Origin of the sequence: Segatella copri (assembly GCF_026015295.1) — a bacterium.
Lineage (GTDB): Bacteria > Bacteroidota > Bacteroidia > Bacteroidales > Bacteroidaceae > Prevotella > Prevotella copri_C.
Window position 1 is genome coordinate 403,700 of sequence record NZ_JAPDUW010000001.1, and the last position, 115,343, is coordinate 519,042.

The 115,343-nt window shown below is 45.1% G+C and carries 94 protein-coding genes and 1 pseudogene (2 of these 95 running past the window's edge); 47 read left to right on the forward strand and 48 right to left on the reverse strand.

From position 1 onward, the window contains the following. From nuoL to ONT18_RS01580, 7 genes are all read left to right on the forward strand, one after another. A protein-coding gene (gene nuoL, locus ONT18_RS01550; RefSeq protein WP_117692676.1) for an NADH-quinone oxidoreductase subunit L crosses the window boundary here: on the forward strand, positions 1–1,334 show its 3' portion. The gene continues 622 nt to the left of window position 1, outside the view; 1,334 of the gene's 1,956 nt are visible here — the last part of the coding sequence; its start codon lies off the left edge, out of view; it ends in the stop codon at positions 1,332–1,334. A 33-nt stretch (positions 1,335–1,367) separates the two neighbouring features. Beyond that, entirely contained in the window at positions 1,368–2,867 is a 1,500-nt protein-coding gene (locus ONT18_RS01555; RefSeq protein WP_233401476.1) for a complex I subunit 4 family protein, read from the forward strand. 15 nt (positions 2,868–2,882) lie between these two features. Next, the gene (locus ONT18_RS01560) at positions 2,883–4,334 is read left to right on the forward strand and encodes an NADH-quinone oxidoreductase subunit N (protein ID WP_118081960.1); all 1,452 of its coding nucleotides are present in this window, start codon (positions 2,883–2,885) and stop codon (positions 4,332–4,334) included. 153 nt (positions 4,335–4,487) lie between these two features. Then, entirely contained in the window at positions 4,488–4,673 is a 186-nt protein-coding gene (locus ONT18_RS01565) for a DUF4250 domain-containing protein (protein WP_006847041.1), read from the forward strand. A gap of 157 nt (positions 4,674–4,830) precedes the next feature. Further along, a complete protein-coding gene (locus ONT18_RS01570; RefSeq protein ID WP_006847040.1) occupies positions 4,831–5,724 on the forward strand; it encodes a YitT family protein in 894 nt (297 codons plus the stop codon). Between the two features lie 210 nt (positions 5,725–5,934). After that, positions 5,935–7,692: an ATP-binding protein gene (locus tag ONT18_RS01575; protein WP_264903746.1), complete on the forward strand. Its 1,758-nt coding sequence runs from the start codon at positions 5,935–5,937 to the stop codon at positions 7,690–7,692. An 823-nt stretch (positions 7,693–8,515) separates the two neighbouring features. Further along, positions 8,516–8,665 carry a hypothetical protein gene (locus ONT18_RS01580; protein WP_006847038.1) on the forward strand — a complete coding sequence of 50 codons (150 nt, stop codon included), beginning with the start codon at positions 8,516–8,518 and terminating at the stop codon, positions 8,663–8,665. A 43-nt stretch (positions 8,666–8,708) separates the two neighbouring features. On the opposite strand, the gene ONT18_RS01585 is transcribed toward ONT18_RS01580, so the two are convergent. Both ONT18_RS01585 and ONT18_RS01590 read right to left on the reverse strand, forming a co-directional pair. After that, positions 8,709–9,155, reverse strand: coding sequence for a hypothetical protein (locus ONT18_RS01585; RefSeq protein ID WP_264903748.1), 447 nt, complete (start codon positions 9,153–9,155; stop codon positions 8,709–8,711). 593 nt (positions 9,156–9,748) lie between these two features. Further along, positions 9,749–11,035, reverse strand: coding sequence for an IS1380 family transposase (locus ONT18_RS01590; RefSeq protein WP_264903518.1), 1,287 nt, complete (start codon positions 11,033–11,035; stop codon positions 9,749–9,751). Between the two features lie 129 nt (positions 11,036–11,164). Between ONT18_RS01590 and ONT18_RS01595 the strand changes: the two genes are divergently transcribed. The 3 genes from ONT18_RS01595 to ONT18_RS01605 are packed head-to-tail and all read left to right on the forward strand — an operon-like array spanning position 11,165 to position 13,805. Beyond that, on the forward strand, positions 11,165–12,223 hold the full coding sequence (locus ONT18_RS01595; RefSeq protein ID WP_264906767.1) for an adenine-specific methyltransferase EcoRI family protein: 1,059 nt from the start codon (positions 11,165–11,167) through the stop codon (positions 12,221–12,223). Between the two features lies 1 nt (position 12,224). Beyond that, a complete protein-coding gene (locus ONT18_RS01600) occupies positions 12,225–13,388 on the forward strand; it encodes an HNH endonuclease family protein (RefSeq protein ID WP_264903750.1) in 1,164 nt (387 codons plus the stop codon). Positions 13,389–13,424: 36 nt separating this feature from the next. Further along, positions 13,425–13,805, forward strand: coding sequence for a DUF5640 domain-containing protein (locus ONT18_RS01605; RefSeq protein WP_264903751.1), 381 nt, complete (start codon positions 13,425–13,427; stop codon positions 13,803–13,805). Between the two features lie 370 nt (positions 13,806–14,175). On the opposite strand, the gene uvrA is transcribed toward ONT18_RS01605, so the two are convergent. Both uvrA and ONT18_RS01615 read right to left on the reverse strand, forming a co-directional pair. After that, on the reverse strand, positions 14,176–17,016 hold the full coding sequence (gene uvrA / locus ONT18_RS01610; protein WP_118151220.1) for an excinuclease ABC subunit UvrA: 2,841 nt from the start codon (positions 17,014–17,016) through the stop codon (positions 14,176–14,178). Positions 17,017–17,043: 27 nt separating this feature from the next. Continuing rightward, positions 17,044–17,352, reverse strand: a pseudogene (locus ONT18_RS01615) (T9SS C-terminal target domain-containing protein); the annotation flags it as partial. A 239-nt stretch (positions 17,353–17,591) separates the two neighbouring features. Here ONT18_RS01615 and ONT18_RS01620 point away from each other — a divergent pair. The 4 genes from ONT18_RS01620 to ONT18_RS01635 all read left to right on the forward strand — a co-directional run bounded on the left by ONT18_RS01620 (position 17,592) and on the right by ONT18_RS01635 (position 22,026). Further along, positions 17,592–18,986, forward strand: a complete 1,395-nt coding sequence (locus ONT18_RS01620) for a PBP1 and LysM peptidoglycan-binding domain-containing protein (RefSeq protein WP_264903753.1) — start codon at positions 17,592–17,594, stop codon at positions 18,984–18,986. A 41-nt stretch (positions 18,987–19,027) separates the two neighbouring features. Continuing rightward, a complete protein-coding gene (locus tag ONT18_RS01625; protein ID WP_264903755.1) occupies positions 19,028–19,789 on the forward strand; it encodes a porin family protein in 762 nt (253 codons plus the stop codon). A 63-nt stretch (positions 19,790–19,852) separates the two neighbouring features. Next, positions 19,853–21,229, forward strand: coding sequence for an MFS transporter (locus tag ONT18_RS01630; RefSeq protein WP_264903757.1), 1,377 nt, complete (start codon positions 19,853–19,855; stop codon positions 21,227–21,229). Positions 21,230–21,351: 122 nt separating this feature from the next. Next, the gene (locus ONT18_RS01635) at positions 21,352–22,026 is read left to right on the forward strand and encodes a hypothetical protein (RefSeq protein WP_264903759.1); all 675 of its coding nucleotides are present in this window, start codon (positions 21,352–21,354) and stop codon (positions 22,024–22,026) included. 209 nt (positions 22,027–22,235) lie between these two features. Here the strand turns inward: ONT18_RS01635 and ONT18_RS01640 are convergent, their stop codons facing one another. Then, positions 22,236–23,111, reverse strand: a complete 876-nt coding sequence (locus ONT18_RS01640; RefSeq protein ID WP_006847025.1) for a sigma-70 family RNA polymerase sigma factor — start codon at positions 23,109–23,111, stop codon at positions 22,236–22,238. A 302-nt stretch (positions 23,112–23,413) separates the two neighbouring features. Between ONT18_RS01640 and ONT18_RS01645 the strand changes: the two genes are divergently transcribed. After that, complete coding sequence (locus ONT18_RS01645) at positions 23,414–24,940, forward strand: peptide MFS transporter (RefSeq protein WP_118063179.1); 1,527 nt, start codon at positions 23,414–23,416, stop codon at positions 24,938–24,940. A 63-nt stretch (positions 24,941–25,003) separates the two neighbouring features. Here the strand turns inward: ONT18_RS01645 and ONT18_RS01650 are convergent, their stop codons facing one another. After that, the gene (locus tag ONT18_RS01650) at positions 25,004–27,166 is read right to left on the reverse strand and encodes a S9 family peptidase (RefSeq protein ID WP_264903761.1); all 2,163 of its coding nucleotides are present in this window, start codon (positions 27,164–27,166) and stop codon (positions 25,004–25,006) included. Positions 27,167–27,219: 53 nt separating this feature from the next. Further along, positions 27,220–28,503 carry an O-acetylhomoserine aminocarboxypropyltransferase/cysteine synthase family protein gene (locus ONT18_RS01655; RefSeq protein WP_022120665.1) on the reverse strand — a complete coding sequence of 428 codons (1,284 nt, stop codon included), beginning with the start codon at positions 28,501–28,503 and terminating at the stop codon, positions 27,220–27,222. 198 nt (positions 28,504–28,701) lie between these two features. Here ONT18_RS01655 and ONT18_RS01660 point away from each other — a divergent pair, with 198 nt between their 5' ends. Further along, positions 28,702–30,165, forward strand: a complete 1,464-nt coding sequence (locus ONT18_RS01660; RefSeq protein WP_119229369.1) for a DUF1846 domain-containing protein — start codon at positions 28,702–28,704, stop codon at positions 30,163–30,165. A gap of 222 nt (positions 30,166–30,387) precedes the next feature. On the opposite strand, the gene ONT18_RS01665 is transcribed toward ONT18_RS01660, so the two are convergent. The 8 genes from ONT18_RS01665 to ONT18_RS01700 form a co-directional block, all read right to left on the reverse strand. Continuing rightward, on the reverse strand, positions 30,388–30,681 hold the full coding sequence (locus ONT18_RS01665; RefSeq protein ID WP_264903763.1) for a hypothetical protein: 294 nt from the start codon (positions 30,679–30,681) through the stop codon (positions 30,388–30,390). After that, positions 30,678–30,812 (reverse strand): hypothetical protein, encoded by a 135-nt coding sequence (locus ONT18_RS01670; protein WP_256620252.1) that lies wholly within the window; start codon positions 30,810–30,812, stop codon positions 30,678–30,680. The genes ONT18_RS01665 and ONT18_RS01670 overlap by 4 nt, the downstream gene beginning before the upstream one ends. 208 nt (positions 30,813–31,020) lie before the next feature. Next, positions 31,021–31,215 (reverse strand): hypothetical protein, encoded by a 195-nt coding sequence (locus tag ONT18_RS01675; protein ID WP_218458474.1) that lies wholly within the window; start codon positions 31,213–31,215, stop codon positions 31,021–31,023. A gap of 14 nt (positions 31,216–31,229) precedes the next feature. Continuing rightward, positions 31,230–31,436 carry a helix-turn-helix transcriptional regulator gene (locus tag ONT18_RS01680; RefSeq protein WP_118311311.1) on the reverse strand — a complete coding sequence of 69 codons (207 nt, stop codon included), beginning with the start codon at positions 31,434–31,436 and terminating at the stop codon, positions 31,230–31,232. 158 nt (positions 31,437–31,594) lie between these two features. Next, a complete protein-coding gene (locus tag ONT18_RS01685; protein WP_117727056.1) occupies positions 31,595–31,948 on the reverse strand; it encodes a type II toxin-antitoxin system HicB family antitoxin in 354 nt (117 codons plus the stop codon). 12 nt (positions 31,949–31,960) lie between these two features. Beyond that, positions 31,961–32,224, reverse strand: coding sequence for a type II toxin-antitoxin system HicA family toxin (locus ONT18_RS01690; RefSeq protein WP_264903770.1), 264 nt, complete (start codon positions 32,222–32,224; stop codon positions 31,961–31,963). 175 nt (positions 32,225–32,399) lie between these two features. Further along, positions 32,400–34,337: a membrane protein insertase YidC gene (yidC, locus tag ONT18_RS01695; RefSeq protein WP_264903772.1), complete on the reverse strand. Its 1,938-nt coding sequence runs from the start codon at positions 34,335–34,337 to the stop codon at positions 32,400–32,402. Between the two features lie 55 nt (positions 34,338–34,392). Further along, positions 34,393–35,997, reverse strand: coding sequence for a CTP synthase (locus ONT18_RS01700; RefSeq protein ID WP_264903774.1), 1,605 nt, complete (start codon positions 35,995–35,997; stop codon positions 34,393–34,395). 138 nt (positions 35,998–36,135) lie between these two features. On the opposite strand from ONT18_RS01700, the gene ONT18_RS01705 reads away from it, so the two are divergent. Further along, complete coding sequence (locus ONT18_RS01705; RefSeq protein ID WP_264903776.1) at positions 36,136–37,419, forward strand: DUF3078 domain-containing protein; 1,284 nt, start codon at positions 36,136–36,138, stop codon at positions 37,417–37,419. A gap of 68 nt (positions 37,420–37,487) precedes the next feature. Here ONT18_RS01705 and ONT18_RS01710 read toward each other — a convergent pair whose 3' ends face one another. Together ONT18_RS01710 and rlmD are read right to left on the reverse strand one after the other, a co-directional pair. Continuing rightward, positions 37,488–38,705: an OprO/OprP family phosphate-selective porin gene (locus ONT18_RS01710; RefSeq protein WP_264903778.1), complete on the reverse strand. Its 1,218-nt coding sequence runs from the start codon at positions 38,703–38,705 to the stop codon at positions 37,488–37,490. A gap of 25 nt (positions 38,706–38,730) precedes the next feature. Then, on the reverse strand, positions 38,731–40,182 hold the full coding sequence (gene rlmD, locus ONT18_RS01715; RefSeq protein WP_118079781.1) for a 23S rRNA (uracil(1939)-C(5))-methyltransferase RlmD: 1,452 nt from the start codon (positions 40,180–40,182) through the stop codon (positions 38,731–38,733). Between the two features lie 832 nt (positions 40,183–41,014). On the opposite strand from rlmD, the gene ppdK reads away from it, so the two are divergent. The 3 genes from ppdK to ONT18_RS01730 all read left to right on the forward strand — a co-directional run bounded on the left by ppdK (position 41,015) and on the right by ONT18_RS01730 (position 44,895). Continuing rightward, the gene (ppdK, locus tag ONT18_RS01720) at positions 41,015–43,735 is read left to right on the forward strand and encodes a pyruvate, phosphate dikinase (RefSeq protein ID WP_264903781.1); all 2,721 of its coding nucleotides are present in this window, start codon (positions 41,015–41,017) and stop codon (positions 43,733–43,735) included. 173 nt (positions 43,736–43,908) lie between these two features. Beyond that, positions 43,909–44,136, forward strand: a complete 228-nt coding sequence (locus ONT18_RS01725; protein WP_264903784.1) for a hypothetical protein — start codon at positions 43,909–43,911, stop codon at positions 44,134–44,136. A 111-nt stretch (positions 44,137–44,247) separates the two neighbouring features. Next, complete coding sequence (locus tag ONT18_RS01730; protein WP_264903786.1) at positions 44,248–44,895, forward strand: DUF3256 family protein; 648 nt, start codon at positions 44,248–44,250, stop codon at positions 44,893–44,895. Positions 44,896–45,102: 207 nt separating this feature from the next. On the opposite strand, the gene ONT18_RS01735 is transcribed toward ONT18_RS01730, so the two are convergent. Together ONT18_RS01735 and ONT18_RS01740 are read right to left on the reverse strand one after the other, a co-directional pair. Continuing rightward, complete coding sequence (locus ONT18_RS01735; protein ID WP_022121159.1) at positions 45,103–45,675, reverse strand: chromate transporter; 573 nt, start codon at positions 45,673–45,675, stop codon at positions 45,103–45,105. A gap of 29 nt (positions 45,676–45,704) precedes the next feature. Continuing rightward, on the reverse strand, positions 45,705–46,232 hold the full coding sequence (locus tag ONT18_RS01740) for a chromate transporter (RefSeq protein WP_117727047.1): 528 nt from the start codon (positions 46,230–46,232) through the stop codon (positions 45,705–45,707). Positions 46,233–46,404: 172 nt separating this feature from the next. On the opposite strand from ONT18_RS01740, the gene ONT18_RS01745 reads away from it, so the two are divergent. The 8 genes from ONT18_RS01745 (at position 46,405) to ONT18_RS01780 (ending at position 59,535) form a co-directional block, all read left to right on the forward strand. Further along, positions 46,405–47,706, forward strand: coding sequence for an MFS transporter (locus tag ONT18_RS01745; RefSeq protein ID WP_118062930.1), 1,302 nt, complete (start codon positions 46,405–46,407; stop codon positions 47,704–47,706). Positions 47,707–47,793: 87 nt separating this feature from the next. Next, positions 47,794–48,357 carry a UvrB/UvrC motif-containing protein gene (locus ONT18_RS01750; RefSeq protein ID WP_264903788.1) on the forward strand — a complete coding sequence of 188 codons (564 nt, stop codon included), beginning with the start codon at positions 47,794–47,796 and terminating at the stop codon, positions 48,355–48,357. A 60-nt stretch (positions 48,358–48,417) separates the two neighbouring features. Beyond that, positions 48,418–49,173, forward strand: a complete 756-nt coding sequence (locus ONT18_RS01755) for a 16S rRNA (uracil(1498)-N(3))-methyltransferase (protein ID WP_153118173.1) — start codon at positions 48,418–48,420, stop codon at positions 49,171–49,173. Between the two features lie 14 nt (positions 49,174–49,187). Then, a complete protein-coding gene (locus tag ONT18_RS01760; protein ID WP_264903789.1) occupies positions 49,188–50,585 on the forward strand; it encodes a DUF4836 family protein in 1,398 nt (465 codons plus the stop codon). Between the two features lie 18 nt (positions 50,586–50,603). Beyond that, on the forward strand, positions 50,604–51,248 hold the full coding sequence (locus ONT18_RS01765; RefSeq protein WP_117692599.1) for an ATP-binding cassette domain-containing protein: 645 nt from the start codon (positions 50,604–50,606) through the stop codon (positions 51,246–51,248). Continuing rightward, complete coding sequence (locus ONT18_RS01770; RefSeq protein WP_117692597.1) at positions 51,245–52,444, forward strand: FtsX-like permease family protein; 1,200 nt, start codon at positions 51,245–51,247, stop codon at positions 52,442–52,444. Before ONT18_RS01765 ends, ONT18_RS01770 begins: the two co-directional genes overlap by 4 nt. A 278-nt stretch (positions 52,445–52,722) precedes the next feature. Continuing rightward, a complete protein-coding gene (locus ONT18_RS01775; RefSeq protein WP_117692595.1) occupies positions 52,723–56,055 on the forward strand; it encodes a TonB-dependent receptor in 3,333 nt (1,110 codons plus the stop codon). Between the two features lie 273 nt (positions 56,056–56,328). After that, positions 56,329–59,535, forward strand: a complete 3,207-nt coding sequence (locus ONT18_RS01780) for a TonB-dependent receptor (protein ID WP_264903790.1) — start codon at positions 56,329–56,331, stop codon at positions 59,533–59,535. Positions 59,536–59,618: 83 nt separating this feature from the next. On the opposite strand, the gene ONT18_RS01785 is transcribed toward ONT18_RS01780, so the two are convergent. Further along, the gene (locus tag ONT18_RS01785) at positions 59,619–60,932 is read right to left on the reverse strand and encodes a serine hydrolase domain-containing protein (protein WP_264903791.1); all 1,314 of its coding nucleotides are present in this window, start codon (positions 60,930–60,932) and stop codon (positions 59,619–59,621) included. 128 nt (positions 60,933–61,060) lie between these two features. Between ONT18_RS01785 and ONT18_RS01790 the strand changes: the two genes are divergently transcribed. After that, positions 61,061–62,194, forward strand: a complete 1,134-nt coding sequence (locus tag ONT18_RS01790) for a metallophosphoesterase (protein WP_118199996.1) — start codon at positions 61,061–61,063, stop codon at positions 62,192–62,194. 261 nt (positions 62,195–62,455) lie between these two features. Continuing rightward, positions 62,456–63,061 carry an epoxyqueuosine reductase QueH gene (locus ONT18_RS01795; protein ID WP_264903792.1) on the forward strand — a complete coding sequence of 202 codons (606 nt, stop codon included), beginning with the start codon at positions 62,456–62,458 and terminating at the stop codon, positions 63,059–63,061. Between the two features lie 63 nt (positions 63,062–63,124). On the opposite strand, the gene ONT18_RS01800 is transcribed toward ONT18_RS01795, so the two are convergent. Then, entirely contained in the window at positions 63,125–64,789 is a 1,665-nt protein-coding gene (locus ONT18_RS01800; RefSeq protein ID WP_153114254.1) for a formate--tetrahydrofolate ligase, read from the reverse strand. Positions 64,790–64,989: 200 nt separating this feature from the next. Here ONT18_RS01800 and ONT18_RS01805 point away from each other — a divergent pair, with 200 nt between their 5' ends. From ONT18_RS01805 to pflA, 4 genes are all read left to right on the forward strand, one after another. Continuing rightward, positions 64,990–65,679: a thiamine phosphate synthase gene (locus tag ONT18_RS01805; RefSeq protein WP_264903793.1), complete on the forward strand. Its 690-nt coding sequence runs from the start codon at positions 64,990–64,992 to the stop codon at positions 65,677–65,679. A gap of 375 nt (positions 65,680–66,054) precedes the next feature. Continuing rightward, complete coding sequence (gene pflB / locus ONT18_RS01810) at positions 66,055–68,301, forward strand: formate C-acetyltransferase (protein WP_118189938.1); 2,247 nt, start codon at positions 66,055–66,057, stop codon at positions 68,299–68,301. Positions 68,302–68,461: 160 nt separating this feature from the next. Next, positions 68,462–68,677, forward strand: coding sequence for a DUF6722 family protein (locus ONT18_RS01815; protein WP_119237798.1), 216 nt, complete (start codon positions 68,462–68,464; stop codon positions 68,675–68,677). 83 nt (positions 68,678–68,760) lie between these two features. Further along, positions 68,761–69,492: a pyruvate formate-lyase-activating protein gene (pflA, locus tag ONT18_RS01820; protein ID WP_264903794.1), complete on the forward strand. Its 732-nt coding sequence runs from the start codon at positions 68,761–68,763 to the stop codon at positions 69,490–69,492. Here pflA and ONT18_RS01825 read toward each other — a convergent pair. The 8 genes from ONT18_RS01825 to ONT18_RS01860 form a co-directional block, all read right to left on the reverse strand. Then, positions 69,489–69,872 (reverse strand): response regulator, encoded by a 384-nt coding sequence (locus tag ONT18_RS01825; protein WP_264903795.1) that lies wholly within the window; start codon positions 69,870–69,872, stop codon positions 69,489–69,491. The genes pflA and ONT18_RS01825 overlap by 4 nt on opposite strands. 42 nt (positions 69,873–69,914) lie before the next feature. Continuing rightward, complete coding sequence (locus ONT18_RS01830; RefSeq protein WP_264903796.1) at positions 69,915–71,171, reverse strand: nucleotide sugar dehydrogenase; 1,257 nt, start codon at positions 71,169–71,171, stop codon at positions 69,915–69,917. Positions 71,172–71,258: 87 nt separating this feature from the next. Further along, on the reverse strand, positions 71,259–72,575 hold the full coding sequence (locus ONT18_RS01835; protein ID WP_264903797.1) for a glycosyltransferase family 2 protein: 1,317 nt from the start codon (positions 72,573–72,575) through the stop codon (positions 71,259–71,261). Positions 72,576–72,601: 26 nt separating this feature from the next. Further along, positions 72,602–74,221, reverse strand: a complete 1,620-nt coding sequence (locus tag ONT18_RS01840; protein ID WP_264903798.1) for a hypothetical protein — start codon at positions 74,219–74,221, stop codon at positions 72,602–72,604. 3 nt (positions 74,222–74,224) lie between these two features. Continuing rightward, positions 74,225–75,406: a multidrug transporter gene (locus ONT18_RS01845; RefSeq protein ID WP_264903799.1), complete on the reverse strand. Its 1,182-nt coding sequence runs from the start codon at positions 75,404–75,406 to the stop codon at positions 74,225–74,227. Positions 75,407–75,424: 18 nt separating this feature from the next. Further along, entirely contained in the window at positions 75,425–76,762 is a 1,338-nt protein-coding gene (locus tag ONT18_RS01850; protein ID WP_119237791.1) for a hypothetical protein, read from the reverse strand. Between the two features lie 165 nt (positions 76,763–76,927). Beyond that, positions 76,928–79,402, reverse strand: coding sequence for a PQQ-like beta-propeller repeat protein (locus ONT18_RS01855; RefSeq protein ID WP_264903800.1), 2,475 nt, complete (start codon positions 79,400–79,402; stop codon positions 76,928–76,930). A gap of 141 nt (positions 79,403–79,543) precedes the next feature. Beyond that, on the reverse strand, positions 79,544–81,973 hold the full coding sequence (locus ONT18_RS01860; RefSeq protein ID WP_264903801.1) for a hypothetical protein: 2,430 nt from the start codon (positions 81,971–81,973) through the stop codon (positions 79,544–79,546). A 1,187-nt stretch (positions 81,974–83,160) separates the two neighbouring features. On the opposite strand from ONT18_RS01860, the gene ONT18_RS01865 reads away from it, so the two are divergent. Further along, positions 83,161–83,346, forward strand: coding sequence for a hypothetical protein (locus ONT18_RS01865; RefSeq protein ID WP_264903802.1), 186 nt, complete (start codon positions 83,161–83,163; stop codon positions 83,344–83,346). A gap of 39 nt (positions 83,347–83,385) precedes the next feature. Here the strand turns inward: ONT18_RS01865 and ONT18_RS01870 are convergent, their stop codons facing one another. The 4 genes from ONT18_RS01870 to ONT18_RS01885 form a co-directional block, all read right to left on the reverse strand. After that, the gene (locus tag ONT18_RS01870) at positions 83,386–83,994 is read right to left on the reverse strand and encodes a zeta toxin family protein (protein WP_264903803.1); all 609 of its coding nucleotides are present in this window, start codon (positions 83,992–83,994) and stop codon (positions 83,386–83,388) included. Beyond that, positions 83,984–84,184, reverse strand: coding sequence for a hypothetical protein (locus tag ONT18_RS01875; protein ID WP_144150554.1), 201 nt, complete (start codon positions 84,182–84,184; stop codon positions 83,984–83,986). The genes ONT18_RS01870 and ONT18_RS01875 overlap by 11 nt, the downstream gene beginning before the upstream one ends. A gap of 372 nt (positions 84,185–84,556) precedes the next feature. Then, positions 84,557–84,823 (reverse strand): hypothetical protein, encoded by a 267-nt coding sequence (locus ONT18_RS01880; protein ID WP_117588171.1) that lies wholly within the window; start codon positions 84,821–84,823, stop codon positions 84,557–84,559. 59 nt (positions 84,824–84,882) lie between these two features. Next, on the reverse strand, positions 84,883–85,752 hold the full coding sequence (locus ONT18_RS01885; protein ID WP_264903804.1) for an Rpn family recombination-promoting nuclease/putative transposase: 870 nt from the start codon (positions 85,750–85,752) through the stop codon (positions 84,883–84,885). A 503-nt stretch (positions 85,753–86,255) separates the two neighbouring features. Here ONT18_RS01885 and ONT18_RS01890 point away from each other — a divergent pair. After that, on the forward strand, positions 86,256–87,122 hold the full coding sequence (locus ONT18_RS01890) for a DUF2807 domain-containing protein (RefSeq protein ID WP_264903805.1): 867 nt from the start codon (positions 86,256–86,258) through the stop codon (positions 87,120–87,122). 100 nt (positions 87,123–87,222) lie between these two features. Here ONT18_RS01890 and ONT18_RS01895 read toward each other — a convergent pair whose 3' ends face one another. From ONT18_RS01895 to pyrB, 4 genes are all read right to left on the reverse strand, one after another. Beyond that, entirely contained in the window at positions 87,223–88,002 is a 780-nt protein-coding gene (locus ONT18_RS01895) for a DUF5020 family protein (RefSeq protein WP_264903806.1), read from the reverse strand. Between the two features lie 90 nt (positions 88,003–88,092). Then, positions 88,093–89,373 (reverse strand): serine hydroxymethyltransferase, encoded by a 1,281-nt coding sequence (gene glyA / locus ONT18_RS01900; RefSeq protein WP_264903807.1) that lies wholly within the window; start codon positions 89,371–89,373, stop codon positions 88,093–88,095. Positions 89,374–89,505: 132 nt separating this feature from the next. After that, positions 89,506–89,970: an aspartate carbamoyltransferase regulatory subunit gene (gene pyrI / locus ONT18_RS01905; RefSeq protein ID WP_117587317.1), complete on the reverse strand. Its 465-nt coding sequence runs from the start codon at positions 89,968–89,970 to the stop codon at positions 89,506–89,508. A 175-nt stretch (positions 89,971–90,145) separates the two neighbouring features. Next, positions 90,146–91,093, reverse strand: a complete 948-nt coding sequence (gene pyrB, locus ONT18_RS01910) for an aspartate carbamoyltransferase (protein WP_118062888.1) — start codon at positions 91,091–91,093, stop codon at positions 90,146–90,148. 115 nt (positions 91,094–91,208) lie between these two features. Here pyrB and ONT18_RS01915 point away from each other — a divergent pair, with 115 nt between their 5' ends. The 4 genes from ONT18_RS01915 to ONT18_RS01930 all read left to right on the forward strand — a co-directional run bounded on the left by ONT18_RS01915 (position 91,209) and on the right by ONT18_RS01930 (position 97,282). After that, on the forward strand, positions 91,209–93,539 hold the full coding sequence (locus tag ONT18_RS01915) for a penicillin-binding protein 1A (RefSeq protein WP_264903808.1): 2,331 nt from the start codon (positions 91,209–91,211) through the stop codon (positions 93,537–93,539). Positions 93,540–93,714: 175 nt separating this feature from the next. Next, entirely contained in the window at positions 93,715–96,183 is a 2,469-nt protein-coding gene (gene pheT / locus ONT18_RS01920; RefSeq protein ID WP_264903809.1) for a phenylalanine--tRNA ligase subunit beta, read from the forward strand. A 71-nt stretch (positions 96,184–96,254) separates the two neighbouring features. Next, positions 96,255–96,998: a YebC/PmpR family DNA-binding transcriptional regulator gene (locus tag ONT18_RS01925; protein WP_264903810.1), complete on the forward strand. Its 744-nt coding sequence runs from the start codon at positions 96,255–96,257 to the stop codon at positions 96,996–96,998. 5 nt (positions 96,999–97,003) lie between these two features. After that, a complete protein-coding gene (locus ONT18_RS01930; protein WP_006846971.1) occupies positions 97,004–97,282 on the forward strand; it encodes a TIGR03905 family TSCPD domain-containing protein in 279 nt (92 codons plus the stop codon). Between the two features lie 72 nt (positions 97,283–97,354). Here the strand turns inward: ONT18_RS01930 and ONT18_RS01935 are convergent, their stop codons facing one another. Next, positions 97,355–97,741 (reverse strand): hypothetical protein, encoded by a 387-nt coding sequence (locus ONT18_RS01935; RefSeq protein WP_119226695.1) that lies wholly within the window; start codon positions 97,739–97,741, stop codon positions 97,355–97,357. 101 nt (positions 97,742–97,842) lie between these two features. On the opposite strand from ONT18_RS01935, the gene lepA reads away from it, so the two are divergent. Together lepA and ONT18_RS01945 are read left to right on the forward strand one after the other, a co-directional pair. Then, positions 97,843–99,636, forward strand: a complete 1,794-nt coding sequence (lepA, locus tag ONT18_RS01940) for a translation elongation factor 4 (RefSeq protein WP_022120308.1) — start codon at positions 97,843–97,845, stop codon at positions 99,634–99,636. Positions 99,637–99,676: 40 nt separating this feature from the next. Then, the gene (locus ONT18_RS01945; RefSeq protein ID WP_264903811.1) at positions 99,677–100,276 is read left to right on the forward strand and encodes a Crp/Fnr family transcriptional regulator; all 600 of its coding nucleotides are present in this window, start codon (positions 99,677–99,679) and stop codon (positions 100,274–100,276) included. A gap of 81 nt (positions 100,277–100,357) precedes the next feature. Here the strand turns inward: ONT18_RS01945 and ONT18_RS01950 are convergent, their stop codons facing one another. From ONT18_RS01950 to ONT18_RS01965, 4 genes are all read right to left on the reverse strand, one after another. After that, complete coding sequence (locus ONT18_RS01950; protein ID WP_264903812.1) at positions 100,358–102,022, reverse strand: AMP-binding protein; 1,665 nt, start codon at positions 102,020–102,022, stop codon at positions 100,358–100,360. Between the two features lie 108 nt (positions 102,023–102,130). Further along, positions 102,131–103,798, reverse strand: coding sequence for an AMP-binding protein (locus ONT18_RS01955; RefSeq protein ID WP_264903813.1), 1,668 nt, complete (start codon positions 103,796–103,798; stop codon positions 102,131–102,133). A gap of 142 nt (positions 103,799–103,940) precedes the next feature. Further along, the gene (locus ONT18_RS01960) at positions 103,941–105,188 is read right to left on the reverse strand and encodes an ABC transporter permease (RefSeq protein ID WP_264903814.1); all 1,248 of its coding nucleotides are present in this window, start codon (positions 105,186–105,188) and stop codon (positions 103,941–103,943) included. Positions 105,189–105,329: 141 nt separating this feature from the next. Continuing rightward, the gene (locus ONT18_RS01965; RefSeq protein WP_006846964.1) at positions 105,330–106,541 is read right to left on the reverse strand and encodes a pyridoxal phosphate-dependent aminotransferase; all 1,212 of its coding nucleotides are present in this window, start codon (positions 106,539–106,541) and stop codon (positions 105,330–105,332) included. A gap of 263 nt (positions 106,542–106,804) precedes the next feature. On the opposite strand from ONT18_RS01965, the gene ONT18_RS01970 reads away from it, so the two are divergent. After that, on the forward strand, positions 106,805–107,302 hold the full coding sequence (locus ONT18_RS01970; RefSeq protein WP_118062873.1) for a DUF4494 domain-containing protein: 498 nt from the start codon (positions 106,805–106,807) through the stop codon (positions 107,300–107,302). Between the two features lie 36 nt (positions 107,303–107,338). Next, positions 107,339–108,013, forward strand: coding sequence for a YggS family pyridoxal phosphate-dependent enzyme (locus ONT18_RS01975; RefSeq protein ID WP_022122026.1), 675 nt, complete (start codon positions 107,339–107,341; stop codon positions 108,011–108,013). A 52-nt stretch (positions 108,014–108,065) separates the two neighbouring features. Here ONT18_RS01975 and ONT18_RS01980 read toward each other — a convergent pair whose 3' ends face one another. From ONT18_RS01980 to ONT18_RS02005, 6 genes are all read right to left on the reverse strand, one after another. After that, positions 108,066–109,787, reverse strand: coding sequence for a M6 family metalloprotease domain-containing protein (locus tag ONT18_RS01980; protein WP_264903815.1), 1,722 nt, complete (start codon positions 109,785–109,787; stop codon positions 108,066–108,068). Positions 109,788–110,068: 281 nt separating this feature from the next. Then, complete coding sequence (locus ONT18_RS01985) at positions 110,069–110,920, reverse strand: ferredoxin family protein (RefSeq protein ID WP_264903816.1); 852 nt, start codon at positions 110,918–110,920, stop codon at positions 110,069–110,071. 29 nt (positions 110,921–110,949) lie between these two features. Beyond that, positions 110,950–111,333: a DUF1573 domain-containing protein gene (locus ONT18_RS01990; protein ID WP_022122030.1), complete on the reverse strand. Its 384-nt coding sequence runs from the start codon at positions 111,331–111,333 to the stop codon at positions 110,950–110,952. Positions 111,334–111,633: 300 nt separating this feature from the next. Continuing rightward, positions 111,634–112,068, reverse strand: coding sequence for an N-acetylmuramoyl-L-alanine amidase (locus ONT18_RS01995; RefSeq protein ID WP_022121070.1), 435 nt, complete (start codon positions 112,066–112,068; stop codon positions 111,634–111,636). A 26-nt stretch (positions 112,069–112,094) separates the two neighbouring features. After that, positions 112,095–112,187, reverse strand: a complete 93-nt coding sequence (locus ONT18_RS02000; protein ID WP_167529916.1) for a smalltalk protein — start codon at positions 112,185–112,187, stop codon at positions 112,095–112,097. A gap of 217 nt (positions 112,188–112,404) precedes the next feature. Continuing rightward, entirely contained in the window at positions 112,405–112,956 is a 552-nt protein-coding gene (locus ONT18_RS02005) for a DNA-binding protein (protein ID WP_118139572.1), read from the reverse strand. A gap of 266 nt (positions 112,957–113,222) precedes the next feature. Between ONT18_RS02005 and ONT18_RS02010 the strand changes: the two genes are divergently transcribed. The 3 genes from ONT18_RS02010 to ONT18_RS02020 all read left to right on the forward strand — a co-directional run. Beyond that, positions 113,223–114,311, forward strand: a complete 1,089-nt coding sequence (locus ONT18_RS02010) for an AAA family ATPase (RefSeq protein ID WP_264903817.1) — start codon at positions 113,223–113,225, stop codon at positions 114,309–114,311. A 262-nt stretch (positions 114,312–114,573) separates the two neighbouring features. Then, positions 114,574–114,798 carry a DUF1016 N-terminal domain-containing protein gene (locus ONT18_RS02015; RefSeq protein ID WP_264903818.1) on the forward strand — a complete coding sequence of 75 codons (225 nt, stop codon included), beginning with the start codon at positions 114,574–114,576 and terminating at the stop codon, positions 114,796–114,798. Between the two features lie 409 nt (positions 114,799–115,207). Beyond that, positions 115,208–115,343, forward strand: the start of a protein-coding gene (locus tag ONT18_RS02020) for an RNA-binding domain-containing protein (RefSeq protein ID WP_264903819.1). Its footprint extends 1,541 nt past the window's final position; 136 of the gene's 1,677 nt are visible here — the first part of the coding sequence; it begins with the start codon at positions 115,208–115,210; its stop codon lies beyond the right edge, outside the window.

Here is a 115,343-nt window from a genome sequence, read left to right on the forward strand (position 1 = left end):
TCTACAGCTTCTATGTAGGAACCTTCAACTACGACTTGAATGCTCAGCCAGAGCTCAACTCTGCTTTGGCAGGTGCAGCTTGGGTAATGCCAACAGCGTTGTTCCTCATGTTCATCGGTGGTGCCGGTAAGAGTGCGATGTTCCCATTGCACATCTGGTTGCCAGATGCGATGGAGGGTCCAACTCCTGTTTCTGCGTTGATCCACGCCGCTACCATGGTTGTAGCCGGTGTTTATCAGGTAGCCAGCCTCTTCCCAATCTGGGTACAGTATGCTCCTGAGACATTGCACTATGTAGCTTACATTGCAGCCTTCACCGCATTCTATGCAGCAGCCGTAGCTTGCTGCCAGCGTGATATCAAGCGTGGTCTGGCTTTCTCTACTATCTCTCAGATTGCCTACATGCTCGTAGCGCTCGGTGTTTGCTTCGCAGTAGATAACCACCACGGTGGTTTGGGTTACATGGCTGGTATCTTCCACCTGTTTACCCACGCTATGTTCAAGGCATTGCTCTTCCTCTGCTCTGGTGCCATCATCGTCATCATCGGCAGTAACTTCAAGGAGTACATGGGCGGTCTGCACAAGTACATGCCTATTACCAACATCTGCTTCCTCATCGGTTGCTTGGCGATTGCAGGTATTCCTCCATTCGCAGGTTTCTGGTCAAAGGATGAGATTATCTCAGCTTGCTTCCAGTTCTCTCCATTTATGGGCTGGTTCATGACAGTGGTTGCCGGTATGACTGCATTCTACATGTTCCGTCTCTACTACGTTATCTTCTGGGGACAGAGCTACTATGAGCTTGATCCTGAGAACCGTCGCAAGCCACAGGAGGTTCCTTTCGTGATGTGGGGTCCATTGGTATTCCTCGCCATCATCTCTTGCCTCTGTGGTTTGATTCCATTCGGTCACTTCGTATCTGCTACAGGTCAGAGCTACGATATCCATATCGACATGAGTGTGGCAACAACCTCTGTTATCGTTGCTATCATCGGTATCGGTCTGGCTACTTACATGTATGCTCCTAAGAAGACTCCATTGGCAGACGCTTTGGCTAAGAAGATGCCTAAGTTGCACAAGGCTGCCTTGAACCGTTTCTATATCGACGATGCTTGGCAGTTCTTCACCCACAAGATTGTCTTCGGTTGCTTCTCAAAGCCAATCGCATGGTTCGACCGTCGCGTTATTGATGGTACCTTCAACTTCATGGCTTGGGGTACTCAGGAGGCAGGCGAAACCATCCGCCCATGGCAGAGTGGTGATGTTCGCAGCTATGCTATCTGGTTCCTCACCGGTACCGTAGCATTGACATTGTGCCTGCTCGCACTTCTTTAATGAAAGTCTCACAATTAAGTAAATAGAAAAGAAATGAATTTAAGTATATTCGTCATAGTACCACTCCTGATGTTGCTCGGCCTCTGGTTGGCACGCAACGACAAGCAGGTTCGTGGTGTGATGGTAGCAGGTGCCAGCGTATTGCTCGGTCTCTCCATCTATTTGGTGTTTGCATTTCTCGAAGCTCGTGAGACAATGCCAGCCGACCAAGCTCCGATGCTCTTCACCTACTGTGTGCCTTGGTTTGAACCATTGCACATCAACTATTCACTCGGTGTGGATGGTATCTCAGTGGTGATGATTCTCCTGACTTCTATCATCGTGTTCACCGGTACATTTGCTTCCTGGCAGATGGAGCCAATGAAGAAGGAATACTTCCTCTGGTTCACACTCCTGAGCATCGGTGTATATGGCTTCTTCATCTCTATCGACATGTTCACCATGTTCATGTTCTATGAGGTTGCGCTGATTCCTATGTACCTCCTCATCGGTGTATGGGGTAGTGGTGCAAAGGAGTATTCAGCCATGAAGTTGACTTTGATGTTGATGGGTGGTTCAGCCCTTTTGGTTATCGGTATCCTGGGAATCTACTTCTACAGTGGTGCTCAGACCTTCGAAATCCTCGATATCGCTCACCATACCAATGGTGCTCATGCGATTCCAGAGAGCGTGCAGAACGTGTTCTTCCCATTGCTCTTCATCGGTTTCGGTATCCTCGGTGCGCTGTTCCCATTCCACACATGGTCTCCTGATGGTCACGCAAGTGCGCCAACAGCCGTATCTATGTTGCACGCCGGTGTATTGATGAAGCTTGGTGGTTACGGTTGCTTCCGTATCGCCATGTTCCTCTTGCCAGCTGCTACTCACGGATTCTGGATTAAGGTGTTCCTCGTGCTGACTACTATCTCTATCGTATATGGTGCTTTGTCAGCATGTGTACAGACCGACTTGAAGTACATCAACGCTTACTCATCAGTATCTCACTGTGGTATGGTGCTCTTCGCTCTCTGTATGATGACCGAGACAGCCGCTACTGGTGCAATCCTCCAGATGTTGTCTCACGGTTTGATGACCGCCCTCTTCTTCGCCGTTATCGGTATGATTTACCATCAGGCTGGTACACGTGACGTACGTTACCTGGGTGGTTTGATGAAGATTATTCCATTCCTCTCTGTAGGTTATGCAGTAGCTGGTTTGGCTAACCTCGGTTTGCCAGGTTTCTCAGGTTTCGTAGCCGAGATGACCATCTTCGTAGGTTCATTCCAGAATGCAGATACATTCCATCGCGTATGTACCATCATCGCATGTACCTCAATCGTAGTAACAGCGGTTTACATCTTGCGTTGTGTTGGTAAGATCCTTTATCAGAAGGTTCCTAATCCAAAGTTGGAGAAGCTTCACGATGCTACCTGGGACGAGCGTATCGCTGTAGCAGGTCTTATCGCCTGCGTTGCAGGTCTCGGTATGTTCCCACTCTGGGCAGAGAAGATTATCATGGACGCTGTAGGTCCTATCTTTAGTGTAATCATGTAATAAATATCAGAAGAAATGAATTACAGTCAATTTTTAAATATGATTCCAGAAGCTACCCTGATGGTAGTTCTGTTGATCACTTTCATTGCTGACTTCTGCAGTTCCAAGAGCGCAGACCGTAAGTGGTTCAATCCTCTGGTATGTCTCTTGATGGTGGCTCACATTGCCATCAATATCTTCCCAACAGAAGCCACAGAGGCATTTGGCGGCATGTACACAACAGGTCCTGCTGCCGGTGTCTTGAAGACCATCCTGGCGCTGGGTACCCTCATCGTGATGGTACAGGCTAAGGAGTGGTTGAGCCGCAAGGACACAGCCTTCAAGGAGGGTGAGTTCTATATGCTGATTATCTCTACCTTGCTCGGTATGAACATGATGGTTAGTGCCAACCACTTCCTCCTGTTCTTCCTCGGTCTCGAAATGGCATCTGTGCCAATGGCTTGCTTGGTAGCATTCGATAAGTACCGTCACAATTCTGCTGAGGCAGGTGCTAAGTTCATCCTTACTGCTACTTTCTCAAGTGGCGTGATGATCTACGGTATCTCTCTGCTCTATGCTGCTTGTGGTACTTTATACTTCGATGATGTAGCAAAGGTTATTTCTGCATCTCCATTGACCATCGCCGGTATGGTATTCTTCTTCAGTGGTCTCGGTTTCAAGATTTCCTTGGTTCCTTTCCACTTCTGGACAGCAGATTCATACCAGGGTGCACCAACTACTGTTACAGGTTACTTGTCAGTAGTATCTAAGGGTGCTGCAGCGTTTACTCTCTGCGCTATCCTCATGAAGGTGTTCCAGCCAATGGTAGAGTACTGGACCGTGTTGCTTTACATCGTGATTGTACTTTCTATCACTATCGCCAACCTGTTTGCCATCCGTCAGAGCGACCTGAAGCGTTTCATGGCATTCTCTTCTATCTCTCAGGCAGGTTACATCATGTTGGCTGTGGTAGGTAACTCAGCGATGAGCGTGAGCGCCTTGACTTACTATGTATTGATTTACGTAGTAGCCAACCTGAGTGTCTTCACCATCATCTCATCTATTGAGGAGCACAACAACGGTACAGTTCAGATGGACAGCTACAATGGTTTGTACAAGACCAACCCACGTCTGGCATTCCTGATGACCTTGGCATTGTTCTCATTGGGTGGTATTCCTCCATTCGCTGGTATGTTCTCGAAGTTCTTCGTGTTCATGGCAGCAGTTGGTACACACGACATCCACACCACATTGGGAGCCTGGGCATACGGCGTAGTATTCATCGCGTTGGTAAACACTGTTATCAGCTTGTACTACTACCTGCTCATCGTGAAGGCTATGTTCATCAAGCACAGCGATAATCCGCTTCCTACTTTCCAGAGCGCATGCTCAACCAAGTTGGCGCTTGCTATCTGCACCGTAGGTATCGTAGCATTCGGTATTTGCTCATTCGTCTTCGACTGGATTTCAGTTGCAGTGAATGCGTAAATCATCAATAATTTATAAAAATCCCAGCAATCGGTAAAAGATTGCTGGGATTTTTTTTGGTATTGTCTGAATTTTGCAGTAATTTTGCACCCCGAAAGAGGCATGGTGCCTCAAGTAATCAATAATAAATATTAATTAATCAATATAAAAAGGATGGATAAGTTACCAATGAATGATGTTCCGATGCTCGTAAGCGCCATCAACTTCCTGCTTCGTGACCACGAGTTTGAAACACTCGATGAGATTTGTAATCACTTCAATGTGAACCGTGCGGCATTAGAAGCCCAAATGGCTACCCAAGGATTTGAGTGGTCAGAGCAGCAGAAGAAATTCTGGTAAAACCCACACGCCCAGAAATGTATAGTCAGCACGCCCTGTAAGGGCAGAAGCTCCTAGCCCAGGGCAACACCCTGGGGTAAATATAATTGCATTTAAAAACGCCCTGTAAGGGCAAAAGCTTTTAAAAAAAATATAAATTGTAAATTATTAATTAATTATGACTCCTCCTCGACCCTTGTGGAAGTCTGTACAAGACTATGTTTTGATTGCGATAGGTATGATATCCTACGCTATTGGATGGAACGTGTTCCTCTTGCCAACCAATGTAACAGCAAGCGGACTTCCTGGTATCTCCAGTATTATCTATTGGGCCACCGGTTGCCCTGTGCAAATTCCGTATTTTATCGTCAACGCCACCTTATTAATATGTGCGTTCAAGATTTTGGGAGCAAAGTTCTGTGTCAAGACTGTTTATGCCGTTATAGTGGTAACCATCTTGACCTCTTTCTTCTCCAGCCGTTTAGGTGATTTTCATCTTTTGGAAAACCAACCTTTATGGGCTGCTTTCCTGGGTGCCGTTTTCTGTGGCTGCGGAATCGGACTCGGTTTCTCTGTTGGTGGAAGTACGGGTGGTACGGATATCATCGCAGCCATCGTCAACAAGTATCGCGACATTTCTCTAGGTAGAGTGATTATGATATGCGACATCTTCATCATCAGTTCCAGCTATCTGGTGGTACACGATTGGGAGAAGGTGTTATATGGTTATGTAGTTCTTTGCGTTCAGGCATTCTGCATCGACCAGGTGGTAAACAGCAGAAGACGAAGCGTACAGTTCTTTATCATTTCACAGAAGTATGAGGAGATAGGCAAGCGCATCAATGTAGATGCTGATAGGGGAGTAACGGTGGTGAATGCCAGCGGTTTTTATTCGGGTCAGGATGTGAAGATGCTTTTCGTGTTAGCCAAGCAGCGTCAGGCTCCTGCTATCTTCCGTCTTATCAGCGAGATTGATCCCCATGCCTTTGTCAGTCAGAGTGCCGTTATCGGTGTGTATGGTGAAGGTTTTGACAAGATTAAATATAAAAGCAAAAAAGAGCACGGAGTTTAATATTCCGTGCTTTTTTGTGTTATAACAAATGAGTCTCGGAAAAAATCACCATAGCCATCAAATCAATTCAACTATTAGGAGGTTATATAGGGCTCATATTGCAAAAATACCAATAATTTTTAGCAATACAAAGAAAAGACAGACAGATTCTTTGGCATATTCAGATAAATTTCTTATTTTTGCAAAGGTAAATTATTAAAAGGAGCAATCATGAATCAGAATATGAAACGTTTGCCTTACGGCATCAATGACTTTGAGGCTGTTATAGAGCAAAATCAATATTATGTGGATAAGACGATGTATTTGCCTTTGTTGGAAAACCAACCTAGTAACATCTTCTTTATTCGTCCACGCCGGTTTGGTAAGAGCATATTCCTGAGTATGCTCCATGCTTATTACGACTGTAGCAAGAAAGAGAAATTTCAAACTCTTTTCGGTGATTTATGGGTAGGTAAGCATCCTACTCCTTTACAGGGGAAGTTTCAGATTCTTCACCTTGATTTCTCGTATGTAGGTGGTAGTATCGACAAGTTGGAGGAAAACTTCAATATGTATCTTCGTGTCAAATTAGATGGCTTCATGCGAGTTTATCAGGAATTTTATCCAGAAGATGTTAAGGAGAAGTTCTTTAAGTCTGATTCTGCTACGGAGAAATTAGCTTTGCTTCAGGATGAGACTGCCACCAAGAACCTTCCTCTCTATCTGATTATCGATGAATATGACAATTTCACCAATACTGTGCTCAATGAGCAGGGTGAGAATGTATATTGGGCAATCACCCATGCCGATGGCTTCTACCGTGATGTCTTCAAGAAGTTCAAGGGTATGTTTGAACGTATTTTCATCACAGGTGTCAGTCCTGTTACCTTGGACGATGTGACGAGTGGGTTCAATATTGGCTGGCATATCTCCACCAAGCCAGAGTTCAATCAGATGTTGGGCTTCTCCATGGAGGAAGTACGCAAGATGTTTGCTTATTACAAGGAAGTGGGAGGTATTCCTGCAGCAAGCGATATCGAGGCGATGATAGACGAGATGAAACCTTGGTATGATAACTATTGTTTTTCTGAGGATGCTCTGCATACTCAGAGTAAGGTGTTCAATAGTGATATGGTCATCTATTATCTCCGAAATTATATAGATAGGGGAGAAGCTCCAAAGCAGATGATAGACCCAAACACAAAGACTGACTACAACAAGATGAAGAAACTTCTTCAGTTGGATAAGTTGGATGGCGACCGCAAAGGTGTTATCCGCACGATAGCCGAGACGGGGCAGATTGTGGCTCCTTTGACAGAAACCTTTTCTGCCTATAGGTTGACCGACCCTCAGATATTTACGAGTCTGCTGTTTTATTATGGTATGTTGACCATCAAGGGAACTCGTGGCGATAAGATGATATTGGGTATTCCAAACAATAATGTCCGTAAGCAGTACTATGGCTATTTGATGGACTTGTATGAGGAAAGGTCATACGTAGATACCAATCAACTTACTGATTATTATTATGATATGGCGTACGAGGGTAAGTGGCGTGAAGGATTACAGTTTATGGCAGATGCCTATTCCAAGGTATCGTCAGTTCGTGACGGCATAGAGTCGGAGCGTAATCTTCAAGGTTTCTTCATGGCATATCTGAATTTGAACAATTACTATTATACCGCACCGGAGCTAGAGTTGAACCATGGCTATTGTGATTTTTTCCTTTTGCCAAATCTTACTCATTATGCTACGAAGCATAGTTATATCCTGGAGCTGAAGGTGTTGTCGAAGAAAGATTACGAGTCAAAGCCAGAGGATGGCAAACTTTCTAAGGCAGAAGCACAATGGCAAGAGGCTGAGGAACAAATCAAGCGATATGCCGCAGCTCCAAGGGTCGAGGCGCTGCGCCAGGGTACAACGCTCCATAAAATCATCATGCAGTTTGTAGCAGGTAAGTTGGTGAGGATGGAGGAAGTGGTATGTTGAGAGACATAGAATTATTTTAGTATTCAAAGAGCACGGAGTTTAATATTCCGTGCTTTTTTGTGCATCAGGAAAAGTCAAGAGGGTGAATCATAAACTTATGACACACCCTCACTTTACCAAAACAGCAAGTCTGGGTTCGGTAAGTCCAGTAGAAGGGTAGTGACTCAAGTAGATCAGTCGAGCAACTCAAGTAGTTCAGTAAGACAATTCAAGTAGTTCAGTAAGCGAGTTCAGACGTTTCAGTTAGCTGATGCAGACGTCTCGATAAGCTTACAGATACGTCTCCGTTAGCTTACGCAGTAATATCTGTAACCCGATGCAGCCATATTCGTAACCCGATGCAGTTATATCCGTAACCCGATGCAGCCATATTCGTAACCCGATGCAGTCATATCCGTAACCCAGCGCAGCCACATTCGTAACCCAGCGCAGCCTTCATATGAACTAATTTTATGTAATCATCTATCATCCATCACGATTTGCATGTATCATACATCTTAATATGTTAATATACAGATACTTGAATAGCGTGATAGATACTCCAAAAACGGAAAAATCCATCACGCTATCCATCACGATTTGGGGTTATCCCTCACGATTTTCTCACTACACTCTACCAGATACTGTTTCTTTGCAGCCGTGTTGCTAAAATAAAATTTATCTGCATTTTATTAGGATAAAGATGCTTTAGTTTCAAAAATAATCCGTATCTTTGCAGTCGTATTCTTCCCGATAGTAGTTCTTGAATGTTTAATCTGGTAGAATGAAATTTAGAAAGAGCGGACATTTGGGATGCTCATAATTTAATAATGGAGGATTGGATATGAATAAATTAACAAGAGAAGAGGCGCTTAGACGTTGGAAATCTGCCAAGGCCACAAAGAAAGCTATGGTTGACAAGATGCAGAAGATGCTTTATGAAGACTACAAATTACGTACAGGCGAGGAGCCTGTGAGATTTAATGTCTTGTAATGAAAGAATTTGCGACATCTTTATAATCCATTTCATGTTGTTTTTATATTACCATCAACAATTGCAGCAAAGCCTTAAAGCCGCCCTTGTTCTTTCCTTTGTTTTTATAATGAACAAGAATACCATAGCTATACTTTGTCAACTTCTTTTCTTCAAGAATATGGTTGAGCATGGCTTTCTCTAGACTTTCCAAATCATCCAAAGCAGCACGTCCTTTTGTTTTTATCTGCGAAGAAATCACTTCACCCACCTCGTCAACATTTACTTTGACCATATCATAGGCTTTGAGTTCGCTAAGTGCCACACTATACTGGGCATCCGTCAATCCTGCCGGTGCCTCCTCATGCTGTTCTCCATCTGCGAGATGTTTCAGCACTCTTACTTTAAGTTTAGAAAAAATATATTCCATATTTCGATATTTTTGTCTCAAAATTACAAAAATATTCCAATAAAAAAGAAGAAAAATCAAAAAAACTACAATTATCTCCATAATTTTTATTACCTTTGCACTTAGGTTATCCTTATTACTAAGGAAAAGCCAAAGACATTGTGGGTAAAAACAAAAGCATTCGCTATTATTTCGCGTTTAGCCAAGAGCGTAGGAAACTCAATTTGGAATAACAAGCACGGAAATAATATGTGATAGGTGGTTCGTATATATATATATGTAGCCTCCAGTCGATTGATAAGGCAAATGCATTTACGCTATAGGCGTGATGCATTCTTATAATCGACCTGGGGCTCCATTCCTACGCCGCCCCGTGCTAAACGCGATAAGAGGCATCACGCCCTTTTTGTGTTTTAGCGGATTGATAGTTGGGTGCGTAACAACTATCAATAATTATGGCAAATAGTACATTATCAAATGCTAAGGCTGCCAAGAAAGACGAGTTCTATACCATGTTTTATGATATACCTCAAATCCGCAACCTATAGGGTTTAGTGGGATTTTGCTTGCAAAGCGACAAAATTCATTTTATTGTACATATTTCTTGCACAACAGAAATGTCGCAGACACAAAATCCCCTTACCCCATAAAGCGACTTGAGGTAATACGCTGGTTTAACCAGAAAAGCATGGTCTTTAACCAAAGTCTGTCTTGAACAGGTTGGCATAAGCATTGTTGTCTGAGTAAATGTTCAATACATGCCTACGTGATGTCTTAATCCATTTCGCAGGAACAGAGATGAACTTGAAAACAAAGGTCTTGATTCTGCTGGTGGCACGCAATCCAAATTCATGGGTTTTCAATCTCTGCATAATAGCTTTGTAGAAGTTTCTGATGAGAGCTGTCATAAGCAGGAATACAGTATTCTGTGCCATGAACGATTTTGGCAATCGATTCCAGCCAAAGCCATTGTTCATGTCATCGAAGATGCGTTCCTTGCCACCACGAAGATTGTAGAATTCCACGATGTCTCTTGCACTCGACTTGTAATCGTTAGTCAGTATACATCTGTAGGTATATTCGCCTTCCCAAATGTCAAGGTATCCATCTATTCGCCTTTGTCTCTGTATGACAAGACGATACGGTTTTCCTTTCCATTTCTCAACAAGGATAGAATTCAACTCAAACTCAATACCGTTGATTTCAACAGTTTTCCATCCAGTTAAGGCAAACATGGAATCGTAGAAAGAAGAGCATCTGTTGGCACGAATATAAAAATGCCTGCAATGAGCCTCTACCATATCTACGATTTCCTCCGAACATGAGCCGCAATCCATGCGGGCACGAGAAATATATATTTCCGAAGCCTCCAATCGCTTGAAGATTCTTTCCAAAGTCTCTCTTTGGTTGAAGCGCACGTTTGTGTTACCGTCTCTATTTTCAATACCGACAATCATGTCGTTAATGACTGCCACCCCTGGACTATAGCCCAAGAACTTCTTGTAGGTTGGTTTTGCATCATACTTCTCTGTTTCAATGAACTGATGGTCAAAGTCAAAATCATACTCTTGACCGGATTTCAATTGACCAGTAGCAAGCAGGGCATTGACCAGTAAGCAGTTCATCTTGTCTGCAGTATTGAAATCATAGGATTTGCCAGAAGCAGACTTATAGGTGATGCTCTTAAAAGTCAGTTCTTCGATAGCACGTAATATGGTGTCTGCGCTGCAAGTGCGAAGAGTTGGATGAAGAGACAAATGTTTCATCAGGTGAGTTGTAACATCCTCAATACATGAGCCACCACAAAGATATACGCACATCAGAGAGCGTAGAATCTCGCTATATTGATAACCAAACATAGTGCATCTCAATCCCAAGGTGGAATCTATGGTTTGAGCTAAAAGAGCATCAAATTGCTCCATAATCGAAAAAATTCCCCCAAAAGGAGTGAGTTTCTCAGATTTTATTTGTATCTTTGCCATGTCATATTAGAGTTTTGCTTGTCTTCTTTTCGCAACACTAAGGTAAGTGAAAATTCTGACATGGCAAAATCCTGGGTAACTTTTTGTTGCTCAGGCACTTATAAATAATGTTAAATATAGTGTTGCGGAATTAAGGATATAGAAACCGAAATGGAAGCCTATCTCGATTACAATCCAAATGTATTTCGTGGCAAGACGGTTCTTCTGCCTTGCGATGACCCGGAGTGGAGTAATTTCACAAAGTATTTTGCACAGAATTTTGAAGAACTAGGCTTGAAGAAACTCATCTCAACGAGCTATGCTATCAATAGCAAGGTTATCAAAGCAGGAATTCAAACATCCTTTTTGGAAACAACTTCTCCAAAGTTTGACAAGTCTAAGACTAATACCCATGGTAAAATTTTCGTTTTAGAAAAAGACACTACTGGCGATGGTAAAATCAATCTTGAAGACTTGGAGTGGGACTATCTTGAAGGAGATGGTGATTTCAGAAGCGAAGAGGTTAAAAAGTTAAGAGATGAAGCGGATATTATTGTAACCAATCCACCATTCTCGCTTTTTAGAGAGTTTCTTGCATGGATTGTTGAGGCTGATAAGCAGTTTATCATTATTGGAAATATAAATTGTGTTACCTATAAAGAAGTATTCCCATTGCTTAGAGATAATAAGGTTTGGATGGGATGTACAATCCATAGTGGAGACCGTGAATTTGGAGTTCCAGATGAATATCCTTTGGAAGCAGCAGGATGCAGAATTGACGAAAATGGAAAGAAATACATTCGTGTAAAAGGGGTAAGATGGTACACTAATATAGACCATGGTCGTCGCCACAATCCATTGTCTTTGATGTCTATGGCTGATAACATTAAATATAGTAAGCATAAGGATATTCAAGGAAAAAAGTATCAGCATTATGACAATTATGATGCCATTGAAATTCCGTATACAGATGCAATTCCTTGTGATTACGAGAATTTAATGGGTGTGCCAGTTACCTTTCTTGATAAATATTGTCCAGAGCAATTTGATATTATTTGGCAAGCATGTGGAAATACAAGAGCTTCTGCACCTAAGAAAATATTAGATGAAGTCGGATACACCATTCATCCAGAGGATAGAGGTGGATGTGGAGTCGTAAATAATAAGCGACAATATGCTCGAATATTAATCCGTAAAAAACAATCATAATATGGAAAAGAAGTTGAAAATATATACAGTAAAGGAGTTATGTGAAGGTTTTACATATAGTGAAGTTGACGGAAAGGGGTTGTATGGTTTAGCGGGTAAGCTAACCATACAGCCAGAGTATCAGCGCAACTATCTCTATAGTGAGAATCATAGTGAGAAAGAAGCCGCTGTTATAGATTCCGTCTTGAAGGGATATCCTTTAGGTTTGCTCTATTTCAACAAACTTCCTGATGGACGTTTAGAGGTACTTGATGGACAGCAACGCATTACAAGCCTTGGTAGGTACTTGATAAGAAAGTTTTCTATCATGAGAAATAACAAACCGTATAAAATCTTTTCGTTGGATGATGAAGAACGAGAACTCATAGAGAATACAGAGTTAATCGCATACATTTGCGAAGGCACGGAGTCAGAAATCAAGGAATGGTTTGAAATTATCAATATCGGTGGTATCAAGCTCAATGATCAGGAGAAACTGAATGCGATTTATTCCGGACCTTTCGTTAGTGCAGCCCGAAAGGAGTTTAGTAATAAGGAAGATAGTCATATGCAGAAATGGGGATGCTACATCTCTGGCTCAGCCAACAGACAGGAAATTCTGCAAGAAGCCTTGAGATGGGTTAGTCATGGCAACATCAAGGATTATATGCAGGAGCATCGTCGTGATACCGATATCAATGAACTCAAACTATATTTCAACGATGTCATTTCATGGATAGAGCAGACCTTTGATGATGTCTATCCCAAGATGAAGGGATTGAATTGGGGAGAACTCTACGAAAAGTACCATACTACTCCATACGATCATATCAAGGTTTCACAAAAGGTGAAGGAACTATATAACGATCCTTGCGTTCAAGATAAAAAGAACGTATTTGAATATGTGCTTGGCGGTTGTAAGGATACAAGACTTCTGAATGTCCGTGTCTTCGATGATAATACCAAGCGCAGGGTTTATGAACGTCAGACGGCAGATGCCAAAAAGAAGCATGAAAGCAATTGTCGTCTTTGTGCTTGTGGCGATGGTCCCAATAAGGATAAAATTTGGGCATTAAAGGAAATGGATGCCGACCATGTACAAGCATGGAGCAAAGGTGGAGCCACAGATGAAAGCAACTGTCAGATGCTCTGCAAGACGCATAACCGTTCGAAAGGCAACAGATAAAATGAAATGTTTAGTTTAAATTAAAATATCAAATTTATGAAAAAGTATTTATTTTTAATGTTGCTCCTGTTTGTTGGAGCATTTGCAACGACAGCTTTCACAAGCTGCAGTTCTGACGATGATGATTCTAAGGTTCAAGATTTAAGTATTGTTGGTACCTGGAAAGATCAGTCTAGGACAAAGGATGCTGTATGGACCTTCAACAAAGATGGAAAAGGTTATTGTGAAGAGAATATGTCAGCGATATCCTATAAAATTGCTTTCACATTTACCTTTGATGGTAATACACTGGCAATTTCTTCAAAAGGCAATGGGAAGACATATAACCAAGCTTATAAAGTTATCATTAACAAAGTTAATTTGATTAAGGCAACAGGTGAAAATGGTGAAACTTTGTCCTTGGAGAAAATAAAATAAAGATTACTAACATTAAGTGTATATCTTTAAACGGGAATTCAACAAGCAATTACACTACCAGCTTATTCGCCAAAATCTCTCTCTTATGGATGAATTTTATTTCTTTGCAGAAAGAATGGCTTACTGTTGTCATTTACAGGCTCATTTACAGGCTCATTTATCGGCTCATTTACAGGCTCATTTACAGGCTTATTTTGTATATGCAACGTTAATTTAACTGATGATAGTGCAGTATCGTTACCAAGCGTAGCGGTGTAATCGGTACCATGCTATCATCATATTTTATATTGAAATAAAAATTCCCCAACCCACTTAAGAAAGTAGGTTGGGGGATTTTTTCTTCTGCCACAGCCTTCGTTCCTATCCTGATTTATTCAGGTTTCCCTGATTTCTTCAGCAATGGGGCGAGGAACTTATAGGTATATCCCTTCTGCTGCTTCACCATTTCTTCTGGTGTTCCGGCAAAGAGGAGCTGACCGCCGCCTCGTCCACCTTCCGGCCCCATGTCGATGAGCCAGTCGGCGAGTTTGATGACATCGAGATTGTGCTCGATGATGATGACCGTATTGCCACGGTCTACCAGTTTCTGGAGTACATCCATCAGAATGCGGATGTCTTCGAAATGCAGACCGGTTGTCGGTTCATCGAGAATATAGAGCGTCTTGCCTGTATCACGCTTCGAGAGTTCTGTAGCCAGTTTTACGCGCTGACTTTCACCGCCAGAGAGGGTAGTGGAACTCTGTCCTAACCTGATGTATCCGAGACCTACATTCTGTAAAGCCTTGATCTTCTGCAGAATTTGAGGAACATTCTCGAAGAAATCTACCGCCTGGTTGATGGTCATGTCGAGAACATCGGCTATGCTCTTTCCCTTGTATCTTACCTCCAGCGTCTCGCGGTTGTAGCGTTTGCCGTGGCATACCTCACAAGGTACGTAGACATCCGGCAGGAAGTTCATCTCGATGGTCTTATATCCGTTACCCTTACATTCCTCGCATCTTCCACCTTTCACATTGAAGGAGAATCTGCCCGGCTTGTAACCGCGGATCTTTGCTTCGGGAAGTCCTACGAAGAGTGAGCGGATATCGCTGAACACGCCTGTGTAGGTAGCTGGATTGCTGCGAGGCGTTCTGCCAATCGGACTCTGGTCTACATTCACTACCTTGTCAATATTCTCGATACCATCGATGCTCTCGTATGGCATCGGTTTCTTGAGCGAACGGTAGAAATGCTGCGAGAGGATAGGCTGGAGGGTCTCGTTGATGAGAGTAGATTTGCCTGAGCCGCTGACACCCGTTACGACAATGAGTTTGCCGAGTGGAAAATCTACATCCACCCCCTTGAGGTTGTTGCCCGTAGCTCCGTGAATGGTGATATGCTTGCCGTTGCCTTCTCTGCGGAGGGCAGGCACCTCAATAGCCATCTTGCCGTTGAGATACTGGGCGGTGATGGTATCGGTCTTGAGCATCTCCTGAGGTGTGCCCTGAAAGACAACTTCACCTCCCTTGCGTCCCGCCTTCGGACCGATATCTACTATCCAGTCGGCAGCCCGCATCATATCTTCATCGTGCTCCACCACAATAACGGTATTGCCCAGGTCGCGAAGTTCCTTCAGACTGTTGAGCAGACGTTCGTTGTCGCGCTGGTGCAGACCGATGCTCGGCTCATCGAGGATATAGAGCACGTTGACCAGCTGGCTACCAATCTGAGTAGCCAGACGGATGCGCTGGCTCTCGCCACCCGAGAGAGAAGCTGACTGGCGGTTAAGCGAGAGATAATTGAGTCCCACATCGAGGAGGAAGGTAACGCGTGAGCGCAACTCCTTGATGATTTCGTGAGCCACCTTCGCTTTCATCGAAGGCAGATGCTGTTCCACTTCTTCGAGCCAATCGCGCAGTTCATCGATGTCGAGACTGGCTACTTCGGATATATTCTTATCCCAGATCTTGAAAGAGAGCGATTCTTTTTTGAGTCGCAAACCATGGCATTCAGGACATTCGATGGTAGAGATAAACTGGTCGGCCCATTTCTTGCCCGCCGCACTCTCGTCATCCTCCATCACCTTCTGCAGGTAGTCGATGATGCCATCGTAGGCGCAGAAATAGTCGGTAGATGTATGTACCTTTTCTTTCTCAATCTTCACGTTTTCGAGCGAACCATAGAGAATTTCCTGCATGGCATCGCCCGGAATCTCGCAGATAGGTGTCTTCAGGTTGAGGTCATACTTGCTGAGCAATGATTCTATCTGCCAGAAAATCATCTGGTTTTTGTATTTGCCGAGCGGAGCGATGCCGCCTTCATGGATGCTGAGTTTATCATCGGGAATTACCTTCTTGATATCAATCTGGTTCACCTTCCCCAGACCCTTGCAATGCGGACAGGCACCTTCGGGAGAGTTGAAGGAGAACATGTTAGGAGCTGGATCCTGGTAGGCGATACCCGTTACAGGGTCCATGAGACGCTTGGAGTATGTCTTGGCCTCCTTGGCACCTTTCTCAAGAACCATTACCATGCCGTCGCCCTGTTTCATAGCCGTTGCCACACTCTTGCGGATGCGTTCCTCATCTTCTTCCTTCACCACCAGTTTATCGACCACAGCTTCTATATTGTGGTTCTTGTAGCGGTCGGTTTTCATATTGGGAACGATTTCGAGGATGTTGCCGTCGAGTCGCACGTAGAGATACCCCTTTCTACGCATGCTTTCGAAGAGTTCGCGATAATGACCCTTGCGCTGGCGTACGAGGGGAGCGAGCAGGAAGATAGCCTTGCCCTTATAATCGCTGAGAATCATGTCGATGACCTGTTCCTCGGTATATTTCATCATCTCCTCGCCACTCTGATAGCTGTAGGCAGTACCGGCGCGGGCATAGAGCAGACGGAGATAGTCGTAAATCTCGGTGGTAGTGCCCACGGTAGAGCGAGGATTCTTGTTGGTGGTTTTCTGTTCTATGCTGATGACCGGACTCAATCCCGTAATCTTATCAACATCCGGGCGTTCCATATTACCCAGGAAGTTGCGGGCATAGGCAGAGAATGTTTCGATATATCTGCGCTGACCTTCGGCAAAGATGGTGTCGAAAGCCAGTGAACTCTTGCCCGAACCCGAGAGTCCGGTAATCACGGTGAGGGAATCACGCGGAATCTCCACATCTATGTTCTTGAGGTTGTGGACCCGTGCGCCCCATACATTTATCTTTTCTTCTGAATTCATATTCCAATTCTGCTAATTGCTGTTTGCCTAATAGTTACTGTTCTGCTCTTCGGTATAACCTCTGAGCAGGTTGACATCACGTTTGATGTTATACACAACGCCATCTGCCCCCTTCGCCTTGACGAGACAGAAGTAGACACCCTCCTTGACCGGTTTTCCGCGGTAGGTGCCATCCCATCCCGTGGCAGGGTCGGTCCATTCATAGAGTTTCTGTCCCCACCTATTATATATATAGGCGTGGAACTCCTCAATGTTCCGGTAACCATCCTTGGGCTTGTAGATGTCGTTGATGCCATCGCCATTTGGAGAGAAGGCATTCGGCATGAGAAGAGAACTGACCTTGGTCGTCTCTTCTGTGTTGTCCTCCTCGTCGTCGTTGACTTCCTGAGCGTGTAATTGACACGTTAAAAGTGGCAACATGATGCAAAGTAATGCTATTTTTCGTCTCATTTCTAAAATAATTTGTGCAAAGATAATAAAAAGATGAGAGATATTGCGTCAGATGCAAGATTTTTTGTATTTTTGCAGATGAAAACATGAAATATTTGAAGATATCGTTAAAAAAATCTTGAGATATGAGACAAAAAATGAGATATTTCCTGCTGTTCGTTGGGCTTCTGCTCAGTGTCAGCATTGGCGCGCAGACTATAAAATGGCGCGACATTTACACGGTTAAGAAGAAAGATACTATCTTTGGTATCGCCAATAAATATGGATTGAGCCTTCCTGAACTGATGGATGCCAATCCGGAGATGAAGCGTGAGGGATACATGCTGCAGAAGGGAGCTACGCTCTTTATTCCATACACCAAAGACCAGAAGAATCCTAATCAGGTGAACGGTCAGAAGTCGGGGAATGGGGCGACGGTTCAGAAAACTGCTACAGCTCCGGCAACCTCAAAGGCTGCTGTTGCCAGAAATGCGGTAAAGGTAGGCGTGATGTTACCTTTGCATAATGTTGATGGCGACGGCAAGCGAATGGTGGAGTATTACCGCGGTTTGCTGCTGGCTTGCGAAACCCTGAAGCAGCAGGGCGCCGATATAGATGTGCATGCCTGGAACGTTCCTATTGATGCTGATATCCGGAATACACTCTTGCAGGAGGGCGCTAACCAATGCGACATCATCTTTGGTCCACTTTATACCAAGCAGGTGGCTCCGCTGACCAACTTCTGCAAGAACTACGGCATCAAAATGGTGATTCCGTTCTCTATCAGCGGAGATGACGTAGAAAGAAACAAAGAGATTTTCCAGGTTTATCAGAGCGATGATGCGCTGAATGATGCGACCATCAAGGCATTCCTGAGCCGATTTACCAATGTGCATCCTATCTTTGTAGACTGCAATGATTCTACTTCGAGAAAGGGCAACTTTACGTTCGGTCTGCGCAAGGAACTGGAACGCAGGAAAATCAATTATAGCATCACCAATGTGAATTCAAGTGTCGAGCAGTTTGCCAAGGCTTTCATGCCTTCCAAGCAGAATGTGATAATCCTGAATACGGGACGTTCGCCACAGTTGACTCAGGTATTGAACAAACTCGACGAATTTGATGCGAAGTATCCGGGTGCAGCCATCTCTCTCTTCGGCTATACCGAATGGCTGATGTATGCCAAGTATAATCTGGAAAGATTCTATAAGTATGATACTTATATCCCTTCCACCTTCTATTATAACCCGAACTCAGCACAGACCAAGGCGCTTGAGAGCCGTTATGAGCGATGGTTCCATCAGCCTATGATGGTGGCACAGCCAAGATTCGCCATCACCGGTTTCGATCACGGAATGTATCTGATTCAGGGCGTCAAGAGATATGGCAAGAACTTTACAGGTGAGCGCCAGCAGATGACTTACCAGCCTGTGCAGACTCCACTCCGTTTCGAGAAGACCAGTAGAGGAGGATACAAGAACAAGAGTTTCCAGTTGATTCACTATACCTTTAATCATCAGATAGAGGCGGTGAAGTACTAGTTTATAGTTTACAATTTATAGTTTACAATTTATAGTTGATAATGAATAGAAATATTGGGCTGCTGATTCTGATGCTCATCTTCGGAATTCCAGTTTCGGCACAGATAGGAGAGCATCGTAATGATTTCGCCATCGGTTTTAATGGGGGCTATATGATGAGTAGCGTAGGATTCACACCCGAGGTACAGCAGAAGCAGCACGGCGGACTGACGGGCGGTTTCTCGATGAGATATACCTGTGAGAAATATTTCAAGACCATCTGTTCTATCTATGCCGAGGTAAACTATTCGCAGGCAGGATGGGAAGAGGATATCCTGGATATGGAGAATAATCCGGTAATTTTCACCGAAACCAAAGAGGCGATGGCTTACAAGCGTACCATTAACTATATTCAGGTGCCAATCTTTGCGCATCTGGCATGGGGTAGGGAGACAAGAGGACTGAACATCTTCGTGAATGCCGGTCCGCAGTTTGGTCTCTATCTGAGTGATTCGCAGAAGACCAACTTCTCGGTAGAGCACATGCCGGCAACCGACAATAACCGTGTAAGTCCGGTGGTGGCTCAGGATACGATGGCAGTCAAGAACAAGCTCGATTATGGTATCGCCCTGGGTCTGGGTGCTGAATACAGTATTCCGAAGGTGGGGCATTTCCTTGCCGAAGCCCGATACTACTATGGTCTGGGAAATATCTACGGTGCTTCTAAGCGTGATTATTTCGGAAAGAGTAATTATGGACAGATTGTTCTGAAACTCTCTTATCTCTTTGATATCACCAGAACGAAGAACGTGAAACGGAAATAGATGATAATTAATAATTGATAATTAATAATGATAACGGGTTTATCATTTATGTTTTGAAAAAAAATGAGTACAACAGAAAAAATGCAGATGAAATTGAGCGACTCTAAGTCAGCTCGCTGGACCGCCCTCCTCATCGTGAGTATCACGATGATGTTCGGTTACTTTTTTACAGATGTGATGTCTCCACTGGAGCCTCTCTTGACAGCAGCCAAGGGAGCAGAGAATGGTCTCGGACTCGGATGGAATTCGGATGAATACGGCTTCTTCTCTGGAGCTTACGGATACTTCAATGTGTTCCTCCTGCTCCTCTTCTTCGGTGGTCTTATCCTCGATAAGTTTGGCATCCGTTTCACTGGTATCCTTTCTACCGTCCTGATGTTTGGTGGAGCCTTGTTGAAGTGGTATGCTTTAGGTCATGAGTTTGACGGAACGGTTGCTGTACCATTCTTCGGTACTTACAGTACGCAGGTAGTGATAGCTGCTCTTGGCTTTGCCATCTATGGTGTAGGATGCGAGATATGCGGTATCACAGTGAGCAAGGTTATCGTCAAGTGGTTTACGGGCCATGAGTTAGCTCTGGCAATGGGTGTACAGGTTGCTACGGCTCGTTTGGGAACTGCTGCAGCTCTGAGTGCTTCTCTTCCTTTTGCCAAGGCAATGGGTGGAGTATCTGCTTCTGTTGCTTTGGGCGCTGTATTGCTTTGCGCTGGTGTACTGGTTTATCTGGTTTATTGTGTGATGGACAAGAAGGAGGATGCTTCTGCAGCAGCTGTAGCTACAGAACCGGAAGAAGGTTTCAAGTTTTCAGACTTGGGCGGTCTTTTCAAGACTGTAGGTTTTTGGTATGTGGCATTCCTTTGCCTGATGTTCTATGCCGGTGTATTCCCATTCCTGAAGTTTGCCACCAAACTGATGATTTTCAAGTATGGTGTGGATGCTAATTTGGCAGGTCTGATTCCTGCGATGTTGCCATTCGGTACCATCTTCCTCACACCGCTCTTCGGTAGTATATACGATAAGTATGGCAAGGGTGCTACGCTGATGATTATCGGCAGTTGCCTCCTGACCTTTGTGCACGTCATGTTTGCCCTGCCAATCAACTCATGGGTGCTTGCCATCGTGCTGATGCTCATCCTGGGCATCGCATTTGGACTGGTGCCATCAGCCATGTGGCCATCTGTGCCAAAGATTATCCCAATGAAACTCTTAGGAACTGCATACGCCCTTATCTTCTATATCCAGAACATCGGACTGGCTCTCATTCCGGTATGGATTGGTAAGGTGAACCAGGCTAACACGGGTGTTGATGGTGTTATCGACTATACCCAGACGATGACCATCTTTGCTGCCTTCGGTGTGATTGCTATTATCATCTCGTTCCTCCTCTTGTTTGAAGATAAGAGAAAGGGATATGGTTTGCAGAAGCCTAATGTGAAATAAGTGAAGAGCGAAGAACAAAGAGCAAATTGAGTGAAGAGTAAAAAACGAAGAGTGTAGAATCCGTTTGCTCTTTGTTCTTCTAAATCTTTGAAAGTATAATTTTTAAAAGAAAGGAAATAACCATGAATGCGACACCTGAATCATTGATTAAGGATTATGCTGACCCGATAGAGCAGCAGGAGATTGACAAGTTTGTATGTTCAGAGATGGGCAGACAGATACACCGGTATATCAAGGGTATGTCGGGTACCAAGCAAGCTATGTTGAAATTTGAGGAAAGGCTAGCCAGCCTCTCTGTACCAGAGAAGGAGAAGGCGATAGCCAAGTATATTGATCTGAACAGAAAAGCATTGGATGGTCTTGACTTGAAGATGATTCTGGTCCGTTCGGTAGCCAACTATTGTGATACCTTCCAGTATATGCTGGATTTTGTCAACGATAAGCGCAAGATGGTTTTCTATTACCAGCGCATCAAGGCAAAATACATTCAATATCATGAAGTATTTGAGCAGGATGGAAAGTTCGGTATGAAAGATCATCAAGGCAACATCTTACTCTCGCCAACTTATGATTTCTTGCGCACCTGCTACATTTATAATGATGACTTGAGCATCATGCCGGTAATAGCTGAGAAGAATGGCAAGATGGGACTGGTAATGCCGGATGGTAACGATATGGTAGTGGCGGATTTCCTTTACGACGAAATTTGCTTGCGTGATGAATATCCTTACTTCGAAGCATCAAAAGATGGCGAGAACGGATTTCTTGACAAGACTGGTAACTTTGTGAATAGTTAATAATGTGTACAATTAATAATGTATAATTAATTGAGGCGCAAGGCTTGAAAGAGAAAGGGCAATCAGGTTGGGATGAACCAACTGATTGCCCCTTTTTACTTTCGTTGCTATTAGCAACTTTGTTTTTATCTATTTTTCTCTCGTCTTCAAACCCTAGTGAAGAAAAGCAAAAGAATTCTTCACTCTTCGTTCTTCACTCTTCACTTAACTTATCCCAAGTACTTCATCAAGATTTTGATCTTACCGCTATCACGGAGCTTGATGATACTCTTTTCGCGAATCTGGCGAACACGCTCACGGGTAAGGTTGAACTCGCTGCCGATTTCCTCCAAACCCTTCTCGTGGCAACCGATACCATAGCAGTAGCACAGAATCTTGCGCTCACGGTCTTTCAATACAGAGTTGAGAACACGGTCAAGCTCGCTCGCCATAGACTCGAAGTCTACACCCTTGTCGGTACGGCTGTCATCACCCGAAGCCATCACGTCGACCATCGCATTGTCGTCATCATCGCTACCGAATGGAGCATCGATACTCATGTGGTGATTATCTGCCTTGATAGTCTGGTCGATTTTGCTTTCTTCCATCTTTGTGATTTGAGCGAGCTCAGCAACAGAAGGTTTGCGCTGGTTTTCCTGCTCAAACTTACTGATTTCTGCACTAATCTTACTTAATGCACCTACCTGGTTCAAAGGCAGACGAACGATACGGCTCTGCTCGGCAATAGCCTGCAGGATGCTCTGACGAATCCACCATACGGCGTATGAGATAAACTTAAAGCCGCGGGTCTCGTCAAACTTTTCAGCAGCCTTTACCAAACCGATGTTACCCTCGTCGATGAGGTCGGTAAGAGAAAGACCTTGGTGCTGATATTGCTTAGCAACAGATACAACGAAACGAAGGTTTGCTTTTACCAATTTCTCCTTGGCACGTTCTCCCTCACGACCGCCTTTGCGAATCTTCTGGGCAAGTTCGATTTCTTCATCGATAGAGACCATAGGCTCTCTACCAATCTCCACCAAGTACTTGTCGAGTGCTTCACTGGAACGGTTGGTTATACTCTTACTAATCTTAAGTTGTCTCATAAATATCCTTTTACCTTTCTATTTAGAATTTTTTGAAGTATTTTTGTGTATCCCGAAACCTCCTCATGGTTTCGGGGTGCAAAGGTACGAAAAAAAATGCAATTACGTTGTAATATAAACGGATTTTTTTTATCTGATTTGTCTGTATTTTAGAATTTTAGCCGATTTTCAGTGGAAAAGTGCTATGCGATGTGCGGTTTTTTGTGCAATAAGTTTGAAATATGGAATAATTTATGTATCTTTGCACAAAAATTGCGAGAAAAGAATAACTAAATAATAAAATAACAACAAAACAAAAAATTATGTTTGAGAATCAACCAAAAGGTCTGTGGGCCTTAGCTTTGGCAAACACGGGTGAGCGTTTCGGCTATTACACCATGCTTGCTGTGTTCTTGCTTTATTTGCAGGCCAACTTCGGTTTTGAAACCGGATTGGCAAGTACTATTTACTCTACATTCCTGATGATGGTTTATTTCCTTCCTATCATCGGTGGTATCGCAGCCGACAAGTTTGGCTTTGGACGTATGGTTACCACAGGTATCTTCATCATGTTCATTGGCTATCTTGTTCTCTCGCTTCCTCTAGGCAAGGACACCGTTGCCATTGCTGCCATGGGCATTTCACTTATCCTCATCGCTTTGGGTACTGGCTTGTTCAAAGGTAATCTGCAGGTGATGGTAGGCCGTCTCTACGACGAGCCACAGTATGCCAGCAACCGTGATTCCGGTTTCTCGCTCTTCTATATGGCTATCAACATCGGTGCTATGTTTGCTCCTACTGCTGCCATCAAGATTATGAAGTGGGCGCAGGAGAGCCTGAGCGTGTCGGTGGAAGATTCATACCACTTCGCATTCGCCGTGGCATGTGCTTCGCTTATTGTTAGTATCGCTATCTACTATGCCTTCAGCTTTACATACAAGCATGTTCTTGCTTCTGAGACCAAGAGTAAGGATGATAAGACTTCTGCTAAGGAGACAAACGAACTTTCTAAGGCTGAGACCAAGGAGCGCATCATCTGCCTCTGTCTCGTGTTCGCTGTGGTTATCTTCTTCTGGATGGCTTTCCATCAGAACGGTAATACATTGACACTCTTTGCCCGCGATTATACACAGAAGACTTCAGAGGGTCTGCAGTCAATGGCGTTCGATGTTACCAACCTCGTAGCCTGCATCTTCGTGGTTTACGGTTGTTTCGGTCTGGCACAGAGCAAGACTGGCAAGGGTAAGGGCATCTCTCTTGGCGTCATCGTTGCTGCCATCGCTTTCCTCTTCTACAAGTACAGCAACCTTGAAGGTGCCGTAGATGTTGAGGCTCCTATCTTCCAGCAGTTCAACCCATGCTATGTAGTGGCATTGACACCAGTGAGCGTTGCTTTGTTCTCATGGCTTCACAAGATTGGCAAGGAGCCTACATCGCCAGAGAAGATTGGTTTGGGTATGCTCGTTGCAGCTCTCGGTTTTGTATGGATGGCTGTAGGTTCTATGGGACTGGAGCTTCCTTTGACACAGGGCAATCCTGCTACAGAGGGTACACGTGTAAGTGCTAACCTCCTCATCTCTACATACCTCATCCTTACATTCGCAGAGCTTCTGCTTTCTCCAATTGGTATTTCATTTGTATCGAAGGTAGCTCCTCCAAAGTATGCTGGTTTGATGATGGGTCTCTGGTTTGGTGCAACAGCCATCGGTAACCAGTTGGTTATGATTCCTGGCATCATGTGGGGTCAGAACTTCAACCTCATTGCCATTTGGGGTGTTCTTGCAGGTATCTGTCTGGTTTCAGCTCTCTTCATCTTCTCTATCATCAAGAAGTTGAATCGCGTAAGCTAAATCTTAGAATTATAACATATAAAAAAGGCTTGCTTCATTTTTCGAAGCAAGCCTTTTTATATGTTATTTCTTCAACCACTTGTCTAACCAGCCGAAGAAGGTGCGCTGCCAGAGCACGCCGTTCTGTGGCTTCAATACCCAGTGGTTCTCATCAGGATAGATGAGGAGTTCGGCTGGGATGCCACGCATGCGGGCTGCATTGAAGGCGCCCATGCCCTGGTTGGCATTGATACGGTAATCCTTTTCGCCGTGGATGCAGAGGATTGGAGTATCCCACTTGTCTACAAACTTATGAGGACTGTTCTCGTAAGTCTTCTTGGCGTTGGCACTCTGGTCCTTGTTCCAGTAAGCATCCTCGTATTCCCAGTTAGAGAACCAAGCCTCCTCTGTATCGGTGTACATGCTCTCTAGGTTGAAAGCACCATCGTGAGCGAGGAATGCCTTGAAACGCTTGTTGTGATGACCGGCGAGATAGTATACTGAGAAACCACCGAAGCTGGCACCTACACAACCCAAACGATTCTTGTCTACGTAAGGAAGATTGTTGGCAGCATCATCAATAGCTGAAAGATAATCGTTCATGCACTGGCCTGTCCAGTCGCCAGAAATCTCTTCGTTCCATGCGCTTCCGAAACCAGGGAGACCGCGGCGGTTTGGCAATACGACTACATAACCGTTGGCTGCCATGATCTGGATGTTCCAGCGGTAGCTCCAGAACTGGCTTACCGGACTCTGAGGACCACCCTCGCAGAAGAGAAGGGTAGGGTACTTCTTGTTGGCATCGAAATTAGATGGCAACATGATCCATACCAGCATCTGCTTGCCGTCGGTAGTCTTTACCCAACGCTGCTCACACTTACCCATATTCAACTGGTTCAGAATATGGTCGTTCTCGCGGGTAATCTGCTCTACCTTGGTACTCTTGGCATCCTTGCCTGGAGTTACGATGTAGATATCAGTAGGATGACTCATGCTAGCCTTGGTAGCAAGAAGCTTGTTGCCGTTGTTGGCAAGCGAGATGCTTCCGTAGTCAGCCCACTCGTTGGTAATCTGCTTTACTTCGCCCTTGAAGTTTGCCTGATAGAGGTTCAGGGTTCCGTGCCATACACCGATGAAGCTGAGGCTCTTGTTGTCCTTGTTCCATACGAAGCCCTCTACGCTAGAGTCGAACTTCTCTGATACATAGTTCTTCTTGCCGGTAGCGAGTTCGTAAACACAGAGGCGGTTGCGGTCGCTCTCGTAGCCATCGCGAGCCATGCTCTGCCAAGCGATGTACTTGCCGTCAGCAGAGAACTGAGGGTTCACGTCGTAACCCGGATTGTTCTTCAGATTCTCAGGAGCGTTGACAGCCTGGTTCTTCATGCTCTTGGTAGCATCAATCTTAGGCTCTACATAGCCAGCCTCCTTGCAGAGGTTCTTTGTCTCGCGCGTACCTATATTATATAGATAGATATCAGAATCGGTAGAGATGGCATACTGAACGCCCTCCTTCTTACGGCAGGTATAGGCGATGGTCTTGGAATCCGGACTCCATGCCAGCTGCTCGATGCCACCGAATGGAGCCATAGGGCACTCGAATGGTTCATCCTTCAGGATGTCTTCGCCGGCATTGATGGTACCGTCTTCAGCCACATCAGCCACGAAAGGATGGAGAAGGCTCTCTACGTAGTGGTCCCAGTGGCGATAGTTCATATCAGTTACGAGACGGCCGGTAGCCAATGGAAGATCAGAAGGATTCTCCTTGATGGTTCCGTGGTAAGGGAGTTCCTTAATGAGGATCACCTTCTTGCCGTCAGGAGAGAAGCGGAAGCCCTGGATGCCCAACTTGTCGTTGGTGAGCTGTTTTCTGCCTGTACCGTCAGGGTTCATGCTCCAGAGCTGTCCGTCGCGGATGAAGGCAATCTTCTGTCCGCCCTGAATCCAGGCAGCATCTGTTTCGCTCTTTGCATCCGTGGTCAATGCCTTCTGGTTCTTGCCGTTGGCATCCATGATGAAGAGCATCTGATGACCCTTGTTCTCCTTTACACTGTAGTAACCCACCTGGTACACAACCTGCTTGCCGTTAGGCGAAGCTTCGGCGCCCCCGATACGTCCCATTGCCCAGAGAGTCTCAGGAGTCATCAGGTGGTTTTCTACCTTGATGTCATTTTTCTGAATCATAGTCTGTGCATCAGCAGCTGTGCCCATCGTGAGAGCCGCAGCAGCTAAAATCATAGCTTTAATCATGTTTCTAATTTTACTGTTATAATGTTGCTTTGTTGTTATGTATCCTATTTGTCTTAAATCTGATCCAAAGCCTGCTTGATATCATCGAGGATGTCTTCTACATCTTCGATACCTACAGAGAGGCGAATCAGATCTGGCGCAACACCTGCTTCCTTCAGCTGCTCTTCGCTGAGCTGGCGATGAGTGTGACTGGCTGGATGGAGCACACAGGTGCGGGCATCGGCTACGTGGGTTACGATGTTGATCATGTCGAGAGAATCCATAAACTTGATGGCTGTCTCGCGGTCTCCCTTCAATCCGAAGGCAATAACACCGCAGGTGCCGTTTGGCATATACTTCTGGGCAAGCGCATGATACTCATCGCCCTCCAGACCGCTATAATGAACCCAAGCCACACGCTCATCGTTCTGCAGGAACTCTGCCACCTTCTGTGCATTTGCACAATGCTGGCGCATACGGAGGTGGAGACTCTGAAGACCGAGGTTGAGGATGAATGAATTCATTGGGGCAGGGATGCTGCCGAGATCGCGCATCAGCTGAGCTACGAGTTTGGTGGTGTAGCCCATCTTGCCGAAAGCCTTCACATAGGTCAGACCATGGTAGCTGTCATCCGGTGTGCAGAGACCTGGGAACTTATCAGCATGAGCCATCCAGTCGAAGTTGCCGCTGTCTACTACCACGCCACCTACCTGTGAAGCGGTACCATCCATATATTTGGTAGTACTGTGGGTAACGATGTCGGCACCCCATTCGAATGGGCGGCAGTTGATAGGCGTAGCGAAGGTGTTGTCAACGATGAGAGGCACCCCATTCTTGTGAGCAATACGTGCAAACTTCTCGATGTCGAGTACTGCGCAGCCCGGGTTACTGATGGTTTCGCCGAAAACAACCTTGGTGTTAGGGCGGAAAGCCTTCTGGATTTCTTCTTCGCTATCGTTCGGATTCACGAAAGTACACTCGATGCCGAGCTTCTTCAGGGTTACGCCGAAGAGATTGAAGGTACCACCATAAATCTCATTAGATGTAACGATATGGTCGCCTGCTTCGCAGATGTTGAATACTGCATAGAAGTTGGCAGCCTGACCGCTGCTGGTTAATACGGCTCCCACGCCACCTTCGAGTTCGGCAATCTTCTTAGCCACAACATCGTTGGTAGGGTTCTGGAGACGGGTATAGAAGTAGCCTTCCTTCTTCAGGTCGAAGAGCATAGCCATCTCCTCAGAGTTGTCATACTTGAAAGTAGTGCTTTGATAAATTGGCACTTCAATCGGTTCGCCGTTCTTTGGCTCATAGCCTCCCTGCACGCAGATAGAGGCGGTACGTAAATTCTTTTTCATTTGTCGGTTATGTTTTCTTTTAAACTTCATGTTTTTGCGATATGACATGTTATGCTGCCCATTGCAAGATGCAAAGATACGGCAAATCCTTGAGAATTAAGAATAATTTGCGTAAAACATTGTTCTATAGCCAGTTTTTTTTGTACTTTTGCAGTCAAATTTGCAAAATAATAGCGATATAGTTTTATTTAAAGTAGTATGAAGATAGGTTTCGATAACGAGAAGTATCTGAAGATTCAGTCAGAACACATCAAGGAGAGAATCTCACAGTTTGACGGAAAGCTTTACCTCGAATTGGGCGGTAAACTTTTTGACGATCATCATGCCAGCAGAGTTTTGCCGGGTTTCCAGCCTGACAGTAAACTGCGCATGTTCCAGAAAATCAGCGATAGCATCGAGATTGTTATCGTGATTAGTGCAGCCGATATTGAGAAAAACAAGAAGCGTGCCGACTTGGGCATTACTTACGATGAGGACGTGTTGCGTCTTCGTGGTGAGTTCCAAAACCGTGGTTTCATGGTGGGTTCTGTTGTCATCACTCATTATAATGGCCAGCCTGCCGCCATCGCCTTCAAACAGCGCCTGGAGCGCGAGGGCATCAAGACTTACTGCCATTATCTCATCGAGGGCTATCCTCACAACGTGAGTCTGATTGCCTCTGACGAGGGATTCGGTCAGAACGATTATGTTGAAACAGAGCGTCCGCTGGTTATTGTTACTGCGCCGGGTCCTGGCAGCGGTAAGATGGCGGTTTGCCTGAGTCAGCTTTATAATGAGAACAAGCGTGGTGTGCGTGCCGGTTATGCTAAGTTTGAGACATTCCCTGTGTGGAATCTCCCATTGAAGCATCCTGTGAACATCGCATACGAGGCAGCTACTGCTGATCTGAACGATGTGAATATGATTGACCCGTTCCATCTGGAGGCTTACAACAAGATAGCCATCAACTATAACCGTGATGTAGAGATTTATCCTGTGCTCAATGCGCTGTTCGAGGGTATCTATGGTAGCAATCCATACAAGTCGCCTACGGATATGGGTGTGAACATGGTAGGTTTCTGTATCTCTGATGATGAGGCTTGCTGCGAGGCATCCAAGAATGAGATTGTCCGCCGTTACTATGCGGCTACCAACAAGATGGCGGCTGGTGCTTGCAATGAAGATGAGATCAATAAGATTCAGATGCTCTTCAATCAGGCTAAGATTACTACTGATTACCGCAAGGTGACGGTAGCTGCCAAGAATCATAAGAAGGAGACGGGGCATACCTCTTCTGCCATTGAGTTGGAGGATGGTACCATTATCTGCGGTCATAGCAGCGAGTTGCTGGGCTGTAGTGCCGCCTTGCTCCTGAATGTTACCAAGCACTTGGCAGGCATCGACCATGAATTGAAGCTGATTCCTCAGTCGATGATTGAGCCTATCCAGCATACCAAGGTGAATTATCTCGGTGGTCACAATCCTCGTCTTCATACGGATGAGGTTTTGGTAGCTCTTTCTGTTCTTTCAGAGAATGATGAGAACTGCAGGAAGGCATTGGAGCAGTTGCCTAAGCTTCGCGGCTGTCAGGCTCATTGCACCGTGATGCTGAGTGATGTAGACCAGAAGATCTTCAAGAAGCTCGGTGTGGATATCACCTGCGAGCCGGTATTGAAGAAGTAAATTCGCTTCATATAAATTACCCCCGAAAAGGTATAATTAATGTTTCCGATACATTAATTATACCTTTTCGGGGGTATTTTTTATCTTTCTATCGGCATTCCGAGTTTTGTCCAGTTGAGGATTCCGCCTTCCATATCATATACGTTGAAGCCTTGCTTCTATAGTTCTAACTAAAAATAGTTAGAACTATAGAATGTTATTAAATACTTTTTCTTCATTTTATTACTCTATTACTCTTATTTTTACTACATGAGGAGCTGCTTCCTCGGCATTTAACATATGTCTTAATGGTGTTGCTTTATCAAGACTATCTAAAAACGCTTTTACTTCTGGAGAAACTTCATTAGGATTAGTATTCTCAGGAGTCTTATCAACAGGAATAGTATCACTATCACTAGCATTAGTGATACATTTTACTGGTTCTATTACTTCAACTTCTCCTGCTGAATAATAATCTTTAGGTGCTTCTTTACATCCTATAAGGAGTAAAGGTAACAAATAAATAAGTTTTTTCATTTTTCTGATAATATTTTAATAATCCAAATACCGATAAATATCCAACCTACCATAGTACATTGTTCATCAGTAAGTAGGTTTAATACTGCTAAAATACCAATAGGTATTATTATATAAAGTAACTTTTTCATATTGTTTACTTTTAAGTTGTTAATAAGTAGATAGTGCTATAGTACTACCTACTTCATTTTCAGGCAGGCACCATGGCTCCGCTTTCCGCTTCTGCAATAGATGTAGTAGGTTGCGGGATTTATCAAGCTTACTGATGCCGGCATCGAAAGCCTCGGTATTGAGGTAATCCAGTTGTCGGGCACCAGCCAGATGTCCTTCTGCATATTCCTAGGAAGTGCGGACATCGAGAAGGAAGTTGGTTGTATCTGCCTTTGCCTGGTCGATAAAGGCCTGTGGAGCCAATATGATGATACCATCCGATGGAGCAGTTTTTGCTGATGAGGCCGATTTGTCAACCTGTGCAGAGCAGCTGGTGGTTGATAAGCCAATAGCTGCTAAAAATGATAATAATATTTTCTTCATTGTATCTTGTTTTTTTATTCTTTTCTGATGGGAACGGGACCGATTTCCTGACCGAACAAGAGGAGGACTTGGTTTACCTTGTCGAGTCGCAGCGTTTCCTTTCCCTGTTCCAGTTCTCTTACGAATCTTAGGCCTACGCCCGATTTCGCTGCCAGATCTACTTGCGTCAATCCGAATTGCTTGCGCATTTCCTTGACGTATGATGATAATGTATTGCTCATATCCTTGTTGTTTTATACCCTATCGGGTAATATTATATATGGGATAATATTATATTATACCCTTTCGGGGGTAAATGTACGAATAAAAAATGAAAATACCCCCGAAAAGGTATAATTTATAATATCATTTAACAAATTATACCTTTTCGGGGGTAATGTTATGCGTTTGTGGCTGGAGTAACTCCTGTCACATTAGCTAGCGTGTCACGGATAAAACCATTGATGGTTGTTCCTGCTTGCATTGCCATCATCGCAATACGACTATGGATTTCAGGAGTGATGCGGATATTTAAGTTGCCACTATAAGGTACACGAGGTGCCTTACCATTGGCTTTACATAAGGCAAGATAGTCATCTATTGCGCCTTCAAAATCCTTGCGTAATTCATTAACGTCTTGACCTTCGTAGGTAATCATATCCTTGCTCATTCCGAGAACCTTACCATATAGGCAATTGTCCTCCTCGCTATAATCTACGCTACCCGTATAACCTTTGTATTTTAATAATCCCATATTATGTTCCTCCTATTTGTTAATATATCCATTAGCTTTTAGAAATGTGAATACTTGTTTCATAACATATCCTTTGATAATATTTGAAGGATGAGGCTTGTGCATGATGTAGCTATTACCATCTATGTCATTGACAAATATGACTCTTGAACCAGAAGTTGATCCTTTGTTTTCCTGATGGAACCCATAGCAGGAAAATACACTAACTATTTCGTCGAAAGTGAAATCTTTCGGCAGGCTATAGAAGCGTTTCAAAAGTTTATCTTTCTTGTTCATTTTCCACATTCTTTATGTATCTGACTGCAAATGTAACTAAAAATAGTTACACTGCCAAGTATTTGGGGCTTTTTAACAATCTTTTCTTGGCTTTAAGTATGTAATCCTACAAAAAAAGCGTAATGAACACCTTTTCCGGGTAATCCATTACGCTTTCATTTTTATCTGGTAATCTTTATTTTCCGAGATTGTTCTTTTTCTCGTTCAGTTCTGCCTGTTTGCGCATCATCTCTTCCTGCTGCTTGCGCTGCATCTCCTGGAGAGCCTGCATTCTTGCCATCAGGCCGCTTGCCTTCTTAGGGTTGTTCTTGTTTTCCTGATAGCGCTTCTCAAGGATGGCGAGGAGTTTCTCGTCGTCGGTTGTCTTGCGCAGGGTCCACATGATTGCGGCACTGAAGAACAATGAGATGAAGTAGTAGAAGTTCAGACCGGCTGAGTAGTCATTGAACATGAAGAAGAACATCAATGGCATGAGATACATCATCCACTGCATCATCTTCATCTGCTCTGCCTGCTGACCTACCATCTGGTCGCGCTGCTGACGCATGGTCATCCAAGAGTACAACAGGTTGGCTACACAGAACAGGATACAGGTCAAACTCAAGTGGTCGCCAATCAGCCAGATGTTGGTGTTCCATTCTATGATTGGGTCGAAGGTACTCAAGTCGTTCATCCACAAGAACTTCTCACCACGAAGCTGGATGGCATTAGGCACGAAGTTGAACATCGCAACCCAAACCGGCATCTGAATCAGCATAGGCAAGCAACCGGATAATGGGCTTACACCATACTTGGCATATTCTGCCATCATCGCCTGCTGCTTCTGCATCTGGTCCTCAGGCTTGTTATACTGAGCTGTAGCAGCTTCGAGTTTTGGTTTCAGCACGCGCATCTTGGCTGAACTCATGTAGCTCTTCTTCACCATAGGGTAGGTGATGAGCTTGAGGAGCAAGGTGATGAGAATCAATACGATACCCATTGGGAACACGTTGCTCAACCAGTCGAATACGTATAGTGTGAAGAAACGGTTGATCCAGCGGATGATAGGCCATCCCAGGTATACGAGCTTCTGGAATTCCAAGTCCTTGCCGAAGGTACTTTCCTTCTCGGTATTCTTCAGAATCTGGAAGTCGTTAGGACCGAAGTAGAACTCAAACTCAGATGCCTTCTTACCGGTTGGGTCGAAAGCTGTCTTCATCTTAGCCTGGAACTGCTTCAGATAGCCCGAACCCTTCTCCTGAGGGATAGAGGTCATGAAAGCATCCTTCTCGAAGTTATCCTTTGCTACGATGATGGCAGAGAAGAACTGGTTCTTGAAAGATACCCAGTCGATGGCTTCTTCTATCTTCTCGTCAATCTTTTCGCTACCTTCGTTGAGGTGGTCGGTACCGCCTTCTGCATTATGGTAGGTGAGGGTAGTGTAACGGTTTTCGAACATGAAACCACGTTCCTGCTGGCGTGCCTTGTCGCTCCAGTCAACATCCATCTTATTATAATTAGGTGAGAACAGACCCGCCATGCCATTTGCCTGCAGGCTCATGTGCAGCATGTAGTCATTGCCCAATGTATAAGTCATGGTGAGCGTCTTGCCTTCACCAGCCACAGCGGTCAGGGTGACAGACTTGTCGGTCACGTTGGATGGAGTGAAGTAGAGATCGCTGGTGATGATGTTGGCTTCTTTAGCCTCGAGCATGAACTTGAGGCTCTGGTCGTTACCGTCGAAGAGGGTTACGTCCTTGGCATCAGCCGAACCGTCTTTCACCTGCAGGTTGTGTCCCACATAGCCCTTGATGACAGCCTTCTCTACAGTAGCACCCTTGGTGTTGAGTGTTAATTCTACCTTCTCGTTTTTCAATACAATCTTCTTAGCCTGGCCTTTGAGTGCCGAATAGAAGAGGGCGGTTGAGTCTGCCTCAACCTTTGCTTTGGCATTAGTCTGGCGCTTAGCAGCGGCAGCCTTGCTGGCCTTTTCCATCTCGGCATGTTTAGCCTTGGCGATGGAGTCCTGAACGAATGCCGTTCTCTGTTCTTTGGCAGATGGCTGGTTATACCAGCTAAAGCCAATCAGCACTACGGCAATCAGGAGGAAACCGATAATGTTGTTCTTGTTCATTTTTAAAATTTGAAATTAAAGGAGTAAAGGGGATCACTCCTTTAACTCCTAATATTTACTTTTTGTTTTCTATTGCTGTCTTTACGAAATCCATGAAAAGTGGATGTGGTTTCAGCACCGTACTCTGGTATTCAGGATGATACTGTGTACCTACGTACCACTTCAAGCCTGGGATTTCTACGATTTCTACCAGGTCGCTCTCAGGGTTTCTGCCTACGCACATCATGCCGTTCTTCTCGAATTCCTGCTGGAACTCGTTGTTGAACTCATAGCGGTGGCGATGGCGTTCCTGAATATGCTCCTTCTTATAGATATTGAACACGCGTGAACCCTGTTTCAGCACACACTCGTAAGCGCCGAGACGCATGGTTCCACCCATGTTTGATATGTTCTTCTGCTCCTCCATGATGTCGATGACATTGTGTGGAGTCTTCTCGTCCATCTCGCGTGAGTTGGCATCATTGTAGCCCAATACGTTGCGGGCAAACTCGATGACCATCATCTGCATACCCAGGCAGATGCCGAAGGTAGGGATGTCGTGGGTGCGGGTATAGTGGGCAGCGATAATCTTGCCCTCGATGCCTCGCTGGCCGAAGCCTGGGCAGATGACGATGCCGTCCTGTCCCTTCAGCTGTTCTGCCACGTTCTCTTCTGTGAGATATTCTGAGTTGATGAAGGTAATCTTCACCTTATGGTCGTTGTAGGTGCCGGCATGTGAGAGACTCTCGCGGATACTCTTGTATGCATCCTGCAGGTCATACTTGCCTACGAGACCGATGTTTACCACCTCTGTAGCCTTGTTTCTGCGGTCGAGGAATGTCTTCCAAGGACCCAGCGCAGGTGTTTCGCCGATAGGCTCGCCCATCTTGCGGAGGATGGCGGTGTCGAGGCCCTGGTTCTGCATGTTTACAGGCACCTCGTAGATGCTAGGAAGATCTTCGCTCTGAATCACACAGTCCAAGTCTACGTTACAGAAACTTGCTACCTTCTTCATGATTCCCTCTTCGAGATGCTTCTCGGTGCGGAGAATCAGAATATCTGGCTGAATACCTACGCTCTGCAGTTCCTTCACGGAGTGCTGGGTAGGCTTTGTCTTCAACTCGCCTGCTGCCTTCAGATAAGGCACATAGGTGAGGTGAACGTTGATGGCGTTCTTGCCCAGCTCCCATTTCAGCTGTCGGATAGCCTCCATGTAAGGGGCGCTCTCTATGTCGCCGATGGTTCCGCCAATCTCGGTAATCACGAAGTCATAGTGATACTTCTTGCCGAGCAGCTTCACGTTGCGCTTGATCTCGTCGGTGATGTGAGGCACCACCTGGATGGTTTTGCCGAGATAATCGCCACGACGCTCCTTGTCGATGACTGCCTTGTAGATACGACCAGTGGTGAGAGAATTCGCTTTTGTAGTTTGAATGCCGGTGAATCGCTCGTAGTGTCCGAGGTCGAGGTCGGTCTCCATACCATCTACCGTTACGTAGCACTCACCATGCTCATACGGGTTCAGCGTACCCGGGTCGATGTTGATGTATGGGTCAAACTTTTGGATAGTAATGTTGTAACCTCTTGCTTGAAGAAGTTTACCGATGGATGAAGATATGATTCCTTTACCCAAAGAAGAAACCACACCACCAGTTACGAAGATGTACTTTGTTTCAGCCACGATATTTATAATTTAAATTAGAATTATTTGGGTGCAAAGTTACGACATTTTTGTGAAATGAGCAAAAATATTTCTAATAAAGGGCATAGATTTATGAATTATTTATTACCTTTGTGCCCAAATTTATAAAATTAAGGTATGAAAATAAAATTTGGATTACTCGTTCTTGCGTTCCTTTCGGCTCTGACGCCTGTTTCTGCCCAGCGCAAATTGAAGAAGGTGGCGCCCGGAGAGGCATCGAAGAACAGGTTGGCTGAAATCTATGCTGACTCGCTCTTGATGTGCCGTCAGCGCATCGATTCCATGAAGATGGATTCCGGGGACAGCAGATATGCCCAGCTCTTTACGCCGCTCACCTTCTATCATGGGCCGGCAGCCCGCATGTTGCGACTCAAGCCTCAGGATGGGGTGAAGGATTCGCTCGGAACGATGCTCGACCAGACGCTGATGGAGGTATATCTCAAGCGTCCCGACCTGGTGCGCAATACTGAGTCTCATCTCAAGGAGGTGGGGGCACCGCTGGCTGCGCAGAGCAAACCGAAGAAGAATCATCCTGACATTGTAGAGCAGGTGGCTCCGAAGGCGATTGAGGTGGATGCGGCGCCGATGGATATCGTCATCACCCGTCCTAACTTCTGGACCATAGGTGGCGATTATTATCTGCAGTTCCTGCAAAACTATGTTTCTGACAACTGGTATAAGGGTGGTGAGAGCAATTATTCGGTGCTCGGAAGAGTGACGATGTTTGCCAACTACAATAACAAGCAGAAGATAAAATGGGATAATAAGGTGGAGATGCGCCTGGGTTATCAGACTTCGAAGGGTGATACGGTTCATACGCTGAAAACGAGCGACGATATGATACGATACACCGGAAAACTCGGTCTGCAGGCTTCCAGGAAGTGGTATTATACCATCCAGCTGATTGGGCAGACTCAGTTTACGCATGGTTACAAGAGTAATGACAAGACGGTTTATTCCGATTTCTTCTCGCCATTCAATCTGAACCTCTCTGTCGGTATGGATTATAATGTAGACTGGTTCAATCACCGCCTGAAGGGTAGTGCCCATCTGGCTCCTCTGGCTTTCAACTGGAAGTATGTGGGCAGAGCGTCGCTGGCTACGCGGTACGGACTGGATGAGGGGAAGCATGGCATGACCGATTACGGTTCTGAGTGTACCTTCGACCTGTCGTGGCAGATAGCGGATAATATCAAGTGGAAGACCCGTCTCTGGGGATACACCACTTACAAGCGTGCTGAAATAGAGTGGGAAAACACCATTACCTTCCAGTTTAACCGCTATATTTCTACCAACATCTTCCTATATCCGCGTTTCGACGATGGTGTGAAGCGCAAGGATGATGATAGCTATTGGCAGTTTAAGGAATTCATGTCAGTAGGATTCTCTTATTCATTCTAAGATAAGTAGTTGACAGTAAACACAATAAAGGCTCGTTCCTGTTGAGGAGCGAGCCTTTGTTGTATCTTTTAGAATCGGAAGCAAACCTCGGCATCTGCCATGGAGTAATTATGCTTCGCGAGTGTCTTGTCGTTGATGAGCGCATACTCGGTAAAGATAGAGATTCGCTTGCCGATGTGGAAGTTCAAACCTGCCTCATACTGGGTTCTCTGCATGTTGCTCTTGCCGTTAGGCTGATACATGTCGTAACGCGCCTTCACGTCGATACGGCTGTTCTTTGGCAGCTGAGCCAATGGGGCGATAACCAATCCATATACACCCTGTGCCTTGTTGCCGATTTTTGCATTCAGATTGCAGTCCTTGGCGTTGGCGTCGTTGAAGTTGGTGATGCTCTTGGCAAAAGCCTTGCCAGTAGAGTGGATATACTCAGAACGTACGGTCCAGCCGTCTTTCTTATATTCGAAAGAGAAGGCGTAGCGGTTCTGGTTCAGGCTGCGGGTACCGCTGAAAGTCTCTTTTACAGGTTTTCCATCCTTGTCAAGAACGGAATTTCCAGCAGCATCTTTTTCGTAGATGATGTTTCCCTGTTCATCATCGTTCCAAGTTCCCTTTCTTGCATAAGAACCGGTCCATCCGAAGGCACCGATGCGCATGCCGCTTACTGGCATTACCCATACACCGCCAATCACATTCTTCTGCTGGTCAACGTCCTTGGTATTGGTTCCCTGTCCGTTGAATACACCAATCTGATAGTGCAGCAGGTTTCTGCCGTTGGCATTCTTGAGGAAATCGCCCTGGAACTGAAGACCGATGTCACGGCCGTTGGATGCATGTTCTCCGGCACGGTCGCTGAAACCAGCCAGCTTGCTCACGTTCTGTGAATATCCCATGAAGCCCTGGTCGATAGGGTGCATCGGATTCTCAAAGGTGAACGGGTTCTTGAACTGACCGATCTTCACCTTGAAGTATTCATATTTCTGCCATTCAGCAAACAGATCAACCATTCTCGGACTGGAACCGAGGGTAGAGGTGTTGCCGTTGAACTGAATCTGAGTCTTCCAGTAGAAGTCGCCTGCTATGCGACCTTCGAGAGAGATACGCGCCATACGGATGTTGAATGAGTTGGATTCAGCATCTTTCTGTCCGCTGTACTGATACTGGGTCATTCCATACCCCGACAATTTCACGTTGCTCAACCATGATGGTATTTCGATGGTCTGCTTCTGTTGGGCGCTGGCTGAGACCGAAGCTGCAGCCATGAGCGCCATGATGATGGTTTTCTTCATCTTGTTTCTATTTTGATTTCTAGGTTTATCTCTTTTCGAGCAATACCACGTTCTCTACGTGAGGGGTATGAGGGAACATATCCACCGGCTGTACGGCAGCTACCTTATACTCCGCATCCATCAGCTGCAGGTCGCGAGCCTGGGTTGCCGGGTTGCAGCTTACGTATACGATGCGCTTTGGTGCTGCATTCAGAATGACGTTTATTACGTCTGGGTGCATTCCGGCACGTGGTGGGTCGGTGATGATGACGTCAGGTCGACCGTGCTGTGCGATGAAATCATTGGTCAGGATATCCTTCATGTCGCCTGCATAGAAGAGGGTGTTCTCGATGTTGTTCACCTGAGAATTCACCTTGGCATCCTCTATGGCCTCTGGCACGTACTCGATACCGATTACCTTTTTTGCCTTGTGAGCCACGAAGTTGGCGATGGTTCCGGTGCCGGTATAGAGGTCGTAAACCAGCTCATCTCCGGTAAGGTTGGCAAACTCGCGGGCCACGCAGTAGAGGTGGTAAGCCTGCTCGGTATTGGTCTGGTAGAAACTCTTAGGCCCCACCTTGAACTTCAGGTCTTCCATCAGTTCGTAGATATGGTCGTTGCCCTTGAAGAGGCTGAGTTCCAGGTCGTTGATGGTATCGTTTCCCTTCTGGTTGTCTACATACATGAGCGATGTAATCTGAGGGAACTTGTCAGCCACCTGCTGCATCAGCTCCAATGCTCTCTGCTCATCGCCCTCCTCATCGTAGTGGAACTGGAAGACGAGCATCCACTCTCCGGTGTTCGAATTACGGATCATCATGTTGCGGAGCAAACCGTGCTGCTCACGCAGGTCGTAGAAGGTATAGTCGTGAGAATCAGCGTATTCGAATACGAAGTTGCGGATTTCGTTGCAGAGGTCATCCATCAGCCAGCACTTCTTGATAGGATAAATCTTGTCGAAGGCTCCGGTGATATGGAAACCGATGGCGTTCTGGGCGTGGCGCTCCTTGAGCGATGTTACGGTATCATCCTCTTTCTGAGGGAGCTGAGCCAGTTCCTCGGCGGTGAACCATCGCTTGTTGCTGCATCCGAACTCAATCTTGTTGCGGTACTCCTGAGTCTTCACGCTGCCCATGATAGGGCGGAACTCAGGTAGTTCAATCTTTCCGATGCGGGTGAGCTGGTCTTCCACCTGCTTCTGCTTAGCCTTGATCTGCTCTTCGTAAGGCAGGTTCTGCCATTTGCATCCGCCGCAGATGCCGAAGTGCTCGCACATAGGCTCCTGTCGCACCTCGCTCTTCTTGATGAAGCGAACCACCTTGGCTTCGCAATACTTATGTTTCTTCTTTACTACCTGCAAGTCGACAACATCTCCTGGCACACAGAAAGGTACGAAGATGACCTGTTCATCTACGCGTGTGATGCACTTACCCTCGGCTGCTACTGCCTCGATGGTGATGTTCTCTAACAGAGGTAATGGTTTACGTTTTCTTGCCATAATAATGTTTTGTATTTTTTTATGGGTGCAAAGATACTGCAATTTTATGAGAAATGCAAGAGTTGTCCCAAATTATTTGCGAGTAAAGGTAAAAAGGCTTTTAAAGGTAAAAAAGTAAAAAGGTAAAAAAGTAAAAAGATTATCGGGCGATAACAAAAGTAACAAGAGTAACAGGTAATATTCGGTGGTTGTAAAGGGATGAAATGTGAATGTGAATGTGAATTTGAAATGTAAGTGAAGAAAACGGACTGTCATGTGTATCCTTTTGTCAAGGCTGTTTATTGATGATTTTTGATAGTATATATTTTAATTGTACGTACGCGCGTACCTTATTATATTGGAATTAAATGATATTATATCATTACATGCATTCTTTTTTCTTCACTTACATTTCAAATTCACATTCACATTCACATTTTTTCATCAGAGGTCACCTGTTACTTTTGTTACTTTTGTTATCGCCTCACAATCCTTTTACCTTTAAATTGCGTCCCGACGCAGCCGTTGCTACGTCGCGACGTGTCTGGCGCTGCGTCGGGACGTAGCCATCGCTACGTCGTGACGCAGTTTCGGGCGCATCGGGAGGAGGTAAAAAACATCAGAATGCAGGCTGCAATCCCGAGAGACGCACTTTCAGATTCGTCAAATATCTTTCTATCGTATACGGGATTGTTAATTTTCTGCCCGTGTGTGCGTCAACAGTATAAAATGTAATCTCGGGATAGCAAAAAAGCGTATAAAAGTTTGGTAGTATCAAATAAAAATCGTATCTTTGCATTACAATTAATAGTTAGCAACGTAAAACGAAATAAAATATATACCTATAACAATTATGAACGAAAAAAGAGTTTATACATTCGGAAACGGAAAAGCAGAAGGCAATGCCCAAATGCGAGAAGTACTTGGTGGTAAAGGCGCAAACCTTGCCGAAATGAACCTGATTGGTGTACCTGTTCCTCCAGGTTTCACCATTACAACAGACACTTGTAATGAATATTATGAAGTGGGTGAGGAAAAAATCAAAGAACTTCTTCAGGACGAAGTGAAGGCTGCTGTGGCTCATACTGAGGCATTGATGAACAGCAAGTTCGGTTCTGTAGAGAATCCACTCCTCGTATCAGTACGCTCAGGTGCTCGCGCATCTATGCCTGGTATGATGGATACCATCCTCAACCTCGGTTTGAATGACGAAGTAGCTGAGGGATTGGTCAAGAAGACCGGTAATCCTCATTTCGTATACGATTCATATCGCCGTTTCGTACAGATGTACGGTGACGTCGTTATGGGATTGAAGCCTGTAAACAAGGAAGATATCGACCCATTTGAGGCTATCATCGAAAAGGTGAAGGAAGAGCAGGGCGTTACTCTTGACAAGGACCTCTCTGTAGAGTCGCTCAAGAAGCTCGTTGAACTCTTCAAGGCTGCCATCAAGGAGCAGACCGGTCAGGATTTCCCTACCAACCCAATCGATCAGCTCTGGGGCGCTATCTGCGCTGTATTCCGTTCTTGGATGAACGAGCGTGCTATCCTCTACCGCAAGATGGAAGGTATTCCTGATGAGTGGGGTACTGCCGTATCTGTCATGGCGATGGTATTCGGTAACATGGGCGATACATCTGCTACAGGTGTTTGCTTCTCACGTGACGCTGGTAATGGTGAGAATCTCTTCAATGGTGAGTATCTTATCAATGCACAGGGTGAGGACGTGGTAGCCGGTATCCGTACTCCACAGCAGATTACAAAGATTGGTTCTCAGCGCTGGGCCGAGCGTGCCGGTATCTCTGAAGAGGAGCGTGCTGCCAAGTATCCTTCTATGGAAGAGGCTATGCCTGAACTCTATAAGGAACTCGATGCGCTGCAGGATAAGCTGGAGCACCACTATCACGATATGCAGGATATGGAGTTCACCGTACAGGAAGGCAAACTCTGGTTCCTCCAGACTCGTAATGGTAAGCGTACAGGTACAGCTATGGTGAAGATTGCCATGGATCTCCTCCACGAGGGTATGATTGATGAGAAGACTGCTATCCTGCGCTGTGAGCCTCAGAAGCTCGATGAGCTTTTGCATCCGGTATTCGATAAGCTGGCTCTCTCTAAGGCTAAGGTCATCACACAGGGTCTCCCTGCATCTCCAGGTGCTGCCTGCGGTCAGATTGTATTCCACGCTGACGATGCTCAGGAGTGGCATGAGGACGGCAAGAAGGTCATCATGGTTCGTATCGAAACATCTCCAGAAGACCTCGCTGGTATGTCGGCTGCCGAGGGTATCCTTACCGCTCGTGGTGGTATGACTTCTCACGCTGCCGTTGTAGCCCGTGGTATGGGTAAGTGCTGTGTATCTGGTGCTGGCTCTATCAACGTTGACTACAAGACTAAGACAGTTGAGATTGAGGGCGTAGTTTACAAGGAGGGTGATTACATCTCTCTGAACGGTACTACAGGTCAGGTTTACGCAGGACAGATTGAGACAAAGGCTGCAGAACTTTCAGGCGACTTCAAGGAGCTGATGGACCTCTGCGACAAATATACAAAGATGGAAATCCGTACCAATGCGGATACTCCACACGATGCTGAGGTAGCCCGTGCATTCGGTGCCAAGGGTATCGGTCTGACACGTACAGAGCACATGTTCTTCGATGATCAGAAGATTGTAGCTATGCGTGAGATGATTCTGGCAGACTCTGTTGAGGGTCGTGAGAAGGCACTTGCCAAGCTCCTCCCATATCAGAAGGCTGACTTCTATGGAATCCTCAAGGCAATGGATGGCTGCCACGTGAATATCCGCTTGCTCGACCCACCTCTCCACGAGTTCGTACCTCACGATTTGGCTGGTCAGCAGACCATGGCTAAGGAGATGGGCGTAAGCGTAGAGGAAATCAAGAAGCGTGTAAACTCTCTGGCAGAGAACAACCCTATGCTCGGTCATCGCGGTTGCCGTCTTGGTATCACATTCCCAGAGATTACAGCTATGCAGACCCGTGCCATCCTCGGTGCAGCCTGCGAGTTGAAGAAGGAGGGTTACAACCCATGTCCTGAAATCATGGTTCCGCTCATCGGTACCGTTCAGGAGCTTAAGCAGCAGAAGTCTATCATCCTCGCTACTTCTAAGGAGGTATTCGCTGAGTACGGCGTAGAGGTAGAATTTGAGATTGGTACTATGATTGAGATTCCTCGTGCTGCCCTTACAGCAGGTCAGATTGCAGAGGAGGCTCAGTACTTCTCATTCGGTACTAACGACTTGACACAGATGACTTTCGGTTATTCTCGTGATGACATCGCTTCCTTCCTCCCTGCCTACATGGAGAAGAAGATCTTGAAGGTTGACCCATTCCAGGTTCTCGACCAGGAGGGTGTTGGTCAACTCATCAAGATGGCAGTAGAGAATGGTCGTGCTACCCGTCCTAACCTCCGCACAGGTATCTGCGGTGAGCATGGTGGCGAGCCATCATCTGTTAAGTTCTGCGCTAAGGTCGGCATGAACTACGCATCTTGCTCTCCATTCCGCGTGCCTATCGCCAGACTTGCTGCGGCACAGGCTGCTGTAGAGGAGTAAATCTCTTCTGAAAGAAGATTGTACGATTAATGATTAGATAATTAGAGGAAAGTGTTTCGTAATGAAGCGCTTTCCTCTTTTTCGTCTTTTTTAGGTTAAATTTCGAAAGAAAATGAGCAAATCATTTGCAGATTACATTTATTTTCCGTAATTTTGTCGGAAAATAGAGAAATATGGCAGCAAAAGAAGAAAAGGAAAAGGCAAAGTTTGTCAGAGAAACAGTAGTAAAGTATTTCTTTGATATGAGTAAATCCACTTTTACTGTAATGGTATTAGGTGGGATGGCGGCTCTGTTTGGTATAGTTCAGACCAATCAGGAAGATTCTTACTGGGCGATATTTTGGGGTGTTTTCTTAACTGTCATTTTATTTATAATAGGTTTGTTAATTTCTAAAAGATAAATATATGAATACTTTAGCTTTAACTTTTGCCGTTTGCTCAATAGTAGCATTGGCCTTTCTTGCATGGCTCTTTACTCCTTGGGGAAAGAAGTGGTCTAAGGAATTGTAGTGATGAAGAAGATAAAATATATATTATGTGCTTGCCTGATGATGGCAAGTATGGGCATGGAAGCCAAGTCGATGAAGGACTTGCTGGTTTCGATGCCCGATTCTGTTGTGCCTTATCTCAACCACAACCTACGGCTGGAATTTACTGAGCTACAGGAGATGGGAGTGAAGGCAGAAGTGAAGAATCTGTTAGGTGAAACGAGTGTGATGGATACGCTGACTGCTGATTTCGCTCAGTTGAGAACAAGCAAGAGCGCTACTTTGCAGATGAAGAAACTGCCATCGGCTAACGGCGATTCGCTGCTTTGCGTGGTGAAAACCTTTGCCGGAGTAGAGAAGGAGAGTGAACTCTATCTCTTTAATCAGGATTGGCAAGAGCAGGATGCCAGCAGGATTTTCGATGGGAAATCTTTGCAGCAACTGGCTTCCGGACTTGTTGCCAAACACGATACGATGAGCGAGGCTAAGTTTGAGGAACTCAAGGGGAAAATTGAACTCAAAATCGTGAGTGCTCTGCTCCTGCAACACGAAAACAGCCTCGTAGTGCGCTTGGCTTTACCTTTCCTGCCTGCTGACGATAAGAAGGCTGTAAATGCAATAAAAGTGCAAAGAAAATTTAATTGGAATGGTAAAATTTTTAAGGAGAGTTAAATTCTTGAAGTTTTTAGGTATAAACTATTGCAGGTTACAAGATTATTTGTACCTTTGCATCGTGTTTTTCATGGTATTAGATTATTAAGGTTAATAAAAGATTGGTTGTCGTGAGACAATCAATTTTTTTTTGTCCCTATCTGAAGCCATCAGCCCCTTGTCTTTCCCATCGGCTGGAGGCCGTTGGTTCAGACCGCAGGGCGATGTTTAGAAGATAACCATTCCGATGATACCGCAGATGAAAAGCAGCAGGATAGGGTTGGTCTTTCTGAATTTTGTGAAGTAGAAAGCAGCCAGAAACAGCACGATGCTTGCTCCGAAGACAAACGGATTGTCGGTTGGTGATCCGAAGTTCTCTTTATTCATCAGGAGAACGGCGGCAGCAGCTATCAGTCCGATGATGGCAGGGCGGAGTCCCGCAAAGATATCCTTTACGATTTTAGAATCCTTGTGCGTAATCAGATAGCGGCTGATGAGAATCATGATGATGAAAGGCAGCCACATGATGGAGAGCGAAGCCAATACCGAACCCAGACAGGCTGCCCAGGTAGGATAGCCGTCGTGAAGGCAGGCGGTATAACCTACGTAGGTGGCACAGTTGATGCCGATAGGTCCCGGTGTAGACTGGCTGATAGCCACAATATCCGTAAACTCAGCATTGGTAAGCCAATGGTTCTTCACTACCGTCTCGTTATGGATGAGCGAAAGCATCGCATATCCGCCACCAAAATTAAATGTACCAATCTTGGTAAATATCAGAAATAATTTCAGAAATAGCATAATCTCTATATTTTTACTTTTTTACCTTTTTACTTTTTTACCTTTCCATAGAGCCATCCCAGCACACCGGCTGCGATGATGATGTAGATAGGGGAGATGCCGAAAGCTGCAATCAGCAGACAGCAGACAACGGGAATCCAGATGTTGTAGCGGTTGATGTTTGCCGTCTTTGCCATCTTGAAGCAAGGCGCAGCAATAAGCGCTACCACGGCAGGGCGCACACCCATAAAGAACTTACCCACCCAATAATTGTCCTTGAAATGCTGGAAGAACATGGCGATGATGAGAATGGCGATGATAGAAGGCAGGGCGATGCCAATGGCACCCACAATGCCTCCCCAGACTCCCTTCAGCTTATAGCCGATATGACTCGCCATGTCGATGGCGAAGATGCCCGGAGTGGTCTGAGCCACTACCATGATATCCATGAACTCCTGTTTGTTCATCCACTTGTTCTTGTCTACAAATTCCTGTTCCATGATCGGTATCATGGCGTAGCCTCCACCTAGCGTGAAAGCCCCGATTTTATTGCACGTGAGGAAAAATTTTACTAACATATCTGTTGTTTCTATATTATTTTTCTCTTATATCTGTTGAAATCGGCTGCAAAAATACACATAATTTGTTAAATATACTAGCTTTCATGCGGATAATCTTCAAAATCGTGTGCTTTTTACCCGAAAATTTGTATCTTTGCAGCTAATATTTTATAATAAAAGACATTAAACTATGAATCTGAAAGTACGCCTAGCAGTGATGAACTTCCTGGAGTTTGCAGTTTGGGGAGCTTATCTCACGTCTATGGGCAACTATCTCGGCAAGGCTGGGATGGGTGCCGAGATTTCCTGGTTCTATACCATCCAGGGAATCGTATCTATTTTTATGCCTACATTGATGGGTATTGTGGCAGATAAGTATATCCAGCCGCAACGTCTTTTGGGCTATTGTCACCTTTTGGCAGGAGCAGCTATGATAGGTCTGTTCGGTATGGGGCAGGCTAGTCAGACTCCTAATGAGGCAATGTTTATTGCCGTTTACACCTTCAGCGTGGCTTTCTATATGCCTACATTGGCATTGTCAAATACTTCGGCATTCAGTATATTGAAGAGCAACGGGCTCGACACCGTGAAGGCTTTTCCGCCAATCCGTGTGTTCGGAACCGTGGGCTTCATCCTCACGATGTGGATTGTGAACTGTGCTACCTGGGACAACGGTTCATTCTCGTTCCTGTTGAGCGAGAACGCCCATAAGTTCCAGTATACCCATTATCAGTTCCTGGTTTCGGGTGTGCTCAGCATTCTTCTCTTCCTCTATTGCTTCTCATTGCCAGCCTGTCCTATCGTGAAGAAAGAGACAAAGAGCTGGGTAGAGACATGGGGTTTCGATGCCTTCAAACTCTTCAAGAGCCGCGAGATGGCGATGTTCTTCATCTTCTCTTGCATGCTCGGTATGAGTCTGCAGGTAACCAATGGCTATGCCACTCCGTTCATTACCAGTTTCAAGGGCGATCCTGCCATGCTTGATACCTTTGCAGCTAACAATGCTACGCTCCTGGTATCCATCTCTCAGGTGGCCGAGGCGCTCTGCATCCTTCTCATTCCGTTCTTCCTGAAGCGTTATGGCATCAAGGTTGTGATGCTCATCGCCATGATGGCATGGGTTTTGCGATTCGGTTTCTTCGGATTGGGCAATCCTGCATTCCCGGGTGTTACCTTCTTCATTCTCTCATGCATCGTTTACGGTGTAGCCTTCGACTTCTTCAATGTGTCGGGCGGTCTGTTTGTAGACCAGAAATGTGATGTGAAGGTAAGAGCATCGGCTCAGGGACTGTTCATGCTGATGACCAACGGTCTGGGAGCATCTATCGGAACCATTCTCGCAGGTATGGTCATCAACCATTACTGCCACTGGACAGATGATGGCTACCTGATGGGTGACTGGAAAACCTGCTGGTTCATCTTTGCTGGTTATGCGCTCGTGGTAGCTGTAGCCTTTGCTGTCCTTTTCCGTCCGAAGAAAGAACAGAAATAAGGAAGAAAAAGGTCATACTCAACGCGAGAGTAAAAACAGAATATTACGTAAGAATATAAATAAATTTAAATAAAGAAAGGGTACATAATGATGTTGTACAAACTTAAACTCGCTGCCTGCTTTGGCATTCCGGAAGCTTCCGGGACATGTATTATTAGTTTGGTAGACGAATCCGAAAAAAGAGCTTTGTCTATTATGACTAATGAATATGTAGCAGAGCAGCTGAAGGCATGTAATTCGAAAACTTCTGATTTTAAAAATGATGTGGTCTCTGTACTTTGGACACTATTTGACAGGCAAAATGTAGACGATTTCTATCTCGAATTCGATGCTACGCCAGAGAGGGGAGTATATGCTACTCTTGTGAATAAAATCACAAATGAACGTATGAGCATCAAGACTGACCAGGCTGTGTTGCTGTCTGTGGCTGCGGATATAGAAATGTATACAACAGAGCTGGTTATAAAGGAAATTTCTACTCCTTTTAATAAAAATGATATGAGTTCGGCTTCTTGTGCGGTACCTATTTCGGCTTTGCCAGACCAGATGCTCGAAAAAGCATTGGATTGTGCCATTAATGAAGAAGATTACGAAACTGCCTCAGCCATTCGCGATGAGATAGAGCGCCGCAAAGGCAAAAAAAGTGAATAATTAAAGAATATTCTTACGGAATAACAGAAAATTAAGAAGAAAAAGTAACAATAAGAGGAAATGAAAGAAGTTAGATTTTTCTATGTGCCAGATGCGGCTACACAGACAGAACTGCCTCAGGAAGAGGCTACTCATGCACTCAGGGTTTTGCGTATCCAGACGGGGGACGAATTGTTCCTGATGGATGGCAAGGGGGTGTTCTACCGTGCAGAAGTTTCGCTGGCTACCAACAAACGGTGCATCTATGAGGTGAAGGAGGTTATGCCGCAGCAGCCTGCCTGGCGCGGACACATTCACCTGGCCATCGCCCCGACAAAGATGATGGACCGCATTGAATGGATGGCAGAGAAGGCTACGGAAATCGGCTTTGATGAAATCTCTTTCCTCAACTGCAAGTTCTCTGAACGCAAGGTCATCCGCATAGACCGCATAGACAAGATTGTGGTTTCTGCCGTCAAGCAGAGCCACAAGGCTTGGAAACCTGTGGTCAACGAACTGCAGAACTTTAAAGATTTTATTACTACTCCCCGCAATGGCAGAAAGTTTATCTGCCATTGTTATGAGGAGATAGAAAAGAAAGACTTTTTTGCCGAGATTTCCAAGTCATGTCCAGCTGATGATTCTGCCGGAGCAGCCCAGGAGGGTACTGATGACATCACCGTGCTGGTAGGACCTGAGGGCGATTTCTCTATCGATGAGGTGAGACTGGCCCTGGAAAACGGATATGAGAGTGTTTCGCTTGGCACCAGTCGCCTCCGTACGGAAACAGCAGGATTGGTGGCTGTCAACATGTGCCATCTGGCAAGAGCTTTATAATATTTACTAGTGTGATGAAAAGATTGTATAAGAGTTTGATGTTCATGTGCTTGGCTGTCGTATTGGGATTGCTGAGCTCATGCTCGGGCACTGACTATCTCAATGCCATTCCAAAGAAAAGTACTGCGCTCATCTCTGTTGACATGCAGCAGATGGCATCCGGCAAAAGCGATGAAGACAAGGCGGGAATGCTAAAGTCTCTGCTGCACGTTGAGGATGCATCGAAGTGTGGCATCGACATCTCAGAGAAGATATTCCTCTTTGAGAGTGCTGATGGCAACCTCGGACTTTGTGCCAAGGTGAGCGATGAGGGCGATGTAGAAGACTGGCTTGCTTCGCTTGCCAAACAGCATATCGCTACAGAGGTGAAGGAGCGCAAAGGCTTTCATTTCTCTGTATTGAAAAATTCGTGGCTGATCGGCTTTTCTGATCAGGCACTCCTCGTTATGGGACCGGTTGTAGCCGATGCGCAGGCCCACCTCCAGCAGCAGATGGTGAAATATCTGAAGGCTGATGAGGACGAAGGTATTACCGCATCGCCTATGTTTGAACGTCTGGAAACCATCACTTCGCCTATGGCTATGGTGGCTCAGGCTCAGGCGCTGCCGGAGAAGTTCGTAGCTCCGTTTACCCTTGGTACTCCTAAAGATACCGACCCTTCGCAGGTAGTGATTGCTGCTGAGATGGACGTGAAAGACGGTATCCTGCAGGTGAAGGGAGAAACCTTCTCCTTTAATAAAGAAATAGATGAGGCCCTGAAGAAGGCGGCTCAAACCTATCGTCCGATTAAAGGCAGCTACGTTAAGTCGATGCCTGCTGATGCCCTGGCGGGTATCTTCATGAACGTAAAGGGCGAGCAGTTCCTGCCGATGATGCAGAGCAACCGCAGCCTTCAGACCCTCCTGATGGGTATCAACCAGGCTATCGACATGGATAATATCATCCGTAGTGTGGATGGAGATATGGCTATCGTGATGCCTTCGCTTACGGATAACAATATGCAGATGACGATGGCTGCTAAACTGTCGCATGCCAAGTGGTTGGGTGATGTTGATTATTGGAAAACTTCATGTCCGGCTGGTGCGAAGATAGCCAATTGGGGAAAGAATGCTTACTTCTATACCGACGGCAAGACCTCGTTCTATTTCGGTGTGACGGATGACAAGCAGTTCTTTAGCGGAAGCGACCAGCTGATGGCGCAATATGCCGTGAAACCAAGTAATCATCCGATAGATGCAAAGATTCAGAAACTCATCGTCGGTCAGAAACTGGCAATGGTCATCAATCTCGCCAAGAGTTCTGGTAGTGACGGCTCGGGCAAGGATGATGCCATCTCTACCGTAACCGGTCTTCTCACCCCAGTCTTCGGAAATCTTACTTCGGTGGTCTATACTTTAAAGGTAAAAGATTAAACATTAAACATAAAAAAAGTGGAAAAGATTCAGCTTCATTCCGTTCTCCCACAGGTTTTTGCCCAGCGCAACGACCTGGATTCGGAGATATGGAAGCAGGATGTTACCTTCGAGAAAGGTCATCTTTATCTTATCGAGGCAGAGAGTGGCAGCGGAAAGAGTACTTTCTGCAGCTATGTGCTCGGCTATCGTCACGACTACAGCGGAAGCGTGATGTTCGACAATGATGTTACCGCCAACTATAAGGTGAAAGACTGGGTAGAGATGCGCAAGCGTCACATCAGCCATCTCTTTCAGGAACTCCGTCTCTTCCCTGAGCTTACTGCCCTGGAGAATGTAGAAATTAAGAACAAAATAACCGGATTCAAGACGCGTGAGCAGATTCTTAAATGGTTTGATATGCTCGGTATTGCTGATAAGGTAGATGCCAAAATCGGCAGAATGTCGTTCGGGCAGCAGCAGCGTGTGGCAATGATGCGTGCGCTCTGTCAGCCTTTCGACTTCATTCTGGCTGATGAGCCTATCAGTCACCTCGACGACAACAATTCGCGCATCATGGCAGATATCATGATGACCGAAGCGAAGGAGCAGGGGGCTGGCGTCATCGTAACCAGTATCGGTAAGCACATGGACTTAAACTATGAACATATATTTAGATTATGAATTTGGTTTGGAAATTATTGCGTCAGCATATCAGCATACCTCAGTTTGCGGGCTTTGCCTTCGCCAATCTCTTCGGTATGCTCATCGTTCTTTTCGGCTTTCAGTTTTATAAAGACGTGCTGCCTGTCTTCACTCAGCAAGACAGTTTCATGAAAGCCGACTACCTCATCATGAGCAAGAAGATAGGTATGGGAAATACCATCAGCGGCCGTTCCAATACCTTCTCGGGTTCTGAAATCGATGAAATCGGTGACCAGAAGTTTGTAAAGAAGATAGGAAAATTCACCTCTACTGAATATAAGGTAGATGCCCAGATGGGTGTAAACGGCGTGAACGTTCTGAACAGCGAACTCTTCTTCGAGAGTGTGCCTGACGGTTTTGTTGATGTGCCGCTCAAGGACTGGAAATATACGCCGGGAACTCAGGAGGTGCCAATCATCCTCCCGCGTACCTATATTAATATGTATAACTTCGGTTTCGCCCAGAGTCATTCGCTTCCTAAAATCAGCGATGGACTGATGGGCATGATTGATTTCAATATCCAGATTCAGGCTGGTGGCAAGAAAGAGCAGTTCAAGGGAAAGGTAATCGGTTTCTCTTCGCGACTCAACACCATCCTCGTTCCTCAGGCATTCATGGACTGGAGTAACCAGGAATTTGCGCCAAACCAGAAGAGCGATCCTAACCGTCTCATCGTAGAGGTAGGTAACCCGGGAGACGAGAACATCACCAAATACCTGGATGATAACGGTTATGAAGTAGAGACAGATAAGCTGGATGCAGAGAAGACTACCTATTTCCTCCGCATGATGGTATCGATGGTGATGATTATCGGTTTGGTTATCTCTGTTTTGAGTTTCTATATTCTGATGCTCAGCATCTATCTGCTGGTTCAGAAGAATTCTTCTAAGTTAGAGAATCTTCTTCTGATAGGTTACAGTCCGAACAATGTAGCAAAGCCATATCAAGTGCTCACCATCGCGCTGAACATCGTGGTACTCATCATCGCGTGGATTATCCTCTTCTTCCTTCGCGATTACTACATGGGCTTCATCGAAACCCTCTTCCCTGATATCGACGAGGGCACCATGCTCCCAGCCATCGCCCTAGGTCTGCTCCTGTTCCTGATAGTTTCTATCCTGAACATCGTAGCCATCCGTCGCAAGGTGATGAGCATCTGGCAGCGAAAGGAGTAAGGCACCTAGCCTCCGTTCCAAGCGATTCCATCGCCTGTCATAAAAGCTCAGTCCCCCGCTTTTAGCCCCGAAAAAACTATAAGCAAACCCCCGTTATAAATAACAAATTAAAGGAAATCTGCGTTATTTGCTTAACGCAGATTTTTTTTATGTTATAAAACACTATTTTTCATGCTTTTGTAACAAATAAAAGCAATTTTTTTATTACTTTTGCAACCGATAACAATATAAGAGGGGGTCATATCCCCAAGTTTTAATAATTTTATATAATAAAAGGTATGCAGAAAAGATTGCATTTATTAGTGGCTTTGCTGGCCTTTATGGTAACCACAGCCATGGCGCAGATTACCACATCTAGCGTTAGTGGTAAAATTACAGCTAATGGCGAAGACGTCATTGGCGCAACAATCAAGGCTGTTCACCAACCTTCTGGTACAGTCTATCGTGCAGTGACCAACATGGATGGTCGTTATTCTATTCAGGGTATGCGTCCGGGTGGACCTTATGTTCTGGAAGTAACCTACGTGGGTTACAAGAACAAGCAGGTAAAGGGCATTTCTCTTTCTCTTGGTCAGAATACAGTCTTGAACGAGACTTTGGCTGAGGATGCAGCTCAGTTGGAAGACGTGGTAGTTGTAGCCAATCGTAACAACAACATGCGCACCGACCGTGCTGGTGCAACAACAAGTATTGATGCAACACACATTGAGGCAATTCCTACCGTTTCACGTAGCATGAACGACCTCTTGAAGTTGACCCCACAGGCTTCTACCGTAGGTGGTTTCTCTGTTGGTGGTGGTAACTTCCGTCAGAGCTATGTAACTGTAGATGGTGCAGCATTCAACAATGCTTTTGGTATCGGTTCTAACCTTCCTGGTAATGGCTCACCAATCTCACTTGATGCATTGGATCAGATTTCTGTATCTTCATCTCCTTTTGATGTCCGTATGAGTGGTTTCACTGGTGGTGCTATTAATGCAGTTACCAAGAGCGGTACCAATCAGTATAAGGGTTCTGCTTATATGTATACTACCAATTCTCATCTTAAAGGTAACAAGGTGGATGATTACGAGTTGACCCGTCTTCAGTCTCATACTACTACTTGGGGTGCAACTGTTGGTGGTCCTATCATCAAGGATAAGTTGTTCTTCTTCGTAAATGGTGAATATGAAGTTCAGATGGCTGCTGGCCCTTCGGCTGTGGCTCGTGCTTCAGAAAACGATGCATGGAACTTCTCTTCTGGTACAGTACATCGCCCTACAGTAGGTGATATCAGTACATTGACAAATTTCCTTTCTAGCAAGTATGGATATAACCCAGGCCGTTATCAGGGCTATTCATTGGATACTCCTGCCTACAAGATTTTGGCACGTTTGGATTGGAATATCAATGAGACAAACAAGTTGAATTTCCGTTTCTCTCGTTCACATTCAAAGGATTCTAATGCTCCTTCTTCTTCAACCAGTCCATTCACAACCAACGCACTCTATTTGGGAGGTGAAGGAATTTCTGCAGGCAAGGGTAATCGTACTTCTAATTCAGCGATGTATTTTGAAAGTGCGCGTTATTGCAAAGACCGCAACTTTACCTCTTTTGCTGCAGAATGGAACTCAAAGTGGGGCATCGTCAACAATGCTTTACGTTTGACATACTCTTTTCAGGATGAGCCTCGTTCTTACACAGGTGGTGTGTTCCCTACAGTAGATATTTTGCAGAACGGCTCAGATTATCTCTCATTCGGTCCTGATGTCTTTACTGCCGGAAACTTAGCTCAGGTGAAGACTTTCGTTGCCACCGATGAGGCTTCTTTCATGATTGGAAAGCACAATTTCCTGGCTGGTGTTCAGTATGAAACCAATGAGGCTCTGAATGGATTCGGTGCTGCCATGAATGGTTACTATGTTTATAATTCATTAGATGAATTCATGGCTGGAGGTCAGCCTTTTGCCTATGGTATTACCTATCCGTTCAATGGTACAGAACCTTTCCATGCTAAAATGAAGTATAATCAGTTCTCAGCGTATGTACAGGATCAGATTAACTTCTCTGACAGATTCCGCATGACTGCCGGTATCCGTATGGAGGCTCCTTTCTATCCTGAGTTGAAGAACAATTATAATGCTAAGTTTGCTGACCTGAAGTTCAAGATGGCTGATGGTTCTGAAGTAAGCTATACAACAGATCAGTTGCCTGATGCTCCTGTCACAGTTTCTCCTCGTGTAGGTTTCAACTGGGATGTTCTCGGCAATCAGAAGGTCGTACTCCGTGGTGGTACCGGATACTTTATCGGTCGTTTGCCTTTCGTATGGCTCGTTTCTGCTGTGTCTAATTCGGGTTGTGGTCAGTATCAGTACTCCTATATTCAGGGTGATGCTAAATCACTTCCTACTTTTGGTGAGATTTCTAAGTTCTATCCTACTGTTGCAGAGCAGTTGTCTGACAGCGGCTTATCTCTGCCTAAGGAGCCAAATGCTGCACCTCAGACTCCAACCATCATCGATAAGGATTTGAAGATGAATGCAACATGGAAGTCATCTCTGGCTGTTGACGTGAAGTTGCCATACGATATCAATTTCTCTGTTGAGGGAATCTATAGCCGTGATTTCAACCCATCTGTTGTTACCACTCAGAACTATTACTGGGATGGAAAGCAGACCATTACTTTGAGTCCAGAGGATACTCGTCATTATCTTACATGTTCAAATAAATCGGTGACACCATATTTGATTACAAATGCTGGTCACAAGGCACATTATGAATCTTTGACATTCTCTTTGGCAAAGAAGTTTGACTTTGGTCTCGACCTCTCGGCTTCTTATACCATGGCACAGGCGAAATCATACGGTGACGGTGTTGGCGACCAGGTAACTTCTGCCTATAAGAACAACCGTTATTCTGTGAATGCCAATAATGATAAGGAAATCGGTTTTGCAAACTATGTTGCTCCTAACCGTTTGCTGATTACTGCCAGCTATTCTAAGGATTATGCTAAGCATTTCGGTACAATGGTTGGTTTGGTATATGAGGGAACTAATTTTGGCTATGATCCATATGCTGCAACAAGATTCTCATATACCTTTGCTGGTAATGTAGTGAACGATTATAAGGGTTCTTACAGTTTGCTTTATGTTCCAGCAAGTCGTGAGGCGCTTGATGCCTGGAACTTCTCTGACTATATTTATACTGATGCTAAAAAGCAGAAGCAGACTTATACAGCAGAACAGCAGAAGGATGATTTCTGGAACTATATCAATCAGGATTCTTACCTGAAGGGACGCAAGGGTAAGTATGCTGAGCGTGGTGGAGCCAAGATGCCATGGCATCATCAGCTGGACTTCAAGTTTGCACAGAACTTCTACATGAATGTAGCTGGTCAGCGCAATACATTGCAGTTTGGAGTTGATATCAAGAACCTGGCAAACTTGCTTAATAGCAACTGGGGTCTTTACAAGAAGGTTGTTAACAGTTCTTTGTTGAAGTATGACTCTAAGAAAAAGTCTTTCCAGTTCCAGCGTAATGGTTCTGAGGCTTTGACCAAGACATTCACCAACTACACAAGCTTCAACTCTACCTATTCTATCCAGTTCTCTATCCGTTACATTTTCAACTAATGGGTGAGTTTTGGAAATCAGAATCTGTGTAGACTATCGTACTATACATTAGTATAATATCATTCCGATGCACTTCTCTTTTTCGAGGGAAGTGCATCTTTTTTTTTCGTTTATTTGCATCTTTTTGGTATATTCTATCATTTTTCTCTGTTTTTTGCTTGTTGTTTCAAAAATAATGTTTATATTTGCAACATATTTGTTTATAAGAGTGAATGCTCACGGTACGAGGTGCGCGGTTCTCTCTTTATTTATTCACAAAAGAATCTAAACAACATGCAGAAAAGATTGCAACTACTTCTGGCTTTGCTCGCCTTCGTGGTGACTTCGGCAATGGCTCAGATTACCACTTCGGGCATTAGTGGTAAGATTTCTTCCAATGGCGAAACCGTTATTGGTGCTACAGTTACTGCTACACACCAGCCATCTGGTACTGTGTATCGTGCTGTAACAAATGTAGATGGTCGCTATACTATTCAGGGTATGCGTCCAGGTGGTCCTTACAAGGTAAGTATCTCTTATATCGGATATAAGGACAAGGTTTTCAACAATGTCAGTCTGAACTTGGGTGAAAGCCAAAATCTCTCTTGCTCTCTTCAGGAAGATGCCAAGCAGCTTCAGGAGGTTGTTGTTTCGGGTAAGGCTGGTCTGAATGGTACGAAGACCGGTGCGGCCATGAGTATCAATGCTCAGCAGATAGCTGATATGCCTTCTATCTCGCACAGTATTGCGGATGTGGCTCGCCTGAATCCACAGCTTACTACAAACGGACAGTCTGGTTCTATGTCATTTGCCGGTATGAACAACCGTTATAATTCATTCCAGATTGATGGTGTGATGAATAACGACGTGTTCGGTCTTACTGCTAATGGCAGTAATGGCGGTCAGGCAGGATCTCAGCCTGTTTCTATGGAGACTATTGACCAGATTCAGGTAAATATCGCTCCTTTCGATGTTCGCCAGGGTGGTTTTACCGGTGGTGCCATCAACGCGGTAACCAAGAGCGGTACCAATGAATTCCATGGAAGTGGCTATTTCTATGGGAACAACCAGAATTTGGTAGGTCGTCATTATAAGAATATGGACGGTACCTATGCTCAGCCTTATGATGATGAGAAGGAAACTTTGTTCGGATTTACGCTCGGTGGTCCAATCATCAAGAACAAACTCTTCTTCTTCGCAAACTATGAGAATTCAGAAAAGTCGTACCCAACTCAGTATACCATCGATTCTCCAGATGTTAAGTTTAATCCGGATTTGGCTAAGGACTTGATGTCTAAGATTTATGACTTGGCTAACCGTCAGGGTTATGATTATGCAACTTCATGGGCAGATAAAGATAAGAACGTGAAGAGCCAAAAAGCTGGTTTGAAGTTGGATTGGAACATCAACGAGTTCAATAAGTTCTCTGTTCGTTGGAGCTATGTAGATGCCAAGCAGACGCTTGGTCTGGGTGGTATTGCTACATTGAATACTACCGACCACTTGTATGATTTCACATCTAAAACTCATTCTTTCTCAGCAGAGTTGCAGAGCCGCATCTCTCCAAACCTGAGCAATGAGGCACGTGTATCTTACGTTCGTGTTCGTGATGCGCGTACTTCTGGTCAGCCAGCTCCATCTATCACTATTTACAAGGTAGGAAATGGTACCGTGAATATCGGTAATGAATATTCTTCTATGGCTAATGGATTGAATCAGGATATCTATACGCTCGAAGATAACTTTACATGGTTCAAGGGTAATCATACGCTGACATTCGGTACACATAACGAGCTTTATAAGTTCTCTAACCTCTTCCTTCAGAATCTCTATGGATGCTATTATTTTGATACTCCAGACGATTTCCTGAATTATTATACTGGTTGTGGAGCTGATGGCTTGGGAGGTGATGGTAAGTATATCAAGAACTTCTACTTCACGCAGGCTAATGTTGAGGTTACCGGTAATCCTCGTTGGGCACCAGAGTTTAGTGCAGCTCAGTTGGGCTTCTATGTACAGGACAAGTGGGATGTGACAGACAGCTTCCAGCTCACCTATGGTCTCCGTATGGATATGCCTCTGTTCTTTGATACTCCTACCGAGAATGCTAAATTCAATGAGTGGGCAGCAGGTAAGGGATATGGTTTCAAGACCAATCAGAAACTTGCCAGTACACCAATGTGGAGCCCTCGTGTAGGTTTCCGTTGGGATATTGAGAAGAACCGCAAATATATCCTTCGTGGAGGTATCGGTGTATTCACTGGTCGTATTCCTTTCGTTTGGTTGAGCAACAACTTTACGAATACTGGTGTGCAGACATCTTCTTACTCTGCAAAAAATAATTCTGCTGTGCAGCTCATCATGGATCCTAACAAGCAGACTCTGAATGCAGATAATCTGAAGGCTACCGGTAGCCAGCTGATCAATGTGTTTGACAAGGATTTCAAGTTCACTCAGACTATGCGTGTTAACCTTGGTTTCGATTTCAATCTCCTGGGTATCGAATGGACTGCTGAGGGTATCTTCAGCAAGAGTCTGAATGATGTTTATTACAAGAACTTGGCTTATGAGGAGTCTGGTAAGACCTTGTCTCAGACCTCTTACATGAACTGGGATAACCGTCCTGTTTATACAAAGGTGGCAGATGCTAAGTCGTTTACCAACATCTATGCAATGTATAATACCAGCAAGGGCTACAGCTACAGCCTGTCTTTGTCTGCAGCTAAGCACTTTGCGTTCGGTCTTGATCTGAATGCATCTTATACATTCACTCACTCAGAGTCTGTAAGCAGTATGACCTCATCTGTTGCTCAGAGCAACTGGCGTAATACTCATACTTATCGCTTCTCAAACAACCCAGAGTTGGCTAATAGTGGTTATAATGTGCCTCATACAGTGAAGGCTTCTGCTTTCTATCACTTCAACTGGGGAACCAACAAGTTGTTTACCACTACAGTAGGTCTTATCTACCAGGGTCAGAGCGGTTCTCCTTACTCTCTCGTTTATAGTGGAGATATCAACGGAGATAATGGTACAAGTAATGACTTGATTTTCATCCCTACAGATGCGCAGTTAGACCAAATGCAGTTCTTGGGTACAGATGCTTATACTGCTGAGCAGCAGCGTGCTAATTTGAAGCAGTGGCTTGCTACTACTCGTTATGTGAAGGATCATCGTGGTGAGTACTTCGAGCGTTATGGTGATAACTTGCCATTCGAGAGTCATTTCGATTTCCACTTCGGTCAGAAGTTTGGAATCCGTACAGGCAAGTATGTACATGCTTTGGAACTGACTTTGGATATCATGAACGTGGCTAACCTCCTGAACAAGGATTGGGGCCGTACCTTCAGTAGTGGTTATAACAGCGAGTTTGTTTCTCCGATCACGTACAAGGGTGATGGTGTATTCCAGTTCGCTAACCCATCAGATATGCCTCTCAAGTATCCTAGCTCATACTACAGCCGCTGGCGTGGTCAGGTTGGTTTGAAGTATACATTCTAAGGTATAATTATCTTTTCAGACAACATATCATTAATATAAAAAGAGGGTGAATCATTTATAAATGATTCACCCTCTTTCTGGTTTTATAAGAACAAGTCTTTCTTTGGCATATTCGCCATGTATTTCTTTCTCAGTTTCTCGAAGAAAGCCATTGTATCGTTAGAGAAGCCGTGGCCCTTCCATGTAGATGTATTCGTAATGAGAATCCAGCATTGGTTATCCGGATATTTCAGGACGATGGCTGATGTGCCTGCCAGCGAACCTGTACGAATCCATGGCTTGTTGCTCTTTGGTGTATAGTTCCAGCCGATAGAGTATTGGTGGTCGGCTTGCTCGCGCGTCATAAACTGGATGCTCTTTTTGCTGAGGATATCCTTGACATGTGGCAAACCATCGATGCTGGCAATAAAGCGGCTCAACTCTGCAGTCGAACCACACCAGGCACCTGCACCCGAGAGACGAGGGAGGTCGGTATCGCCATAGCATTTCTCTACCAGTCGTCCACTGTTGTTGTATTCATACACAGGGATGCTGCCTTGGTGCATGTAGTACTTCGTCTCGTTAGGTCTGCGGTCCTTTAAGTAAGTTCCCGCAATGTGCATGTCGTAGCAGCCGGCAGGGTGTAGAACATATTTCTGCATGAAGTTTTCATATTTCATTCCGCTCTTCTTCTCGATAATCATGGAGAGAATCATGTAGCCCAGATTACTGTAGCATTTGCCTTCGCCAGGAGTATAACCCAAGTGGCGCTTCAAGAGAATCTTGAGCAGGGTAGGGTGATCAGGTGGCGTCTTAAGATGGTTCTGCATCATGATGTAGCGGGTGGAAGATACAGGGTCGCCGGCATAGTTGTTGAAACCAGCCTGATGGCGCAGCAACTGTTCTATGGTGATGTCGTAATATCGCTTGTCCTTGATACTGTTGTTGTAAACGGTATCGCGCAGGATTCCCTTTTCGCCAAATACCTTCTCGTTCAGCTTGAGTTTCTTCATTTCCTGCAACTTCATGATACCTACGGCTGTAATCAGTTTCGATACCGAGGCGAAGCGCATCAGCATGTTAGGCTCCATTCTGATGCCTCGCTCCTTATCCGCCATTCCGAATCCGCGGGCATAGAGTAGCGAGTCGTTGCGGGTGATGACGAGTTGGGCTCCATTGATTTCCCATCTCTTGAGATACCTTTCTATTACCGAGTCCATCTCATGATATTCCTTCCCCTCTGTCAGGGCATTTGAGATGGAATCGTTGATGTGAACCTTAGGGAGCGAATCTGCCGCCTTGTTCTTGTCTGATGCTGATGTACAGCGAGATACACAGCTGTGTGTAGTCCATCCTACGATTGCTGTAAAGGTAAGCAATATGATTGCTATGCGTTTTTTTCTTAGTCGTCGTGCCATTTTATTTAATTTTTCTATGCAAAGATAATGCAATCTTCTCAAATAACAAAACATTGAAAATATATTTAAATTTATTTTGTATTGTCTATGAATTATCGTACCTTTGTACCCAGTTATAAAGAAAAACAATGAAGAAGGTATTAAAAAAGGTATTAAGATCCATATTCTATATAGTAGTCATGTCGGTTCTGGCATTCCTGCCCGACTTCTGGCTTTGGCATATCGGGGTGAGTGAGTGGCCTTTGCTGCTAGCCATCTTATGGTGGGTTCCCTCGTTGTTACTTGTTCTTGCCGAAGTGGGGTTGCAGATGGGGTTCTTCCATAAGTTGTCAGTCCGTGTACTCTTTACTACCATACTTTTCTCGGCATTCCCTAAGGTTGTCTTCATCCTGTTCGATGCATTTCTTCCTTGGTTCTTTGCTCTGATTCCTGCTTTGGGTGTAATGGGATGGTTTGCCTTCGGCTTTATAGAGGGTTGGAAGCGGTTAGAACTGAAACATATTACCTTTACCTCGCCCGATTTGCCACCTTATTTTGATGGTTACCGTCTGGTACAGATTACCGACTTTCATCTCGGTTCGTTTCCTCCCGGCAATGATTTCGTGCAGAAGGTGGTGGATGCGACCAACAATGAAGAACCCGATATGATTCTCTTTACGGGCGATCTGGTCAATAACCAAGCCAGCGAAGTGGAGCCTTATCTGGATACGCTGGGGCAGCTTCATGCGTCAGATGGCATCTATTCTATCTGGGGAAATCATGATTATTGTGAATATGGCAACAATCATTCTATTGGCGCTTTGAAGAGAAACCGCCGTATGCTCTATGGTTATCAGGAAAGTCTGGGGTGGCATCAGCTGATGAACGAACATCATGTGGTGAGTCATGGTATGGCATCTATCGCTGTAATAGGCGTAGAGAATCCCGGTCAGCCTCCTTTCACCAATCGCAGTAATCTGAAGAAAGCGATGAAGGGGTTGAATCCAGATATGTTTAAAATCCTCTTGAGTCATGATCCTCACCATTGGCGCAGAGAAGTAGTTGGTAAGAAGATACAACTTACTCTGGCGGGACATACGCATGCCGGACAATTGAAAATAGGTAAATGGACGCCTGCCCGCATGGCTTTCAAAGAGTGGGGCGGAGCTTACCGCATTGGTGAGCAGATGCTCTATGTATCATCGGGGATTGGTGGTTCTTTCCCTTTCCGCCTAGGCGCATGGCCTGAACTGACAGTTATCACGCTGAAACGTGATTTATAGTTCTTAAAGATAACAAAACTGGTGTTTAAGTGTTAAAATACAGTTAAATGTTAGCTGTTTGAACCATTGTGATGAAAAAAACGTGTTAAAAATTTGGTGGTTCGAATAAATGTTGTACCTTTGCACTAGTTTTCGCATATATTTGGGCAAATGGGGGGTGTCGTGAGATTGTACTCCATTTGTTTTTTTGAAGCAAGGCGAAAATACTTCACATCAGAAGTAGCTGTTCACATTTTAATTTTACATTTAACATTGAAAACAATGAAGATTCCTGTAGAAGAACAATATAAATACGTAAAACTTACTCTCCCGGATGGAAGCAAGGCTGAAGGTCAGGCTGTCTTGTTGCATGCCTGTTGTGCACCTTGTTCGGCGGCTATCGTAGAATGTATGCTTCGTAATGGCATGAAGCCTACTGTATATTTCAGTAACAGTAATATCTATCCTCAGCAGGAGTATGATGTACGCAAACATGAACTGAAACGATTCCTGGAAGCCCAGAATGTACCTTATGTAGAGGATGAGTATGACCATCAGGAGTGGCTTTCTGTTATCAAGGGTTTAGAGGATGAGCCCGAGCGTGGCAGCCGTTGTTCTGTCTGCTTTCAGTTCCGCCTCTCTCATGCAGCCAAGTATGCGCAGGTGCATGGATTTCACCTTCTTACTACCACGTTGGCATCTTCGCGCTGGAAGAATATCAAACAGATAGATACTGCCGGTCATCTTGCCGTTGAGGCTTATCCTGATGTAGAATGGTGGGATATGAATTGGCGGAAGGGCGGTTTGCAGAATCGCCGAGGTGAACTCTTGAGAATCAATGAATTCTATAATCAGTTATATTGTGGTTGCGAATTCAGTATGAGATAAATGAAAAAGCCCAGGACATCACGCCCTGGGCTTTTTTATAAGAATCTGTGAAATCTGTAGTGCTTAAGAAAGACCAGTAATCTCACCGTTTACTACATCAATGCGCTCAGCCTGTGGGCTCTTTGGTAAGCCCGGCATACGCATGATAGGACCAGCGATGACTACAATCATCTCGGCACCCATATTTACGGTGATGTCGCGAACGTGGAGTTCGAAACCTTCTGTAGGACCGTATGCCTTGGCATCGGTAGAGAAACTGTACTGAGTCTTGGCAATACAGATAGGGAACTTTTCAGCACCCAGCTTCTTGATCTCTTCAATCATCGCCTTGGCAGAATCGCTCAATGTCACGCTGCCTGCTCCGTAAAGATTGAATGCAACCTTTTCTATCTTCTCCTCAACGCTATCGTTATCATCGTAAGCAAAATAGAGAGGGGCTGATGGACGCTCATCGATGGTCTTCACTACGAGGTTGGCAAGTTCAATGGCACCATTTCCGCCTTCGGCAAAGGCGCTGTTTACGGCGAAACCGCAACCCATCTCCTCGCAATGCTTGCGCAATACTTCAATTTCTTCATCTGTATCGGTTGCAAACTTGTTGAATGCAATCACTACAGTCTGACCAAAGCTCTGCAGGTTCTTTACGTGCTTGTCGAGGTTCCAGTAACCGGCTTCCATACCTGCGATGTTTGGCTTCTTGATATCTTCCTGAGCTACACCACCATGCATCTTCAACGCCTGGAGAGTAACAACGAGAACAGTGAGGTCTGGTTGCAAACCTGTCTTGCGGCATTTGATGTCATAGAACTTCTCTGCACCGAGATCTGCACCGAATCCTGCCTCTGTAATAGCATAGTCGCCATACTCAAGAGCAGCAGCTGTAGCCATGACGGAATTGCAGCCATGAGCAATGTTGGCAAAAGGACCGCAATGAACAAATGCTGGTGTACCCTCTGTTGTCTGAACCAGATTTGGCTTCAAAGCATCGAGAAGGAGAGCTACGATACTGCCACCTACACCCATATCCTTTACGGTAAATGGCTTGTCGTCCTCGGTGATGCCCAGGAGGATATTATCGATACGGCGACGAAGATCATCGATGCTTGTTGCGAAACACATGATAGCCATAATCTCAGAAGCTGGCGTAATATCGAAACCAGACTCTGTCTCGATGCCGTTCTTATCTCCTATACCGGTGATGATGCGGCGCAAGCCTCTATCGTTCACATCCATGACGCGACGCCAAAGAATCTTCTTGAGTTTGAAACCCTCTGCTTCGTGCTGGAAACGGTAATTGTCCAGAAGGGCAGAAATCATGTTGTTGGCCTCTGTGATGGCATGGAAATCGCCAGTGAAATGGAGATTAATCTTATCCATAGGCAAAACCTGGGCGTAACCGCCACCTGCTGCGCCACCCTTCATGCCAAAGCAAGGACCCAGAGATGGTTCGCGAAGTGCTACTACAGCCTTCTTGCCAATCTTCTGCATGCCCAATGCGAGACCTACAGATACCGTAGTCTTACCATTACCAGCCTTTGTAGGGCTGATAGCTGTAACAAGGATGAGATGGTGATTCTTAAACTTGTTGGTGTCAATCTTGTCCGTAGTAATCTTAGCGATGTAACGGCCGTAGTTTTCCACTTGGTCTTCATGGATTCCAAGTTCTGCTGCCACTTCATTGATAGGGCGCATTTTTACTGATTTAGCTATTTCAATATCTGTCAACATAAAAAGTAATGTTTTGTATTTTGAGTGCAAAGGTACGGAAAAGAATCCATATAAATGCATAGGAATGTATAAAAAAACAAAATAAAAAAAAAGGAAGACTTTCCCCATTTCCAAATGACGAAGTTTAAAAAAGGTAAATTGTAGGATTTTGTCGTGTGAATGTAGTACCTTTGCAAGCGAATTTATATTTTATAGTACGTATGAACAAGTCTTTAGCATTAGCTCATTTTCAGACGAGCTTTCAGTTTATCACGCATCAGAACGAGCGCTTCTCTTATCTCGAAGGTGCCTATCTGGCACTTATCGGAGGATGTGATTGGGTTCAGCTTCGCATGAAGGGGGCTACCGATGAAGAGGTAGAGCCTATAGCCCGTAAGTTAAAGTTGGCTTGCGAGGGTGCCGGTGCAACTTTTATCCTAGACGACCGTGTAGAACTGGTGAAGAAGTTACAGATAGATGGTGTACATCTTGGCAAGAACGATATGCCGGTTGATGAGGCCCGTAAGCTCCTGGGTGAAGAATTCATTATCGGAGGAACAGCCAATACATTTGATGATATTCGCCGTTTGCATGAACAGGGGGCTGATTATATCGGTTGCGGTCCGTTCCGCTATACTACTACCAAGGAGAAACTCTCTCCGGTGTTGGGTATAGAAGGTTACCGCCAGATTATTGAGCAGATGAGGGAGAATAAAATCTCTCTGCCTATGGTAGCCATCGGAGGTTTGACTCCAGACGATATAGATCCGCTTGCAGAATTGGGCATCGGTGTGGCAATGAGCGGTACCATCCTGAATGCGGAGAACCCTGTTACCATGACTCGTCAGATTCATGACAAGTGTTTCGGATTATTCATAGAAAATCTCAATCATTATTTTGAGAATCAGTAGAATGATACTCATAAATGATGATTTTTCATAGAAAAGAGAAGAAAGTTCAGGTTTTCTTCTCTTTTCTCATTTTATTGTTGTAATTTTGCATCCGCATTGCATAACTGTTGCAAGCCAATTACAAATAATGAATTTAAAAGACATGAAATTAATAGTGGGAATAAACTTAGGAAATATAGGAAAAACAGATGCTGTCGGAAAGAACGAGAACATCATGATATACGCACCTTCAAATAAAGGTGCTTAAAAACCCGGGCACAAACGTGTTCGGGCTTTTTTATTTTACTATATATAATAGGTGTAAAACCAACTCAAAATAGATAGTGTGTGCAAAATATATAATTATTAACTTTGTAAAAAAAAAGTATTAAAATGATGAAAACAGAATGGAGAGGTTTCAAAGGAAACATGTGGCAGAGTGAAGTGAATCTTCGTGATTTCATTCAGAACAACTACACTTGTTATGACGGCGATGAGTCGTTCCTTGCAGAACCAACTCAGGCAACTAACACCCTTTGGGGTATGTTGAAGGAACTCCAGAAGGAGGAGCGCGCCAAGGGTGGTGTGCTTGATATGGAAACAGAAATCGTTTCAGGATTGACAGCTTACGGTGCTGCCTATATTGGTGAGGGTACCAAGGATTTGGAGAAAGTGGTAGGTCTTCAGACTGATAAACCTCTGAAGCGTGCCTTCATGCCATACGGTGGTATCAAGATGGCGGAGCAGGCTTGTACAACATATGGCTATCAGCCATCTGAGAAGCTCCACGAAATCTTCCACAAGTATTGCAAAACTCATAATGATGGCGTATTCGATGCTTATACTCCAGAGATGAAGCTCGTTCGCCATAACCACATTCTTACCGGTCTTCCTGATACTTACGGTCGTGGACGTATCGTAGGTGACTATCGTCGTGTAGCCCTTTATGGTATCGACTTCCTCATCGAGGAGAAGAAGAACGACCTCGCTAACATGGGCGACCGTGAGATGATCGACGACGTTATCCGTCTTCGTGAAGAGGTTGCTATGCAGATCAAGGCGCTCAAGGGCTTGAAGGAGATGGCTCAGTTGTATGGCTACGATATCAGCCAGCCAGCTAAGAACGCTCGCGAGGCTGTTCAGTGGTTGTACTTCGGTTACCTCGGAGCTGTGAAGACTCAGAATGGTGCTGCGATGTCTGTAGGCCGTATCTCTACATTCCTCGATATCTATATCCAGCGCGACTTGAACGAGGGTACTCTTACCGAGGATGAGGCTCAGGAGCTCATCGACCACTTGGTCATGAAGTTCCGTATGGTTAAGTTCGCCCGTATCCCTTCTTACAACGAGCTCTTCACCGGCGACCCAGTTTGGGCTACTCTCGAAGTAGGTGGTATGGGTCAGGATGGCCGCTCAATGGTTACCAAGAACGACTTCCGTTTCCTCCACACATTGGAGAACATGGGTCCTTCACCAGAGCCAAACCTCACTGTACTCTATAGCTCTCGCTTGCCAAAGGCATTCAAGCACTACGCTTCTTTGATTTCTGTAAAGACAAGCTCTATCCAGTATGAGAACGATGACGTAATGCGCCCAGTTTGGGGTGACGACTATAGCATCTGCTGCTGTGTATCTGCTACACAGACAGGTAAGGAGATGCAGTTCTTCGGTGCACGTGCCAACTTGGCTAAGTGCTTGACCTACGCTGTTTCTGGCGGTGTTGATTCAAAGACACGCGAGCAGTGCGGTCCTAAGTATCGCGCCGTTGAGGGTGATGTATTGACATACGAGGAGTTCATGCCACGTTTCATGGATATGATGGACTGGTTGGCTGGCGTTTATGTGAAGACATTGAACCTCATCCACTACATGCACGATAAGTACTTCTACGAGGCAGCAGAGTTGGCGCTCATCGATACAGATGTTCGTCGTACTTTCGCTACAGGTATCGCTGGTTTCAGCCACGTAGTTGACTCTATCTCAGCTATCAAGTATGCCAAGGTAAACATCGTCCGTGATGAGACCGGTTTCCCTCTCAGCTTCAAGACCGAGGGCGACTTCCCACGTTACGGTAACGATGATGAGCGTGCTGATGAAATTGCAGTATGGTTGCTCAAGACCTTCATGAACATGATCAAGAAGCACCACACATACCGCAATTCAGAGCCTACTACATCTATCCTGACTATCACATCAAATGTAGTATACGGTAAGTACACCAGCAACATGCCTGATGGTCGTCCAGCCGGTGCTCCATTGGCTCCAGGTGCTAACCCATCTTACGGTGCAGAGAAGAACGGTCTTTTGGCTTCATTGAACTCAGTAGCTAAGTTGCCATACGAGTATGCTCTCGATGGTATCTCTAATACTCAGACCATCAGTCCAGGTGCTCTCGGACATAACGATGAGGAGCGTGCCCAGACATTGGTAGGTGTATTGGATGGTTACTTCAACCAGGGTTCTCACCACCTGAATGTGAACGTATTCGGTATCGACAAGCTCAAGGATGCGATGGAGCATCCTGAGAAGGAAGAGTACCAGAACTTCACCATCCGTGTGAGTGGTTACGCTGTTAAGTTCATCGACTTGACACGTGAGCAGCAGCTCGACGTAATCGCTCGTCAGGCTCACGAGAGACTCTAAGGAAGTGAAGAATGAAGAGGGAAGAGTGAAGAATCCTCTTGTCTCTTTGTAACATATAGATTGCCCGCTAGATTTTCTTTCCGAGGATATTTAGCGGGCATTTTAGCTTATTTAACTGCAAAATGGAGCAAGATATTGATAAATTTACTAATTTTGCAGTATGAATTTATCAAAAGATGGGAAAAGGACTTTATTTGCTGAAGCGAGTAAGTTCTGTTTGGACATTGCTAAGTTAGTTATTGGTGGTGTTCTTCTGGCGAGCATCATGAAGGAAGATATAGATAAAGTAACTCTTTATATGTTAGGAGTTCTTATAGTCTTATTCTTTACCTTTTTGGGCTTCTTGTTTTTAATCATTTCTAAAAAGATAAAATAATATGGGTGTATTTCTTTTTTTAGGTGTTATAGCCTTATTTATGAGTCTTTTTGCATTGTGGGGAATATATGATCTTCGAAAGAATGCATAAGGGTTTTGTACACAGCATAGAGAGCTTTGGTTCTGTAGATGGACCAGGCATCAGATTTTTGATTTTCCTGCAGGGGTGTCCGATGCGCTGCCAGTTCTGCCATAACCCGGATTCATGGAAGATGGGAGTAGGAGAGGAATGGAGTGCCGATGATCTGCTGGATAAGGCAGAGCGATTCAAGAGTTATTGGGGGGACAAGGGCGGTATTACCGTAAGTGGTGGAGAAGCCCTGATGCAGATAGACTTTCTCATCGAACTTTTCGAGAAAGCCCATCAGCGTGGCATCAACACTTGTCTTGATACATCAGCGCAACCCTTCCGAAAAGAGGGTGCTTTCTTCGATAAATTCGAGCGTCTGATGACCGTCACAGATACTGTTCTTCTTGATATCAAGCATATCAACGATGAAGAGCATCGTAAACTCACCCGCCATTCTAATGTAAACATACTGGATTGTGCACGATATTTAAGCGAGATACACAAACCAGTATGGATTCGTCACGTCCTGATTCCAGGTATTACCGACAAGGATGAATACCTCAATCAGTTGCGCGATTTTCTCTCAACACTCTCTAATATTGAGCGAATAGATGTCTTACCCTATCATACGATGGGTATCTACAAGTATGAGAAACTAGGTATTGCCTACCCGCTGGAAGGCATAGATCCTCCTACTAGTGATCGCATAGCTCATGCAGAAGCAATCTTGCAAGAGGCACTTTAGCCTCTTGCAAGACTGCTTAGATGAGCGTCTAGCGAACTGGTGAGACGGGCTTTGATGATAGGCTTTGTGATGTAGTCGTTTACTCCAAGCTCATAGCACTCATCAATATTATCCTTGTTGCTTAACAGGGAAACCACGATGATGGCCATTTCGTTTTTCGAGTATTTAGAGCGTACATGGTCTATTACGTCCCACCCATTTACATGTGGCATCATCAAGTCGAGCAGTATCACGTCCGGCTTGAATGAGTCAATCAGTTCAATGGCTTCTTTTCCGCCATTTGCAGTTTTCACGTCGATGTCAAAGTCCTTTATCATTTCAGAGATAGTTTCAATATTTTCTGAAATATCATCGACGATTAGCACTTTGTTCTTTTCCATTTTTCACTGGTTATTATATAGGTTCTTTCCGATCTTGAAGATCTAGTTTCTTGGCTTGTGAATGCCGTAGATGTCGCACATGAATCCTTTATCAGTGATTAGATTGTTCATGTCGATACTGTCGAACATCTTGTGATGAGTACCGATTACCACAATCTGATACTCTTTTTCCAGAACTTTAGGATCATCTGTCACCTTGATGTTATATTCTTCTTTTACTTCCTTTACATCTACCAATGGATCGTAGAGTGTGGTTTTGTAACCTGCTCCTACCAGGTTGATATAGAGATCGGCTACTTTTGTGTTTCTGATATCATCGCTGTCTGGCTTGAACGAGAAGCCGAGGATCAGCACGTTAGTCTCCGGAGCCTTGAACTTTCTGCTTTCAGATGCATTCTTTATCTTTCCAGCCATCCATACCGCCATCTGCTCGTTAACCTCGCGGGCTGTAGAGAGCAGCGATGGTACCACGTCAACCTCCTGTGCCTTGTTAATCAGGTAGTATGGGTCTACCGCGATGCAGTGACCGCCAACGAGTCCTGGAGTAGCTGGCACGAAGTTCCATTTTGTGCTAGCTGCCGCCGTTACGTCTTCAATGTTGATGTTCATCTTGTCGAAAATCTTTTCCATCTCATTGAAGAAGGCTATCTGTATGTCTCTCTGGCAGTTCTCCATCAGTTTACATGCCTCTGCTATTTTGATACTCTTCGCCTTGTAGGTGCCATGGGTAAGTACTGAAGCATAGAGGCTGTCGATGATAGCTGCTGCTTCGGGTGTAGAACCGCTGGTAACCTTCACGATGTTCTCGATGGTATGAACAGTATCGCCCGGGTTGATGCGCTCTGGCGAGAAGCCTACAAAGAAACTCTGGTTCAATTTCAATCCAGATGTAGATGCCAGTAATGGGGCGCAGACCTCTTCTGTCAGACCTGGGTAAACGGTACTCTCGTAGACTACGATATCACCTTCTTTCAGAATCTTGCCAACCTCAGCTGTAGCATTGCGCACGCAACTGATGTCTGGCTTGTTCGATTTGTTCACCGGTGTCGGTACAGCGATGATATACACGTTACACTTCTTCAGGTCATCAATATTGCTGGTCAGTTTCAGTCCCTGTTCCAAAGCTTTGGATACAGGTCTGTTGTCTTCCATCGTGCTTTTGGCTAACTTGGCTACCTTCTCAGCTTTGATGTCATAACCCCATGTATCGTATTTCTTTGAGAATAAGCATGCCAGTGGAGTACCAACATACCCCAAACCTATTACTCCAATCTTAAACTCAAAAGACTTGTTTATCATATACTATATTGTTTATGTTTTATAATGTTATTTCTTTTATTGGGAGCTCCCTGCTGTGTTTGCGTTACAGCAAGTAACTCGGGTCTTTTAGATTCCTTCAAGCTGAGCATAGCGCGAAGTCTTCTCAGGGTTCCATGCGTCCTTGTAAGAACGGCGGAAGAAGATTTCTTGCAGATGAGCCGACAGACGGGCGATACGCAGGAAATAACCTGTATAAGGCGACATCAGTGGCAGATATCTGTAGAGGAACCACACGTCTTTCTTTCTTTCTGAAACCATCAGCACCAGGAGGAAGGCAAGCTGCGAGAAGCATACTCTGATAAAGTAGCCCAGCGCCAGCACCTCGATGATGTGCGTGTTAAACGTGATGGCGAGCTTGATGATATACCACAACCACAGGAAATTGAGGAAGCAGTCGAAAACCACACTCTCCATGTTGGATAACCAGTTAAGGATACTCCAGTTCTTTGTAGGCAGCAGAATGTCGGCATGCTTGCGGAGACGGAATCTCACGAGCGAGCGCGACCATCTGATGCGCTGATGATACAGCTTATACCATTTGGTAGGCACATTGGTCATACAGATGGCATCTTCGGCAAATTTCACTTTATATCCGGCTTTGCGGATCTTCTGTGTCAGGTCACCGTCCAGTCCCGGTCCTATGTCCCAATAGCCCACTTCCTTCAGTGTCTTTCTTTCGAAGGCTCCGAACGCTCCCGAAATGATGTGGTAGATACCCAGTTCGCTGGTTACGATACGTCCCACCTGTATTCGCTTCAGGTATTCGAAAGCCTGCAGCGATGAGCAGATGGTCTCCTTGTAGTTGCGCACTTTCACACATCCTCCTACGCCCTTTACCATTCCGTCGATGTAGAAGGGGAGTAGAATCTTCTCCAGTGCATCACGGTCGAGCGAAGAGTCGGCATCCAGACATACGATGTATTTGCCTCTTGCCATCTGGGCTCCATAGTTGCTGGCGGCAGCTTTACCGCCTCTTGTATCCAACCTCAGGTAGTGGGTGATATACCCGGCTCTGTAGAGGTCGTTACAAATCAGTTTGGTGTCGTCGTCGCTACCATCGTCTACCACGATGATTTCGTAGTTGCGGTAGGTTTGCTCAGCCAGCGAGTTCACCATTTTGAATATATGTTTGCCTTCGTTCTTTCCCGGTACGAGGATGCTGATAAGCGGATTCTCGCGGTACAGGAAGTACTTGGCATATTCTTTCTCTTTATCTATCCGGTTTCTCTTCATCAGTCGGTTTCCGATTACGAGATATTCCAGGATATAATATCTTGGCATCTCGATGAAGAAGAGGAACCAGTAGGTATTCACGATACTGCTAAACGATAGCGTGCTGATCCAGTCGAAGAAATCGTTCAGATGTTCTGCTATGCTAAACATACGCTTTTCCCTTTCTTCTTGATGGCTTATCTCAGCACGGTGAGCGCCAAGAGGGCCATGATTATGAGTATACCTGCGATGGTGACAAGGATGGCAACGAGTTTCTTGTAGAGTACGATGCGCTTCTGTATCTTGTCGTTTTCATCTTCCTTCGGCTCCGTATCAAGCAGCTCTTCCTGCGGCTTCACCTCTTTCTCTTCTTCCTTCATCAGAGGTTCCTCTGAGTAGCGGCAGTAGTCGTCTGGAGTCATATCCACATATTGCAGTTTGTTGAAGAACTCGTCATAGTTGTTGGCGATGGTCTTCGTCTTGGTTTCCAGCATGCTGCAGATAATCTCGTCCGGTTCTATCGAGTTGGCCACCTTTCTGATGGCTACCGACATCTCCTTGCTCAGTTTCTGCTGAGCCTCTTCCACCGTTTCTCCCTGCTCATAGAGGGTAGAGGATACGTAGAAGATATTGTTGTAGTAAGACACCTTGTGATTGGAGAAGATTCTACAGAGCTTGCCCTGTATGCTTTCCTTTATCTTTACGGTATCCTTGTTATCATCTATAATCCATATCTTGCCTACCATGACCGAGAGTTCATCCTTGCGGTAGGTTTCCATCAGCTGGCGTCGCAGTCGGTTCATCAGCAGATAATATTCCATGAAGTTATCATAGATGTTCACCATGTTGTTGAACATGATGTTGCCGCTGGTCAGCGTTCTGATTCCTTCTTCCGTTATCTCGTAGTCCTCTACGTCTCGTGGCACCAGGGCATTTACCGGATAGGTGTTCTCGCAGTAGCAGCAGGTTGCCTTAGTGATAGGCGAGGTAAACGAGTTCTCGCAGTCGTTGCAGGTATATACCACGGCTGGTCTGTCATAGTCAACACCGATGTGGCGCAGTTTCTTGTGACACTTCGGACAGATGAGCATACCGCCCACATTGTAGCTGCTTTCCGGCGATACGTTGGCGCAGCTGAAGTGGTGGATGATGTTCTGTATCTTCAGGTTCGAACTTCCGCACTTCGGACAGCACTCCGTATAGAGCAGGTGAGAGTGGTTGCACTTAGGGCAGAGGTGCTCCTTGAGCAGGAAGCGGTGAATGCGCAGTGATCCGAACTCCACCATAGTGTCGATGAACATGAACATCTCGTTGAGATGGAAGAGACTCATACTGTGATAGTGCTCGAAGATTGGGTTGATATATCCCAAAGACGATTTCTCCAGCAGTCGGTGTCCCATGATTCGCTGGTCTCTTGAGAGCAGGTATTTCAGGATGTTGGCAAAGATCTGGTTAGGCTGTGTAGGACGGCTTGTTTCGCTTTTTACACCAAACTTCTGTCTTGCCAGCTTGATTTTGTCAATAATCTCATATACCTTTTCATTGTTCATGTCGCTCACATAGGCATCGACGATATAGTCGATGATCTGTCCCTTTCCCGATAACGCCGTATTGACGAATATCGGTTTGTAGCTACATTTCCACGATAAGATTGGACTGGCTCCAAACAGTATAGCATGGAACGCACGCTCACTCTTCGTATTGATGTAAATACAATCGAAGTAGTCGGGCTGGATGTCCGGTGTCGAGTCGATATCTATATAGCTATCGATGGTGAGCACCATATCTCCACGTTTGTTTCTTCTAAGTCCAATCATTCTTTATTTCTTTTGTTCTTGATGATTATTGGTGTCGCTCGAAATCATGTTGCTTCGCTTCACGTTTTCGTTCTTGCCCACTGGGACGGTGTACATCGGTAGTGGCTTCGGATCGAGCATGGCACCAATCTTATTCACTCTTATTCTTACCGGCAGTCTGTTGCTCATTACCCATGCCGGAACTCTCTGGTTCGGGTTCAGGGTGAAGACGGCAACCACTGCGTTGGCATCATGCGAGAAGTTACTCTGCAGATGCTTTGGTATTTCCTCTACTCTCAGACCTACCATCTGCAACTTAGCCTGCAGTTCCAGATCTTTGTTGATGATGATGTCTGCATCGTCAGGGCTTTCCATATACTTCACCATGTCGTTGGGTACGTATGCGATTACGCCCAGATGGCAGTCTGCATAGTCGGTATGCTGGATAACCATCACCTCATCGCTTTTGAACACCAGTGTCTTGTCGCTCACATTGATTTTTGAGATGTAAGCATCGGCTGGTGCACAGCAGTAGTGTATCAGTCCCGGGTTGTAGATGCTGGTGTTGGAGTATGGCATGGAAGCATTTGCTCTGCCGGCTCCTCTGCGGCTCATGAAGTTATAGGTGGTGTTCTTAGCCTGTGCGTAGATTTCCACCTTGTTAGCCTGCTTTCTCAATTCCTCTTCTACCTCGGCAATCTCAGCATCCAGTGCATTTCGCTTGGTGTTGTCTGTAAGACCGTAGTAGATATCCGAACTTTCAGATGCTTTCTGTTTTCTCAGTTCGGCAAGTCGGGTACGCAGCACCGGAATCTCCTGCTGGGCGAGTTTAGCCTGTACCTCCATGTCGTGAGTCTCCTTTACGGCAGAAGGCAGAATGTTCGGGTCGTATTGGTTCACAATGTTACCTAGCAGTACATAAGAGTAGAGCGTATCTCCCTTATGCACCACTTCACCCATTTCTTTGTTCACCTTAAGGATATAGATGTCGTCAACGGCACTGATATGGTTTTCATCGAGGGTTATATAACCGTCGAAGGTTGCCCATATCATACGAGTGACAATATAGTAGGCGGCAAGCACGATAACCAGCAGGAAGATCAGGGCAAAGATGATCTGCTGTCTGGCAAGGCGGTGACCCTGCGTCTTCAGCAAGTCTGCCATCGCCTGTTCTTGTGGCGTGCCATTATATTGGAATTCATTCATATTCTAGTTTCCTTACATTCAAAGTTCTATTTCTTTGAAGATGTTGTTGTTGTCATAGATGCTCACGGCTTTCTCGATATTGATGATAGCGAGTGCGCGGTTCTGCATCAGTTTGTACATGCGCTCCATACTTTCCAGGAGTCCCGTATATTCGTCCATACGCATCAGATAGTTGTATCCCTGTTTCTGGTTCTGGTAGGCAAACCGCCGCATTTCTATATATTTGCCGGTCTGGTCTATATGGAAAGCCTCGGTGGCTATTGCCTTGTTCAGGTTGTCTATCTTCTTGAGCAGGATGCCTACCGACTGCTTGATTTCCTTCACATCGGTACCGCGGCTGCTGCGTATGATTTCCTTCTGGGTCTCCAGTGCCTGTCGTTTGCGTGGCGTTTCGTTCCAGATAGGAATGGTGAATCTTACGCCCACGTCGGCATTGTTCGAAATCTTGTTGTTGCTCTGCCAGTAGCTCGACCATCTTGCGAATGGTGTGAGTCGGGTAGTGCTTAAATAGTTGGTCAGTTTGCTGTCGTTGTCAGCTATCTGTTCTTTCACCATCATGATGCGTGCATCCAGACTTTCCTGGTTCAGATGGTTCCAGAGGGCTGTTGTGTCTACCACAATCTTGGTTGGTTTGATGCGGTAGATAGGCTTGTTGCTGATATCTCTGTCTGTGCAGAGCACGGAGATGTCATATTCAGCCTCCAGCTTATCGTTCATCACTTTCAGCATCTTGTCGTTGCTGATTCGGTCTTTTTCCAGCATAAACTGGTACGCTTCGTTCATGATGTCGAGGTTGTCCAGTCTGTGTGCTATGACAGTACCGATATAGAAATTATATTGTTCGGTCAGCTCATCGGCTGCCTTTTCATAGATGTCTGCAGTTTGGCGCTTTTTTATTTGCAAGCGGTCGAGTTCATTGGCAAGAGCAATCTTAGTTCTTTTCTCCTTGCCTTGGTAGAACTTCGAGTTGATGATGTTCCAACCCAGTTCGGCTTGAACCTTCATCTTATATTTTGATACCTCTTTTGCGTCGTCTTCATCAGAATCGAAGTACGCGTCAGGTCGGGCATAAACCTGTCCGGTCACTTCCAGACCGTTGTGTCTGTTGAGCGCTAGGTGCTCATGTGCAGTTTTCGACCAGAACAGAGAGTCGGTCTTATTGATATCAGCGTGATGCTGTTTATTGAGTCCCAGTTCTATGACTGGTGCTTTCACCCATATAGGGTTTTTGATGAGAGTGTCGAGTTGTGCGAAGCGCTGTTTGAAGTGTCTCAGTACATTATCGTTCTTCAGATTCTCATATACGAGCATCTTAGGGCTGAAACTTTTCGGCTTTTTGCCTTTCGTCTGAGCCATAGCGCTTTGTGCTGCCATGAGAAGTAGCAGAGCTGTAGTTGAGTATAGTATTATTTTTCGCTTCATAATGAGTTATTAAACACGATGAATGCAGCTGCGAGCTGTTGCAGCTGCATTCATCTCGTGTCTTCTTGAGTTTTTTATTCTCTAGTATTTCTTATCTTGCTATTTGGTGCCATAGTCTGTATTTGATCCAGATGTGCCACCATCAACCAATTGGTAAACCTTGAGTCGGTTCTTACCGTAAGCTACGTAAATCAGACCATTATAGAGTGTTACGTAGTTGGCAGAGTTCCAAACTATTCTTCCCTGTTCGTTGGTAATACCAGTAACTCGGGTCTTGGCGTAAACTGCAGGTTTGCCATCCACCATCTTGTTCTTGTCGAGAACTACGAGACCGTAACCACCGCAAGCCAGATATACATACTTGTCGTCGAATGTCACACCGTTGGCATAGCCCTGAGGCTTGGATGTGGATGCTGTAAGCGGAGCTTGCCATGTCCACTTCTCTGCACCGGTATTTTTGTCGTAACAGGTAAGACCGTTTGCACTTCGGCATACATAGACGTTGTCTCCGTCGATGGCTATGGTGTTCTTACCATTGTTTGGTGCAATCTCTGAAATGGCGATTGATTTCTCTGGTTTTGCAGTTGTAATGTTTGCACCAGCGTTGAAAATCTCCAGTGTTCCAGCTACAGGAGTTTCTGTGCTTGATACTCGTTCATTATAATATAAGGTAGCAATCTCGCCATTGTTCAGTGCGATGTGCTTCGCCTTACCCGGAGTCTTCTTGCTGCTCAGCAGTTCCAGGGTGTTAGGGTCGTAAACCTCATAACCTCTGGTACTTGTTACGAGCAGTTTGTCACCGTCGCGAACGATTGCATTCTCATCCTCATCGTTGCTCTGGTTGTTCTCCAGAGGAACGATAATCAGCGGATTGATAGCTGCATCACCGATATTCTTTTCCTCAGTATTCAGCAGTCCGTTGCTCTTGAGGTCGATTCTTGCCATCATGGCTCCTGCATCACTCTGCTTGCCAGTATCCTTGTTTGTATATCCGTAGTTGCCTACAACATACAGGTTTGGAGTAGATGATTTGCCATCTACCATCAGATGGTTGAAATCCAGCGATTTATCAGTATCCTGCAAGAACTGCATGAGTTTTGTCTGCTTCTGGTTGTCTGTCTCGAATACCTCGATACATCCGCCATGTCCCTTTCCACGAGTGTGGTATGACATATAGAGCTTTCCGTTGTATGGCTGGATACAGGTAGCTGTGATGTCTGTATGGGTATGGTCGTAGAGGATTTCACTCAACTCATCAATATGTGGTGGAGTAGGAACGTCTGGTTTCAGCGTGTAGCCACATTCTGCCTTTTCCAGGGTAACAGGTGCACTGTTGTTTCTGAAGTTGTGGGCTTTACCAGATCCCAGGAACTGGACGTCGCTGAATGCGAGGTTACCAGAATCACTGTTGTCGAAATGATCTGCATCTATGTAGTATTCGCCACCGTTATCCATAGCGTTGAACATATAGCAGTCGTTCAGTGAGGCAGGGCTTCCGCTACCATTATATTTGATGACATTTGCCTTGATATAAGCTTTAGAGTTGTCACCCTGTAGGAAAATCATGGCACTTGCATTCTTTTTGCACTCAAGGGTTCCTTCTACTTCTATGCTGCTGTTGTTCACCAGATAGATGTTGTTGCTGGAAGCAAGCAAAAGATTCTTTGCCTTCAGGTAGCTGGTATGTAATGCACTGCTTGCGCCATCACCGCCCATAGACTTGAATTCGCCTGTCAGTTCCAGGGAACAGCAATAGAGTTGACCATTTCCCATCAGGTACAGGTCTTTCATCTTGCATTTACCATCAATGTTTACGACACCATCAAGTTCGACGGGCTTGTCTTCGATTCCCTCGATGCCGCCTTGTATATTTGTATAAGCGTTAGCCTGGTTCTTGAATTCGTTGCAAATAAGTTTGCCTCCGATATAAACACTGGCATTGTTCACTCTGAATGTATGTCCTTTTAAGTTTAAATCGCCTGCAATCTTGAAGATACCTCTGTTGTGAACTTCCAGGTCTGCATTGCATTCGAAGTTTCCGTAGCAGAGGATTTTTCCGCCGTTCTGATGAGGAAAAAGGTTTCCACCTGTCCATTTTAGTGTTCCACCTTTTAATACTACGATGGTGTAGTTTCCCTCTGTCCAAGTTGCGTTGTATTCATAAGTTCCTGCTACGTATATTGTATTTCCATTAAGATGGTAGTTTTGATTGAAAGCGATGGTTTCGCCTGGAGCAATATACATATCTGTGTTTGCAGGAAAATCCCATGGCTTGTGGTTGGACATCTTTTCCATTTTGGCAAAGTCCAATCCTGTTGGTTCTGCCTCCATGGTATATGCATGGATTAAATTGGCATATGTTACTCCTGCCGCTCTTGTTGCGCTTGGTCTTTTGAAGTTATAGACACGTGCAGCCAACTGCTGAGCATCTGTAATAGAGGTTACTTCCTTTCCTATGATTCCTGTTTCAGCAGGATTCGGAGTTGGATTAGGGGTATCATTAGAGTCGCTACAAGATGCCAGGAGCATTGCAGCTAAACCGAATGTTACCAATTTGATATTTCTTGTTTTCATATCAGTTTGCTTGTTAAATCGTTAGTCTACATCCTTAACGTTATATTTTTTTTTTCGAGCGGTCTTTCCAATTTTAGAAGTTTGTTCTCCCACTAGAACCCCATTGGGATGGTAGTGAGAGAACATTCTTTTAAGAATTGATTATTTCTTTGTCTGGGTCAACTTGAATACCTGTACGCGGCTCTTACCATAAGCTACGTAGATATAGCCGTCCTGACCAATTGTTACATAGTTTGCAGAGTTAGGGTTTGCCCACTTGCCGTTCTCCAGGAAGCCGTTGAATGCGGTGCGATGGCAAACCTCCTTACCATCAGCCTTGTTAAGAACAACTACGCCATAACCGCCAGCTGCTACATATACGTAGTTGCCACTGATAGCTACGCCATTGCAGTAACCCTTTACGTTGCCATACTTCTCGCTCTTCTGGTTTGCGATGGTAGGAACCGTGTAATCCCAAACCTTCTCTCCGTTGGCATTGTAGCGAACAATACCTCTCTCGCCCTGGCAAACATAGATGTCTGTTCCGTCAACAGCAACAGTGTTCTTGCCATTCTCAGGACCTACATTGCCATCAGTTGTAAATGTCTTTGTGGCTTTATCCTGACGGAGGTCAATGCCGTTGAATACATTCACAGTACCGGTTGTGTTCTTACCTGTAGCCAGCAAGCTGTAGAGGTTGCCGTTAGCTGAAGCAAGACCCTTGGCATCTGCTGTAGTCTGGAAATAGGTATGACCGAACTCTTTGTCGTAGAACTCGTAACCTCTTGTAGAAGACATAACGATGTTGTCGCCATACTTCACTACGCAGTTAGCATCGAAACCATTCTTCTTGTTTACTGCATCGAGTACATACTGGGTCATCGTTGTTGAATAAACATTGTTCTCCAAAGGAACAACGCCGAGGAATGCGCCCTTGTTTATATCGGTAGCAGCGATGTATGCCTTGTTGTTGTCAACCATTACGTGGTTGATGTCCATTCCTGCTTTTCCGTTAACTACCTGGTCACCTGTAAGCTTGTTGTCTGCCATGTGGAGAACCTCAAGACCACCCTTCAGGTTTGTTTTGCCGTTGCCATAGGTATGGTAAGATACATATACATAGTTGCCAACGGTCTGGATGCAAGATGCGGACATGCCATTGTTTTCACCGAATGAAGCAACCAGGTCGAGCTTAGGGGTAGCACTGGCTTTCTTTGCCTCATCGCTCAGAATATAGCCGTATTGTTCATTATCCTCGTCCTTTGGCTCAATAAGAGCACCAGATGTTGCCTTATCGTAGTCGAGGTATGATGCAGAGATGTCAAGGTCGCCAGAAGAAGGCATTAGTGTAGTACCCATGAAGCACTTGCTCATCTGCAACAAGAGTACAGAGTTTGTACCAGGAGTAGCGAATGCATTGATAGTAGCATCACCATTGTTTGTGAAGTTATCTGCCTTGATGACGGCTACGGCATTATCGCCCTGCAACTGAATCTGAGCAGCAGAAGCGTTGTCTGTAACGAGGTTGTTCACGTTGACAACGCCGAGGTCTGCAATCTGAATCTGACCGCCCTTCTTCAAGTTAAGCTGGGCATCACCCACTTTAACCACTTTCTTGTTACCCTTGTCACCAGAATATGTGTTGTCGGTTACGTTTACGTAGTTAGCCTTGATGAGAGAACCATCCTCCAGGTTGAGCTGCTTAGTAACCTTAACTACTGCATTTGCGTTAGATGCATCCAAAAGACCTGTGATGTTGAGGTTGCCAGTCTTGCAGAAGCCACCCACCTTCAATGCACCGGCAAGGTCAACCTTTGTTGCATTCAGGATGTTTCTTGTAGCTGTAACTACAGCGCCATCCTCAATGGTAAGGTTCTTAGCACGGATTGAACCGTCGATGTAAGCCTTAGCGCCACTCTTGAAAGTGATATTCTGGGTAGGGTTAACCTTTGATTCTACAGCACCGAAGCCGCCATGAAGAATATCCTTTTCGCCCTGACCTTCCCAAGAAGCATAGAGCTGACCTTCTACAACGATATTGTTGTTGGTAGCCTTGATAATACTGCTGGCTGCGCCATATACCTTATCGGTAGCCTGAATCATAGAGCCAGTACCTGTATATTCAAGGGTAGCGCCCTTAGCCAATACGATTGTGTTACCACCGAGAGACTTATCGTAAGTCATCTTGCAGTCTCCTTTAACGAAGATGGTTACACCCTGAATCTTCTTGCCTGTAAAGTCAAGCTTGTTAGTGTTCTCGTTAGTGTAAGTGTTTGTTGGATTGCTCTCATTGAAAACCAAATCAGTAGCAGCACTGAGGCCCTTGATTACCTTTGGCTTTGTTGGGAACCCCGGCATTGCAGTTACGAAGTCTGTAGCTGAAGCTCCTCTTGTAGCGAAGAACTTGCGAGCCATAGCTGTGCTGTTCTTGTAATTGATTACAGAACTTGGGGTTAAAGCTGTAAGTTCAACTGAATTAACCTCTGACTTTACACCATCGCCACCAGTAGGATCACTTGTGTTGTCGCTACATGATGCGAATACGAATGCTGCCAAACCGATAGCGGCAAGTTTAGAATTGAATACTTTCATATCTATTTAAGTTTAAATTGTACTTTCAGTTTCTGATTAATATCACTTACTTATATTCTTGTCCTTCAGCTCGTTGTTTTTTTATTGGTAGTTTGACTATCGTTTTGGTAGTTTGACTATCATCATCTTGCGTACACTTACAAGTGGAGCTGTTAGACGCCGCAAATTTAATGAAATTATTTCATAAATAGTTGTTTTTTAGGGTTAAATAAACTTAATTCGCTATTTCTTGTTCTGATTCTCATTAGGTTAGTTTGTTGTGGGCGATAACAAATTGGCTCTTCCGCTTGTCAAACGATAACATTTCTGAACTCATTAACCCGAAAATTACTCCGAAAGATAGCAGAATATCTCCGAAGAATACGAAAATATCTCCGATAGATAGCAGAATATCTTCGAAGAATAAACCAGGAAAACAAATGTTGGGAATACGATGATGGATATGTGTTGTGGTGACGAGGTGAAGGGTGAAGGGTATATTTTAAATCTTATATTATATTCTTTTTTTAGGATTTTTGGAAAATCCAGAAAGTCAGAAAAATGAAAAAACGGATTTTTTCCCTTGCCGCGCGTATATATAAAAAAGAGTTTTCAAACCTTCACCCTTCACCTTTTTATTTAACATTTTGTGTGTCAAATAGTTATGGGTGAAGGGTGGTGAAGGGTGTTTTTCGCTTTTTATAAACATATTTTAAGAGTTTGACCTGTTTTTACATATTTTAAGCGTTTATTTTTGGTTCCGAAAGAGTGCCATTTTTTTAGGGTCCCATTTTTTCTTTTTTCTTACCGCTGAAATCTTTGAAAAGCGAGTGGGGTAGGGTATCCCGTCTTATGTTGTGTTAAACAATTATCAGATAAAAGAAGTTAACGATACCGAAAAAGGACTGATTTTTAAACAAATATTAACGTAGAAAACTTGAAGTTTCGCATATTAGATGATTCAAGTTTAAGGCAAGTTCAGATGTTAAAAGGGTTAAAGAAGTTTAAGTGGTTAAAGAAGCTTAAAAGGAGGCTAATGGAGTTAAATGAGCTTAAGAAGTTTAAGAAGTTAATGGAGTTAAGGAGTTAAAGGAGTTAAAAGAGTTAAGGGGAAGTTAAAGAAGTTATCACTCCCTACGGTCGTTCGGGATGTTCAGTTTGGTATATGATGTGTTTGGAAACATAAAAAATAGAAACGATATGAAATTATGTATTTGGGCGGTGGCTGCCGCTTTGTTCTTTGCCCCAATGGGCTTGATTTCTTGCAGGATTATTCTGCCATCAAGGACCAGGAGTTTGTTAAGCAACTGAAGGAGAAACTCAAGGTGGTATACAGGAATGAAGAAGTAAAGATAGGACTGTATGGAAGATTGAATGTGCCTTCTCTCTTATAGTGCTGTTTTCGACACCTCTTTCGTTTTCTCCTTTCTAGTCTATTCTTCTTTGTTGGCAATGCCTATAGCCCATTCCGGAATCTCCTTCACGTATTCCTTAAATATTTTACCTTCTGTCATTCTGAAAAGAAGTTGAGCTTCTACACCGTCAATTGAGTTATCATATACGTATGTACGGTCGGCTAAAGAAGCGGCTAGCTTGCAGTTACCTATTGATTTGAAATATCGACTTATAATTTTTTTGATGGGTACATCGTGTCCACCTTTTAATACTCTTGCAGCAATACGAGATGCATTAATTATTGGTGAAGAGGTGCTTACGAAAAAAAGCCGGATGAAGAATCCTTGCTCCTTAGCTCGGTGGATGAAATCGATTTTTTCTTCTGTTGACATAACGGTCTCGAAAATCATGCTGCGCTTGTTTTGAAGGCATTCTTCTCTTTGTGCTTGGCAATATTGAGCTGCTTTTAAAACTGCATCTTGATTGTTCCAATCGCCAAAAATATTTTGGGCTACATTGTCGGGGTTAATGTAGAGCGAGTCTTCTAGCCATTCGTGTTGAAGAATGCGGGAGGTGATTGTTGTCTTCCCTGAACCATTAGGACCGGCAATAATTATTAAAACGGGTTTATGTGTATTATTTGCCATATAGGGTTTGATATTTATGAGCAGCTTGGTTGGAAGCTTCTCTTATCATGTTTATTACTTTTTTCTTTGTATCTTCGTGCTCTTCTCTGTATATTTCGGCTGCCTCATGCATAATCTGAGCCAGCATTTCATCTGTTGGCTCTTCCATGCTTGTCAGTCGATAGCTATTTAATTCTTTTTCTGAAATCATAATTCTAATATTTTAAAGCCTGCTGCAAATTTTCCGTTACTGAATTTTCGCAAGTTGGCTCCACTCGCCCTGAAAGGGCAGAAGCTCCTAGCCCAGGGCAGCGCCCTGGGTAATCAAGGACGCAAGCCTGTCGCCCTGTAAGGGCAAAAGCTTTAAAACTCCAGGCAAAACATAAGGCTTTTGCCCTTACAGGGCGCCTTGCTGATTGCTATTATACCCAGGGCGCTGCCCTGGGCTAGGAGCTTCTGCCCTTTCAGGGCGTGTGGGACAAAAGCAGGGATTGCCTTACTTCTGCCCTTTTAGGGCGTGCTGCTTCTTGGAACTTTTGGGTCTTCAGCCCGTATTTGAACCAACTGCGAGACTTCAATTCCGTTATTTCATGTAGTCCTTGTAGTATTCGTTTTTGTAGTCGAATGACTCTGGCGAGTTGATGCCTTTAGTCATGGCTGCAATTCTTGGATCTATAACTAATTCAGCCTTGGTTATTTTCTTAGTCTTTGTCTTGTTGGGAGACACAGCCTTGTTAGGAGACAGTATTTTCTTCAGTGCTTTGACAGCCTTGCTTATTGTCTCGTAATCCTCGTTGGCAATTATGTTGACGAGTGATTGATATTCTGTTTGTAACTCTAATGTTGTCATAATTAAAAAAAAACTAAGACATGTTGTTGCTGTTATTTTCAGCTCAGCAAATAAGTAATCTATATTTCTGCTTTTAGCTGCAGTATATGTTCCGCCGACAGCCCGGTTATTTCCTTTACCGTCGCTTCATCTATGCCCTTTGCCAGCATCTTTCTGGCAATCTCAAGACTTCTTTCTTCCTTGCCTTCGGCTATACCTTCACGCTTGGCGGTGTCTACGGAATTCTTGATGTCGCGATATGCCATCTTGCTGGTTTCGTACTCCCTCATTTCCTGCGGAGTGAACTTGGCTATCTCGGCTTCCTCGAAGAGACGGTCGAAGACTTTGTCGCACAGCTCTTTAGGGCGCTGGGTAAGCTTATAGAGGTTCTTCAGTGCATAGAGCCACTTCTCGTAGAGCGTATCCAGTTCTTCCAGGGGTTTGTTGAACTTAGAAATCTCTACATAGATATATTCGAGTTTGTCGTAAAATACTTTGTGGGTAGCTGTGTCGCATAACTGCACATGATGGCGGATTTTCTCCTTGTCGAAAGCATCCTCGTTCATGTTGAAGTTGAGCAGGGCAACGGTATAGATATGATTGAGTTTGAAATCCCATTCATTTCCCTTGGGTGCCTGTTCGCGAATCGGGAAAGTAGAGTAGAAAAGGGCGCGATCCTTGAAATACGTCTGGTACGCATTCTGCATTTCTACGATGAACTTCTCGCCGTTTTCGCCTTCGCAATATACATCAAAAATGGCTCTGCGGTCGGTATATACATCTCCCACGTGCTCCGGGTTCAGATACGACACGTCCTTCACAACCTGTCTGCCATTAAACAAGCTGTTGAGGAAGCAAATGAGTAATTCCTTATTCATTGCCGTTCCAAAAATTCGCTTGAAACCGAAGTCGGTCAGCAAGCTGATGTATCTTTCTTCTGCCTGTTTCATACGCGATTCATTTAAATTAATACTTTTGCAAAGATTATGTCAGTGAGTGCAATGAAAGCTTGCTTTCGAATTGCCGAGCGCCGTACAATCTTCTGCAAAGATACGCTGAAAATTTGTAACTTCCAAATTTTTAGGCAATTTTTTTGCATTGGGGAATAGAGAAAAATAAATCTACTGGAACGCCTTGTAGAATTTGTGCCTTTTCCTTGAATACCTTGATGTTATGGTGTATTGTTTGCTTGAAATTGGAGTGAGGCTTACTTCAATAGTCAACGAATATTATTTCAGTGACTAACGAAGGCTGTTTCAGTGACTAACGAAGGCTATTTCAGTAAGAACAGGAGACTGTTCCAGTGAGAATAGCTTTCTGTTGCACTTTTTTTTCTGCATTTTTTCTCTTTCCCTGCAACCTTTCGGGTTTCTTTTGCGTCTAACCATCAGATTTCTGAAACAGAACGGTTTTCGGTATATCACGTATTTAGAAACATAAAATTAGAAATGATATGAAGAAATTATGTATTTGGGCGGTGGCTGCCGCTTTGTTCTTAGCCCCAATGGGCTTGAGTTCTTGCAGTATGGGATCTTCTGCCAGTGAAATGAAGGGAAGTCTCAACTTTACGCAGGATGATTTGACCGAGAAGCCTTTCAGGGCTATCGACGTGGATGTGATTGCCAGCGTTTATTATACCCAGAACAATGGCGATGAATGCAGCGTTCGATTGGATTACTCTGCCATCAAGGATGCTGAGTTCGTACAGAAACTCAAGGAGAAACTCAAGGTGGTTTATCGTGACGGCGAGGTGAAGATCGGACTCAACGGAAAACTCAAGGTGCCTGCCGTTTGTAACTCTGAAAAGAATAGACTCAAGATTTATATCACCAGTCCTGACCTGGTGAAGATTACACAGGAAGGCGTGGGTTCATTCTATGCCAAGACGATTAATAGCGACCGCCTGAAAATCGATAACGAGGGTGTAGGCTCTGTCAAGATTGGGAAGATTCTTGCCAACAAACTGGAGGTAACCAACGAGGGTGTTGGCTCGGTAAATATCGATGATGTGGCTGGAGATGATATGAACATTGATAACGAAGGCGTAGGCTCTGTGAAAATCTCTAAGATTGAGATGGGAAGTGTGAAACTGGATAATGAGGGCGTAGGATCTGTTAATCTGGGAATGTTTAAGGGCGGCAGTCTGATTATCAAGAACGAAGGTGTGGGCAGCGTGAAAGCCAAGGTTGACTGCCAAAGTGTAAACGCTACATCCGAGGGCGTTGGCGGAGTTAACTTGAGCGGTGTAACCCGTCAGTACAATAAGAAAAAAGGTGGAATCGGAGGAATTTCTGATGGCGGATTGACTGTAAGAAAGTAACGTAAGTTGTTGAAAAACAGAAAATAAAGTGGTTAAGAATTAGTGCGGAAAATTTTCAAAAAATCATTTTGAAAATTTTCCGCAGCTAAGAAATTCGTAATTAGAAGTCCCACTTTACACCGAGGCAAGGGCGAACCATCCAGCCGGCATTGCTGCCGAAGTTGTGGCTGATTTCTACCTCGCTACCTACGCTCAGGTTCTCGCAGCCGAAGTGCTGACCTACATTATACCAGAGCTGTGGCTCAGTAGTGAAGACGGTGTGCTCAGGAGTATAGGCTACTTCGCCATTCTTGTCGAGCTTCACGTTTCCATCCTTGTCAAGCATACTTACGTGATTCTCCCACCAGAAATCTGCGAAACCGCTAAAGTTCAATCCCTTTAATCCAAAGATGTCTTTGCATCCCCAAACAGCAGTAAACTGCATCGGTACGTTCTGGTCGGTCTTGCGGATAGTCTTGTAGAGTGCCTGGAGTGTCAAGGTGTTCTTGAAACTCTTGTCGTGCATGAAATACTCCACACCGAAGAGCCAGGCATTGTTGATAGGGTAGTTCTTGGTAATACCACCATTATACTCTACGTGGAGGCTCCAGTTCTTCATTGGGCTGTTCTGCCAGAAGTTCAATGCACGTGAAATCTCTGTGTAGGTACCACCCTGTGCCACGTTTGGACTGCTGGTGTCCATCTTGTCGTAATTGAAGTCGTGGTCTACAAAGAAATAAGTGTTACCCCATTTGTCCTGCTTGAACATTTCGAGTGTGAGGGTAACAAACTTGCGGTCACTGCCGAAGTCGTAGAAAACTTGGGCGTTGGTCTGTGCTAAAGTTTTGCTCGCAGGGAGCAACGCAAGTGCCATGAGCAGTAGGCTTTTCATCTTTTTCATAAATTTTTTCTTTTCTTTATTATTTATTAAATGAAACAAAAAACTGCGGACGGAAGGCCCGCAGTTTGTAATTATATTTATCCGTAACGATTAGTATGCGAAGAGAGGGTAATCCTTCATTGTAGCATTCACCTTTTCGCGAACGCGGGCAATGACCTTCTCGTCCTCAGGAGCATTCAGAACCTCCTCGATGAGTTCGGCAATGAGGTGCATCATATCTTCCTTGGCGCCACGTGTGGTCATGGCTGCTGTACCCAGGCGGATACCTGATGTCTGGAAGGCAGAACGGCTGTCGAATGGAACCATGTTCTTGTTGACTGTGATGTCGGCTGCAACCAGCGCATTCTCAGCGACTTTACCTGTGAGATCTGGATATTTACTTCGGAGGTCTACGAGCATAGAATGGTTGTCTGTACCACCGCTCACGATAGCGAATCCGCGACCGATGAGGTCATCTGCGAGTACGGCTGCATTCTTCTTTACCTGAGTAGCATACTCCTTCCATGAAGGCTGCAGATTCTCATTGAAGGCTACTGCCTTTGCCGCGATGACGTGCTCCAGCGGACCACCCTGCTGACCTGGGAATACGGCAGAATTCAAGAGCATGCTCATCTTCTTAACCTCGCCCTTCTTGGTAGTCAAACCCCATGGGTTGTCAAAATCTTTGCCCATCAGAATGATACCGCCACGAGGGCCACGGAGGGTCTTGTGAGTAGTAGAAGTAACGATGTGCGCATACTTCAATGGGTTGTCGAGCAGACCGGCTGCAATCAGACCTGCAGGGTGAGCCATATCGATCATGAGGAGAGCGCCTACCTCATCGGCAATCTTGCGCATGCGGGCATAATCCCACTCGCGGCTATAAGCGCTACCACCACCGATAATCAGTTTTGGTTTGTGCTCAAGAGCCAGTTTCTCCATCTCGTCGTAGTCTACACGGCCAGTCTCCTTGTTCAGGTTGTAACCGATAGGGTTGTAGAGAATACCGGATGTATTGACGTGGCTACCATGAGAGAGGTGGCCGCCGTGGTCGAGGTTCAAGCCCATGAAGGTATCACCTGGCTTCAATACGGCAAGCAGAACAGCAGCGTTAGCCTGCGCACCAGAGTGAGGCTGTACGTTGGCATACTCAGCACCGAACACCTTCTTTACACGCTCGATGGCGAGGTTCTCTACGATGTCAACTACCTGGCATCCGCCATAATAACGTTTGCCTGGCAGACCCTCGGCATACTTGTTAGTAAGGTAAGAACCCATAGCGTTCATCACCTCGTCACTCACGAAATTCTCAGAAGCGATAAGCTCCATACCTTTCAGCTGGCGCTGATGTTCTCTTTCGATTAAGTCGAAAATCTCTTGATCTTTTACCATTTCCCTTTACTTTTTATGGTTGATGTTTAATGAAATCGGATGCAAAAATAAGCAATATCTCTCAAACTACCAAATAAATCGTAACATTTTGAGTGATATTGCTTACTTTTTGTTATAAACTACCTGTTTTTATTACTTGCAGAGCTCTACTTTGCCCAATTGCTGCTCTTTGTCGCAGTAGTGGCAACGTACGATACCGAGCACTTTGTCTACGGTATGGAAGAGGGTCTGCATAGGCTCGTTGTTGGTGATGCACTTAGGGTTGTTGCACTTTACGATGCCCTTCAGCGTATCAGGAGTCTTGACGGTCTTCTTTTCTACGATTTCGTAGTCTTTGATGATACTCAGTCCGATGTTAGGCGCAACGACAGAGAGTCGGTTGATTTCCTCATCGGTAAAATACTTGTTGGCAACCTTGATGATGCCCTTCTTGCCAATCTTCTTGCTTGGCAGGTTGTAGCCGATAGTAACAGGAGTCTCCATCTTCTCCAACTGGAGCAGATTTACTACCTGATAGGTCTTTTCGGCTGGTATATGGTCGATTACGGTACCGTTCTCGATAGCCGCAACCACTAATTGACTTTTATTGTTTCCCATCTCTTTTTTTTTTAATGTTGAGTGTTGAATGTTGAGTGTTGAGTGTTGAATGTTGAGTGTTGAATGTTGAGTGTTGAGTGAGGCTTGCGCCCTTGAGGGCCATGTTAGGTGTCCGTTAGGCAACTTAACATTCAACATTCAACATTCAACATTATTCAATATTCAACATTCAACATTATTCAATTATGCTTTTATCGTTTTTCACATCATCGAGCGAGATGCCGAGGCAGTGGCAGAAGATAGCCTCACGCGCATAGAGGCCGTTCTGAGCCTGCTGGATATAGTATGCATGTGGATCATCATCTACATCGTAAGCAATTTCGTTCACGCGTGGCAGCGGATGCATGATCTTCATGTTTTCCTTCGCCTTGCAGAGCATGTCACGCTTCAGGATATACACGTTCTTTACGCGCTCATACTCCATCAGGTCGCTGAAACGCTCCTTCTGTACACGGGTCATGTAGAGGATGTCGGCACCTGCAATCACATCTTCGTTAAAGTCCTCGTGCTCAACATATTTAATGTTGTGCTCCTTGCAGTAGAGTTTGTACTCTTCTGGCATGGCGAGTTCCTTAGGTGCGATGAAATGGAAGGTAGGATTGAAGTGGCGCATAGCTGTGATAAGTGAGTGAACGGTGCGGCCATATTTGAGGTCACCCACAAGATAGATGTTCAAGTTCTCCAGGGTACCCTGGGTCTTGTAGATAGAGTAGAGGTCGAGCAGGCACTGTGAAGGATGCATGTGAGCGCCGTCGCCTGCATTTACGATAGGCACTGGTGCTACCTCACTGGCATACTGGGCTGCTCCCTCGATGAAATGGCGCATGGCGATTACATCGGCATAGTTGCTTACCATCAGGATGGTATCCTTGAGGGTCTCACCCTTGGTGGTACTGGATGTCTTGGCATCAGAGAAACCAATGACACGGGCACCAAGACGGTTGGCAGCGGTTTGGAAACTGAGTTGGGTACGAGTAGATGGCTCGAAGAAAAGGGTCGCTACGACCTTTCCCTTCAACAACTCCCTGTTCGGGTGCTTTTCGAACTCTTGCGCCATTTCCAGGAGGTACATGATTTTCTCCTTGGAAAGGTCAGCAATGGTCACAAAATTATGTTTTTCCATTTGAAATTTGATTGAATGTTCTAAAATCGCCCACAAAGTTACATAAAAAATCTGATTTATGTGCGATAAGTCAAAACTTTTATGTAATTTTGCACAAATATTTAAAGAAATAGTGATGAGAAAGCGATTTATACATATTTTATGGGCTGTTTTCGGCACTGGAATACTCATGGTAATTCTTGCCTTTGTTGCCATCTGGTTTGGAATGATTGGCTACATGCCCGACATCGAGGATCTGCAGAATCCTATCAACAGATTTGCCACCCAGGTTTACTCTGCCGATGGCAAGGTGCTTGGTACGTGGAACCTGAATAAGGAGAACCGTATCGTGATTCCTTACAAGAAAATGTCACCTTATTTAATTAAGGCACTGGTGGCTACTGAGGATGAGCGATTCTATGAGCATTCAGGTATCGACTTCCGTGCACTGGGACGTGCCATCGTCAAGCGTGGTATCCTGGGACAGACTAATGCGGGTGGTGGAAGTACCATCACGCAGCAGCTCGCCAAGCAGCTTTATTCTGAGAAGGCAGGCAGTACGATGGAACGATTGTTGCAGAAGCCGATAGAGTGGGTGATTGCGGTGAAGCTGGAACGCTATTATACCAAAGAGGAGATTCTGGCTCTCTATCTCAATTACTTCGATTTCCTGCACAATGCTGTAGGAATCAAGACGGCGGCCAATACCTATTTTAATAAGGAACCGAAGAATCTGACCCTCTGTGAGTCGGCAACGCTCATCGGACTGTGCAAGAATCCGTCGCTCTTCAATCCGGTTCGCTATCCGGAGAGAGCGAGGGAGCGCAGAAATGTGGTTCTTTCGCAGATGGTGAAGGCGGGATATCTGAGCCGGGGCGAGTATAGCCAGTGTGCTGCTGAGCCGCTGACACTCAATTTCCACCGTACCGACCATAAGGACGGTTCGGCTACTTATCTGCGTGAGTTCCTTCGCCAGTATATGATGGCTAAGCGTCCGGAGCGTAGTGATTATCCATCCTGGAACCGTGCCCAGTTTGTGGTGGATTCTATCCAGTGGGAGAATGATCCGCTCTATGGATGGTGCAACAAGAACTATAAGAAGGATGGTTCGCCATATAATGTATACAGTGATGGACTGAAGGTGTTTACAACTATCGATAGCCGTATACAGCAGTATGCGGAAGAGGCTATGTATCAGCATGTAGCCCGCTATCTGCAGCCTCGCTTCAGTGCAGAGATAGCCCGCAAACCAAGCTCGCCATACAGCGATAAGCTGACACCGAAACAGATTAAGAGTATACTGAACCGCAGTATCACCCAGAGTGAGCGTTACCGTACGATGAAGGCTGCGGGATATTCTGAGGATGAAATCAAGGCGGCATTCCGCAAGAAGCAGGAGATGACCGTATTTACCTATCATGGTGATATTGATACGCTGATGAGTCCGCTCGATTCTATCCGTTATTATAAGAGTTTTCTGCGTAGCGGTTTTATGAGCATGGATCCTAAGACGGGTGCTGTGAAGGCGTATGTGGGTGGATTGGATTATACTCATTTCATGTATGATATGGTAAGTCTGGGACGCCGGCAGGTGGGTTCTACCATCAAGCCATTCCTTTACAGTCTGGCGATGTCTAACGGCTTCCAGCCTTGTGATCTGGCGCCTAACCGTCAGCAGACCTATATGGTGGCTGGTCGTCCGTGGACGCCTCGCAATGCCAACCATTCACGTGCCGGACAGATGGTTCCGCTGAGTTGGGGATTGGCACAGAGTAGCAACTGGGTGAGTGCTTATCTGATGAGTAAGCTCAATCCGCAGCAGTTCGTACAGATGTTGCGCGACTTCGGCATCAACAATCCTGATATCCATGCATCCATGAGTCTCTGTCTGGGACCATGTGAGGTAAGTGTCAGCGAGATGGTGAGCGCTTATACCGTATTTGCCAACCACGGCATCCGTACTGCTCCAATGTTTGTGAGCCGTATCGAGGATAATGAAGGTAATACGATTGCTACCTTCCAGCCACGTATGAACGAGGTGATCAGTGCCGATAATGCCATGAAGATGCTTACCATGCTGATGGGCGTTGTGGATAATGGTACGGCAGGAAGACTGCGCTACCGTTATAACCTGGAAGGACAGATTGGCGCCAAGACCGGTACTACCAATAACAACAGCGACGGTTGGTTTATCGGCTTTACTCCACAACTCGTAAGTGGCTGCTGGGTAGGTGGTGAGGAGCGTGATATCCACTTCGATTCCATGAGTATGGGTCAGGGTGCTACCATGGCTTTGCCTATCTGGGCGATATTCATGAAGAAGGTTTATGCCGACCCGTCGCTGGGTATCAGTCCTGCTATCAAGTTCGATTTGCCGGAAGACTACAATCCTTGTTCCCGCAAGGCAGCCGAACAGGATGACTTTGAGGAAGTAGGAGGTGGCAGCATCGACGAAGTTTTCGAATAAAAACCAAGGCATTCGCCATTTTTGCATGTATTTATTTTAAATAGTGCAAAAATGGCGAATGTTATTTGTTTATATGCATTTTTTTTTGTATTTTTGCAGAGTTTTAGAACATGCATAGCCCGAATGATGTTTCTTCGGGTTTTTCAAAATAGAAATAAAATAAAAAATCATTATAATGAACGTTTCATACAAATGGCTTAAAGAATACGTCGATTTCGATTTGACACCACAGGAGACTGCGGACGCGTTGACCTCTTGCGGACTCGAAGTTGACGCTTTGGAAGAAGTTCAGTCTGTCAAGGGCGGACTGAAAGGTCTCTATGTGGGTAAAGTGTTGACATGTGAGGAGCATCCTAATAGTGATCACCTCCATGTTACAACCGTTGACTTAGGTAAGGGCGAACCTCAGCAGATTGTCTGTGGTGCTCCTAACGTTGCTGCAGGTCAGAAGGTTATCGTGGCTGATTTGGGCTGCGTGCTTTACGATGGCGACCAGAGTTTTACCATCAAGAAGAGCAAACTCCGCGGTGTAGAGAGTTTGGGTATGATCTGTGCTGAGGATGAGATTGGTGTAGGTACCTCTCACGACGGCATCATCGTACTCCCAGAAGATGCTCCGGTAGGTCAGCCTGCTGCTGAGTATTACCATCTGGAGAGCGACTGGCTCATCGAGATTGATATCACAGCCAACCGTGCTGATGCGCTCGGTCACTGGGGTGTAGCCCGCGACCTGTATGCCTGGTTGAAGCAAAATGGCTACAAGACAAGCTTGCATCGCCCATCTTGCGATGAGTTTGTGGTAGACAACGAGGATCTTCCTATCGATGTTGAAATCCAGAATACTGAGGCTTGCAAGCGTTATGCCTGTGTAAGCATCACCGGTTGTGAGGTGAAGGAAAGTCCTAAGTGGTTGCAGGATAAGCTGAACATCATCGGCTTGCGCCCTATCAACAATATCGTGGATATCACCAACTATATCATGATGGCATACGGCCAGCCATTGCACTGCTTCGATGCAGACATGGTTACCGGTCATAAGATTGTAGTTCGTACCCAGCCAGAGGGCACCAAGTTTGTTACTCTCGATGGCGAGGAGCATACCTTGGGTGAGCACGACCTGAGCATCTGCAATGCTGAGGAGCCTATGTGTATCGCCGGTATCTTCGGCGGTAAGGGTTCTGGTACTTACGAGACAACCAAGGATGTAGTCTTGGAGAGTGCTTACTTCCATCCTACATGGATCCGTAAGAGCGCTCGCCGTCATGGTTTGAGCACAGATGCCAGCTACCGTTTTGAGCGTGGTGTAGATCCAAACGGACAGATTTATGCTTTGAAGCAGGCTGCCATCCTCTGCAAGCAGTTGGCTGGCGGTAAGATTTCCATGCAGATCAAGGATGTATATCCAGAGCCAATGCAGGATTTCCCAGTTCGCCTGAACTATGAGTATGCGCATCGCCTCATCGGTAAGGAGATTGGTGCTGAAACCATCAAGAATATTGCTACATCTCTCGAAATGAAGATTGTGAAGGAGGATGCTGAGGGTATCGACCTTCTGGTTCCTGCTTATCGTGTAGACGTTCAGCGTCCTTGCGACGTGGTAGAGGATATTCTCCGTATCTACGGATATAATAATGTGGAGATTCCAACCCAGTTGAAGAGCTCCCTGACTGTTCAGGGCGATGAGGACAAGGCTTATCACAGCCAGAACCTCGTGGCAGAGCAGTTGGTAGGTGAGGGCTTCATGGAGATTCTCAACAACTCTCTGAGCAAGGCTAGCTACTATACCGACTTCGACCTCAACAAGTATCCTAACGAGACAACCGTGAAGGTGATGAACCCATTGAGTGCTGATCTCGGTGTGATGCGCCAGACGATGCTGTTCGGTGGTTTGGAGAGCGTGGTTCGCAACATCAACCATAAGAGCCAGAACCTGAAGTTCTTCGAGGTGGGTAACACCTATATATATAATAAGGAGAAGTGGAGCGAGGAGAGTCCTATCAAGGCTTACTCTCAGGAGGCTCACATGTCTCTCTTCATCACCGGTAAGCGCGTAGAGGGCAGTTGGGCTCATGCTGATGAGCAGAGCAGCATCTACGAGCTGAAGGCTGTGGTAGAGAATGTTCTCCGTCGTGTAGGTATGCCACAGAACAACGTGGTTATCAAGCACAGCGACAATAACATCTTCTCTAAGGGCGTAAGTTACGAGACCCGTGCCGGTAAGGTATTGGTAGAACTGGGTATCCTGAGCCTGAAGTTGAAGAAAGCATTCGATATTGAGCAGGATGTATTCTATGCTGATATCCACTGGGACAACCTGATGAAGGCAGTGAAGAAGGTGAACCTTACTTACACCGACATCAGTAAGTATCCTTCAGTGAGTCGCGACCTTGCATTGCTCGTAGACAAGAATGTAGAGTTCGCTCAGATTGAGCAGATTGCCCACCAGACAGAGAAGAAACTTCTGAAGAGCGTTGTTCTCTTCGATGTTTACGAGGGTGAGCATTTGCCAGAGGGCAAGAAGAGTTATGCCGTTAACTTCATCCTGCAGGATGAGGAGAAGACTCTGAATGACAAGCAGATAGATGCTATCATGAAGAAGCTCATAGCCAACCTTACAAGCAAGTTCAATGCAGAATTGAGATAATGCAGAAGGTGCTCAGTGCAGAATTAAGATAATATTATAAACAAACGATAAACATTTAAAATTTTATTCCAATGGGAAGAGCATTTGAATATCGTAAAGCTACAAAGCTGAAAAGATGGGGCCACATGGCCAAGACATTTACTAAGTTGGGTAAGCAGATTGCTATTGCTGTGAAGGCAGGCGGTCCAGAACCAGAGAACAACCCATCATTGCGTGCTATCATCGCTAACTGTAAGCGTGAGAACATGCCTAAGGATAACATCGCTCGTGCCATCAAGAACGCTTGTGGCAAGGATACCAGCGATTACAAGGAAGTAACATACGAGGGATATGGCCCTCACGGAGTGGCTGTCTTCGTTGATACGCTGACAGACAACACTACACGTACTGTTGCTGACGTTCGTTCTATCTTCAACAAGTTCAGCGGAAACTTGGGTACAACAGGTTCTCTGTCTTTCCTCTTCGACCACAAAGCTGTGTTCACATTCAAGAAGAAGGAAGGTCTGGATATGGATGAGATGATTCTCGACCTGATTGACTACGGCGTAGAAGATGAGTTTGATGAGGATGAGGAGAACAACGAAATCACAATCTATGGTGCTCCTACAAGCTTCGGCGAGATTCAGAAGCATCTGGAGGCAGAGGGTTTCGAGGTAACTGGTGCTGAGTTCACTTACATCCCTAACGATTTGAAGGATGTAACTCCTGAGGAGCGCGAAACTATCGACAAGATGGTTGAGAAGTTGGATGAGTTTGACGATGTTCAGACTGTATATACCAACATGAAGCCAGAAATTCCTGCAGACGCAGAATAAGCATTATGTTGCAGCAAGACAAACAGGATAAGTTGCAGAAGGTAACTTATCAGACTCATGGCACCTGCTCAAAATACATCTGCATCAGTATAGATGAAGATGGAAATGTGCAGGATGCCCAGTTCATCGGAGGCTGCGATGGCAATACCAAGGGCGTTTGTGCTTTGATTAAAGGCATGAAGGCAAAGGAGGTCATCGCCCGACTGAAGGGTATCACTTGTGGCAATAAGCCTACAAGCTGTCCAGACCAGTTGGCGACAGCTTTGCAGGAAATGGGATATTAATAGTATTAGAAAAGGCACGGATTACTAGCTAGTAATCCGTGCCTTTTCTGCTACTAGTACTCCGTGTCTTTTCTAATACTTGAAGATATCATCCAGCAACACCTCCTTCGGGTTCTTAGCCGAATGATATACGAAACGGAAGGTGAAATGCTCTTCCTTATATTTCTTCAGACCAGGGTTGTTGTCCAGGGCTTCCTTCTGAATCTTATGGAGTTTATCCTTGTTGGCATCAATCGCCTTCTTGTTATCTGCCTTGTTTCTCAAAGAGATATAGTACGTATATATCTTCTTGGTTTTATCAAATGCAGCACTGTCAGTCCTGGCGTCGTTGACGTATGGAGTAGGACAGTATTTTTCAGTATATTCCTTGGCTTCACGAGCCGCTTTGTCCTCCAGACTTTCTGTACAAGAAACGAGCAAAGAAGCAAAAATACCGATGTAAATCAACTTTTTCTTCATGATTTTTCTATTTTTTATCTAAAAATCTCTATTATTTTCAATATTTTGTGCAAAGATACGAAAAAAAATACTATCTTTGCACTCTAAAGAGAGAAAATTATATGGAGAATATAAATAAAATAAGAAATTTCTGCATTATTGCACATATAGACCATGGTAAAAGTACCTTGGCAGACCGACTTCTGGAGAAGACTCAGACCATCAAGATTACTGAAGGACAGATGCTTGATGATATGGATTTGGAAAGAGAACGTGGTATCACGATCAAGAGTCACGCTATCCAAATGGAATATAAGGCAAAGGATGGACAGACCTATATCCTGAATCTTATTGATACTCCGGGACACGTTGACTTCTCATACGAAGTTTCCCGTTCCATCGCCGCTTGTGAGGGAGCACTGCTGGTTGTTGACGCCACTCAGGGCGTTCAGGCACAGACCATTTCAAACCTCTATATGGCTATCGAGCACGACCTGGAGATTATTCCGGTAATCAATAAGATAGATATGCCTTCAGCTATGCCTGATGAGGTAGAAGACGAAATAGTAGACCTGATCGGTTGTAAGCATGAGGATATCCTCCGTGCTTCAGGTAAGACCGGTGAGGGTGTAGAAGATATACTGGAAGCTGTCGTTAATCGTGTTCCTGCTCCGGTAGGAGACGAGAAGGCACCGCTTCAGGCTTTGATTTTCGACTCTGTATTCAACTCTTTCCGCGGCATCATCGCCTATTTCAAGATAGAGAATGGCGTGATTCGTAAGGGAGATAAGGTGAAGTTCTTCAATACCGGCATGGAATATGATGCTGATGAAATCGGTGTATTGAAGATGGATATGATTCCACGCCAGGAATTGGGTACCGGTGAGGTAGGTTATATCATCTCGGGTATCAAGAATGCTACCGAGGTAAAGGTGGGTGATACCATTACCCATATTGCCCGTCCTTGTGACAAGGCGATTGCGGGTTTCCAGGAAGTGAAACCTATGGTCTTTGCTGGTGTTTATCCTATCGATCCAAGCGATTACGAGAATCTGCGTGCATCGCTCGAAAAACTGCAGCTCAATGATGCTTCATTGACTTTCTCGCCAGAGAGTTCTGTGGCTTTGGGCTTCGGTTTCCGTTGCGGATTCCTCGGTTTGCTCCACATGGAAATCGTACAGGAGAGACTGGACCGTGAGTTTAATATGGATGTCATCACTACCGTACCTAACGTATCTTATATGGTATACGACAAGCAGGGCGGTGTGAAAGAGGTTCACAATCCTTCCGGATTGCCAGACCCAACGCTGATAGACCATATTGAGGAACCATATATCCGGGCAACCATCATTACGGCTACCAATTATATTGGACCAATCATGAAACTCTGTCTGGATAAACGAGGCGAACTCATCAACCAGGAATATGTGAGTGGAAACCGTGTAGAGCTCCACTTCATGTTGCCGTTAGGAGAAATCGTCATCGACTTCTATGACAAGCTGAAGAGTATCTCCAAGGGATATGCTTCGTTCGACTATCATATCGATTCATTCCGTCATTCCGACCTGGTGAAGCTCGATATCCTGTTGAATGGAGAGCCTGTAGATGCATTGAGTACTTTGACTCACCGCGATAACTCTGTGAGCTTTGGTCGCAGAATGTGCGAGAAGTTGAAGGACCTCATACCTCGTCAGCAGTTCGATATTGCTATCCAGGCAGCTATCGGTGCCAAGATTGTGGCACGTGAGACTGTTAAGCAGGTGCGCAAGGATGTTACTGCCAAATGTTATGGTGGTGACGTAAGTCGTAAGCGCAAGTTGCTGGAGAAGCAGAAGAAGGGTAAGAAACGCATGAAGCAGATTGGTAATGTGGAAGTTCCACAGAAAGCCTTCCTTGCTGTGCTCAAACTCGACTAATGATTTAATATAAGTATAATGGAAAAGGAGGTTAAGTATTATGGCAGACTTTAAAGTAATTACCCCTAAGCGTGATATTGCGCGCGAGCTGGCGCGTAAATATAGTACGATGACTCATGATGAACTCGATGTGGTGGAAGATATCCTTGAGCCTATCAAGTATGCCAAGGGCGAGATGATCTTGCCTGAAGGTGAACAGTGCATGGGTATCTCGTACATCGAGAAGGGATTGGTGCGCCAATTTTACTTTAAGAATGGCAAGGAGGTGACCGAACATCTGGGTGTGGATCATTCCATCTTTATGTGCATTGAGAGCCTCTTTAAGGAAGAACCTACCCGCTTGCAGGTGGAAGCTTTGGAGCCTACTCTGGTGTATATGCTACCGAAGAAGAAGCTGGAGGCGGCTGCTATGCGTAATGTCAATATCCAGATGCTTTATCGTAAAATACTGGAAGAGAGTTTGATTCAGTCTCAGATTCATGCCGATCTGATGCGATTTGAGTCGGCACCTAATAAATATAAGCGCCTGTGTGAAATGAACCCACAGGTGGTTCTGCGTGCTCCGCTCACCTATATCGCAAGCTATCTGCAGATGACTCCGGAAACGCTGTCCAGAATCCGCTCGAATACTTTATTATAATTTATAAAAAATGGTGTGACTTCAAAACCGAAGTCACACCATTTTTTTTGTATCTTTTGATTCTATCAAATGAAACTTTCTTTATTCTGCCGTATAGAGGAATCGCTTGATACTCTTCTTAGGAGTCTTTTCAAACTCATCTTCATGTATACGTATTTCTGATACTTTGCTGTAAGCAGGAATCATGGTGTTGAGCTCCTGGCGGTTCTGCTCCATGACATCTGTCAGTTCGTTGGTACCGAGGTTCAGAGTCTGAGCTTCATCATAGTCAGGGTGAACCAGAGCAATGAGCTTGTCGCCCTTCTGTACAACCACGCTTTCCGCTACCAGAGCCAAAGAGTTGAGTTTATCCTCAATCTCCTCAGGGTAGATATTCTGACCGTTTGCGCCGAGCAGCATGTTCTTGCTACGACCCTTGATGAAGACGTTGCCGTCACCATCCATGGTTCCAAGGTCGCCTGTATGATACCATCCGTTCTCGTCGATGGTCTGTTTGGTAGCTTCCTCATTCTTATAGTAACCCAACATTACGTTAGGACCCTTGGCAAGAATTTCGCCTGGTACATTCTCAGGATCAGGACTGTCGATGCGGACCATCATGTGGAGGGCAGCCTTACCGCAAGAGCCCGGTACGAAGTTTTTGTAATCCTCGTAGCAGATGATAGGGGCACACTCTGTGGCGCCATATCCCACGGTATATTTGAAACCTACGCTATGGAGGAAACTTTCCACTTCCTGATTAAAGGCTGCACCACCGATAATCACCTCGTAGAAGTTGCCACCGAAGGCATTGGATACCTGGTCGCATATCTTCTCCTTCACCTTCTTGCTGATTACAGGCATGTGGAGCAGCATACGCATGCGGTTGTTCTGGATCTTAGGGAATACCTTCTTGCGGATAATCTTCTCGATAACCAGAGGAACTGCAATGATAACGGCTGGCTTGATGCGACCGAATGCCTCGGCGATGATGGCTGGACTAGGGATGCGGGTGAGATAGAAGACGTGGCAGCCCTTGATGAATTCGAAGATAAATTCAAACGCCATGCCGTACATGTGGGCCATCGGCAGGATACTGATGACTGAATCTCCCGGCTTAATCTTCTTACCCAGTACGTCCTCAGCGAAATCTGCATTGCCCCAGAGTGCACGGTATGGAACCATTACTCCCTTGGAGAAACCGGTAGTTCCGCTGGTATAGTTGATCATAGCCAACTCATCCGGATTCTGGTCCATATAGTAGTTGACATGGTTCTTGCGGAAGTACTTAGGATACTTGATACCGAACATCTCATTGAGGTGTTCGCGCGCATAAGTCAACTTGTCGGTACGTGAAACGACAAGTGAATAATCCGGTATATAGATGATGCCTTCAAGACCCGGCATCTTTGTTGCATCAATCTGTGTAGCTACAACATCACCCACAAAGAGCAGTTTTGCATCGCTGTGGTTTACGATGTTGTGAATCTGGTCTGGCATGAATTCATGCAGGATAGGTACGGCAATGGCACCATAGGTAAGGGTAGCAAGGAATGCTACAGCCCAGTTTGCGCTATTTCTACCGCAAAGTGCTATCTTGTCGCCCTTTACTACACCAGAGTTCTCAAACATGATGTGTAGCTTCTCAATTTTGCGTGCTACATCATGGTACTGCAAGGTAGCTCCCTTGTAGTCTGTCAGGGCATCCATATCCCAATGGTCTACGATGCTCTTTTGGATTAATGCGTTAAAGCTTGGAATCTCCATATTCTTGTTATTTAACGATTTGCTTTTTTATATTTTTCTCGTACTGAAGTCAGTTTGCTGATGATAGACCTTATCTGCTGATGGTCTGTCAGCAGATAGGGCCTGTCTCTAGATTGCGTTCTGATAGAGGTAACGCTTGATAGACTTCTTGGCTGTCTTTTCAAATTCCTGATTATGAAGTTTGATGCGTGACACCTTTGCGAAGCTAGGTATCTGCATGTTCAGTTCCTTGCGGTTCTGCTCCATGATGTTCTCCAGGTCTTCGTTTGTAAAGCCGAGGTTGTTAACTTCTTCCATATCCGGATGAACCAGAGCTACCAGCTTGTCATCGTTCTGTATTACGATGCTCTCGTTGACCATAGCCATGGAGTTGAGCTTGTCCTCAATCTCTTCCGGATAGATGTTCTGTCCGTTAGGTCCCAGCAGCATGTTCTTGCTTCTTCCTCTTACGAAGAAATGTCCGTCGGCGTCCATCGTTGCCAGGTCGCCTGTATGGAACCATCCGTCTTCATCTATTACGGCATCTGTTGCCTCCTGGTTCTTGTAATATCCCTTCATCACATTGATGCCGCGGCAAACCAGTTCACCGGCTACGTTCTCCGGGTCATCGCTCAAAACCTTTACCTCCATGTGCTTCACGGCAACACCACAGCTTCCTGCTACATAGTTGTCCTGATGGGCAAAGGTGATAAGAGGAGCAGTCTCAGTGGTACCATATCCCATTGCGATAGGGAAACCTACGCTGATGAAGAAGTTCTCTATCTCCTTGTTGAGCGGAGCACCACCCACAACAACCTCGCAAGGACGTTCGCCAAACTTTCTCAATACAAACTCGCGAACCTTCTCCTTGATGCGCTTATTGATGACAGGCATGTTCATCAGCAGTCGTGCACGGTTGGTTTGGATATGTGGGAAAACTTCCTTTCTTACAATCTTGTCTACTACAAGCGGCACCGCATAGAGGATGTCTGGCTTGATTTCTGACAACGCCTCTGAGATGAGCGTTGGGCTCGGCAGACGGGTAAGGAAGAAGATATGGTTACCCAATACTATATTGAAGAGAAATTCTGTCATGAGTCCATACATGTGAGCCATCGGAAGGGTAGAAAGAATGTTGCAGTTCTTACCTATATTAGGTTTCACTGAATCGATGAGGTAGTCGAGATTACCCCAAAGTGCTCTGTATGGGAGCATCACACCTTTTGAGAAACCGGTAGTTCCACTGGTATAGTTGATCATTGCCAGTTCTTCAGGATCGTCTACGTGATACTTCACGTGTTCTGGTCTGAAATACTTAGGATATCTGTGTCCGAACATTGCATTGAGGTTCTCGCGCGCATAAGTCAGTTTCTCAGAGCGCGAGATGACAAGCGAATTGTCCGGAAGATAGATGATTCCTTCCAGCGAAGGCATCTCCTCTGGTGTTATCTCTGTAGCTACCACGTCACCAACGAACAGAAGTTTGCTTTCGCTGTGGTTCACGATGTTGTGAATCTGTTCAGGCTTAAATTCGTTCTGTATAGGTACGACAATGGCTCCGTAAGTAATAATGGCCAGGAAGGCTACTGCCCACTGGCTACTATTTCTTCCGCAGACGGCAATCTTGTCGCCCTTCTTTACATCGCTGTTTTCGAACAGGATGTGTAGCTTCTCAATCTTTCTGGCAATATCGTGATATTGGAGGGTTGTGCCCTTGTAATCGGTGAGCGCATCCAGATTCCAATTCTTGATAATGCTGTTCTCAATATACGAGTTAAAACTTGGTATTGAATTCATTGCACAATTTACAAAATTTTGTGCAAAGATAATGAAAATAGTGCACACTGCAAAATAAAATGTGCACTATTTTCAAAAACTATATAAAATAATTAGTTTTTTTCCTTTTAAGTCTACATATTGTGGTGTTATAGACTGTATTTTACTCATATCTCATTGATTTGGCTGGATGGATATGAGAAATCAGGTAGCTTGGTGCTACGAGCATGAAGATGCTTATCAGCAGCGTAGCAATGTTCAGGGCTATGATGGCAAGCCAGTTGAATTCTACCGGAACGGTACTTACATAATAGGTCTGTGCATCGAGTTTGATGATGCCTGTAAAGTACTGGAGGGTAAGAATGCCGAGGGCGATGATGTTGCCCAGAAGCATACCCTTGCCGATGATGAAGACGGCAAACCACAGGAAGGTGTGGCGGATGGTCTTGTTGCGGGCACCCAATGCCTTCATTACGCCTATCATGGAGGTGCGTTCCAGAATGATGATGAGCAGACCGCTGATCATGGTGACGCCGGCTACTATCAGCATCAGACCGAGAATAATCCAGACATTCAGATCCATCAGGCTCAGCCATTGGAAGATGTTTGGATTCAGGTCCTTGATGGTAGAACTGCTGTAGGTTTCGCCATAGTGATCTACCGTGCGGTTCACCTTATTAATAATATAATCTTCAGTCTCGTTGATCTTGTTGAAGTCGTTAACGGTCAGTTCTGCACCGCTCGCCTGGTCTTCTTCCCATCCGTTCAGCTTCACGGCAGTATAGAGGTCGGTGTATACCATTACCTCATCATACTTCTTCAGGTTGGTCTGATAGATGCCCTTGATGGTGAAGCGGCGCATACGCACTCCGTTGTCATCAAAGAAGTAGGCAAAGATGCGTTCTCCCGTCTTCAGCTTCAGCTTATCAGCCATCAGCTGTGAGATGAGAATCTGGTTATGACTCGCTTTATCATCAAACTTAGGGATGCTGCCTTCAATCATGTTCTGATGGATAAAGGTAGAATCGAAATCAGGTCCTACACCTTTGAACATGACGCCCAGGAAATCGCTGTCCGTCTTCAGGATTCCCTCTTTCATGGCAAATTTCTGCACATGTTTTACGCCAGGTATCTTTTTCAGTACGTTGACCATCGAGTCGTTCATGACCACCGGATACTGGTTTTGCTGCTGCAGCGTCATGAAGTCGGCCACCTGTATATGGCTTCCGAATCCTATTACCTTGTCGCGTATGGTATGCTTGAATCCGAGCACTACGCATACCGACATAATCATAATGGCGAGTCCGATAGCAACACCTGCAGTGGCTATATGAATAGCAGGGCGAGAAACTTTACGTTTATCGCCCTGATCGCTATATAATCTCTTTGCTATAAATAGAGGAAAATTCATCTTTTGTAATGTTGAATGTTGAGTGTTGAATGTTGATAGTTGAATGTTGATAGTTGAATGTTGAGTGTTGAATGTTGATAGTTAATTTAATCTTTGTGTCCGTTAGGCAACTCAACATTCAACACTCAACATTCAACATTGTTATAGTCCTTCGTCTTCCACTCTTCCCGGATAAGCCTCAAGTGCCTTACCCAGAACCACCAGGGCACGCTCCAGATCGTGTTTCTTCAAGACGTAAGCTACACGAACCTGATTGTGACCGGCTCCAGGAGTCGTATAGAAACCAGAGGCTGGAGCCATCATGATGGTTTCGCCCTCGTAGTTGAATTCCTCCAGACACCAGCGGCAGAACTTTTCAGAATCATCGATAGGCAGTTTGGCTACGGTATAGAAGGCTCCCATAGGAATAGGAGAGTATACGCCCGGAATGCGGTTCAAACCGTCTATCAGACACTTACGACGCTCTACATACTCATCGTATACATCGCGGTAGTACTCTTCAGGAGCATCCAGAGAAGCTTCGGCTACAATCTGACCAATCAGTGGAGGAGAGAGACGGGCCTGGCAGAACTTCATCACCGCCTTGCGGATTTCAGCATTCTTGGTGATGAGGGCACCCACACGGATACCGCACTCACTGTAACGCTTCGAAACAGAATCGATGAGAACCGTGTTCTGCTCGATGCCTTCCAGGTGCATCGCACTGATATAAGGACTGCCGGTATAGATATACTCACGGTAAACCTCATCAGAGAAGAGATAGAGGTCGTACTTCTTCACCAGGTCACGAATCTGATTCATCTCTCTGCGGGTATAGAGATAGCCCGTAGGGTTGTTAGGGTTGCAGATCAGAATGGCACGGGTGCGCTCATTGATCAGCTCCTCAAACTTCTCCACCTTAGGCAGGGAGAAACCTTCTTCTATCGTTGTGGCGATGGTACGGATCTTGGCACCCGCCGAGATGGCAAACGCCATATAGTTAGCGTAAGCAGGTTCTGGTACGATAATCTCGTCGCCAGGGTTGAGGCAGCTCATGAAAGAGAAGAGTACAGCCTCAGAACCTCCCGATGTAATGATGATATCATCGGCAGTTACGTTGATGTTGAATTTCTTATAGTAATCTACAAGCTTCTCGCGATAGCTGAGATAGCCCTGACTTGGAGAATACTCCAAGACCGTGCGGTCTATATGCTTCAGGGCATCTAGGCCACATTGAGGAGTTGGAAGGTCAGGCTGACCGATGTTGAGGTGATATACCTTTACTCCACGTTTTTTTGCTGCGGCAGCCAGAGGAGCCAACTTTCTGATAGGTGACTCTGGCATTTCAAGACCGCGTACAGATATTTCTGGCATCTTAAAATATTGTTTCTTTCTATTAATTATCCGTGTCGAAAATTGAATTCTATGACCTTCTGGTCTTTTCAATTTACGCTATTCGGCTGCAAAGATAAGAAAATTAGATGAGAATTGAGAATAACTTTCGGTTAAATTTTATTTTTTGATTAAAAACTCTTTAAATATGTCGCTCTTTGCTTTCTTTTTTATAACTTTGCACTTAATTTCAAGAAATGTTATAAGATTATACTAATTAATTAAAATAAGTAAGAAGAAAAAATATGAGAAGTAGAACAAGTACATGGTTTGAGACCAAAGTGAAATATCAGAAGACAATGGAGGATGGTTCAGAAAAGGTTGTTTCTGAAGCATACGTAGTAGATGCTTTGAGTTTTACCGAGGCTGAGAGCGCCATCATCGATGAGATGTCGGTTTATGTAAGCGGCGAGTTGAAGGTGAGCGGTATCGGTAAGGCTGGCTACGGCGAAATCTTCTTCAGCGATGTGGATGATGATGATAAGTGGTATAAGGCTAAACTCCAGTTCATCACGATTGATGAGAAGAGTGAGAAGGAGAAGCGCAGCAATGTTACTTATCTTGTTCAGGCTAAGTCTCTCGCCCGTGCCCTCCGTTATATTGATGAGGTGATGGGCAAGACCATGATAGATTATGATGTAATTGGTTTGAACGAAACCAAACTGATGGATGTATTCGAGCACCATGCTCCTAACGAGAAGAAAGAGGAGAAGAATGATGTGCCTGAATACGAGGAGAAATAATTCAACACTCAACATTCAACATTTAACATTCAAGATATGGACTATGATGTAAAAGGAAATCTCCATGAGGTGCTGGGCAGCTTGCCTGCCGGTGTTCGTCTCGTTGCCATCAGCAAGTTCCATCCCAACGAGTATATCGAGGAGGCTTATGCTGAAGGACAGCGTATCTTCGGCGAGAGTCATGAGCAGGAACTCGCCAAGAAGGTGGCTTCGCTGCCTGAGGACATCGAGTGGCATTTCATCGGTCATCTGCAGACCAATAAGGTGAAGTATATCGCACCTTATATCTCGATGATTGAATCGGTAGACAGTCTGAAACTTCTCAAGGAGATTGAGAAGCAGGCTGCCAAGCACAATCGTGTGGTGAAGGTTCTTTTGGAACTTCATCTGGCTGAGGAAGATACCAAATCGGGTCTTTCTCTTGATGCTTGCCGCGAACTCCTGGAGGCAGGCGAATGGCGGGAGATGAAGCATGTGCAGATTTGTGGCATCATGATGATGGCATCTAATACAGACGATGAGCAGCAGATTGCTCAGGAGTTTGATGAGGCTGCCCGGTTCTTTGATGAGATAAAGGCCAGATATTTTGCTGATGATGATGCTTTCTGCGAGCGTAGCTGGGGTATGAGTCACGATTATCATATTGCCGTCAAGCACGGCAGCACGATGGTTCGTGTAGGTACCACCATCTTCGGTCCTAGAATATATTAAAATAATAAGAGGGTGTGTCATTAAACATGACACACCCTCATTGTTTATATAGTTAGTATACTATCTTCTGTCCCTTGCTGGTGATGTAAATCTTGCCCTTTTGTGGAACGGAAACCTTTCTGCCTTCCAGGTCAAAATAGGCTGTCGGTCTGTCTTTACCGATGATGACCGAAGAGATTCCGGTAGGAGAGAAGTTCTTGAGATAATCGAAGGTTACCAGACCGGTTGCTTCATCCTTTGTGATGTTGTAGAGCGGATGACTCGTATCAACACTGTTGTTCAGGGTGATACTGGTCAGACTGTTCACCTCGTACTCTGTAGCAGAGCCCGCCTTGTAGGTCGGGAACGGGTCGTTCTGAAGACTCGTTATGATATCATCGCTGCTGACGCCCGTGTTATAGCTGTTGTATACCATTCCGTCTGCAGGAACAATCATGACCCTTGGCTTACCAGTCGTGTTGTTGGGATTATCAAACAGATTAACCGATGACAAATCATCGTAGTCGATGCGCCATACCAGCATTCCGTAACCCAGAGCCTCCTTGTACCATCCCTCGTTTCTGATATTCTGCAGCAGCAGGTATTCGCCCTGGCTGTTGGCTATAATCTTGTATGCATCCGATGCCTTGTCGTATGGTTCCAGCTTTATCTGCTTCGCATCGGTATCCGAAAGGAGGGTAGGCTGTTTCCATCCTACGATGCTCTTCTCCCATGGAGAATAAGGGATAGGCTGGTAGCCGTTAGCCTGATAACTGCCCATATCCATAACGTCCCAATATTCAGGACTCTGGTTATGGTCTGTGATGCCGTTGGTAGGATAGATGTCTGGCAAACCGAGTGTATGCGAAAACTCATGACAGAAGAGACCGATACCATTGATGTAGTATTTGCCGTCTTGGGTATCTTCAGGCTTATTGTTCAGCTCGTTGTTAATGCCGAACCGGCGTACTTTTTTCCCGTCATAGGTTCCCAGTCCTTCTACGGTACCCGATTGCGGCCAGAGGCAATCGCCTGAATTACCTGAGATGCTTTCAGAATAGCCGGCGTAGATTACATATACGAGGTCTACATATCCGTCGCCGTCGCTGTCGTAATCGGTAAAGTTAACCTTGCCGTCTACCTGCTGGCAGGCTTCCTTAATCATCTGAGGAAAGTTAGTGTCACTGCCGTCGCCAACTCCGTTCTTGCCATAATAAGCAGAATTCCTGCTTACCGTAACAGGACCCACTACGTCAAACTGTGGTATAAACTGGTTATCGCTCATGTCAGCGAAATACTGCTGTACGCTGCCATAGTTCTGGCAGTAAGTCTCGTTGGTGATAAACACTTCTTTATCAGCCTCAGGCATAGCTTCTCCCTTCTTTCCGTTGAGGTAATGGTTGAATGTAACAACCGGATCCTTACTCTTGAACTTCACATCCTGAAACTGCACCAGGAGTACCAATGCCTTCGGACTTCCCTTATGAGGGAAATAGCTTGGTCTCACGGTTCCTATTTCTGAAGCTCTTGTGATATTCTCTGAAGAGAAAGCACGGGTCTTTCGGGTGTTCAGCTCTTCGGCAGTTATCTTTTCGTATTTCCCGTCTTGGGTTTCCCGCAGGGGCGTACCATCCAGCAGCATGTAGTAGTGGAAGGTTTCGTCGCCATGCAGGGTAGCACATGCTACGGTTCCATCAGCCAGCATAATCTTGGCGATGCCCGGTTTAGCCTTTACGGCATAGAGATTGGCGATGCCCAGGAAGGCGAGCGCCAGAGAGATGATTGTCTTCTTCATAAACAGTTAGGGTAGATGGGGAATTATTTATAAAAGTTTCGCAAGTTGGCTCCACACGCCCTGAAAGGGCAGAAGCTCTTAGCCCAGGGCAGCGCCCTGGGTAATTATGGACGCAAACTTGTCGCCCTGTAAGGGCAAAAGCTTTAAATACCGGCCAATTAACAAAGCTTTTGCCCTTACAGGGCGCCTTGCTGACTGCTATTATACCCAGGGCGATGCCCTGGGCTAGGAGCTTTTGGGCCTTCAGCCCGTACTTAAACCACATGCGAAAGTTCTGTTGTTTATTTATAAAAGTATTGTCCTTTCTTCTGAGTCTGGTGACCAAACTCGATGGCGTGATGCGGACAATGGTGATAGCAGGTAAAGCAGGTGAGGCAATCCTTGTGGTGCAGCCATTCCGGATATTCTCCATGACCGCCCTTGATATCGCCTACAGGACAGACGTTGGCACAGATGCCACACTTCACGCACTTGTCTTTCTCCACATGAAACCGCTTGTCGGTGATGAGCACCTTCTCAAAGAATCCGCCCACAACCTTGGTGAAGAACCAGGGGATAGGACCTTTTACCAGACGGTTCACGCCCTCTTTCCTGTCAAATACTTCTTCGCAGATAACCGCCAGTTCCTGTGCCGATTTCGATTTCTTACGAACTTCGCGCTCCTTCGGATCAACATCCATGAAAGGAAGTCCTACATAAGATTCCGGCATGATGAGCGAGTAGGAAGCAGAAACCTCCGTGATGCCCAATGCCTGAAGCGATGCATTCAGCGCAATCGTATCGTTGAGGTTTTCGATGGTGAGTCCGATGCTGTCGCCTGCAGTACAGACGCAATAGGCGAAAGGATGCTTTCTGAACGTCTCCTTGTCTTCAGCAGTAGCATCAGGAGTTTCTCTCCGTATCTTCATCTTCCTGATAAACTCCCTTACAAGGCGTGGAACTCTCCAGCCATGTACGGGGAAAACGAATCCGAGCCGTTCATTCTCTTTCAGAATAAACGGCTCGGCTATATTGTGGCTTGAATCATCCGCCCGCATATAAGGGACGATAGGAATCAAGTCTTCGTGTGTAGCCGCTGCCAGTCTGGCTGCTGCCCACTTGGTATTTCCAGTTCCTGAGAAATAGAAAATCATGCTTACTTTTAAATATGTATTGAGCTAGATTATTTCTTTTCTGTCATAACACCTTCTATATAGAGACGTGACATTTCTACATTGCCGTTAGAACGGACGGTGATGCTCTTCTTGAAATGACCAGGGAACATGCCCTTGCCGTTATAGGTAACACTAATCTGTCCTTTCTCGCCTGGAGCGATAGGCTTCTTGGTGTAAGAAGGTATGGTACAGCCGCAGCTGGCAATAGCCTGGTTGATAATCAAAGGCTTGTTGCCCACATTGGTGAAGGTAAAGGTAGCCTTCTGTACCGGATTTGACTCTTCGAACGAACCGAAGTTGTGTATCAGTTTGTCGAACTTAATCTCTGCCTGAGCAGATGCAGTAGCTACAAGAGCCACCAGCATAGTGAGTGTCAATATGATTCTTTTCATCTTCATATCCTTTCTTCTTTTTTATATTTTCTCTTTAATTTGTTTCTTATTTTTATTTAATTCGATGCAAAAGTACATATAAAGTTTAGTATTACGTTACTTTTTTACATTATTTAAAACAATTATGCCTTATATTTTATGTACAGCCTTCTTTTCAGTGGAAAAGTGGGGGCGCAATACTCCTCATTTTGAAGATGTTTGCAGATTCCTGAACAAAAATCCCCCAACCTTAATCACTTAAGATTGGGGGAGAGCGTAGAAAAAATAATAAAGTATGAACAATATCAACTGAATAGAGGGCTAAATGTGGAATTTGATTTCATTCAGCCAAGCCTGAACACTGAAGCAGGGACAGGACTTGTGGACGTTCGGGAGATCACGATGACCTAGGATCTCGGCTTCGGGATAGTCTACGCACAGACTCGTCAGGAGATTCTGGAGTGACTGCTTCTGAGCCTTCGTACGGGTATCTGCCGGATTGCCGTCGGCGTCGAGACCGCCTTCGTAACAGATGCCGATACTGTGTGCATTGAAATGGCGGGCGTGGGCGCCGATTTCTGATTCGGGACGGCCGGGGTAGATGACGCCGTCTTTCGTGATGTAATAGTGATAACCGATGCTGCGGAAACCACGGGCTAAATGACAGGCTTCGAGCTTTTCGAAGGTGAAGTCCTGCGTGACGCGTGTGGCAGAACAGTGGATGACAATAAGTGATATTTTTCTTGTGTTTTTCATAGTGCTGAATCTTTAAAGGGTTGATACTACTGGCAGCTCTGCACACAAAAGGCAGAGGCTACGGCGGTGAGAACGGTAATGACGAAATTCAGAATTTTCTTGAGTGTTTCTCTTTTCATTTTCATTTGATTTAAGGTTAATAAATGGATTGGGGGCTCGGATTTCCTATATCCGGGCGATACTTTTAGGAAGGAAGGCTGACAGGATGAGCAGATGGGCTTGATAGCGCGTGTTTCAATGATGCTTGCTATATTGATGAATAGCCGGGGGTGCTATAGCCGAATCCCGGACTGCATCCTGTCTAAAACCTTCTTTCTTCATTTACTAGCGAGGGGGTTACTCCAGGCCGTCGCTACCATCGGAGCCGCTGCTCTCGGTGTTGCCTGATCCGCCAGTCTGTGTTGAGTCGCCACCCTGGTTTGTGCCGCCACCCTGGGTGGTATCGCCTGTGTTATCCTTGCCGCCGTCTGGTGGAGTAACATCTCCTGTTACGGCTGTGGCCTTCTTCAGGGATGCATCGAGGTTCAGACTGTTTGCCTTGAACTCACCGGTGCCACGGGCACGGAGCTTCAGTCCGGCAATGTTCTTGGTGATGCTGAACTCCTTCTCGGAGGCAGCACCTTCCTTGTTCTTGATGCCGATGCTGAAAATGGCGAGGTCGGGAATCTTCACGGCGATACCCTGCAGAACCAGTTCTCTTACGCAGCTCACCATGTCGGTGAGCATACCCTTGATGGCTCCCTTTGAGAACGGGGTATTGTGACTTTCCATGTGCTCTGCGAGTTCATCAAGACCATAGGTCTGGGTGATTACAGGGTAGGCGAAAAACTTGCCGTTAGCGGCGCTCAACTTCTCGTTGACATACTTCTTCAATGTGTACAGAATCATAGTGTCTTCATTTTTAAGGTTAATAAATTGTGTTTGTGTTGTAGGGGGCGCTGCGCATTGCCTCTTGGTGGTATGAGATGTTATCTCTGAACCACAATGCAAAGATACGAAATCGGTGAGGGGTCAACTCACAGTTGCTCATACTTGCTCATGTTTTATCATACTTTTTCATAGATTCTTTTAGAAATGTTGCGATTTTCTTGTTTATCTCAGAAAAAATGATTAGCTTTGCAAAATATATTATTGAGTTTAAATAAACATGGGCAATGATTACAAAGATTAGGTTACAAAATTGGAAGAGCTTTAAGGACTCTACTATATATATCGATTCTTTGGGTATCCTTATCGGAACCAATGCTAGTGGTAAGTCAAATGTGTTAGATGCGTTTGCCTTCCTCTGTGCCGTGGGGGAAGGTAAGAGCCTTCTTGATGCCATTCAGACTGTTAGAGGCGGGGAAGATTGGATTATCCGTAGAGGTGAGGATTCTTTCTGTATTGAGATAGAAATAGAAATTGAAGAAAGTTCCTATCTTCTTGATTTGAGGGTGGTTAAGCGAAATTCAGTTTTCAGTTTTGGACCTTGTGAAATCCGTCGTTTGGGTATAGAAGACGATGATGCCGTTCCTGGTGAGTTTATTGATTCTGCTCGCAACATTGCATGGAAAACGTATGATGTTCCAATACTTCTGGATTTTTGGGCAAAGATATATGCTACTTTTAGAAATATCATCATTCTTGATCCTGCTCCTGCTAAGATGCGTGATTACTGCAAGATTTCCAAAGAACTGAAGTCTGATGGTAGTAATGTAGCAGGTGTTTTATGTGCGTTGTCTCTAGAGGAAAAGAAAAAGGTGGAAGCACTGGTGTCCAGCTATGTTCGGCCACTTCCTGAACGTGATATAAACAAGGTTATATCTGAGCCTGTTGGTCTGATTAAGTCAGATGCCATGCTTTATTGTTATGAGGATTGGAATCCTGAACAGCCTGTTGATGCAAGAGGTATGAGTGATGGAACGCTTCGTTTTATTGCGATTGTCGTAGCTCTTTTGACGGTTGCACCTCATAGCTTACTGCTTATCGAAGAGGTGGATAATGGCTTGCATCCTTCTCGTGCCAAGGAGTTGGTTGATATGTTGAAGGATTTGTCACGACAGCGCCAGGTTGATGTGCTCTGTACGACGCATAATCCTGTTTTGTTGGATGAGTTGGGAAATAAGATGATTCCGTTTATCAGCTATGTTACCCGTGATGAGCATGGCGATAGCCATGTCAATCTCTTGGAAGAAAAAGAGAATCTAGCCAAATTGATGGCTTCTGGAACAATAGGTAGAATGATGGTTAATGATAAGATATAGAAGTGGAAGGCTACCGTTATAGGAGGGCAAGCTTTAGGCGATGCTTCTATCGTTGAAGTCGTAAAATATTATACTGATTTAGGATATCAGGTTGAAATCTTTACTGGTGATGAAGGATTGAAAGCTTATGAGCCTACGGTTGAAATCCCTAGGAGAAGAAGAAAATGACTCAAGCTTTGCAAGTCCGTTAGGCGTTAGGGAGATACGTAAGTCCGCAGGAACGCCTAACGGACCCTAACGCCATGCAGGGCATAATGAGAAAGTGCTACGGAGCGTAGCACTTTTGCCGTGGTCGCACAATCTGCTACTGCTGAGCAAGGGATTTAATGATGAAGCCACGCTATATTATGCTCAGGAAACTATAACCAAAGGTTGGAATCGTGACTTGTTGCTCAATGCCATCAAACTCAATATGTATGAGACACAGGCATTGGCTGGTATAAAGTACAGAAAGATTCACAGAACAATGATATCTCCTTTTCCCTGACATACAGATTGTGAACACATGTGTTCACAATCCTTTACGACAACAATCAGTTGTTCGCAGCTAAGTATATGACTTACTGGAACGCCTTGGTTTATCCAATCAAACCAAGAATCGTGAACGTTATATTCTTGAAACCTTACTGATTGCTCGTAATGTGCTGATAATCAATACTAATTGAAATGGCAAAATGACGAAAGAAACAAATAACTCAAAAAGCTCTAAAACAACCTTTTTCGCTCGTATTTTATGATTATCAATGAAAGGAATAATATTGCGAAATACTCAATTATTTGCATGTTTTCGTAAATGTTTTGAGAATATTTTACCTTTTTCTGAAATTATTTTCGTACTTTTGCAAGCGTATTTCAGATTTACTGAAAGTGGATGTAAACGATTTGTTGAACAGAGAATGATGGACGATATGTTGAAACAGATAAAGGCTGGCGAGGTGTCGGGGGTGCAGTTCAAGGAACGCATTCTCGACAAATATGATATTGCCTGTGAGTTAGTGGCGTTCAGTAATTCACATGGTGGTAAGTTGGTAG

What these genes read in the sequence shown, in the direction of transcription:
- ONT18_RS01555 (WP_233401476.1), top strand. Translation starts at nt 1,368, where the DNA reads ATGAATTTAAGTATATTCGTCATAGTACCACTCCTGATGTTGCTCGGC.
- ONT18_RS01560 (WP_118081960.1), top strand. Translation starts at nt 2,883, where the DNA reads ATGAATTACAGTCAATTTTTAAATATGATTCCAGAAGCTACCCTGATG.
- ONT18_RS01565 (WP_006847041.1), top strand. Translation starts at nt 4,488, where the DNA reads ATGGATAAGTTACCAATGAATGATGTTCCGATGCTCGTAAGCGCCATC.
- ONT18_RS01570 (WP_006847040.1), top strand. Translation starts at nt 4,831, where the DNA reads ATGACTCCTCCTCGACCCTTGTGGAAGTCTGTACAAGACTATGTTTTG.
- ONT18_RS01575 (WP_264903746.1), top strand. Translation starts at nt 5,935, where the DNA reads ATGAATCAGAATATGAAACGTTTGCCTTACGGCATCAATGACTTTGAG.
- ONT18_RS01580 (WP_006847038.1), top strand. Translation starts at nt 8,516, where the DNA reads ATGAATAAATTAACAAGAGAAGAGGCGCTTAGACGTTGGAAATCTGCC.
- ONT18_RS01585 (WP_264903748.1), bottom strand. Translation starts at nt 9,155, where the DNA reads ATGGAGATAATTGTAGTTTTTTTGATTTTTCTTCTTTTTTATTGGAAT.
- ONT18_RS01590 (WP_264903518.1), bottom strand. Translation starts at nt 11,035, where the DNA reads ATGGCAAAGATACAAATAAAATCTGAGAAACTCACTCCTTTTGGGGGA.
- ONT18_RS01600 (WP_264903750.1), top strand. Translation starts at nt 12,225, where the DNA reads ATGGAAAAGAAGTTGAAAATATATACAGTAAAGGAGTTATGTGAAGGT.
- ONT18_RS01605 (WP_264903751.1), top strand. Translation starts at nt 13,425, where the DNA reads ATGAAAAAGTATTTATTTTTAATGTTGCTCCTGTTTGTTGGAGCATTT.
- uvrA (WP_118151220.1), bottom strand. Translation starts at nt 17,016, where the DNA reads ATGAATTCAGAAGAAAAGATAAATGTATGGGGCGCACGGGTCCACAAC.
- ONT18_RS01620 (WP_264903753.1), top strand. Translation starts at nt 17,592, where the DNA reads ATGAGACAAAAAATGAGATATTTCCTGCTGTTCGTTGGGCTTCTGCTC.
- ONT18_RS01625 (WP_264903755.1), top strand. Translation starts at nt 19,028, where the DNA reads ATGAATAGAAATATTGGGCTGCTGATTCTGATGCTCATCTTCGGAATT.
- ONT18_RS01630 (WP_264903757.1), top strand. Translation starts at nt 19,853, where the DNA reads ATGAGTACAACAGAAAAAATGCAGATGAAATTGAGCGACTCTAAGTCA.
- ONT18_RS01635 (WP_264903759.1), top strand. Translation starts at nt 21,352, where the DNA reads ATGAATGCGACACCTGAATCATTGATTAAGGATTATGCTGACCCGATA.
- ONT18_RS01640 (WP_006847025.1), bottom strand. Translation starts at nt 23,111, where the DNA reads ATGAGACAACTTAAGATTAGTAAGAGTATAACCAACCGTTCCAGTGAA.
- ONT18_RS01645 (WP_118063179.1), top strand. Translation starts at nt 23,414, where the DNA reads ATGTTTGAGAATCAACCAAAAGGTCTGTGGGCCTTAGCTTTGGCAAAC.
- ONT18_RS01650 (WP_264903761.1), bottom strand. Translation starts at nt 27,166, where the DNA reads ATGATTAAAGCTATGATTTTAGCTGCTGCGGCTCTCACGATGGGCACA.
- ONT18_RS01655 (WP_022120665.1), bottom strand. Translation starts at nt 28,503, where the DNA reads ATGAAAAAGAATTTACGTACCGCCTCTATCTGCGTGCAGGGAGGCTAT.
- ONT18_RS01660 (WP_119229369.1), top strand. Translation starts at nt 28,702, where the DNA reads ATGAAGATAGGTTTCGATAACGAGAAGTATCTGAAGATTCAGTCAGAA.
- ONT18_RS01665 (WP_264903763.1), bottom strand. Translation starts at nt 30,681, where the DNA reads ATGAAAAAACTTATTTATTTGTTACCTTTACTCCTTATAGGATGTAAA.
- ONT18_RS01670 (WP_256620252.1), bottom strand. Translation starts at nt 30,812, where the DNA reads ATGAAAAAGTTACTTTATATAATAATACCTATTGGTATTTTAGCAGTA.
- ONT18_RS01675 (WP_218458474.1), bottom strand. Translation starts at nt 31,215, where the DNA reads ATGAAGAAAATATTATTATCATTTTTAGCAGCTATTGGCTTATCAACC.
- ONT18_RS01680 (WP_118311311.1), bottom strand. Translation starts at nt 31,436, where the DNA reads ATGAGCAATACATTATCATCATACGTCAAGGAAATGCGCAAGCAATTC.
- ONT18_RS01685 (WP_117727056.1), bottom strand. Translation starts at nt 31,948, where the DNA reads ATGGGATTATTAAAATACAAAGGTTATACGGGTAGCGTAGATTATAGC.
- ONT18_RS01690 (WP_264903770.1), bottom strand. Translation starts at nt 32,224, where the DNA reads ATGAACAAGAAAGATAAACTTTTGAAACGCTTCTATAGCCTGCCGAAA.
- yidC (WP_264903772.1), bottom strand. Translation starts at nt 34,337, where the DNA reads ATGAACAAGAACAACATTATCGGTTTCCTCCTGATTGCCGTAGTGCTG.
- ONT18_RS01705 (WP_264903776.1), top strand. Translation starts at nt 36,136, where the DNA reads ATGAAAATAAAATTTGGATTACTCGTTCTTGCGTTCCTTTCGGCTCTG.
- ONT18_RS01710 (WP_264903778.1), bottom strand. Translation starts at nt 38,705, where the DNA reads ATGAAGAAAACCATCATCATGGCGCTCATGGCTGCAGCTTCGGTCTCA.
- rlmD (WP_118079781.1), bottom strand. Translation starts at nt 40,182, where the DNA reads ATGGCAAGAAAACGTAAACCATTACCTCTGTTAGAGAACATCACCATC.
- ppdK (WP_264903781.1), top strand. Translation starts at nt 41,015, where the DNA reads ATGAACGAAAAAAGAGTTTATACATTCGGAAACGGAAAAGCAGAAGGC.
- ONT18_RS01725 (WP_264903784.1), top strand. Translation starts at nt 43,909, where the DNA reads ATGGCAGCAAAAGAAGAAAAGGAAAAGGCAAAGTTTGTCAGAGAAACA.
- ONT18_RS01730 (WP_264903786.1), top strand. Translation starts at nt 44,248, where the DNA reads ATGAAGAAGATAAAATATATATTATGTGCTTGCCTGATGATGGCAAGT.
- ONT18_RS01735 (WP_022121159.1), bottom strand. Translation starts at nt 45,675, where the DNA reads ATGCTATTTCTGAAATTATTTCTGATATTTACCAAGATTGGTACATTT.
- ONT18_RS01740 (WP_117727047.1), bottom strand. Translation starts at nt 46,232, where the DNA reads ATGTTAGTAAAATTTTTCCTCACGTGCAATAAAATCGGGGCTTTCACG.
- ONT18_RS01745 (WP_118062930.1), top strand. Translation starts at nt 46,405, where the DNA reads ATGAATCTGAAAGTACGCCTAGCAGTGATGAACTTCCTGGAGTTTGCA.
- ONT18_RS01750 (WP_264903788.1), top strand. Translation starts at nt 47,794, where the DNA reads ATGATGTTGTACAAACTTAAACTCGCTGCCTGCTTTGGCATTCCGGAA.
- ONT18_RS01755 (WP_153118173.1), top strand. Translation starts at nt 48,418, where the DNA reads ATGAAAGAAGTTAGATTTTTCTATGTGCCAGATGCGGCTACACAGACA.
- ONT18_RS01760 (WP_264903789.1), top strand. Translation starts at nt 49,188, where the DNA reads ATGAAAAGATTGTATAAGAGTTTGATGTTCATGTGCTTGGCTGTCGTA.
- ONT18_RS01770 (WP_117692597.1), top strand. Translation starts at nt 51,245, where the DNA reads ATGAATTTGGTTTGGAAATTATTGCGTCAGCATATCAGCATACCTCAG.
- ONT18_RS01775 (WP_117692595.1), top strand. Translation starts at nt 52,723, where the DNA reads ATGCAGAAAAGATTGCATTTATTAGTGGCTTTGCTGGCCTTTATGGTA.
- ONT18_RS01780 (WP_264903790.1), top strand. Translation starts at nt 56,329, where the DNA reads ATGCAGAAAAGATTGCAACTACTTCTGGCTTTGCTCGCCTTCGTGGTG.
- ONT18_RS01785 (WP_264903791.1), bottom strand. Translation starts at nt 60,932, where the DNA reads ATGGCACGACGACTAAGAAAAAAACGCATAGCAATCATATTGCTTACC.
- ONT18_RS01790 (WP_118199996.1), top strand. Translation starts at nt 61,061, where the DNA reads ATGAAGAAGGTATTAAAAAAGGTATTAAGATCCATATTCTATATAGTA.
- ONT18_RS01795 (WP_264903792.1), top strand. Translation starts at nt 62,456, where the DNA reads ATGAAGATTCCTGTAGAAGAACAATATAAATACGTAAAACTTACTCTC.
- ONT18_RS01800 (WP_153114254.1), bottom strand. Translation starts at nt 64,789, where the DNA reads ATGTTGACAGATATTGAAATAGCTAAATCAGTAAAAATGCGCCCTATC.
- ONT18_RS01805 (WP_264903793.1), top strand. Translation starts at nt 64,990, where the DNA reads ATGAACAAGTCTTTAGCATTAGCTCATTTTCAGACGAGCTTTCAGTTT.
- pflB (WP_118189938.1), top strand. Translation starts at nt 66,055, where the DNA reads ATGAAAACAGAATGGAGAGGTTTCAAAGGAAACATGTGGCAGAGTGAA.
- ONT18_RS01815 (WP_119237798.1), top strand. Translation starts at nt 68,462, where the DNA reads ATGAATTTATCAAAAGATGGGAAAAGGACTTTATTTGCTGAAGCGAGT.
- pflA (WP_264903794.1), top strand. Translation starts at nt 68,761, where the DNA reads ATGCATAAGGGTTTTGTACACAGCATAGAGAGCTTTGGTTCTGTAGAT.
- ONT18_RS01825 (WP_264903795.1), bottom strand. Translation starts at nt 69,872, where the DNA reads ATGGAAAAGAACAAAGTGCTAATCGTCGATGATATTTCAGAAAATATT.
- ONT18_RS01830 (WP_264903796.1), bottom strand. Translation starts at nt 71,171, where the DNA reads ATGATAAACAAGTCTTTTGAGTTTAAGATTGGAGTAATAGGTTTGGGG.
- ONT18_RS01835 (WP_264903797.1), bottom strand. Translation starts at nt 72,575, where the DNA reads ATGTTTAGCATAGCAGAACATCTGAACGATTTCTTCGACTGGATCAGC.
- ONT18_RS01840 (WP_264903798.1), bottom strand. Translation starts at nt 74,221, where the DNA reads ATGATTGGACTTAGAAGAAACAAACGTGGAGATATGGTGCTCACCATC.
- ONT18_RS01845 (WP_264903799.1), bottom strand. Translation starts at nt 75,406, where the DNA reads ATGAATGAATTCCAATATAATGGCACGCCACAAGAACAGGCGATGGCA.
- ONT18_RS01850 (WP_119237791.1), bottom strand. Translation starts at nt 76,762, where the DNA reads ATGGCTCAGACGAAAGGCAAAAAGCCGAAAAGTTTCAGCCCTAAGATG.
- ONT18_RS01855 (WP_264903800.1), bottom strand. Translation starts at nt 79,402, where the DNA reads ATGAAAACAAGAAATATCAAATTGGTAACATTCGGTTTAGCTGCAATG.
- ONT18_RS01860 (WP_264903801.1), bottom strand. Translation starts at nt 81,973, where the DNA reads ATGAAAGTATTCAATTCTAAACTTGCCGCTATCGGTTTGGCAGCATTC.
- ONT18_RS01865 (WP_264903802.1), top strand. Translation starts at nt 83,161, where the DNA reads ATGTATTTGGGCGGTGGCTGCCGCTTTGTTCTTTGCCCCAATGGGCTT.
- ONT18_RS01870 (WP_264903803.1), bottom strand. Translation starts at nt 83,994, where the DNA reads ATGGCAAATAATACACATAAACCCGTTTTAATAATTATTGCCGGTCCT.
- ONT18_RS01875 (WP_144150554.1), bottom strand. Translation starts at nt 84,184, where the DNA reads ATGATTTCAGAAAAAGAATTAAATAGCTATCGACTGACAAGCATGGAA.
- ONT18_RS01880 (WP_117588171.1), bottom strand. Translation starts at nt 84,823, where the DNA reads ATGACAACATTAGAGTTACAAACAGAATATCAATCACTCGTCAACATA.
- ONT18_RS01885 (WP_264903804.1), bottom strand. Translation starts at nt 85,752, where the DNA reads ATGAAACAGGCAGAAGAAAGATACATCAGCTTGCTGACCGACTTCGGT.
- ONT18_RS01890 (WP_264903805.1), top strand. Translation starts at nt 86,256, where the DNA reads ATGAAGAAATTATGTATTTGGGCGGTGGCTGCCGCTTTGTTCTTAGCC.
- ONT18_RS01895 (WP_264903806.1), bottom strand. Translation starts at nt 88,002, where the DNA reads ATGAAAAAGATGAAAAGCCTACTGCTCATGGCACTTGCGTTGCTCCCT.
- glyA (WP_264903807.1), bottom strand. Translation starts at nt 89,373, where the DNA reads ATGGTAAAAGATCAAGAGATTTTCGACTTAATCGAAAGAGAACATCAG.
- pyrI (WP_117587317.1), bottom strand. Translation starts at nt 89,970, where the DNA reads ATGGGAAACAATAAAAGTCAATTAGTGGTTGCGGCTATCGAGAACGGT.
- pyrB (WP_118062888.1), bottom strand. Translation starts at nt 91,093, where the DNA reads ATGGAAAAACATAATTTTGTGACCATTGCTGACCTTTCCAAGGAGAAA.
- ONT18_RS01915 (WP_264903808.1), top strand. Translation starts at nt 91,209, where the DNA reads ATGAGAAAGCGATTTATACATATTTTATGGGCTGTTTTCGGCACTGGA.
- pheT (WP_264903809.1), top strand. Translation starts at nt 93,715, where the DNA reads ATGAACGTTTCATACAAATGGCTTAAAGAATACGTCGATTTCGATTTG.
- ONT18_RS01925 (WP_264903810.1), top strand. Translation starts at nt 96,255, where the DNA reads ATGGGAAGAGCATTTGAATATCGTAAAGCTACAAAGCTGAAAAGATGG.
- ONT18_RS01930 (WP_006846971.1), top strand. Translation starts at nt 97,004, where the DNA reads ATGTTGCAGCAAGACAAACAGGATAAGTTGCAGAAGGTAACTTATCAG.
- ONT18_RS01935 (WP_119226695.1), bottom strand. Translation starts at nt 97,741, where the DNA reads ATGAAGAAAAAGTTGATTTACATCGGTATTTTTGCTTCTTTGCTCGTT.
- lepA (WP_022120308.1), top strand. Translation starts at nt 97,843, where the DNA reads ATGGAGAATATAAATAAAATAAGAAATTTCTGCATTATTGCACATATA.
- ONT18_RS01945 (WP_264903811.1), top strand. Translation starts at nt 99,677, where the DNA reads ATGGCAGACTTTAAAGTAATTACCCCTAAGCGTGATATTGCGCGCGAG.
- ONT18_RS01950 (WP_264903812.1), bottom strand. Translation starts at nt 102,022, where the DNA reads ATGGAGATTCCAAGCTTTAACGCATTAATCCAAAAGAGCATCGTAGAC.
- ONT18_RS01955 (WP_264903813.1), bottom strand. Translation starts at nt 103,798, where the DNA reads ATGAATTCAATACCAAGTTTTAACTCGTATATTGAGAACAGCATTATC.
- ONT18_RS01960 (WP_264903814.1), bottom strand. Translation starts at nt 105,188, where the DNA reads ATGAATTTTCCTCTATTTATAGCAAAGAGATTATATAGCGATCAGGGC.
- ONT18_RS01965 (WP_006846964.1), bottom strand. Translation starts at nt 106,541, where the DNA reads ATGCCAGAAATATCTGTACGCGGTCTTGAAATGCCAGAGTCACCTATC.
- ONT18_RS01970 (WP_118062873.1), top strand. Translation starts at nt 106,805, where the DNA reads ATGAGAAGTAGAACAAGTACATGGTTTGAGACCAAAGTGAAATATCAG.
- ONT18_RS01975 (WP_022122026.1), top strand. Translation starts at nt 107,339, where the DNA reads ATGGACTATGATGTAAAAGGAAATCTCCATGAGGTGCTGGGCAGCTTG.
- ONT18_RS01980 (WP_264903815.1), bottom strand. Translation starts at nt 109,787, where the DNA reads ATGAAGAAGACAATCATCTCTCTGGCGCTCGCCTTCCTGGGCATCGCC.
- ONT18_RS01985 (WP_264903816.1), bottom strand. Translation starts at nt 110,920, where the DNA reads ATGATTTTCTATTTCTCAGGAACTGGAAATACCAAGTGGGCAGCAGCC.
- ONT18_RS01990 (WP_022122030.1), bottom strand. Translation starts at nt 111,333, where the DNA reads ATGAAAAGAATCATATTGACACTCACTATGCTGGTGGCTCTTGTAGCT.
- ONT18_RS01995 (WP_022121070.1), bottom strand. Translation starts at nt 112,068, where the DNA reads ATGAAAAACACAAGAAAAATATCACTTATTGTCATCCACTGTTCTGCC.
- ONT18_RS02000 (WP_167529916.1), bottom strand. Translation starts at nt 112,187, where the DNA reads ATGAAAAGAGAAACACTCAAGAAAATTCTGAATTTCGTCATTACCGTT.
- ONT18_RS02005 (WP_118139572.1), bottom strand. Translation starts at nt 112,956, where the DNA reads ATGATTCTGTACACATTGAAGAAGTATGTCAACGAGAAGTTGAGCGCC.
- ONT18_RS02010 (WP_264903817.1), top strand. Translation starts at nt 113,223, where the DNA reads ATGATTACAAAGATTAGGTTACAAAATTGGAAGAGCTTTAAGGACTCT.